Here is a 115,343-nt window from a genome sequence, read left to right as displayed (position 1 = left end):
GTGAGGTGCGGTCCCTGCTGGCGCTTCCGGCGGCGCTCACCCTTCAGGTCGCCCACCCGGCCGTCGGCGCCGGCGTCGACGAGCACTCCGTGTTCCGCACGGACCCCTGGGGCCGCGGCGAGCGCTCCCTGCGCTCGGTGATGCTGTGGGTCTACGGCGGTGACGCCGCCGCGCAGGAGGGGCGCCGCCTGCGGCAGCTCCACCGCACCATCCGCGGCACCGACACCCGGGGCCGCAGCTACCACGCGCTGACCCCCGCCTACTACGCCTGGGTCCACGCCACCGGCTTCCCCGTCTACCGCCAGGCCCAGCGCTACCTCGGGCGTCGCCCCTTCACCGAGGCGCAGGAGCGCCGGCTCTACGCGGAGTGGCTCCAGGTCGGCCGGATCCTCGGCCTGCACGACCGGGACATGCCGCAGACCGTCGAGGCGTTCTGGCCCTACTACCGCAAGGTCCTGGCCGACGAGATCGAGCTGACCACAGTCGTCCGTGAACTCGTCGCGGTCGACGTGCCTGTCCCGCCGCCCGACCGCGGGCCGCTGCCGGTCAGGCTCGCGCTGCGCGCCCTGTGGCCGGTGCTGCTGCCCCCGCTGGCCCGCTTCCGCCGCTTCCTCACGATCGGGCTGATGCCGCCCGACGCGCGGGAAGCCATCGGCCTGCCGTGGACCCCGGTCCAGGAGCGCAGGCTGCGACGCTTCGGCGCGGTCGTACGACGGGTGGCGCCTCTCCTGCCGGAGCGCCTGCGCTATCTGCCGATGGCGAGACGGGCGCGAACCGCCGAAGCGGCCCGCGCCCGCTGACAGGCACTCCGTGCGTCAGTGGTCGTGCACCGAGTTCGTCGCGGCGATCTGCTTCCACGACTTCGGCTTCGCCGGCGCCACCCCGGCCCGCGCCACCCGGTCCCGCTGCGCCGCGGCCGTGCCCGGCTTCGACGGCTGGTAGAGCCATGTGTCGAAGAGTCCCGCCAGCGGCTTGCCCGAGACCTTCTCGGCGAACTTCACGAAGTCGGAGACCTTCGCGTTCCCGTACGCGTGCTCCTGCGGCCAGCCCTTGAGGATCGCGGCGAACTTCTTCTCGCCGACCTCGTTGCGCAGCGCCTGGATGGCCAGCGCCCCGCGGTCGTACACGGCGATGTCGAACTGGTTCTCCGCGCCCGGGTCACCGGGCTTGACCTGCCAGAACGCGTCGTCGGCCGGGTGCTGCGCGTACGTGTAGTCCGCCAGCTCCTGCGCCGTGCCCTCGCCCTCCTTCTCCGACCACAGCCACTGGCTGTAGCGGGCGAAGCCCTCGTTGATCCAGATGTCCTTCCAGCCGTCCACGGAGACGCTGTCGCCGTACCATTGGTGCGCCAGCTCGTGCACGATCACCGACACGTTCGACCCGTTCGCGAACTGCTTCGGGCTGTAGAACGGCCGCGTCTGCGTCTCCAGGGCGAAGCCGGACGGCACGTTCGGGACGTACCCGCCGAGCGCGTTGAACGGGTACTTCCCGAACTTCGTCTCCAGCCACTCGGCGACCTCGGTGGTCCGCTCGACGCTCGCGCGCGCCGCGCCGTAGTTGTCGCCCAGGTCCTTGCTGTACGCGTTCACGACCGGCACGCCGTCCGCCGTCTTGTCGGTCGTGATGTCGAACTTACCGACCGCGAGGGTGGTCAGATACGTCGCCTGCGGCTTGTTGGAGCGCCAGTTGAAGCGCGTCCAGCCGAGCTTCGACGACTGCGACTGGAGCACGCCGTTGGAGATCGCCTGCGTCCCGTCCGGCACGGCCACCGACACGTCGTACGTCGCCTTGTCACGCGGGTGGTCGTTCGACGGGAACCACCAGGCCGCGGACTCGGGCTCGTTCGCCCCGATACCGCCGTCCGGTGTGCGCTGCCAGGAGGTGAAGCCGTACAGCTTCACCTCGGACGGCTTGCCGGCGTAGCGGACGACGACGGTGAACGTCGATCCCTTGGGCAGGCCCGCCGGCGGAGTGATCTCGAGCTCCTCCACGCCGGACGTGGCGAACTTGGCCTTCTTGCCGTTGACGAGGACCTCGCTGACCTTGAGGCCGAAGTCGAGGTCGAAGCGCGAGAGGTCCTGCGTGGACGTGGCGAGGATCGTCGCCGTGCCCTCCAGGAGGTCCGTCTTCGGCTGGTACTTCAGCCGCAGGTCGTAGTGGGAGACGTCGTAGCCGCCGTTCCCGTAGTCCGGGTAGTAGGGGTCGCCGATGCCCGAAGCCCCGGGCGTGCTGTCTTCTGTGGGGGACACCCCCACACCCCCGGCCGCCGCCGATGCCGGGATCGCCAGCATGAGAGCGGCCGCCAGTGCGCCCGGGGCGATGAGTCTGCGGTACACGAAAGCTCCAAGTCGTAGGGCCGTGAACGTTGTTGCCGACCCTATTCAGCCCTCCCGCCCCGGTCATGTCCATGGCTTCACGTGTCACACGATCGCCATTCGGCCGACATGTGCCATAACGTCCCACACACCTTTCACCGCACCTTTCATCGTCACGGACTGCCCTCTTTTGCGCGGGAGTTGACCGGGGTAGCTTCCGCCCCATGCCGATACCTGAGAGACGCACGCGCCCCCTGTGGAGGACGCTTGCGACAGCGGCCACCGCCGCACTCCTTGCCGTCCTCGTCTCTCCCGGGGCCGCCCAGAGTGCCGCGCCCCGCGAGTCGAAGCCCGTCTACTCGTACGACAAGGCCATCCGCGAATCCGTCTGGGTCGACACCCGGCTCGACGGGGACGGCGACGGAAAGACCGACCGGGTCGCCGTCGACATCATCCGGCCTCGCGAACCCGCCCAGCAGGGCCGCAAAGTCCCCGTGATCATGGACGCGAGCCCGTACTACTCCTGCTGCGGCCGCGGCAACGAGAGCCAGCTGAAGACGTACGACGAGCATGGCAACGTCGTCCAGTTCCCGCTGTACTACGACAACTACTTCGTGCCGCGCGGCTACGCCTTCGTCGCCGTCGACCTCGCCGGAACCAACCGCTCCGACGGCTGTGTCGACGTCGGCGGCCGCTCCGACATCCAGTCCGGCAAGGCCGTCGTCGACTGGCTGAACGGCCGCGGCAAGGGCTACACGACCCGCACGGGCACCGAACGCGCCAAGGCCGGCTGGACCAACGGCAGAACCGGCATGATCGGCAAGAGCTACGACGCCACCATCGCGAACGGCGTCGCCGCCACCGGAGTCGAGGGCCTGAAGACGATCGTCCCGATCGGCGGCATCTCCTCCTGGTACGACTACTACTTCCAGCAGGGCGCGCCCCTGTACGACAGCGGACCCGAGTGGCTGTCCGACTACGTCGAGAGCCCCGCGGCCCGCGCGCGCTGCGCCGCCGTGCAGAAGCGACTTGTCGACGAAGCGCCCAGGACCGGCGACTGGACCGGCCTGTGGGACGAGCGGAACTACGTGCCCGACGCCGCCAAGGTCAAGGCCAGTGTCTTCGTCGTGCACGGCATGCAGGACCTCAACGTCCGCGCCAAGCACTTCGGCCAGTGGTGGGACGCCCTCGCGAAGGCGGGCGTCGACCGCAAGATCTGGCTCGCGCAGACCGGTCATGTCGACCCCTTCGACTCCCGCCGGAGCGCCTGGGTCGACACCCTCCACCGCTGGTTCGACCATGAACTCCTCGGCTACGACAACGGCGTGGACCGCGAGCCGATGGCTGACATCGAACGCACCCCCGACCACTGGACCACCGACCGCGTCTGGCCGTCCCGCACCACCGACGCCGTGCGTCTGAGCCCCGCCAAGGGCAGCGCGGCCGGTGTCGGCAAGCTCGGCCTGAAGCACGGTTCGGGCACCGAGGCGTTCACCGACGACCCGAAGCTGAGCGAGACCGACTGGGCCGCGCAGATCGACAAGTCGACGCCCGACAAGGCCGGGTTCATCACCGAGCCGCTCGGCAAGGACCTGCGCCTGTCCGGCTCGTCGAAGGTCACCGTCACCGCCACCCCGTCGACCGCGACCGCCCATCTCTCGGCCGTCCTCGTCGACCTCGGCCCGGCCACCATCCGCGACTACGCCGACGCCGGCGAGGGCATCACGACGCTCACCGACCGCACCTGCTGGGGCGCGAGCACGGCCGGCGACAGCTCCTGCTTCCTGCGGACCGAGGCCAAGACCGCCGACGTCGACCGGACCGTGTTCAGCCGCGGCTGGGCCGACCTCGGCAACTACGCCTCCGACCGCACGGGCAGGCCGCTCACCCCGGGCAAGTCCTACACGATCACCCTCGACCTGGCCCCGAGTGACCACGTCGTGCCGGCGGGCCACCGCCTCGCGCTGATCGTCGCGGGCACCGACAAGGACCTCATCGACCCGCCGTCCACCAAGCCCACGCTCACCCTCGACCTGGCCAGGACGTCCGCGCTCGTCCCGCTCGTCGGCGGAGCCCACGCGTTCGCGTCCGCCACGGCCGGCACCCACACCGCCGCGCCGCGCACGCCGGCACCCGAGCGCATGGCCGACCCCCGCCCGTTCCGCCCCGTCCCGGGAGGCAGCGCCCGATGACACCGCGCTCCATGACACCCCACCTCCGTACCCTCGCCCTGGCCGCGACGGCGGCCGCCCTCGCCGCGCCCCTGCTCACGGCCCCGGCCCAGGCGTCCTCCGCGGTGCCGTGGACCGGCTTCGAGCAGCGCGACGGAGCCGGCTGGACCAGTCAGCCCGAGGAGCAGGACTTCCTCGCGGCGGTCGACAAGGGCAGTGACCGCGTCTCCGTCGAAACGGCCGGCACCACCAAGCAGGGCAGGCCCGTCCAGCTCGTCCGCATCGGTGAGCACCGGACCGCGAACACTGTGCTGCTCATCTGCAGCCAGCACGGCAACGAACCGTCCGGCCGCGAGGCGTGTCTCACCACGATCCGCGACCTCGCCTACGCCAAGGACAAGAAGACGCAGGCCTTCCTGTCCCGCACCACCCTGCTCGTCGTCCCCACCGCCAACCCCGACGGCCGCGCCGCGAACACCCGCGGCAACTCCGACGGCGTCGACATCAACCGCGACCACATCGCCCTGGACACCGCCGAGGCGCGGGCCATGGCCGCCGTCATCCGCGACCGCAAGCCCGACGTGATCTACGACCTCCACGAGTACGGGGCCACACCCAAGTACTACGACAAGGAACTCTTCGACCTCTGGCCGCGCAACCTCAACACCGACACCCAGGTCCACGACGAGGCGGAGACCCTCTCCACGGCGTACGTCCGTCCTGCCGCCAACTCGGGCGGATACTCCACCGGCACGTACGGCATCTGGACCGACCCGGTGACCGGTGAGCCCGTCAAGCAGACCGCGGGGGACGGACAGGAGCGCATCCTGCGCAACGTCTCCGGCGTGAAGCACGCGGTCGGACTGCTCATCGAGAGCCGCGTCGACCCCCGGACCGACGCGGAGAAGGCCGACCCGGCGCTCAACAACCGGCGCCGGGTCAAGAGCCAACTCTCGGCACTCGGCGGCCTGTTCACGTTCACCGACCAGCATCGCGGCAGGATAGAGGCGGCCACCGGAGCCGCCCGCGTGGCCGGATACCGCGACCGCGGACCCGTCTACGTCGGCGGCGCCGACAACGACCCGGCCGAACCCGCGGAGATCATCCAGAACCCGCCGTGCGGCTACCGTCTCGACGCGGCGCAGTACGCGGCCGTGAAGGACAAGCTGGCGCTGCACGGGATCACGGTGCGCAAGGACCGGGCGGGGGAAGGGGTGTTCGTGCCGCTGCGCCAGTCCGAACGGGCGCTCGTGACGCTGCTCCTCGACGCGCGTGCTCCGTACCACCTCATCGAGGGGGAGCCCGACACAACCTGCTGAATCCGGGGCGTTCACGTCATTTGTGGTAGGTCCTGAGGGGTGAACAATCCCGAAATCAAACCTGCCGCGGAGGCAACGGGGCGACGGAGTCCGGCGACCGACCGGGTGGTGTTCGGCGTGACAGCCGCACTCACCGTGGCGTTCGTCATCTGGGGCTCCGTCGCCACCGACTCCCTTGAGGACATCTCGACACGCCTCCTCAAAGGGCTGATCCACAACGGCGGTTGGGCGTTCATGCTGGCCGCGTCCGGCTTCGTCGTCTTCGCCCTCTGGCTGGCGATCAGCCGGTACGGGAAGATCACACTGGGCGACGAGGGCGAGACGCCCGAGTTCAGGACCGTCTCCTGGGTCGCCATGATGTTCAGCGCCGGCATGGGCATCGGCCTGATGTTCTACGGAGTCAGTGAGCCCCTCGCCCACTACACCACGCACCCGCCGGGCACCCAGCCCGTCGACTCCGCCCAGGCCATGGAGACCTCCATGGCCACGACCCTCTTCCACTGGACGCTGCACCCATGGGCGATCTACGCCGTCGTCGGACTGGCCATCGCCTACAGCACGTTCAGACGCCGCCGCCGGCAGACCATCAGCTCGGTCTTCGTACCGCTGATCGGCGAGCGGCACGCGCACGGGGCCTGGGGCCGCGTCATCGACATCATTGCGATCTTCGCCACGCTCTTCGGCTCCGCCGCGTCCCTCGGCCTCGGCGCCCTGCAGATCGGCAGCGGATTCGAGGTGCTCCACTGGATGGACAAGGCGAGCACAGGGCTCCTCGTCACCATCATCGCGGTCCTCACCGTCGCCTTCGTCGCCTCGGCGGTGTCCGGGGTGGAGAAGGGCATCCAGTGGCTGTCCAACATCAACATGGTCCTCGCGCTGATCCTGGTCGTGTTCGTGTTCATCGCCGGGCCGACGATCCTGGTCCTCGATCTCGTGCCCACGTCCCTGGGTGCGTACCTCGGTGACCTGCCGCAGCTCATCGGCAGGACGGAGGCGTCGAGCGGCAAGGGCGTCGCGGCCTGGCTGGGCAGCTGGACGGTCTTCTACTGGGCGTGGTGGATCTCCTGGACGCCGTTCGTCGGTATGTTCATCGCCCGCATCAGCAAGGGCCGCACGATCCGGCAGTTCGTCGGCGGCGTCATCCTCGTCCCCAGCACCGTCAGCCTCATCTGGTTCGCGGTCTTCGGCGGTACGGCGATGAGCCTGAAGGAGGGCGGTGCGCTCGGCAACGCCTCCACCCCCGAGGCCCAACTCTTCGGTGTACTGCACGAGTTCCCCATCGCCACCGCGACGAGCCTGCTCGTGATGATCCTCGTCGGGATCTTCTTCGTGTCCGGCGCCGACGCGGCCTCCATCGTGATGGGCACGCTCTCGCAGAAGGGCGCCCTCGAACCCGGCCGCTTCGTGGTCATCTTCTGGGGCGTCGTCACCGGAGCCGTCGCCGCCGTCATGCTCCTCATCGGCAACGGCTCGGGCAACGCGCTGACCGGCCTGCAGAACCTGACGATCCTCGTCGCCGCGCCCTTCACCCTCGTCATGATCGGGATGTGCGTGGCCCTGATGCGGGACCTGCGCCACGACCCGCTGATCGTCCGCGGAGACAGGGGCGTCGAGGCCGTCGAGGCGGCGGTCGTCGCCGGACACGAGCAGTACGACGGCGACTTCGAGATCCGGATCGGGCCGGGCCGGCGCACGGAACGTGAGGGCGACCCGATCGGCTAGCCCCGGTTCGTGCGGTCGAAGCACTCAGGAGACGGCGAGCCCGGCCGCCTCCTGGGCGCAGCCCCACGCGACCGTCACACCGGCCCCGCCCTGGCCGTAGTTGTGGACCAACACCCCGCCCCACGGCGCCCGTTCACGCTCCACCCGCACCTCGGGCCGCGCCGGCCGCAGCCCCACCCGGTGCCCGATGACCCGCGCCCCCGCGATCTCGGGCCGCACTCCCGCGCACCGCGCCACGATCGCCTCCGCCACGGCGGGATCGGGTTCGAGCGACCAGTCGTCCTCCTGCGTCGTGCCGCCCAGGATCAGCCGGCCGGGCTGCGGAAAGAAGTACGTCGAGGTGTCGGGGGAGTCACCGCCGCCGGTGAACCACGTGTCCACGCCCGGGTTCTCCACGAGGACGAGCTGCCCGCGCAGGGGGCGTACCGAATCGTCCGGTACGAGCGTCCGGGCACTGATGCCCGTGCAGTTCACCACGACCGGCGCCGCCGCGCCCGCCTCCGCGAGGTCCGTGACCTCCCGCGTTTCCACGTGCCCGCCGGCCGCCAGGAAGCGGTCCTTCAGCCACTCCAGGTGCACCGGCATGTCGATCAGCGGAAGGCGTGCCCACAGGCCCGCGCCACCCCCGTACTCCGCCGCGGTCGCCGGACGAAGCCCCGCCACCCCGTCCGCCCACGGCCCCAGACCTTCGAGGACGGTGTCGGCGTGCACGCCCTCCGCCATGCGCACGCCCGCCGGACCGGGCCGCGCCGCCAACTCCTCGTACACGCGCAGGGACCGCAGCGACCAGTCGGTCACGCGCTCCACCGGGTCGATCCTGTACGGCCACCACAGCGCGCCCGCGACCGCCGACGTCGTCAGAGGCGTGGGATCCCGCGTCCAGACCCGCACGCGCCGCCCCGTGCCCACGAGTTCAAGAGCCGTCGTCAGGCCGATGACCCCGCCGCCGACCACGATCACATCACCGCTCGCGTCACTGTCCACGAGCGGACCGTAGCGGAATGCGTCATGCCGTGCTCACATCAGCTCTTGGGTGGGAATACTCCGGACATGTCTGCCGAGTACGCGACCTTCGGCCTGGCACCGGCCATGCGCGCCGGTGGAGTTCTCACGAACGGGGACTACCAAGTCCACCGGGAGTTCCTGGACTTCATCGTGAACGGCTCGCCGCTGCTGTTCCAGCTCTCCGACCTCGACGCCGTCTCCCCGCTCGCCTCCGACATCCCGCCGGCGATCTTCACGGCCCACGTCCGCCGGCTGCTCCTCGAAGCGGACGCGCCGCTGCCCGGCGGCCGCTACGTCATCTACGGGTGCCCCGAGTGCGAGGGCCTCGAATGCGGGGCCGTCACCGCGGTCATCGAGGCGGACGGGCCCGACGTCATCTGGCGCGACTTCGCCTGGCAGACCGAGGAGCAAGCCGACCTGGAACTCAACGGCTACCACGGCATGGGCCCCTTCCGCTTCCACGGCGACGCGTACCGCGAAGCCCTGCGGCCACTGCTCGACGGCGCCGCGGGGCCGGCCCCGGACCGCCGTGTCCTGCTCATCGGGGCCCGCGTCGCCGTCCTCGCCAGACTCGCCGCCGCTCTGCGCACCATCGGCATCGGCGCCGAGATCACCCAGGACGCGGCCGGTGTGCCGCCCGAGGAACTGCGTACCTACGGCGCGGTCGCCTTCGGGCGTGCCGTCAGCGAGTCCGACCGGGCCGCGGTGCGCGAGCAGTTCGAGCGGGCGGGCGCCGAGGCGGCGTACGTGGACGGGCTCGCCCCGATCATCCCGCTTCTCGTCGCCCAGATAGAGAGTGCCCTGGACCGTCGCGCCGTCCCGCAGCGGCGCCTCACCCGCCTCGTCGCCGCCGACGGGGAGGCGGGCCTGGAGGTCACCTCCGCCTGCCGGGTCCGCCTCACCGCGTACCGCCTCGACCGGCTCTACCGCACCCACGCCGAGGACGTCTTCGACGCCGTACTCGAACCGGGCCGCCACCGCATCGCGCTCGACCCGAAGGCGACCAGGGGCGAGTCGTTCGTCGTGGCCCGCACCACGGGGAGCGTGCTGGTGGCGTCCATGGCCCGGTGAGGGGGGTCCTGCGCCGGCGGGGAGCGGCGGGCGTGGGCGGTCCGCCCGATCGCTAAAATCGGCGGTCTGATGACTGCCACTCTCGTAGCCAAGAACCTCGCCGCCGGGCACGGCGACCGGTCCCTGTTCGCCGGGCTCGACCTCGTGGTCGCGCCCGGCGACGTGATCGGGCTCGTCGGCGCCAACGGCGCCGGGAAGTCCACGCTCCTCAAACTCCTCGCCGGCCTCGACACTCCCGAGCAGGGCGAGCTGCGGCTCTCGCCGCCCGGCGCGACCGTGGGGCACCTGCCCCAGGAGCCGGAGCGCCGTCCCGGCGAGACCGTGCGCGAGTTCCTCGCCCGGCGCACCGGCGTCGACGCCGCGCAGCGCGCCATGGACGAGGCCACCCAGGCCCTCGTCGACGGGGCGCCGGGGGCCGACGACGCCTACTCCGTCAGCCTGGAGCGCTGGCTCGACCTCGGCGGCGCCGACCTCGACGAGCGCGCCGAGGAGATCACCGGCTCCCTCGGCCTCGGCGTCGGCCTCGACCAGGCGATGACCTCGCTCTCCGGCGGTCAGGCGGCCCGCGCGGGTCTCGCCTCGCTGCTGCTGTCCCGCTACGACGTGTTCCTGCTCGACGAGCCGACCAACGACCTCGACCTGGACGGCCTGGAGCGCCTGGAGTCCTTCGTGCGCGGGCTGCGCGCCGGCACGGTCGTCGTCAGCCACGACCGCGAGTTCCTGACCCGCACCGTCACCAAGGTCCTCGAGCTCGACCTCGCCCAGCAGGAGATCAACCTCTACGGCGGTGGATACGAGGCCTACCTGGAGGAGCGCGAGGTCGCCCGCCGGCACGCCCGCGACGAGTTCGACGAGTACGCCGACAAGAAGGCGGCTCTCGAAGGCCGCGCCCAGATGCAGCGCGGCTGGATGGACAAGGGCGTCAAGAACGCCCGCCGCAAGGCCACGGACAACGACAAGATCGGCCGCAAGTTCCGCAGCGAGGCCAGTGAGAAGCAGGCGGCCAAGGCCCGGCAGACGCAGCGCATGATCGAGCGCCTGGACGTCGTGGACGAGCCGCGCAAGGAGTGGGAGCTGCGCATGGAGATCGCGGCGGCGCCGCGATCCGGCGCAGTCGTCGCCACGCTGCGCGACGCCGAGGTGCGGCGCGGCGACTTCACGCTCGGTCCGGTCGCGCTCCAGATCGACTGGGCCGACCGCATCGCGATCACCGGGGCCAACGGCGCCGGGAAGTCGACGCTGCTCGGCGCGCTCCTCGGCCGGGTGCCCCTGGACGCGGGGCACGCGACGCTCGGCTCCGGCGTCGTCGTCGGCGAGGTCGACCAGGCGCGGGCCCTGTTCCACGGCTCGGAGTCGCTGCTCGACGCGTTCTGCGCGGCCGTGCCGGACACCGAGCCGGCCGACGTGCGCACGCTGCTCGCGAAGTTCGGCCTGAAGGCCGAACACGTCCTGCGGCCGGCGGCCACGCTGTCGCCGGGCGAGCGCACCCGCGCCGCGCTGGCGCTGCTCCAGGGCCGCGGCGTCAACCTGCTGGTCCTGGACGAGCCGACCAACCACCTCGACCTGCCCGCCATCGAACAGCTGGAGTCGGCGCTCGACTCCTACGAGGGCACGCTCCTGCTCGTCACCCACGACCGCCGCATGCTGGACGCCGTCAGGACGCAGCGGCGCCTCGAGGTCGCCGACGGCAAGGTGACGGAGCTGTCCGTCTGACGTTCTGCGGCGTGGGCTGACGGGTGCGCGTGGGCCGACGTGTGCTGCGCAGGCCGACGCGTGGCCCGGGCCGACGTGTGCCGCCCGCGTCGGCGTGGCACCCGGGGCCGGTCACCTGCGTGGTGACCGGCCCCGGGTGTGTCAGCGCCCCTTCGGGTCGAGCAGGCCCGCGCGGCGCAGCGCCTCGGCCATCTCGCTGTTCGCGGGCGCGGGCGCGGACGCGCCACCACGCCGCTGTCCCTGAGGCTGCTGCCGCTGGCCCTGACCTTGCCCCTGGCCCTGCTGGCGTCGGCCCTGGCCGCCCTGACCCTGACCGCCCTGTGCCTGGCCCTGGCGCTGCTGCCCCCGCTGCTGCGGCGGGCGCCCGCCGCGCTCCCTGCGGCCACCGCCGCCACCGGCGCCTGCCCCGCCCCCGGCACCCGGCTCGCCCGCCGCCGCCTCGTCGTCGAGGCGCAGCGTCAACGAGATCCGCTTGCGCGGGATGTCCACGTCGAGGACCTTCACCTTGACGATGTCACCCGGCTTCACGACGTCCCGCGGGTCCTTCACGAACGTCTTCGACATCGCGGACACATGCACGAGCCCGTCCTGGTGCACACCGACGTCCACGAACGCGCCGAACGCCGCCACGTTCGTCACGACGCCCTCGAGGACCATCCCGGAGGCCAGGTCGGAGATCTTCTCGACGCCGTCCTTGAAGGTCGCCGTCTTGAAGGCGGGACGCGGGTCGCGCCCCGGCTTCTCCAGTTCCCTCAGGATGTCCGAGACCGTCGGCAGACCGAACTTGTCGTCCACGAACTCGGCCGGCCGCAGCCCGCGCAGCGCCGCCGCGTTCCCGATCAGGGACGCGACCTCGCCGCCCGTCGTCTTCACCATGCGCCGGACCACGGGGTACGCCTCCGGGTGCACGGACGACGCGTCGAGCGGGTCGCCGCCGCCGCGGATCCGCAGGAAGCCCGCGCACTGCTCGTACGCCTTCGGGCCCAGCCTGGACACGTCCTTGAGCCCCTTGCGGGACGTGAACGGGCCGTTCGCGTCGCGGTGCGCCACGATGTTCTCCGCGAGGCCCGAGCCGATGCCGGACACGCGGGCCAGCAGGGGAGCGGACGCCGTGTTCACGTCCACGCCCACGCCGTTCACACAGTCCTCGACGACCGCGTCCAGGGAGCGCGACAGCTTCACCTCGGACAGGTCGTGCTGGTACTGGCCGACACCGATCGACTTCGGGTCGATCTTCACCAGCTCGGCCAGCGGGTCCTGGAGACGGCGGGCGATCGACACGGCGCCGCGCAGCGACACGTCCATGTCGGGCAGCTCCTGCGAGGCGAAGGCCGACGCCGAGTACACGGACGCGCCCGCCTCCGACACCATCACCTTGGTGAGGTTCAACTCCGGGTGCTTGGTGATCAGTTCACCGGCGAGCTTGTCGGTCTCGCGCGACGCCGTGCCGTTCCCGATCGCGATCAGGTCGACCTTGTGCTCCTGGGCGAGACGGGCCAGCTTGGCCAGCGCCTCGTCCCACCGGTTCGCGGGCACGTGCGGGTGGATGACGTCCGTCGCCACGACCTTGCCCGTCGCGTCGACGACCGCGACCTTCACGCCCGTACGGAAGCCGGGGTCGAGGCCCAGCGTCGCGCGCGTGCCCGCCGGGGCGGCGAGCAGCAGGTCCCGCAGGTTCGCCGCGAAGACCTGCACGGCCTCGTCCTCCGCCGCCGTGCGCAGCCGCAGCCGCAGGTCGAGGCCGAGGTGCACCAGGATGCGGGTCCGCCAGGCCCAGCGCACCGTGTCGGACAGCCACTTGTCCCCGGGCCGTCCCTGGTTCCTGATCCCGAACCGGTCCGCGACGATCGGCTCGTACGAGGACGGGCCACCGGCCGTGTCCCCCGGCTCCTCCGGCTCCAGGGTCAGGTCGAGGATGTCCTCCTTCTCGCCGCGGAGCATCGCGAGGATCCGGTGGGAGGGCAGCGCGGTGAACGGCTCCGAGAAGTCGAAGTAGTCGGCGAACTTCGCGCCCGCCTCCTCCTTGCCCTCGCGGACCTTGGCGGCCAGCTGTCCCCGGCCCCACATGCGCTCACGCAGCTCGCCGATCAGGTCGGCGTCCTCGGAGAAGCGCTCGGTGAGGATGGCGCGGGCGCCGTCGAGCGCGGCCTGCGCGTCCGCGACGCCCTTGTCGGCGTCGACGAACGCGGCCGCAGCGGCGGCCGGTTCCACCGTGGGGTCCGCGAGCAGCCCGTCCGCCAGCGGCTCGAGCCCCGCCTCACGCGCGATCTGCGCCTTGGTGCGGCGCTTCGGCTTGAACGGCAGGTAGATGTCCTCGAGGCGCGCCTTGGTCTCGGCGGCCATGATCTGCGCCGCCAACTCGTCGGTCAGCTTGCCCTGTTCCCTGACCGAGTCGAGGACCGCCGCGCGCCGCTCCTCCAGCTCCCGCAGATAGCGCAGCCGCTCCTCGAGGGTGCGCAGCTGCGCGTCGTCGAGCATCTCGGTCGCTTCCTTGCGGTAGCGCGCGATGAACGGGACCGTCGAACCGCCGTCGAGCAGCTCGACGGCGGCCTTCACCTGCCGCTCCCGTACGCCGAGCTCCTCGGCAATCCTGCCTTCGATGGACCCCGTGATGGGGCCTGCGCTGGGTGTTGCCACGATGCCGTACCGCCTTCTCAACTGAGGGTGCGCGGCAATTGTGGCAGGTGGCGCCGACAACGGGGGGCAGCCCACCGGCCTGCCGGCGCCGGGTGTCCGTTCAGGCGGCCTTGCCGATCAGGTCGGCCGGGAACGCGCCCGCGCCGAGTGCGGTGCCCATGAACCCGCCCGCCAGCTCCGTGAGCCGGGCCACGCCCGCCTCGCCCAGGTGCGCGTACGGCTCCCGGTCGAGCCGGTCGGTCTGCGCCTCCAGATCGCGGCGCAGCGCCACCCCGAGCTCGGTCAACTCGCCCTGCGCGTCGAGCACCTTGCGCTCCCGCAGCCGGTCGGCGGCCGAGTCGAAGTCCTCGTGGGTCCAGCCGCGCGTGGCGAGCAGCCACTTCGGGGCCATGCCCTTGCCGGTCGCCACATGGCTCACCAGCGCCTCGACGGGGTCGAGGTCGGCGGCGAGCAGCGCGGCCAGGTGCCCGTCGCCGCGGTGCTCACGCAGCAGGGTGGCGGCGTGCCAGAACGCGAGGTGCGGCTCCCCGGGCACCGGCAGGTCGGCGTGGCCGGCGTAGAGCGGCCGGGCGTGGCGGGTGCAGGCCTCCGTGGCCCGCAGCGCGAGCGTGGCCGCCTCGGCCATTTCCGGGGAGGTCACGATCTCGTCGCCGAGGAGCCTGCGCAGCGTCGAGTCGACGGCACGCGCGCGTGCCGCGAGGACCGTCTCCGGGGAGGCCGTCTCCCACACCGCGGGCACATGTTCGGCGACGAGCTCGTGCTTGAAGTTGTAGAACGTCGCCGTCACGGTCCCGGCGCCGACGGCCCCCATCGCCGCCGCGCGGGCCGCGAAGTACGCCGCGCTCCGATGGGCGATCCCGATGGCGCCCAGCTCCTTGCCCAGGTCGGGCGAGAAGTAGTGCATCGAGTGGAACGGGTTGAGCATGTTGTGGCAGCGGCGGGCGGCGCGGGGGTCTGAAGCCGGGGAGGTCGTCATGCGAGTACGTTACCGACTGGTTGGTACGGGCGGAACGTGCGGGGCGCGGACCATTCGCCGAACCGTTCGCCGAGCCGCCGGCCGGACCGCTCCCACCGCACCAGGCCCTATGGCAGGAAAGGTGGGGAACTCGTCGTTGCGGCCGTCGTGCCGTGCCCGAACACTGGCTGCATGGCCGCCCGCACCGTGCTCATCCTGTTGTTCGACGACGTCCAGAGCCTGGACGTGACCGGCCCGGCAGAGGTCTTCGCCGGGGCCGCCCTCTGCCAAGGGCCGCGCCCCGCGGACACGTACCGCATCCGCACCGCCTCCCTCGACGGCGGTCTCGTCCGCACGTCCAGCGGTCTCACGCTCGTCCCCGACCACGCACTCGCCGACGCGCCCACGCCGCACACGCTCCTCGTCCCCGGCGGCCGCGGCACGCGCCGCCCGGATCCGCGCCTGACCGCCTGGCTGCGGGAGCACGGCCCGCGCGCCCCACGTCTCGTCTCCGTCTGCACGGGCGCTATCCTGCTCGCCGAGGCGGGCCTGCTCGACGGCCGCCGGGCGACCACGCACTGGGCGTACTGCGACCGCCTCGCCCGCGACCACCCCGCCGTCGAGGTCGACCCGGACCCCATCTACGTACGCGACGGGAACGTGGCGACCTCGGCCGGCGTCACCGCGGGCATCGACCTCGCCCTCGCGCTCGTCGAGGAGGACCACGGCCGCGACACCGCGCTGACGGTCGCCCGCCACCTCGTCGTGTTCCTGCGACGCCCGGGGAACCAGGCCCAGTTCAGCGCCCAGCTCTCCGCCCAGACCGCGCGGCGCGAGCCGCTGCGCGAGGTCCAGCACTGGATCACCGAGCACCCCGACGACGACCTCTCCGTCGAGTCGCTCGCCTCCCGCGCCCGCCTCTCGCCACGCCACTTCGCCCGCGCCTTCCAGGCGGAGACCGGCATGACCCCGGGCCGGTACGTCGATCTGGTCCGCCTCGAACAGGCGCGCCGCCTCCTGGAGGACACCTCCGACGGCGTCGAGAAGATCTCCCGCACCTGCGGCTACGGCACCCCCGAAGCCATGCGCCGCGCCTTCGCCAGAACGCTCGGCGCGTCCCCGGCCGAGTACCGCCGCCGCTTCTGCGCACCCGGAACCCGTACACCGGGCCGGCGCCCGTCCGAATCCCGCACATCCTGACCGAAAGGCACCCGATGAAGATCGCCATCGTCCTCTTCGACCGCTTCACCGCGCTCGACGCCGTCGGCCCCTACGAGACGCTCGGCAGGCTCCCCGACGCGGAACTCACCTTCGTCGCCGAGCGGACCGGGCCCGTGCGGTCGGACACCGGGCGGCTCGCCCTCACCGCCGACAAGGCACTGTCGGAGCTGACCGACCCGGACGTCGTCGTCGTCCCCGGCGGCCCGGGCCAGAGCGCGCAGATGGAGAACGAGGTGCTGCTCGACTGGCTGCGCACCGCCGACACCACCAGCACCTGGACGACCTCCGTGTGCACGGGTTCCCTGCTCCTCGCCGCTGCCGGTCTGCTCGACGGCCGGCGCGCGACGTCGCACTGGCTGGCGCGCGACACGCTCAAGCAGTTCGGCGCCGAGCCGACGGGGGAACGGGTCGTCGTCGACGGCAAGTACGTCACCGCCGCCGGGGTCTCCTCAGGCATCGACATGGGCCTGACCCTCGTCGGCACGATCGCGGGCGACGATCACGCGCAGGCCGTACAGCTGCTCACCGAGTACGACCCGCAGCCGCCCTACGACGCGGGTTCGCCCGAGAAGGCCCCCGCGCACCTCGTCGAGAAGTTCCGCGCGGAGAGCCGCTTCATCCTGGAGTAGTCCAGGAGGCCGGCTTCACCTTGTGCTGGTCCAGGAGACCGGCTTCACCCTGAGGCGGTCCAGGAGGTCCGCCTCACCCTGACGTGGTCCACGTGAAGTGCGGCTTCCTGCGCTCCAGGAACGCGGCGACGCCCTCCGCGGTGTCGCCGCTTCCGCGCGCCTGCTCGGCCCAGTGCGCCGTCCGGTCCACGCGCCCGTCGGCGAACTCCTTCGCCGCGGCCTGCGTCAGCTGCGAACGCTCACCGAGAATCCGCGCGAACTCGCCGACGCGCTTGTCCAGTTCGTCCCCGGCGAGCACCTCGTCCACGAGCCCGGTCCGCAGGGCGCGCTCCGTACCGATCAACTCGCCCGAGAACAACAGGTACTTGGCCGTCGCGGGTCCCACCAGGGAGGCGAGGCGGCGCGTCGAGCCCGCCGGGTAGACGATCCCCAGCTTCGACGGGGTGACCCCGAACAGTGCGTCCTCGGTCGCGAACCGCAGGTCACAGGCCGCCGCCAGCTGACAGCCGCCGCCCACGCAGTACCCCCGCACCGCGGCCAGCGTCGGCTTGGCGAAGGCCGCGAGCGCCTCCTCGGCCGCGACCGCGAGCTCCTGCGCCCGCGACCCCGAGCCGCCGAGCGTGGAGATGTCGGCGCCCGCGCAGAACGTCCCGCCCGCCCCGGTCAGCACCAGCACCCGCACCGCCGGGTCGGCCTCGAGCCGGGCGAGCAGCGGCGGGAGCGAGCGCCACATGCCGTCCGTCATGGCGTTCCGTTTGGCGGCGTGGTCGATGACGACGGTGGCGATGCCGTCGGTGACCGAGTGTGTGAGCTGCGGCAGCGTGTGGGACATGCGCCGGATGCTATCCGCAGGGCTCGAACACGCGATCAACAAGGGGCGGCTGCACCTTGACGTGCCCGGCCCAGGCCACTGACACCCCCTCCCCAGACGGACACCCGTGGGCACATGACCCGTCGGAGCAGCCCTGAGATGCGTTACCCGCCCCGGCTGAAGCCGGGGATACCCGCGCAAGAGAAGGGATGGAAGAGGAAACTAGAACGGCAGGATCAGTCGCACACCTGACGCTGTCATACGCCAACGGTCAAATTGCGTCGATACTCGCTGACTTCTGATCAGTCATTCGGTACGGACCAGTTGATTCCCAACACTCGATGCGTGGTGACAATCGAGCGCAAGGGCGGCGACCGGACGATGAGCGACCAGGGGTGGGGGTCCCGCCCGAGTCCTCAAGGCACTGGGGGAGCGCCTCCGGTGCAGGAACCGGGAAGTCCGCTGCCGTACGAGGGGGTCTGGCGCTTCACGGCGCAGGCCGTCGACGCGTCCGTGCCGCAGGCCCGGCACGCCGTACGTGACCTGCTGGTCCGGCAGGGCGTACCCGCCTCCGACGACCTCGTCCAGGGGCTGCTGCTCATCGTCTCCGAGCTGGTCACCAACGCCGTGCGGCACGCGGCCCTGCTCTCGCCCGTCCTCGCGGTGGAGGTCGCCGTCGGCGCCGAGTGGGTGCGCGTCTCCGTGGAGGACGAGCACCCCTACCGCCCGACCGCCCTGGAGGCCACCGACGGGCAGACGGGCGGGCGCGGCCTCCTCCTCGTACGCGAGGTCACCCGGGAGGCGGGCGGGGTGTGCGACGTGGAGCACACGGCGAGCGGGGGCAAGGTGATCTGGGCCGCCCTGCCCCTCAAACCCGCCGGCGTCTGAGCGGCGGACTCACCAGCCGGCGGACGGCCCCGTCAGCTCCCGGATCGCCGGCCGCGCCGCGTCCAGCACGGTCATGAACCATGCCGAGAACGGCCCCTGGGCGTGCCGCACGGCCAGCTCATCCGCCGTCACATACGCGGTCTCGCCCACCTCGGAGGGGTCCGGCCGCAGCGGCGCCTGGACCATCCCCACGAACAGGTGGTTGAACTCCTGCTCCACCAGGCCCGAGTCCGGGTCCGGGTGGTTGTAGCGCACCGTCCCCGCCTCCGCGAGCAGCGAGGGCGAGACCCCCAGCTCCTCGAACGTCCTGCGGGCGGCCGCGGCGAACGGCGCCTCGCCCGGATACGGGTGCCCGCAGCACGTGTTCGACCACACGCCGGGGGAGTGGTACTTGCCGAGCGCGCGCTGCTGGAGCAGCAGCCGGCCCTGTTCGTCGAAGAGGAACACGGAGAACGCTCTGTGCAGCTGTCCGGGCGCCTGATGCGCGGAGAGCTTCTCCGCCGTGCCGATCGTCCTGCCGTCCTCGTCCACGAGTTCCAGCAAGATCGCTTCTCCGGTGCCGTTCGACGAACTGTTCGCCGCGGTGGCAGGTGTGGTCGGCATACCCATCCTTCGCTTCGGTCCTCGAACCCCAAGTCTGCCGTACCGGACAGACGGTCCCGGCACTTGGCAGCGCCCGCATGTCCCGCCCGGCGGGCCGGGCGGGACATGCACAGGGTCAGACGCCGAACGCGGCCGGGTAGGTGATCGTGCCCTGCGGCACCTGCCAGGAACCGTCCGCCGCGCCCACGACGAGCGCCATCATCGCCTCATCGGGCACCTCGAACCCGGGCTGGATGCCGTATCTGGAGGCGGGCGTGCAGTGCCATCCGGGGGACACCCCCGGACCCCCGGCGAACCTCGAGTAGTACTCCGGGTGCCCGAGTACGAGGACGAGCCGCTCCCCGCGCGCGCGTGCCGCGTCGAGCACCGCGCTGACGACGGCCGAACCGGCGCCCGTGCGCTGGTGTCGCGGAAGTACCGCGACGGGTGCCAGGGCCGCCGCGGGCGCACCGCCGACCAGGCAGCGGGTGATCAGCGCGTGCGCCGCCACGGTGCCGTCCGGCGCCTCGGCGACGTACGACAGGCCGGGCAGCCACGCGTCGGTGTCCGCCCGCAGGGCGTCCACCAGGTCGGCCTCCGCCTCCGTCGGGAAGGCGGCGGCGTTCACGGTGTGCACGGCCGCGGCGTCGGCGGCCGACTCCGGCCGCGTGGGCCACGTCGTCGCGGGGCGCAGCGCGTAGCCGGTGTAGCCGTAGTCCTCGCCGTGGTCGCGCCGCATCGCCAGCTCGGCGCGCGCGCCCGCGAGGGCGTCGGCCATGCCGGGTGCCCGCGGGTCCGCGGCGGCTGCGCGCTCGGCGAGCGGGCCGTAGTACTCGTCCCAGTCGGACTCGGGCTGTCGGTGGACGCCGAGCACGGAGTACCCGGCGCCGGTGCAGGCCCGGAGGTTCTGCTCCGTCGTCCGCAGCGCGCAGTGCGGCTCCCAGAAGGCGCGTGCTTCGGGGGACGGATCGGCGGTGGTCCACTCGCACTCGGTGAGCACGAGCGAGCCGCCCGGGGCGAGCAGCCGCTTCCACCGTCGCAGCGCCTGGTCGAAGCCGATGGAGTACGCCGAGCTCTCGGCCCAGATCAGATCGAACGAAGCATCCTGATAGGGGAGTTCGCCCATGTCGGCGTTGACGGGGTGGATCCGGTCGGCGAGGCCCCGCGCCTTCGCGGTGACGCGCAGTTCGTCGAGGAACGGCTCGTGGAGGTCGACCGCGGTGACCTCGCCGCCGGTCTCGGCGGCCAGGAGCAGAGCGGAGCGGCCGGGGCCGCAGCCGAGGTCGAGCACGCGCGGGCGCTCGGGCAGCGGCCCCACGAGGGAGAGGAGTCGCAGGGTGGTGGAGTCGGAGCCGGGGCCCTGCCGGGGAAGTCCGTGGTGCAGGGCGAAGAAGGCGTCACGTACGACGTTGTCAGTCAACGGTTGGAACCCTTGGGTGTGAGGGCCCCGCCGACGCGCACCCCGACGACCGAAAAAGGGAGGGGGAGGGTCAGCCGGTGGCCCGGGAGATGGGGATGCACCTGTCGCTGCGCGGGGCAGCGCTCACCGCGACGACAGTCATCAACCCACCTCCTCAAAGATCCATGGCCAACGTAGCACGCAGTGTGCGCAACTGCCCCTGGGTGATGAGCGGTCAGTGGCAGAGCTTCGCCTCGTGCTCCGCGTGTCCGACCGGCTCCAGCTGGAACGTGCAGTGCTCGACGTCGAAGTGGACGCCGAGGCAGCCCTGGAGTTCGTGGAGCATCTTCTCGTGCCCGATGGCGTTGAGGGCCTCCGAGCTCACGACCACGTGCGCGGACAGAACGGGCATGCCCGAGGTGATCGTCCAGGCGTGCAGGTCGTGGACGTCCAGGACGCCGGGGAGCCCCGCGATGTGCGCGCGCACCTCCGCCATGTCGACGCTCTTCGGGGCCGCTTCGAGCAGCACGTTCAGCGTCTCCTGCAACAGCTTCACGGTCCGCGGGACGATCATGAGGCCGATGGCGATCGACGCGATCGGGTCGGCGGCCTGCCAGCCGGTGGCCAGGATGATCGTCGCCGAGATGATCACGGCGACCGAGCCCAGTGCGTCCGCGGCCACCTCGAGAAAGGCGCCACGCACATTGAGGCTGTCCTTCTGGCCGCGCACCAGGATCGACAGCGAGATCATGTTCGCGACGAGGCCGATCACGCCGAAGACGATCGTCAGCCCGCCCTGGGTCTCGGCGGGTTCCATGAATCGCTGGATCGCCTCGACCAGCACATAGCCGCCGACGCCGAGCAGCAGCAGGCAGTTGGCGAGTGCGGCCAGGATCTCGGCGCGCGCGAAGCCGAAGGTGCGCTGTTCGCTCGCGGGGCGGTTGGCGAAGTGGATGGCGAGCAGTGCCATGCCGAGGCCGAGTGCGTCGGTCGCCATGTGTGCCGCGTCCGCGACCAGGGCGAGCGAGTCCGCGAGGACCCCGCCGACGATCTCGACCACCATCACGGTCAGCGTGATGCCGAGCGCGATGCGCAGCCGGCCCAGGTGCGCGGCCGAGGCCGTGCCCGTGGGCGCGTGGCTGTGCCCGTGATCGTGTCCGGCCCCCATGGAAACCGCCCTCCGTCCGTTCTTCGGCGCACCTCGTCGGCCGCCCCCGCGATCACAGTGAACTACGGGTAGGGGGTATCTGCAAACACTGCACTGAACACCGTTGTCATGTGCCCTGACCTGTGGAAATGGGTGCAGGTCAGGGCGTCACAGAGCTCAGTTGCAGGGGGTCTCCGGGTGCCGCAGCCGCCAGCCCGCCCACGCCGACTCGACCATCTCGCGCACCCCGCGACTCGTCGCCCAGCCGAGCTCCTTCGCCGCGAGTTCCGCGACGGCCACCGCACGCGGGGAGTCGCCCGCGCGGCGCGGCTCGACCACGGCCGCCCGCGGGTCGCCGCTGACTTCGGAGATCAGGTCGACCAGTTCGCGTACGGAGACGCCCTCGCCGGAGCCGATGTTGACTGTCAGATCGCCCGTCGCGCCCGGCTCCGTGATCCGGCGCGCGGCCGCGAGATGGGCCTCGGCGAGATCGGCGACGTGCAGATAGTCACGTACGCAGGTGCCGTCCGGCGTCGGGTAGTCGTCGCCGAAGATCCGGGGGGCCTCGCCGCGGCTCAGCCGGTCGAAGACCATCGGGATCACGTTGAAGACGCCGGTGTCCGCGAGCTCGGGGGCGGCGGCGCCCGCCACGTTGAAGTAGCGCAGGCACACGGTCGCCATGCCGTGCGCGCGGCCGGCCGCCCGCACCAGCCACTCGCCCGCCAGCTTCGTCTCGCCGTAGGGGCTCATCGGCGCGCAGGGGGTGGACTCGGTGATGAGTTCCACATCCGGATTGCCGTACACGGCGGCGGACGAGGAGAAGACGAAGCGCCGCACGCCGGCGGCGGCGACCGTGTCCAGGAGTACCGCCAGGCCGCCCACGTTGTCGCGGTAGTAGAGCTCGGGCCGCTCCACGGACTCCCCGACCTGCTTGCGGGCCGCGAGATGCACCACACCGGTCACGGAGTGCTCGGCGCACACCCGCGTCACCAGCTCGGGGTCCAGGGCCGAGCCCCTGACCAGCTCGATGTCCGACGGCAGCCGTTCGGCCACCCCGGTCGAGATGTCGTCGAGGACGACCACGTCCTCACCGGCGGCAGCCATCGCCCGCGCCACATGTGCCCCGATATAACCCGCTCCACCTGTGATCAGCCATGTCATGGTCGACCACCCTAGGGTGTGCCCCTATGTGCCCTCGCGACGTGCCCTCCCGGGCCTTCGCGGGACCGGCAGTTTGTGGGGCGGGGCCTTGATCGACAATGATGACGGGGCGGTCGCGCACACTCAGACCGCTCTTATCGGGCCGTAAACGGGCGGTGAACGTCGGCTTCTCATCATCCGATAGCCTCTGCCGACGTGTCGCCCGGCCGATCTCGGCCCGGGGCGCCCCCATCACGCCTGTGCCCGCTGCGCCGGCGTGCAGGCAATCCAAGGAGTGAGTTCGTCTGTCGACCGCCATCGTCACCGGCCAGCCGGTACCCGGGTCGTCGCTCGAGGGCGAGCTGCGGGCACTCGGCTTCGACGTGCGGCTCGCCCCGGACGCCGCACAGGCAGGGACGGCGCTCGCCGCGGTCCCGGCAGGACAGCGGGTCGCGCTCGTCGACGCGGGCTTCGTGGGTCACACCCACGCCCTGCGTCTCGGCCTCACCGACCCCCGCTTCGCCGCCTCGGCCGTCCCCGGAGCCGTCTCCGTACAGCCCGCGGCCCGCGAGGCGCTGACCGGCGCCCTGCGCGACACCGCCCAAGGGCCTTCCGCGACGGACTTCGGTACGCGCGCCGGCACCCTGGCCGGCGTGCTCGCCGACCGCGTCGCCGAGCGCCTGACCGCGTCCGGCACCGAGGTGCACCACCCCGAGCTCGGTGAACTCGTCGCCGCCGTGCCCGCCGACCCGCAGGCCCGCAACGAGGCCCGCCAGGCGGTCGCCGCCGTGGACGACGAGGCGATCCGGCTGCGTACGGCGGTCAAGGCGCGCGACGGCTTCTTCACGACCTACTGCATCAGCCCGTACTCCCGCTACATCGCCCGCTGGTGCGCCCGGCGCGGTCTCACCCCGAACCAGGTGACGACCGCCTCGCTGTTCACCGCGCTGGTCGCGGCGGGCTGCGCGGCCACCGGCACCCGCGTCGGCTTCGTCGCCGCGGGACTGCTGCTCCTCTTCTCCTTCGTCCTGGACTGCACGGACGGGCAGCTCGCCCGCTACTCCCTGCAGTACTCGACGCTCGGCGCCTGGCTCGACGCGACCTTCGACCGCGCCAAGGAGTACGCCTACTACGCGGGCCTCGCGCTCGGCGCGGCCCGCGGCGGTGACGACGTGTGGGCGCTCGCGCTCGGCGCGATGGTCCTGCAGACCTGCCGCCATGTCGTGGACTTCTCCTTCAACGAGGCGAACCACGACGCGACGGCCAACACCAGCCCCACCGCGGCCCTCTCGGACAAGCTCGACAGCGTCGGGTGGACGGTCTGGGTGCGCCGGATGATAGTGCTGCCGATCGGCGAACGCTGGGCCCTGATCGCGGTGCTGACCGCGCTGACGACGCCGCGCATCACGTTCATCGTCCTGCTGATCGGCTGCGCCCTCGCGGCGACGTACACCACGGCCGGCCGCGTCCTGCGCTCGCTGACCCGCCGGGCCACGCGCACCGACCGGGCCGCGCAGGCCCTCACGGAGCTCTCCGACAGCGGGCCCCTGAGTGAACTGCTCCAGCGCGCGGTGCGCGGTGTGCCTCGTCACACGGCCCCGGCGATCGCCGCGCTCGGCGCCCTGGTCCTCGTACTGGCCACCGCACTGTCGGACTACGGCAGCTGGTGGCCCGTCCTCGGCGCCGCCGTCTACGCGCTGACCTCCGCCGCGGCCGTCTCGCGCCCCCTCAAGGGCCCCCTCGACTGGCTGGTCCCGCCCGTCTTCCGCGCCGCCGAATACGGCACGATCCTGTTGATCGCAGCGAAAGCGGACGTAAACGGAGCGTTGCCGGCGGCTTTCGGACTGGTGGCCGCGGTCGCCTACCATCACTACGACACGGTGTACCGCATCCGCGGTGGCACCGGCGCGCCCCCGCACTGGCTGGTCCGGGCGATCGGCGGGCACGAGGGCAGGACGCTGGTGGTCACTGTGATCGCCGCACTGCTCACCAACACAGATTTCACTGTCGCGCTCACGGTTTGCGCCGTGGCCGTGGCACTGGTGGTGCTCGTCGAGAGCATCCGCTACTGGGTGACCGCCCACAGGCGCGGCGCACCCGCCGTACACGATGAAGGAGAACCCGCATGATCGGCCTCGTGCTGGCTGCCGGCGCCGGACGGCGTCTGCGTCCCTACACCGACACGCTGCCCAAGGCCCTGGTGCCGGTCGGCCCCGAGGGTGACGAGGAGAGCCTCACGGTTCTGGACCTGACCCTCGGCAACTTCGCCGAGATCGGTCTCACCGAGGTCGCGATCATCGTCGGGTACCGCAAGGAGGCCGTCTACGAGCGTCGCGAGGCGCTCGAGCAGAAGTACGGCGTCAAGATCACCCTGATCGACAACGACAAGGCCGAGGAGTGGAACAACGCTTACTCCCTGTGGTGCGGCCGTGACGCGATCAAGCACTCGGTGATCCTCGCCAACGGCGACACCGTGCACCCGGTCTCCGTCGAGAAGACGCTGCTCGCCGCCCGCGGCGACGGCAAGAAGATCATCCTCGCCCTCGACACGGTGAAGTCCCTCGCCGACGAGGAGATGAAGGTCGTCGTCGGCCCCGAGGGCGGCATGACGAAGATCACCAAGCTGATGGACCCGGCCGAGGCGACCGGTGAGTACATCGGCGTCACGCTCATCGAGGGCGAGGCGGCCGACGAGCTCGCCGACGCGCTCAAGACCGTCTTCGAGACGGACCCGCAGCAGTTCTACGAGCACGGCTACCAGGAGCTCGTGAACCGCGGCTTCAGGATCGACGTCGCCCCGATCGGCGAGGTGAAGTGGGTCGAGATCGACAACCACGACGACCTCGCCAAGGGACGTGAGATCGCGTGCCAGTACTGACGAGGCTCATCCCCTCGCCGGTCGTCGTCGACATCCGGGCGGGGGCGATCGACGACCTGGCGACCGTTCTCGCCGACCAGCGGATCTCGTCGTCCACCGGACGCCTGGCCATCGCGATCAGCGGTGGCTCGGGCGCCGTCCTGCGCAAGCGCCTCGAGCCGCAGCTGCCCCGTGCGGAGTGGTTCGAGGTCGGCGGCGGCACGCTCGACGACGCGATCAAGCTCGCCGAGGCCATCAAGAAGGGCCGCTACGACGCGGTCGTGGGCCTCGGCGGCGGCAAGATCATCGACTGCGCCAAGTTCGCCGCGGCGCGCGTCGGCCTGCCGCTGGTCGCCGTTGCGACGAACCTGTCGCACGACGGCCTGTGCTCGCCGGTCGCGACGCTCGACAACGACGCGGGCCGCGGCTCGTACGGTGTGCCGAACCCGATCGCCGTCGTCATCGACCTCGACATCATCCGTGAGGCCCCGGTCCGCTTCGTGCGGTCCGGGATCGGTGACGCCCTGTCCAACATCTCCGCGATCGCGGACTGGGAGCTGGCCGCGCGCGAGCGCGGCGAGGACATCGACGGCCTGGCCGCCGCCATGGCCCGCCAGGCCGGCGAGGCCGTCCTTCGCCACCCCGGCGGCGTGGGGGACGACGCGTTCCTCCAGGTCCTGGCCGAGGGGCTGGTCCTCACCGGTATCGCGATGTCGGTGTCGGGCGACTCCCGTCCGGCCTCCGGTGCCTGCCACGAGATCAACCACGCCTTCGACCTCCTCTTCCCCAAGCGCGCCGCGAGCCACGGCGAGCAGTGCGGCCTGGGCGCGGCCTTCGCGATGTTCCTGAGGGGAGCGCGCGAGGAGTCGCTGTACATGGTCGAGGTCCTGCGCAGGCACGGCCTGCCCGTGACCCCCGAGGAGATCGGCTTCACCGTGGACGAGTTCGTCCAGGTCGTGGAGTTCGCGCCGCAGACCCGTCCGGGCCGGTACACGATCCTCGAGCACCTCAATCTGTCCACCGACCAGATCAGGGACTCCTACGCCGACTATGCAAAAGCCATCGGTAGCTGAGCTGCGCCCGGTCGTTCACCCCGCAGGGGTGAAGGACCGGCGCAGCGGCGAGCACTGGGGCGGCCGGCTCTACATGCGCGAGATCTCGCTGCGCATCGACCGCCACCTCGTGAACACCAAGGTCAGCCCCAACCAGCTGACCTACCTGATGACCGTGTGCGGCGTCCTCGCGGCGCCCGCGCTGCTGGTCCCGGGTATCTGGGGCGCCGTTCTCGGCGTCGTCGCGGTCCAGCTGTACCTGCTGCTCGACTGCGTCGACGGCGAGATCGCCCGGTGGCGCAAGCAGTACTCGCTCGCCGGCGTCTGGATGGACCGCGTCGGCGCGTACCTGACCGACGCCGCGGTCCTCGTCGGCTTCGGCCTGCGCGCCGCCGACCTGTGGGGCACGGGCCGGATCGACTGGCTGTGGGCCTTCCTCGGCACGCTCGCCGCGCTCGGCGCCATCCTGATCAAGGCCGAGACGGACCTGGTCGGCGTGGCCCGCGCGCAGAACGGCAAGGAGCAGGTCAAGGAGTCCGCGTCCGAGATCCAGGCCTCCGGCATGGCGCTCGCCCGCAAGGCGGCGTCGGCGCTCAAGTTCCACCGCCTCATCCTCGGCATCGAGGCGTCGCTTCTGATCCTGGTCCTCGCGATCGTCGACCAGATCCGGGGCGACCTGTTCTTCACGCGCCTGGGCGTGGCGGTTCTGGCCGGCATCGCGCTGCTCCAGACCGTGCTGCACCTGGTGTCCATCCTGGCGTCGAGCAGGCTGAAGTGAGTACGCGGATGAAGGTCGGCGCGGTGATCATCACCATGGGCAACCGCCCCGAGGAGCTGCGCGCCCTCCTCGACTCCGTCGCCAAGCAGGACGGCGACCGGGTCGAGGTGGTCGTGGTCGGCAACGGCTCCCCGGTCCCGGACGTCCCCGCCGGTGTCCGCACCGTCGAGCTGCCCGAGAACCTCGGTATCCCGGGCGGGCGCAACGTCGGCATCGAGGCCTTCGGGCCGTCGGGCTCCGACGTGGACGTGCTGCTCTTCCTCGACGACGACGGCCTCCTGCCGAACACCGACACCGCTCAGCTGTGCCGCGAGGCCTTCGAGGCCGATCCGAAGCTGGGCATCATCAGCTTCCGGATCGCCGACCCGGAGACCGGCGTCACCCAGCGCCGCCACGTCCCGCGCCTGCGCGCCGCCGACCCGATGCGCTCCTCGCGCGTCACCACGTTCCTCGGCGGCGCGAACGCGGTGCGCACCAGTGTCCTCGCCGAGGTCGGCGGCCTGCCCGACGAGTTCTTCTACGCCCACGAGGAGACCGACCTCGCCTGGCGTGCCCTCGACGCGGGGTGGATGATCGACTACCGCGCGGACATGGTGCTGCACCACCCGACCACGGCTCCCTCCCGGCATGCGGTCTACCACCGCATGGTCGCCAGGAACCGGGTCTGGCTGGCCCGCCGCAATCTGCCCGCGCTCATCGTCCCCGTCTACCTCGGGGTCTGGCTGCTCCTCACACTCGCCCGCCGCCCCTCCGGACCTGCGCTCAAGGCCTGGTTCGGCGGGTTCAAGGAGGGCTGGACGAGCCCGTGCGGCCCCAGGCGTCCCATGAAGTGGCGTACGGTGTGGCGCTTGACCCGACTGGGCCGACCTCCCATCATCTGACAAGCTCGTGTCTGAGAGCATCCGGCCCGTACCCCGGCCCCTGGCCCGTGCCTATGCCCGACCAGGCTGCGCACTTTGAAGACGAAAGTTTCCACTAGTGAGTGAGACAACGCATGACGGCGGTGTCGCGGTGACCGCGCGTCCGTCGCCCGACGAGGGGCTGTCCCCGGCCGACCTGGCCGCCAAGTACGGTCTGACCGTCAGTGGCGCCAGGCCCGGCCTGTTCGAGTACGTCGGCCGGCTGTGGGGGCGGCGTCACTTCATCCTCGCCTTCTCGCAGGCGAAGCTCACCGCCCAGTACAGCCAGGCCAAGCTCGGCCAGCTCTGGCAGGTGGCGACGCCACTGCTGAACGCGGCCGTGTACTACCTCATCTTCGGCCTCATCCTGCACGCCAGCCGGGGCATGTCGATGGACGTGTACATCCCGTTCCTGGTCACGGGCGTCTTCGTCTTCACCTTCACGCAGAGCTCGGTGATGGCGGGTGTGAGGGCGATCTCGGGCAACCTGGGCCTGGTGCGCGCCCTGCACTTCCCACGGGCCTCGCTGCCGATCTCGTTCGCGCTCCAGCAGCTCCAGCAGCTGCTGTTCTCGATGATCGTCCTGTTCATCGTCGCGATCGGCTTCGGCAGCTACCCGGGTATGTCCTGGCTGCTGATCATCCCGGTGCTCGCGCTCCAGTTCCTCTTCAACACCGGACTCGCGCTGATCATGGCGAGGATGGGCTCGAAGACCCCGGACCTGGCGCAGCTGATGCCGTTCGTGATGCGTACGTGGATGTACGCGTCCGGCGTGATGTTCTCCATCCCGATCATGCTGGCCGACAAGCCCGCGTGGGTCGCCGACGTCCTGCAGTGGAACCCGGCCGCCATCTACATGGACCTGATGCGCTTCGCGCTCATCGACGGATACGACTCCGGGAACCTGCCGCCGCACGTGTGGGCGGTCGCGGCCGGCTGGTCGGTGCTGGTCGCCGTCGGCGGCTTCGTCTACTTCTGGAAGGCAGAGGAGCGGTACGGCCGTGGCTGACGAAGACATCCTGGGCAAGAACGCAGGCAAGGGACACATCCCGACCGTCATCGCGGACGGGCTGCACATCGTGTACCGCGTCAACGGTGCCAAGACGGGCAAGGGCAGCGCGACCGCCGCGCTGAGCCGCATCGTCAAGCGGGGCTCCGACGACGCCGCGCGCGGCGTGCGCAAGGTGCACGCGGTCAAGGGCGTCACCTTCACCGCGTACCGCGGCGAGGCGATCGGCCTGATCGGCTCGAACGGGTCCGGCAAGTCGACCCTGCTGCGCGCGATCGCCGGGCTCCTGCCGGCGGAGAAGGGCAAGGTCTTCACCGACGGCCAGCCCTCGCTCCTCGGTGTGAACGCGGCGCTCATGAACGACCTGACGGGCGAGCGGAACGTCATACTCGGCGGGCTCGCGATGGGTATGTCCCGCGAGCAGATCCGGGAGCGTTACCAGGAGATCGTCGACTTCTCGGGCATCAACGAGAAGGGCGACTTCATCACGCTCCCGATGCGCACCTACTCCTCCGGTATGGCGGCGCGGCTGCGCTTCTCCATCGCGGCGGCCAAGGACCACGACGTCCTCATGATCGACGAGGCCCTGGCCACGGGTGACCGCAAGTTCCAGAAGCGCTCCGAGGCCCGCATCCGCGAGCTGCGCAAGGAGGCCGGCACGGTCTTCCTCGTCAGCCACAACAACAAGTCGATCCGCGACACCTGCGACCGCGTGCTCTGGCTGGAGCGAGGCGAGCTGCGTATGGACGGACCGACAGCTGAGGTACTCAAGGAGTACGAGAAGTTCACGGGCAAGTAGCCGGGGCGGCCTCCGGGCAACCCTCTGCACCCGTCTCGCGTCTCAAGGCCCCGCCGGGAACTCTTCGGCGGGGCCTTGATATGCATGTAGGTGGCAACTGATTCCCGCCGAGGTCAAGCGAAGGTCAACTTCCTTGCGCGCAGGGAATGTTGGAGCCAATCGGTGTGTTGTTGTGATCTGCAGGAAACCCCGTCGGGGCAGTGCCGGTTGTACAACGTAAGCTGTACTGGTGCCGATTCGCGGCAAAGGGGCGATAATGCGCGACACCCTGACTCAGGGGTCGGTCTGCCATGCGTAAGGCTGGGCGGCGTGTCCGAAATAGGATGTTTTGGGTCAGCAGTGTAGAACGGGAGATGTGACGGCAATGGCTATGGAAACTCTCCAGCTCCACGATGCTTTCGCCGTCCTGGTACCGGGCAGCGCGTGGTGACGGGATCATCGGGAGCGCACGCCGGATCGCCGGCCGTTGCGACACTCGACAAGGCCGCCGACGAGAACTTCCCGGTGGCCCCTTTCTTCCTGCCCCGGGACTGGCGCGACGACCTCATGGCGGTCTACGGCTTCGCCCGCCTCGTCGACGACATCGGTGACGGCGACCTCGCTCCCGGCGGCGCCGACGCCCGCCTCCTGGGCGTGTCACCCGAACGGGCCGACGGGGACCGGCTGGCTTTGCTCGACGCTTTCGAGGCCGACCTTCACCGGGTGTTCGATTCCACCCCCCGTCACCCCCTTCTGCGCGCCCTGCAGCCCACCGTGCACCGCCGCGGCCTCACCCCCGAACCCTTCCTCGGCCTCATCGAGGCCAACCGCCAGGACCAACTCGTCACGCGCTACGAGATGTACGACGACCTGCTGGCCTACTGCGAGCTCTCCGCCAACCCGGTCGGCCGCCTTGTCCTCGCGATCACCGGCACCGCGACCCCGGAGCGCATCCGCCGCTCGGACGCCGTGTGCACCGGCCTGCAGATCGTCGAACACCTTCAGGACGTCGGAGAGGACCTGAGGCAGGGGCGCATCTACCTCCCCGCCGAGGACATGAAACAGTTCCATGTCCAGGAGTCCGACCTCGCCGCTCCCACGGCGGGCGCATCGGTGCGCGCCCTGGTCGCGTTCGAGGCCGAACGCGCCCTCGGTCTCCTGAATGAAGGCACCCCCCTCGTGGGTAGCGTCCACGGCAGGCTGAAGCTGCTGCTTGCCGGGTTCGTGGCAGGGGGGAAAGCGGCGGTCACCGCGATCGCCGCCGTTTCGTACGACGTACTTCCTGGACCGCCCAAGCCCACCAAGCTCCGGTTGCTGCGTGAGGTGGGAGCGACTCTGCGAGGAGAGGGGTGAGCCGGACCGTGGAGTCAGATCAGCACGTGTCGGCAGCGGTGCTCGCCGCATACAGCTACTGCGAGACCGTGACCGGACAGCAGGCACGTAACTTCGCCTACGGCATCAGGCTGCTGCCGACGGCCAAGCGGCGCGCCATGTCGGCGGTGTACGCGTTCTCGCGCCGCGTCGACGACATCGGCGACGGAGCGCTGCCGCCGGACGTCAAGGCCGACCGGCTCGACGAGACCCGGGCACTGCTCGCCCGGGTGCGCGACGGCGACGTGGCGGAGGACGACACCGACCCGGTGGGCGTCGCGCTCGCGCATGCCGCGCACCGGTTCCCGATCCCGCTCGGCGGCCTCGACGAACTCATCGACGGCGTCCTGATGGACCTGCGCGGCGAGACGTACGAGACCTGGGACGACCTCAAGGTCTACTGCCGCTGCGTCGCCGGCGCCATCGGCCGGGTCTCGCTCGGCATCTTCGGCACCGAGCCGGGCGCGCGCGGCGCCGAGCGCGCCTCCGAGTACGCGGACACGCTCGGGCTCGCGCTCCAGCTCACCAACATCCTGCGCGACGTGCGGGAGGACGCGGCGGACGGCCGTACCTACCTGCCCGCCGACGACCTCGCCAAGTTCGGCTGCTCGGCCGGCTTCGACGCCCCGACACCGCCGGCGGGCTCGGACTTCGCGGGCCTCGTGCACTTCGAGGTGCGCCGCGCCCGTGCCCTGTTCGCCGAGGGGTACCGGCTCCTTCCCCTGCTCGACCGGCGCAGCGGCGCCTGCGTCGCCGCCATGGCAGGCATCTACCGGCGCCTGCTCGACCGCATCGAGCGCGAGCCCGAGGCCGTCCTGCGCGGCCGGGTCTCGCTCCCCGGGCGCGAGAAGGCGTACGTCGCCGTGCGCGGTCTGTCCGGTCTCGACGCCCGCAGCGTCTCCCGGCAGCACCTCAGGAGGCGCGTCTGATGAGCACGTCCGACAGAGCGGTCCGCACCGACGGGAAACGGCGGGCAACCCTCCACGCCGACGCGGCGTCCATGACTTCAGCGGCTTGCCGTGCGTCTTTCAACCATCGCGCGCACACTGGCGGAACGGCCGGAGGGGAGGGCGCATGAGTACCGGGAACATGCGGCCCGACGGGCCGGGCGCGGACACCGCCGAAGAAACCGGACGGCAGAGCGCGGTCGTGGTCGGCGGCGGTCTCGCCGGGACCACGGCCGCACTCGCGCTCGCCGACGCGGGCCTCGACGTCACCCTGCTCGAAGGGCGCCCGAGGCTGGGCGGTCTCGCGTTCTCCTTCAAGCGCGGCGACCTCACCGTCGACAACGGCCAGCACGTGTACCTGCGCTGCTGCACCGCCTACCGCTGGTTCCTCGACCGCATCGACGGCACGGCCCTGTCGCCCCTGCAGGAACGTCTCGACGTACCCGTCCTCGACGCCGACAGGAACCGGCTCGGCAGGCTGCGCCGCACCGCGCTGCCCGTACCGCTGCATCTCGCCGCGAGCCTCGTCACGTATCCGCATCTCTCGCTCGCCGAGCGCGCCAACGTAGGGCGTGCCGCGCTGGCCCTCAAGGGGCTCGACCTGGGCGATCCGGCCCTGGACGAACGGGACTTCGGCAGCTGGCTGGCCGAACACGGCCAGTCGCGGCGCGCCGTCGAGGCCCTCTGGGACCTGGTGGGCGTCGCCACCCTGAACGCCGTCGCAGGCGAGTCCTCGCTCGGGCTCGCCGCCATGGTGTTCAAGACCGGGCTGCTGTCCGAACCGGGCGCGGCCGACATCGGCTGGGCACGCGTCCCCCTCGGTGAACTCCACGACACTCTCGCCCGCAAGGCGCTCGACTCCGCGGGCGTACGCACCGAACTCCGTACGCGCGTCACCTCCATCTCCCGTACCGGGAACGGACGTTGGAGCGTGGAGGTTCCCGGGGAGCGGATCGCGGCGGACACCGTCGTCCTCGCCGTGCCCCAGCGCGAGACGTACGACCTGCTGCCCGACGGCGCGCTCGACGACGCCGAGCGGCTGCTCGCCATCGGGACCGCGCCGATCCTCAACCTGCACGTCGTCTACGACCGCAAGGTCCTCAAGCGGCCTTTCTTCACCGCGCTCGGCTCGCCGGTGCAGTGGGTCTTCGACCGCACGGAAGCGTCCGGACTCGCCGAGGGGCAGTACCTCGCCGTGTCCCAGTCGGCCGCGCAGGACGAGATCGACGAGCCCGTCGCCGTGCTCCGCGAGCGCTACCTGCCCGAGTTCGAGCGGCTGTTGCCCGCCGCTCGGGGCGCGAAGGTACTCGACTTCTTCGTCACCCGGGAGCGCACGGCGACCTTCGCGCCGGCCCCCGGTGTCGGCGCGCTGCGGCCCACGGCCCGCACCAACGCCCCCGGCCTGTACCTGGCCGGCGCGTGGACCGCCACCGGGTGGCCCGCGACCATGGAAAGCGCGGTACGCAGCGGTGTCAGCGCCGCCGATGCCGCTCTCGCCGCACTCGACCGCCCACGCGGTCACCTGTTCCGGGAGGCGGCATGAAGCTCGATCTCCAGGGGGCGGACCATCCGGCCCCCGGCGACGCAACAAAAGGAGACCCTGTGCCCGCTGTGCCCTCGGCCGAACCGGCCGCCGACGCGGTGGACGTGACCGCGCTGCTCGAGCGCGGCCGGACCCTGGCCACCCCGGTGCTGCGGGCCGCGGTGGACCGCCTCGCATCTCCGATGGACACCGTCGCCGCCTATCACTTCGGCTGGATCGACGCCCAGGGCAACCCTGCCGACGGCGACGGCGGCAAGGCGGTACGCCCCGCGCTCGCCGTGCTGTCCGCCCAGGTCCCCGGCGCGGCGCCCGAGGTGGGCGTACCCGGTGCGGTCGCCGTCGAGCTGGTGCACAACTTCTCGCTCCTGCACGACGACCTGATGGACGGCGACGAACAGCGCCGCCACCGGGACACCGTCTGGAAGGTGCACGGCCCGGCGCAGGCCATCCTCGTCGGTGACGCGCTCTTCGCCCTCGCCAACGAGGTGCTCCTCGAACTCGGCACGGCCGAGGCCGGCCGCGCCACGCGCCGACTGACCGCCGCCTCGCGCGCCCTGATCGACGGGCAGGCGCAGGACATCAGCTACGAGCACCGTGAGCGGGTCACCGTCGAGGAGTGCCTGGAGATGGAGGGCAACAAGACCGGCGCCCTGCTGGCCTGCGCCTCCTCCATCGGCGCCGTGCTCGGCGGCGCCGACGACCGGACCGCGGACCAGCTGGAGAAGTACGGCTACCACCTCGGCCTCGCCTTCCAGGCCGTCGACGACCTGCTCGGCATCTGGGGCGACCCGGAGACCACCGGCAAGCAGACCTGGAGCGATCTGCGCCAGCGCAAGAAGTCACTGCCCGTCGTCGCCGCGCTCGCCGCGGGCGGCCCCGCGTCCGAGCGGCTCGGTGAGCTCCTCGCCGCCGACGCGAAGAGCATCGACTTCGACACCTTCTCCGAGGAGGAGTTCGCGGCCCGCGCCGCCCTCATCGAGGAGGCCGGCGGCCGCGACTGGACCGCCGAGGAGGCGCGCCGGCAGTACGCCGTCGCCATCGAGGCCCTGGACTCCGTCCAGATGCAGGACCACGTGCGGGCGCAGTTCGTCGCGCTCGCGGACTTCGTCGTCGTACGAAAGAGATGATCACTATCGGCCGTATATGACTCGCAGTCGCCGGCCGGTGTCCATCCAGGGCATCGGCCGACGGCGGACCCAGCAGAGATAGAGCACTGCACGAAGGGGAAGCCATGACAGCGACGACCGACGGAAGCAGCGGAGCGGCAGCTCCCGGCGCGACCTCGGCCACCACTGCCCAATTGACCGACACGAGCCCCGGGGCGGCCGGGACGCACGACGCCGCCAGCGCCGTCCAACGCGCCACGGACTTCCTGCTCGCCCGGCAGGACGCCCAGGGCTGGTGGAAGGGCGACCTCGACACGAACGTCACGATGGACGCCGAGGACCTGCTGCTGCGCCAGTTCCTCGGGATCGGGGACGAGGCGACCACTCGCGCCGCCGGGCTCTTCATCCGCGGTGAACAGCGCGACGACGGCACCTGGGCCACGTTCTACGGCGGCCCCGGCGAACTCTCCGCCACCATCGAGGCGTACGTGGCCCTGCGCCTGGCCGGGGACGCCCCAGGCGCGCCGCACATGGCGAAGGCCTCCGCCTGGATCCGGGAGCGGGGCGGCATCGCCGCGAGCCGCGTCTTCACCCGCATCTGGCTGGCCCTGTTCGGCTGGTGGAAGTGGGACGACCTGCCCGAACTGCCCCCGGAACTCATCTACTTCCCGAAGTGGATGCCGCTCAACATCTACGACTTCGGCTGCTGGGCCCGCCAGACCATCGTGCCGCTCACGGTCGTCTCCGCGAAGCGCCCCGTACGGCCCGCGCCCTTCCCGCTCGACGAGCTGCACACCGACGCGCACAACCCCAATCCGGCCAAGCCCCTTGCTCCGGTGGCCAGTTGGGACGGCGTCTTCGAGCGGCTCGACAAGGCGATGCACCTGTATCGCAAGGTCGCGCCGCGCCGGCTGCGCAAGGCGGCCATGAACTCGGCCGCTCGCTGGATCATCGAGCGCCAGGAGAACGACGGCTGCTGGGGCGGCATCCAGCCCCCGGCGGTGTACTCCGTCATCGCCCTCCACCTGCTCGGCTACGACCTCGAACACCCCGTGATGAAGGCGGGGTTGGAGTCACTCGACCGGTTCGCCGTGTGGCGCGAGGACGGGGCCAGGATGATCGAGGCCTGCCAGTCACCCGTGTGGGACACCTGTCTGGCCGTGATCGCCCTCGCCGACGCCGGCCTGCCCTCCGACCACCCCCGGCTGGTCAAGGCCGCCGACTGGATGCTCCGGGAGCAGATCGACCGGCCCGGCGACTGGTCCGTGCGCAGGCCACAACTCGCCTCCGGCGGTTGGGCGTTCGAGTTCCACAACGACAACTACCCCGACATCGACGACACCGCCGAGGTCGTCCTCGCGCTGCGCCGCGTCCGGCACCCGGACACCGTGCGCATGGAGAAGGCCATCGAGCGCGGCGTGCGCTGGAACCTCGGCATGCAGTCGAGGAACGGCGCCTGGGCCGCCTTCGACGTCGACAACACCAGCCCGTTCCCCAACCGGCTGCCGTTCTGCGACTTCGGCGAGGTCATCGACCCCCCGTCCGCGGACGTCACCGGGCACGTGGTGGAGATGCTCGCCGTCGAGGGCATGTCGCACGACCCGCGCACCCGGCGCGGCATCGAGTGGCTGCTCGCCGAACAGGAGCCGAACGGCGCCTGGTTCGGCCGCTGGGGCGTCAACTACGTATACGGGACAGGGTCGGTGCTCCCCGCCCTGACCGCCGCAGGGCTGCCCCCCTCGCACCCCGCGGTCCGCCGCGCCGTCGGCTGGCTCGAATCCGTCCAGAACGACGACGGCGGCTGGGGCGAGGACCTGCGCTCCTACCGCTACGAGGACTGGAAGGGCCACGGCGTCTCGACCGCCTCGCAGACCGGCTGGGCGCTGATGGCGCTTTTGTCGGCCGGGGAGCGGGACTCCAAGGCCGTCGAGCGGGGAGCCGCCTGGCTGACCGAGACCCAGCTGGCGGACGGCACCTGGGACGAGCCGTACTTCACCGGCACCGGCTTCCCGTGGGACTTCTCGATCAACTATCACCTCTACCGCCATGTCTTCCCGCTCACGGCACTCGGCCGGTACGTCCATGGCGAGCCGTTCTCCGACCAGGCGTCCTTGCCGGGCAAGGGGGGCTGATGGCCCGATCCCCGGCGGCCCCGCGCCCGCCGGACTCCGCCCCGCTGCTGGTCGCCTGCGCGCTCGGCATCGAGCACCTCGCCCTGCGCACCGGCGCCCGCACCGGAGCATCCGCCCCCGTGATCGTGCTGCGCACGGGCATGGGCCCCAAGGCGGCCGAGCGGTCCGTGGCCAAGGTCCTCGAGGATCCCGCCCTGCAGGACGCGGCGGTCGTCGCGACCGGCTTCTGCGCCGGCCTCGCCCCCGGGATGCACCCGGGTGACCTGGTCGTCGCCGAGGAGACCCGCGACCCGTACGGCTCCACGCCGTGCACCGGCACGGAACTCCTCGTCAAGGAGCTGATCAGGGCGGTACCGGGACGGACCGTGCACACCGGTCCGCTCACCGGTTCCGACCATGTCGTACGCGGACACGAACGCGGTGACCTGCTCGCCACGGGCGCGATCGCGGTGGACATGGAGTCCGCGGCCACGCTGCGCACGGCGGCCGCGCGGGGCCCGCGTCCGGTTGCGGCCGTACGAGTGGTCGTGGACGCTCCAGAACATGAACTCGTCCGTATCAGCACGGTGCGCGGTGGAATATCGGCTTTCCGCGTTCTTCGTGCCGTGCTTCCCGCATTTTTCGAATGGCACCGTTCTTTGCTGCTCCCTCGGAGGTGAGCCAGATGGCCATGCCGCTTCGTCAGTCCATCAAGGTCGCGACGTACCTCTTTGAACAGAAGGTTCGCAGGCGCGACAAGTTCCCGCTCATTGTCGAACTGGAGCCGCTCTACGCCTGCAACCTCAAGTGCGAGGGCTGCGGAAAGATTCAGCACCCCGCCGGAGTGCTGAAGCAGCGGATGCCCGTGGCGCAGGCCGTGGGCGCCGTCCTGGAGTCCGGCGCGCCGATGGTGTCCATCGCCGGCGGCGAGCCGCTCATGCACCCGCAGATCGACGAGATCGTCCGGCAGCTGGTGGCGAGGAAGAAGTACGTCTTCCTCTGCACGAACGCGTTGCTCATGCGCAAGAAGATGGACAAGTTCACGCCCTCGCCGTACTTCGCCTTCACGGTGCACATCGACGGGATGCGTGAGCGTCACGACGAGTCCGTCGCCAAGGAAGGCGTCTTCGACGAGGCGGTGGAAGCGATCAAGGAGGCCAAGAAGCGGGGCTTCCGCGTCACCACGAACTCCACCTTCTTCAACACGGACACCCCGCAGAACATCATCGAGGTCCTGAACTACCTCAATGACGACCTCGAGGTCGACGAGATGATGCTCTCGCCCGCCTACGCCTACGAGAAGGCGCCCGACCAGGAGCACTTCCTGGGCGTGGAGCAGACCCGCGAGCTCTTCAAGAAGGCCTTCGCGGGCGGCAACAGGCGCCGCTGGCGCCTCAACCACTCGCCGCTGTTCCTCGACTTCCTCGAGGGCAAGGTCGACTTCCCGTGCACGGCGTGGGCGATCCCGAACTACTCGCTCTTCGGCTGGCAGAAGCCCTGCTACCTGATGGCGGACGGGTACGTGACCACGTACAAGGACCTCATCGAGAAGACCGACTGGGACGCCTACGGGCGCGGTAAGGACGAGCGCTGCAACAACTGCATGGCGCACTGCGGTTACGAGCCGACGGCCGTCCTCGCCACGATGGGCTCGCTCAAGGAGTCCATCCGCGCCGCCCGCGAGACCGTCTCCGGAAACCGCGGGTGACACCGACATGACCTCCGGAGAGCCCGTTTCGCTGGGGCTCCCTTCGCTGCCGGTCCGACCGATCGCCGACCGCAGAACGAGTCGGCAGATCCACGTCGGACCGGTGGCAGTGGGGGGCGGAGCGCCGGTGTCCGTGCAGTCGATGACGACGACACGGACCTCGGACATCGGGGCCACGCTGCAGCAGATCGCCGAACTGACGGCGTCCGGCTGCCAGATCGTGCGGGTGGCGTGCCCCACGCAGGACGACGCGGACGCGCTCGCGACGATCGCGAGGAAGTCGCAGATCCCCGTGATCGCGGACATCCACTTCCAGCCGAAGTACGTCTTCGCGGCCATAGAGGCGGGCTGCGCGGCGGTCCGGGTGAACCCGGGCAACATCAAGCAGTTCGACGACAAGGTCAAGGAGATCGCGCAGGCGGCCAAGGACCACGGCACCCCGATCCGCATCGGGGTCAACGCCGGTTCCCTGGACGCCCGTTTGCTCAAGAAGTACGGCAGGGCGACGCCCGAGGCGCTCGTCGAGTCGGCGCTGTGGGAGGCGTCGCTCTTCGAGGAGCACGGGTTCAGCGACATCAAGATCTCGGTCAAGCACAACGACCCGGTCGTGATGGTGAACGCCTACCGGCAGCTCGCCGCGGCCAGTGACTATCCGCTGCACCTCGGCGTGACCGAGGCGGGTCCGGCCTTCCAGGGCACCATCAAGTCGGCTGTCGCCTTCGGGGCGCTGCTGAGTGAGGGGATCGGCGACACGATCCGCGTCTCGCTGTCCGCGCCGCCCGTCGAGGAGATCAAGGTCGGCATCCAGATCTTGGAGTCGCTGGGCCTTCGGGAGCGGCGTCTGGAGATCGTGTCGTGCCCGTCGTGCGGGCGGGCGCAGGTCGACGTCTACAAGCTGGCCGACGAGGTCTCCGCGGGCCTCGACGGGATGGAGGTGCCCCTTCGGGTCGCCGTCATGGGGTGTGTGGTGAACGGTCCCGGCGAGGCGCGCGAGGCGGATCTCGGCGTGGCGTCGGGCAACGGCAAGGGCCAGATCTTCGTGAAGGGCGAGGTCATCAAGACCGTCCCCGAGTCGAAGATCGTTGAGACCCTCATCGAAGAGGCGATGAAGATCGCCGAGCAGATGACGGACGCCGGGGTGGCCTCGGGCGCCCCTGACGTCACCGTGAGCTGAGGAACAACCGGAGAGGGGGCCCGAGCGTGACAATTCTGGAAAGCATCCGGGGGCCGCGCGATCTGAAGGCGCTGGGCGAGGAACAGCTCGACGAACTGGCCGCGGAGATCAGGGAGTTCCTGATCCACGCGGTCGCGAGGACCGGCGGTCACCTGGGACCCAACCTCGGGGTGGTGGAACTCTCGATGGCCCTGCACCGGGTCTTCGAGTCGCCGGTCGACCGGATCCTGTGGGACACCGGCCACCAGAGCTACGTGCACAAAATGCTGACAGGGCGTCAGGACTTCTCGAAGCTGCGCGGGAAGGGGGGCCTGTCCGGCTACCCCTCGCGCGAGGAGTCCGAGCACGACGTCATCGAGAACAGCCACGCGTCCACCGCCCTCGGCTGGGCGGACGGCCTCGCCAAGGCCAACCAGGTCCTGGGCGAGCGGGGCCACGTCGTCGCCGTCATAGGGGACGGGGCGCTCACCGGCGGCATGGCCTGGGAGGCACTCAACAACATCGCGGCCGCCAGGGACCGCCCGCTGATCATCGTCGTCAACGACAACGAACGGTCCTACGCCCCGACCATCGGCGGCCTTGCCAACCACCTGGCAACCCTGCGCACCACCGACAGCTACGAGAAGGTCCTCGCCTGGGGCAAGGACGTCCTCCTGCGCACCCCCGTCATCGGGCACACCGTGTACGAGTCCCTGCACGGCGCCAAGAAGGGGTTCAAGGACGCCTTCGCACCGCAGGGCATGTTCGAGGACCTGGGGCTCAAATACGTAGGGCCCATCGACGGGCACGACCTGGGCGCGGTCGAGTCGGCGCTTCGACGTGCGAAACGGTTCCACGGGCCGGTGGTCGTGCACTGCCTCACCGAGAAGGGCCGCGGCTATGAGCCCGCCCTCGCGGACGAGGCCGACCGGTTCCACACCGTCGGCGTGATGGACCCGCTCACCTGCGAGCCCCTCGCGCCGTCCAACGGTCCGTCCTGGACCTCGGTGTTCGGCGACGAGATCGCCCGCATCGGACGGGAGCGCGACGACGTCGTGGCGATCACCGCGGCGATGCTGCACCCGGTCGGACTCACCAAGTTCGCCCAGGAGTTCCCCGGCCGGGTGTGGGACGTGGGGATCGCCGAGCAGCACGCGGCGGTCTCGGCGGCCGGCCTCGCGACCGGCGGCCTCCACCCGGTCGTCGCCGTCTACGCCACCTTCCTCAACCGCGCCTTCGACCAGCTCCTCATGGATGTCGCGCTGCACAACTGCGGCGTCACCTTCGTCCTCGACCGGGCCGGCGTGACCGGCGTCGACGGTGCCTCGCACAACGGCATGTGGGACATGTCCGTCCTCCAGGTCGTCCCCGGACTTCGTATCGCCGCGCCCCGGGACGCCGAGCAGCTGCGGGCGCAGCTGCGCGAAGCGGTCACCGTGGACGACGCCCCGACGCTGATCCGCTTCCCGAAGGAGTCGGTCGGCCCCGAGATCCCGGCGGTCGACCGGATCGGCGGCCTCGACGTACTGCACCGGGCCGACGCCCCGGACGTCCTTCTGGTCTCCGTCGGCGTGATGGCGCCGGTGTGCCTCCAGGTCGCGGAGCTCCTGGAGGCGCGCGGCATCAACTGCACGGTAGTGGACCCGCGGTGGGTCAAACCCGTCGACCCGGACCTCGCGCCGCTCGCCGCACGGCACCGGCTCGTCGCCGTCGTCGAGGACAACAGCAAGGCGGCGGGCGTCGGCTCCGCCGTGGCGCTCGCGCTCGGCGAGGCCGAGGTCGACATACCCGTACGGCGGTTCGGGATCCCCGACCAGTTCCTCGCGCACGCCAAGCGCGGCGAGGTGCTCGCCGACATCGGGCTCACGCCCGTCGAGATCGCCGGGCGGATCGGCACCAGCATGGCCCTGAAGGCCGAGACCGCGGCCCTCGTGGCCGGCAAGGAGAGCGACGACGTATGAGCAAGGAGTTCGATCTCGCAAGACTCCTGGCCGACCGCGGCGCCGAGCGCTACGAGCTGCATGCCAAGTACCTCAACCACCAGCTCCCGCGCATGCTGCACACCATCGGCTTCGACAAGGTCTACGAGCGGGCGGAAGGCGCCTACTTCTGGGACGAGGACGGCAACGACTACCTGGACATGCTCGCCGGGTTCGGCGTGATGGGCCTCGGCCGGCACCACCCCGTGGTCCGCAAGGCGCTGCACGACGTCCTCGACGCCTCGCTCGCGGACCTCACCCGCTTCGACTGCCAGCCGCTGCCGGGCCTGCTCGCCGAACGGCTCCTCGCGCACAGCCCGCATCTGGACCGGGTCTTCTTCGGCAACAGCGGCACGGAGGCCGTCGAGACGGCACTGAAGTTCGCCCGGTACGCCACGGGCAGCCCCAGGGTCCTGTACTGCGGTCACGCCTTCCACGGGCTGACCACCGGGTCTCTGTCCGTGAACGGCGAGTCCGGATTCCGGGACGGCTTCGCGCCGCTCCTGCCGGACACGGCGGTGCCGCTCGGTGACCTCGACGCCCTGCGCGCGGAGCTCGCCAAGGGCGACGTGGCCGGGCTGATCGTCGAGCCCATCCAGGGCAAGGGCGTCCACGGGACGCCGCCCGGCTATCTGCGCGCCGCCCAGGAGCTGCTCCACCAGCACAAGGCGCTGCTCATCGCGGACGAGGTGCAGACGGGCCTCGGCAGGACGGGCGACTTCTACGCCTACCAGCACGAGGAGGGCGTCGAACCCGACCTCGTGTGCGTGGCGAAGGCGCTCTCCGGCGGCTACGTGCCCGTCGGCGCGACCCTCGGCAAGGACTGGATCTTCAAAAAGGTCTACTCGTCCATGGACCGCGTCCTCGTGCACTCGGCCAGCTTCGGCTCGAACGCGCAGGCCATGGCCGCGGGGCTCGCCGTGCTCTCCGTGATGGAGAACGAGGAGGTCGTCGCGAACACCCGGGCCACCGGTGAGCTCCTGAAGTCCCGGCTCACCGCGCTCGTCGACCGCTACGAGCTGCTGAGCGACGTACGCGGCCGCGGCCTGATGATCGGCATCGAGTTCGGGCGGCCGAAGTCGCTGAAGCTGCGCAGCCGCTGGACGATGCTCCAGGCCGCGCGCAAGGGTCTCTTCGCGCAGATGGTCGTCGTGCCGCTGCTCCAGAAGCACCGGATCCTCACGCAGGTCTCCGGCGACCACCTGGAGGTCATCAAGCTAATCCCGCCGCTGATCATCGGGGAGCGCGAGGTGGACCGCTTCGTGGAGGCGTTCACCGCCGTCATGGACGACGCGCACTCGGGCGGCGGGCTGATGTGGGACTTCGGCAAGACGCTGGTGAAGCAGGCGGTCGCCAACCGCTGACCTCTTCTAGAGGGCGCTTCTTAAAGAAGGTAGCTGTTTGCCTCTGGGGCAATAAATTTGCCTCAGAGGTACAGCTCTGGCTCAATCGACGGTATGAGCCCTGCCCCTCCGGAGCCGGCTCCGGAACCCACGGAGCTGCCCGCCGTCGCCCCGCAGCTGCGCGAACTCCGGCGCCGCGCCGCCCTGACCCTGGAGGCCGCGGCCCGCGCCGCCGGGCTCTCGCCCGCGCACCTCTCGCGCCTGGAGACGGGCCGCCGCCAGCCCTCGCTCCCGATGCTGCTCGCCCTCGCCCGCACCTACGGTACGACGGTCTCCGAGCTCCTGGGCGAGACACCCGCCGACAGGGACGCCGTCGTGCGCTCCGGCGACATGGAGCCCACCGAGGCGGGCGGCTGGATCTACCGGCAGGCGGGTGCCCCGGGGCGCGGCATGCAGGCCTTGCGCGTGCACGTGCCGTTCGGCGCCCAGGGCGACATCGTCCGGGTCCACCCCGGTGAGGAGTGGCTGTACGTGCTCGAAGGGCGGCTGCGGCTGCGCCTCGGGGACACGGCGTACGCACTCGAGCCGGGGGACAGCGCGCACTTCGACTCGCTGACCCCGCACCGGATCGCCGCCGCCGACCGCGACGGCGCCGAGCTCCTCTTCGTACACACCCTGCTGCAGAGCCCGTCCGCCGCGCTGTGTCTCGGCCCGGCGACGGGCGCCGGCGAACGGACCCAGGGAGGTCCCCAATGAGCTCAGAGCCGAACGACGTGACCGAGCCGGAGCGGCCCGCCCGCCGCGACATCGAGGACAAGCTCCCGCGCGGCATCTGGGTGCGCCTGCTCGTCTACGTCTTCGCCGGGCACCTCGTCGCGGGCTTCATCTATCTGCTGTTCACGCTGGGGGCGTCGCGCGGGTGACGCGGCCCGCGTGTGGCCGATGAGTCTCAGTCTCAGTCGAGGAGGCGCTCACGCAGCCGCTCACGCTGGGCGGCGGACAGCTTGAGGCCCTCCTCCAGGTAGCGGTCGGTGGAGCCCCAGGTCTGCGCGACCTGCTCGAAGGCGGCCGCCAGATACGTGGCGCGGGCGTCGAACAGCGGGCTCAGCAGTTCCATGACCTCGGGGGACATCGCGTCCTTCGAGGCACTGCTGCGGTGCACCTTGTAGCGGCGGTGCGTCGCGTTCGACTCCAGGTAGTCCGCCTCGATGGCGTCGCGCTCCACACCCACGGCCAGGAGCGTGACCGCTATCGACAGGCCCGCGCGGTCCTTGCCGGCCGCGCAGTGCATGAGCGCCGGCACGCTGTCCTCGGCGAGGGAGTGCAGGACCTGGCTGTGCTCGGCGGTGCGCTCCGTGATGATCGCCCGGTACGACGTGATCATGCGGTCCGCGGCCTGGCCCTCGGCGAGGGCGGCGCGCAGGTCGTCGAGGTTGCCGTCGCGCACCATCTGCCAGAATTCGGCGCCGTCCGCCGGGTCGGTCAGCGGCAGATTCACGTTCCGCACGCCGGGCAGCGTGACGTCGGGGCCTTCGAGACGCTGGTCGGCGGCGTTGCGGAAGTCGAAGATCGTGTGCAGCCCGAGCGAGGAGAGGAACGCGGCGTCCTCATCCGTGGCGTGCGCGAGGTGACCACTGCGGAACAGCACGCCCTGCTTGACCCGCCGGCCGTCCACGGTCGGGAGACCACCGACGTCGCGGAAGTTGCGCACTCCGGCCAACTCGGGCTCGGTGGACGGGACCTGCTGCGTCACGGGGGCTCCTCCCGGTCGGCCGCGGCGCTGCTCGCCTGCGGGCGCCTTCGACGATACGACATGGCTGCCAGGGGCAACCATGTGAGAGAAGGCTGGCGATTGCGTAGTAAATGCCCGAAATAAACCGATAGATAGCCAATCGCGCCGTGTGGGATAACTAACCCTGAAATGAGGCCATATGGTGGCTGATAGGTGAGCAGGCTCATAGCGGTGACCGTGCGTGGCGGCGGGCCCGAATGAATTTCCAGCAGGTATCGCAGTTGCAAAGATCGTAAATCGACGGAGCGTGACGGCCTTTTCCGGAAAGGATCATTTGAGGATCAAGAACCGGAATGCCCAGGGGAATTCGCGGCTTGTCCCCGCGCTCCCCGCTCGCTTACGTTCAGCGCAATCCGGACGGACCGCCAAATCCTGCCGCCGCCCGGAATCCGCACATCGATCCGTGCTCGGCAGGAGCGGGGGACCCAGGTGGACCGCCGTTTCCGGGACATCGGAAACGGCTCGGGGTGAAGCCGTGCCCGAAAGGGGCGCGGCCGGGCAGCTCCAGCCCGAACCCGACAGCTCACCTCGCAGGCGACGGAGAGGAATTCCCCATGCCCGCGAAGGGTAAGCACCGCCGTCCCAAGTCCCAGCGCTTCTCCCGCACGATCGCCATTGCCGGCGTGGGCGGCGTCGCACTCGCGCTGCCGCTGATGGGTGCCGCCGGCGTCCACGCCGCGACTCCCGCGGCCGCCCACTCGGTCGTGAAGGCCGCGCCCGCCGCTGCCAAGACCTACGTCGTCAAGGCCGGGGACACCCTTTCGAAGATCGCCGACGCGCAGAATGTCAGCGGCGGCTGGAAGAAGCTCTACTCCGACAATCGCTCGGCCGTCGGCGGCGACCCCTCCCTGATCCATCCGGGCCTGAAGCTGACGATCGGCCAGAAGGCAGCGGCCCCCGCCGCGACGGCCACCGCCACGCAGGCTTTCGCGCCCAAGGCCGCTACCGGTGCCGGCTTCGCGCTGCCCGTCCAGGGCGCCTCCATCGGCACGGCGTACAAGACCGCGGGCAGCATGTGGTCCAGCGGCTACCACACCGGTGTCGACTTCGTGGTCCCGACGGGCACTCCGATCAAGGCCATAGGCGCGGGCACCGTCGTGTCGGCCGGCCTTGACGGCGCGTACGGCAACGAGGTCGTCATCCAGCACGCCGACGGCAAGTACTCGCAGTACGCCCACATGTCGTCCCTCTCCGTCTCGTCCGGGCAGACCGTGACCGGGGGCCAGCAGATCGGCCTCTCCGGCGCGACCGGCAACGTCACGGGACCGCACCTGCACTTCGAGATCCGCACCACCCCGAGCTACGGCTCGGACGTGGACCCGGTCGCCTACCTCCGTGCGCACGGGGTCTCGCTCTGACCCCGACGGTGTGACGTCGCCCCGCCCCTGACGGTGTGACGTGAAGGTGTCTCGTCGAGGCGTGACGTGAAAGGGCGGGTCCGGTTCCGGACCCGCCCCTTCGTCATATCCCCGCCGTATTCCTGAAATCGCGAAACTGACCGGGTGGGCTATATCACCACCCGTCAACCCCTTCCTACGGTCGCGTAGGTCACATCGCAGGGTGAAAGATGTGTGGTCGTGGCAAACGAATCGAGATCACTCAGCGGCGGCACGATTCGGTCCTACGCGGCGGTGGGGGACAGCTTCACCGAAGGCGTCGGGGACCCCGGTCCCGACGGGGCCTTCGTGGGCTGGGCCGACCGTCTCGCCGTCCTCCTGGACGACCGGACCCCCGAGCACTCCTTCCGGTACGCGAACCTCGCCGTGCGCGGCAAGCTCCTCGACCAGATCGTGGAGGACCAGCTCCCGCGCGCCGTCGAACTGGCCCCGGACCTGGTGACCTTCGCCGCCGGCGGCAACGACATCATCCGTCCAGGCACCGACCCCGACGACGTCGCGGAGCGCTTCGAGAAGGCCGTGGCCCGGCTGACCTCCGCCGTCGGCACGGTCATGGTGACCACAGGCTTCGACACCCGGGACGTCCCGGTCCTCAAGCACCTGCGCGGCAAGATCGCCACGTACAACGGGCACGTGCGCGCGGTCGCCGACCGCTACGGCTGCCCGGTGCTCGACCTGTGGTCCCTCAAGACCGTCCAGGACCGCCGCGCCTGGGACGACGACCGGCTGCACCTCTCGCCCGAGGGGCACACACGGGTCGCCCTGCGCGCGGGGCAGGCTCTCGGCGTCGAGGTGCCGGCGGACCCGGACCAGCCGTGGCCGGCGCAACCGCCGCGCGGCACGCTGGAGGTACGGCGCGACGACATCCACTGGGCACGGGAGTTCCTGGTGCCGTGGATCGGCCGACGCCTGCGCGGCGAGTCGTCCGGGGACCATGTGGCGGCGAAGCGGCCGGATCTGCTGCCGCTCTGACGGGAGCCGCGCGCGTCAGCTGCCGCTGTGACGGGAGCCGTGCCCGTCTTGGGGGAGCTTGTCCTTGGGGGCGGCTCCCCCGCGTCATTTCTGCGCGGTCACCCCGGGCTCCCTTCGGAGCCGGACGTCACGGCGCAGTCAGCCGGCCGTGGCCGTCAGGTCCGCCCGCTCAAGTCCCAGCTCGCGGGCCAGCGCGTCGTCGACCCACTCCTGCATGCGGGCCCGTGAGACCGTCCCCGTGTACGCGGTCATCTGCACCGCCAGACCGTCGAGGAGCGCCGTCAGGCGCAGCGCGGCGCCTGCCGGGTCCGGGCAGCGGAACTCGCCCGCCGCCACGCCCTCCGCGACGACCTGCGTGAGCGCCGCCTTCCACTGCTTGTCCAGGTCGCGCGTGACCTCCCGCAGCGCGGGCTCACGCAGCGCCGCGGACCAGCCCTCGATCCACAGCCGCCACCCCTTGGCCTGCCCGGTCGGCGCGTACCAGCGCACGGCCGAACGCAGCCGGCGCAGCGCCGTCGTGCGCTTGCCCAGCAGCTTGCGCAGATGCGCCAGGTCGCCCTCGGCGGCGTGCGCGAACGCGGCGGAGACGAGCTTTTCCTTCGTCGAGAAGTGGTACAGGACCAGCGCGTTGCTCACCCCGAGCGCTGAGGCGACGTCGGCGATGCGCACGGCTGCCACGCCCCGCGCCTCGATCTGCTCGATGGCGGCCCGCAGCAACTCTTCGCGCCGCTCGGCCACACTCAACCGCACTCTTGCCACGCGGTAACCCTACACACGGGCACCGGCGGTGGGCGCCGAGCGGCGAACCCGGCGCGAACGGCTCGTGCGCGACTCTTGACAGTGCCCAGTGGTGCCCGTCACAGTCTCGCTTACTGACTGGCCGTTCAGTCAATAGAGCGACCGGGAAGCCGGTCGCGGCACCGTCGCAACAAGAGTCGCAGCACAGTCCGAGAACAACCGTCACGCCCCGTGCCCCGCCGTGCAGCAGGAGTTTCCCCGTGACCCAAGCGCCGCCGATACCGCCGACCGAGCCGTCCGCCAAGGGCGCACCCGACCTGCCGGACCTGTCTGAGGGCTGGGGTGAACAGCGCTCCCGGCTCAAGAAGGACCTGCGCAGGCTGGACGTGCTGTTCTTCCTGATCTGCACCCTCGTCGGCCTCGACACGATCGGCTCCGTGGCCGCCCAGGGTCCGCAGGGCCTGACCTGGATGGCGATCCTCGCCCTCGCGTTCTTCCTCCCGTACGGGCTGCTCGTCGCCGAACTCGGCTCCGCCTTCCCCGTGCAGGGCGGCCCCTACGTGTGGACGCGCCTGGCGTTCGGCAGGCTCGTCGCCGGTGTGAACCAGCTCCTCTACTGGATCTCCAACCCCGTCTGGGTGGGCGGCAGCCTGTGCATCATCGCGCTCACCACGTGGGAGGAGTTCTTCACCCCGCTGCCGGGATTCTGGAAGTACGCGGCCGGCCTCGTCTTCATCTGGGGCGGAGCGCTGGCCGTCGTACAGTCCGTGCGCATCGGCAAATGGGTGCCCATCGCGGGCGCCGTCGCCCGGATCGTGCTCCTCGGGTTCTTCCTCGTCTCCGTGGTGGTGTTCGCCGTCCAGCACGGCGTGCACGCGCTGCCCGCGGGTGAGTTCGTCCCGACGTACGCCGGTTTCGTGGCGCTGGTCCCGGTCCTGATCTTCAACTACGTCGGCTTCGAACTGCCCAGCTCCGCGGCCGAGGAGATGACGAACCCGCGGCGCGACATCCCCCTGTCGATCCTGCGCTCGGGCTTCGCGGCGGTGCTCCTCTACGGCGGCCCGATCCTCGGCATCCTCTTTGTGCTGCCCAGCCAGGAGATCGGCAGCCTCGGCGGATTCATCGACGCCTGCAAGGCCGTGTTCACGGTCTACGGCGGGTCGATCGCGGCCGACGGCACGGTCACGCTCACCGGCCTCGGCTCCGCCTTCGGCGGGGTCGCCGCGGCGGGCCTGATCATCGGCCTGCTGACCTCGGGCGTCACCTGGGCCATGGGCGCCCACCGTGCGCAGGCCGTCGCCTGCGCGGACGGCGCCGGTCCCGCTTGGCTCGGCCGCATCTCCGAGAAGCACGGGACGCCGGTGCGCGTGAACCTGCTCTCCGCCGTGCTCGGTTCGATCCTCTTCGTGGTCGCCCTCAACCTCACGGGCGGCAACGGCGAGAAGTACTTCGCGGCGGGCCTCGGCCTGACGATCTGCACCACCTTCATCTCGTACGTCATCACGTTCCCCAGCCTCGCCGTGCTGCGCCGCAAGTACCCGGACACGCCACGCCCGTACGCCGTCCCGGGCGGACGCGTGGGCGCGTGGGTCGTGAGCGTCCTCGCCACCGGCTTCGTGGCGTTCACCGTGATCGTGCTGATCTGGCCGGGCTTCGGGGTCGGCTGGTTCGGCTCGGCGGGCAGCGCGGCTGACTCACTGCCCGCGTCGTTCGCCGGTGAGCGCGCCCAGTACACACTGAGCCAGGTGCTGCCCCTGCTGCTCTTCGTCGGCATCGGGCTCGTCTTCTACGCGATGGGCGCGCGGACGCGCAGGCGCGTGGGCAAGTAGCGCGCTCGCCCGCAAGGAGGGCCTTCCCCGCGGCGGGGTAGGCCCTCCCTTGCGTGTCGGATCCCCCCGGACGATCTGTCGCGTCAGACCCCCACGAACTGGTAGTCCCGCACGATGCGCCCGTCCTCCGCCACGACGACGAACTCCAGGCCTCCGCCCGTCACTTCGCCGCTCTGCGTGAGGACCGACTCCCAGCGGAACGTGACGACGTCGTTCAACTGCTGCGCGTGCGTGGCCGTCGCCCTGAACGTGTACTCGCCGGACGCCACGAACTCCTCGTGGGCCCGCGCCACCCGCGCCTCCAGCTCGTCGTGACCGCGGGCCTCCAAGGCGGCCGTGGGGAAGCCGAGGCGCACGGCCGTCTCCCGCAACTCCTGCGGCGGCAGCAGGGCGTGCACGCCGTTCGGGGACCACAGGGCGTGCACCGCCTTGCGGCGCAGCCCGGGGTCCCGCTCGTTCCAGACGGCCGCGTACCGGCCGGCCAGCTCCTGTGCGTCGATGTGCGGCATGGAATCGCTCGCTTCCTGTCCTGTCCCTGATGGCTGTCTGTGATGTGGAACTCTGCGCGGCGGGGTGCGGCGCGACAATTCCCCGCAGGGAATGGCCCGTAGACCCCGCCGTCGGGTAGACACGGTCCGGTGACGACGCAGGCGGAACCGGCTGAGGCGGGGACAGGGGCATGGCCCTCGGACAGGGCGGCACAGGGCGGGTTCGGTGACGCGTTGCGCGAGTGGCGGGTGCGGCGGCGCGTCAGCCAGCTGGAGCTGGCCACGCGCGCGGGGACCACGCAGCGGCATGTCAGCTTCGTGGAGAGCGGCCGCTCGGTGCCGGGCCGCGCCATGGTCGTACGCCTGGCGGAGGCGCTGAAGGTGCCGCTGCGGGAGCGCAACGCCCTTCTCCTTGCGGCGGGTTACGCACCCGCGTACCAGGAGTCGCATTTCGGGGGTCCGCAGTTGTCCGCCGTCCGTACGGCACTGGAGCGCGTCATGGAGGCGCATCTGCCGTATCCGGCGGTCATCATCGACCGGCGCGGGGATCTCGTCGCGCGCAACGAGGCCTTCGATGCGCTGACCGAAGGGGTGGCGAACTGTTGGGTGAGGGGCGTGCTCTACCGCGCAGGAAGGAGTGTGAGTGGGTGGAGCGTCCGGTGGGAACGCAGAATCCTGTGTCGAATGCGTGACCTCGATCGGGTGGGGCTCGTTGGGCAGGTGGACTGATGATCGGATTGCGTGAGTGGCTCGCTGGACGGAGTGGGTGGGGTGGCCGGGAAGGCGTTGCGGGTGTTGGCGGCTCCGTTCGTGGCTCCCTCTCCGAGCGGGGTAGCGGTGCGGACCCGACTCAAGGGCCTGTCCGCACCCGATGCCGAGGTGCTCGGTGTGGTCGGGCGGCATTTGGGGTCGTTGGCCGGACGGGATCTGAAGGTCCGCAGCAGGGCTGGGCTCGGTCACGATGCCGGTCAATGGGCGGTGCGTAAGCGGGATTTGACTGCCTTGTCATCGGCGCGGTGGGCGGGGTCGGTTACCAAGGCCTCGCATGACCAGTGGGCGCTGGCGCGGCGGTGCCTGGCCGCGCATGTCCGGGAGTTGGAGGCGGGCATCACCTGTATCCGGCAGCGCCTCGCGCAGGAGCTGGGCGCCAAGGGCGAGCGGAATGTGCCGGGCGGGTATCGCTCCCGGCGTGAGTGGCATGCCAAGTCGCGCCGCCTGCGCGTCCTTGAGGACCGTATGGCCCTCGCGCGGGCGGATTGGGTAGCGGGCCGAGTGCGGGTGGTGCGTGGCGGCAAGCGGCTGGCCAATACCAGGCATCACCTGGATGCGGCCGGGCTCAGCGAGCAGGGGTGGCGCTCTCGTTGGGAGGCGGCCCGGATATTCCTGTCCGCTGACGGCGAGTCCGGCAAGCGCCTCGGCAACGAGACCATCCGTCTCGATCTCGACGGGCAGTTGAGCCTCAAACTGCCTGCCCCGCTCGCCGACTTGGCGAACGCCCCGCACGGCCGCTACGTGCTGGCCGCCCGGGCGGTGTTCGCGCACCGGGGCCAGGAGTGGGCGGACCGGGTCGCTGACCACCGGGCAGTTGCGTATCGCATCCACCATGATGTGCTGCGAGACCGCTGGTATGTGACCGCATCCTGGCAACGCACCCCAGCCCCTGCCCTCACCCTGGAAGCCGCCCTGGCAGACGGGACCGTGATCGGCGTCGACACCAACAACGATCACTACGCCGCCTGGCGCCTCGACGTCCACGGCAACCCGGTCGGGCGTCCGGCGCGTTTCTTCTATGACCTGTCCGGCAATGCCCTGCATCGGGATGCACAGATCCGGCACGCCACCAGCCGCCTGCTCCACTACGCGCAACAGCGTGGCGCGAGCGCTATTGCGATCGAGGACCTCGATTTCGCGGACTCCAAGACCCGGGAGAAGCACGGCCGTAACAAGCGTTTCCGCTGTCTGATCTCCCGCTTTCCCACCGCACGGCTGGCTGCCCGGCTCATTTCGATGGCTGCCGAGCAGGGCATCAGCGTGATCGCGGTCGATGCCGCGTACAGCAGCCGGTGGGGCGCCGAGCACTGGCAGAAGCCGACCAGCATCCCCACCCATCAGACCACCCGGCATGAGGCCGCAAGCCTCGTGATCGGAAGGCGCGCCCAGGGATTCGGGGCACGGCGACGGACGACACCGCCCCCACGCGACCGGAGAGATCGCGTGGGGCATCGGATCACCCAGGCCGCACCCCGAAACCCCGGACGTGAGGGAGACCGCCCACCCCGGACCGGACCACCACCAGCAGTGGTGACGCCACCAGGAAAGCGAAAGCGGCGACCCAGCCCGCCCAACACCGTTCGGGACGGGCGTAGCGAACGAGAGTGGATCTACGACTCACTCCCGCTCACTATCTAGGAACGGTCGATCCGGCGCTGCTCTCGACGCCGGTGAACATCGCGCGTGCTGCTGCATCCGCGCGGCCTCGCGCCGCGGATCGTGAACCTGGACGAGTGGGCCTGGCACGTCATCGACGGACTGCGCGACGAGTCCGTCCGCAATTCCAACCGAGCTCTCACGGAGCTGGTCGCCGAACTGGAGGACATGGTGCCGGACCGGCCCCGAGAAGCCGGTCCGGACTACCTCGGCTTCGCCGTCCCGCTGCGGCTGCGTACGGAGCGCGGCGAGCTGCGCCTCCTGAGCACGCTCACCCACTTCGGGACGGCGGTCGACGTCACGCTCGCCGAGCTGAAACTGGAGGCGTTCCTACCGCTCGACCAGGAGACCGCCGGCCTCCTCGCCGACGCCATGGACGGGCGCCGGTGAGGCGACGGCCTGGTCGAGCACTCCGTGGGCGTCCAGTGCGATCGCGCCGCCCGGGTGCACGAGCAGGGGATTGACCTCCAGTTCGGCCAGCTCCGGATGGTCGACGGCGGCCCGCGCGACCGCGCACACGGCGGCGGCCGCCGCGTCCAGATGTGCTCCGGGCGCGCCGCGCCAGCCCGTCAGCAACGGTGCGTGCCGCAGTCGCAGGAGCAGGGCACGTGCGCGTGCCGGCGTCAGGGGTGCGAGGGCCAGCGCCGTGTCGGCGAGCAGTTCGGCGGTCACTCCTCCGATGCCGACCATGACGACGGGCCCGAACGACGGGTCGCGCCGCACACCGACGATCAGTTCGTGTCCGTACGGCGGGGTGGCCATGGCCTCCACGGCGTAGCGGTCCGCGCCCGTCGCCGCCTTCATACGGGCGAACGCGGCCCGTAGGGCGTCGGCGTCGGCGATGGACAGGGCGACCCCGCCCGCCTCGGTCTTGTGCGCGAGCCCCATGGCCTTGAGGACGAGCGGATACCCCGTCCGGTGCTCCGCCGCCTCCACGGCTCCGTCCGCGTCGGTCACGAACTCGGCTGCAGGAAAGGCGAGTTGATAAGAGGAAAGCAGCTCCCGCACGCTTTCGTAACCGCCGTCCGTCAGCCTGTACGTCGCCGGGGCCGGCGGATCCTCGCGGGTGAGCGGAGGGTCCGTGAGGCGGGCCGCCGCGGCGACGGCGGTCGCGGCCTGCTCGATGCGCTCGTAGACGGGCACACCGCGCTGCCGCAGAACGGTCAGGGCGGGGGTGTCACGGGCCATCGTGTGCACCACGAGGGCACGCCCGGATGTGACGGCGGCGTCCGCGAGGGCGTGTGCGACCTCGCATTCGTGTTCTGTCTGGGCCGGGTTGGCGGTCGCGTAGTCGCCGAAGTAGCCCGTGAGGACGACGGCGTCGGTGTCTCCCGAGTGCAGCAGGGTGCCCGCCACGCGCGCGTAGTTGCCGAGATCGGCCTCACCCGCGCCCGCCAGGTCGACCGGGTTGCCGCACCCGGCTCCACTCGGCAGCTGCTCGGCCACCGCATCGCGCGTGTCCTCCGTGAAGGCGGGCACGTCGAGGCCTTGTGCGGCGAACGCGTCGGCGGCGAGGGCACCTTGACCGCCGCTGTCCCCGACCACGGCGACGCTGCGCAGGTGAGGCGACGGGCCGGCGGCCGTGTGCCCCGCACTCCGGTCGCGTACGCCCTGCGCCAGCAAGTACAGCGCTGTGTCGACCAGTTCGCCCGCCGTGTCGAGCAGCAGGGCGCCGGCGTCGCGGCACACCGCCTCCACGGTGGCGCGCGCGCTCACCAGGGCGCCGGTGTGGGACGCGGCGGCGCGCCCGGAGGCGGCGCTGCGTCCCACGGTCAGGAGCAGGACGGGTTTCCCGGCGGCGTGCGTGGCCGCCAGGACCTGTGCGAGCCGCCGGCCGTCGCGGAAGTCCTCGATGTACGCGGCGAGCGCTCTGGTGGGCCCGTGCGCGATCAGCGACTCCAGGGCGTCCGCCGCGTCGATGTCCCGCTGGTTGCCCAGTGACACGAACCGGGAGAAGCCCTGTCCGGAGCGTGCGAGGAGTCGGCCGATCTCCAGGGCGAGATTCCCGCTCTGGGACACGAGACCGAGGCCGCCCGAGGGGAACTCGCCCCAGCTGAGCCGGAGTTCGCTCGTCGTGTCCACCACGCCCATGCAGTTCGGGCCGAGCAGCCGCGCGCCCCGGGCCGTGACGAGCTCGGCGAGCGCCCGTTCCTCCTCGGCGGTGGCGCCGCCCGACGTGATCACGGTGAAACACCGGGCGCCCGCCGCGAGGCCGTCCGTGACCACCGGCCGCACATGGCGGGGCGGCACGGCGACGACGACGTGCTCGGGGGGCACGGGCAGCGAGGCGAGATCCGGCAGGAACGGTTCGCCGTCCAGGGCGCCCCCGCGGTGGTTGACGAGGTGGACGGCCCGGCGGTCACGGCCCGACAGGGCCCCCGACGCCAGCCAGTAGCCCCACTTCTCCGGGTTGTCGGACGCCCCGACGACTGCGACCGACCGAGGGTCGAAGAGCGCGTCGAGGCCCACGCGCGCGTGCGCACCGGTGTCTGGCGGGGGCGTCACCTGTACCACCCGAACCGCTCCGCGATCACCGGGAGGCGGTCCGCGACGATCGCGTGCGCGGCGGCACGCGGCGTCGTCCCGTCCGCCTCGGCCCGCGCCAGCATCTGGTCGATCAGCGCGCGCATGGAGCGCCGCGTGTACGCGAACGCCTCGTCCGCGTTTGCCTCGATGTCCCCGAACAGGGTCCACCACCACCAGGCGTTCGTACCGGAGTTGACGACGACGTCGGGCAGGACGGTGATGCCGCGCAGCGCGAGCAGCTCCTCCGCCTCGGGCAGCACGGGCATGTTGGCGGCCTCGACGATCCAGCGCGCCGTGATCTGTTCCTGGTTCGCCGCGTCCACCGCGTACGACACGGCGGCGGGCACGAGGACCTCGGCGTCGGCCGACAGCCAGGCGTCGCCCGGCAGTTCACGGTCACCCTCGCGCAGCGCCGAGCGGTCCACCGTCCCGTAGGCGTCACGGGCGGCGAGGAGCGCGTCCACGTCCAGGCCTTCGGGGTTGGCGACGGTGCCCTTCACGTCCGCGACGGCCACGACCCGCAGGCCCGCGCGCGCCAGGAACCGGGCGGTCGCCCCGCCCATGGTGCCCAGGCCCTGCACGGACACCCGGGTGCCCTCGTAGGGGACGCCCGCGCGGTCCAGGGCCGCGAGCACCGACTCGGCGACTCCGCAGCCACCGACGAGTTCGTCGAGGCCGATGCCGTCGACGTCGACCGCGAAGGCGTCGGCGAGGCGCCGGCGCGCGGCCGTCTCGTCGTCGAGCAGCGGGTAGACGGCCTGGATGGACGAGACGAGCCCGGCCTCCTCGGCCGCCCTGTCGACGAGGTCCTGGGTGAGCCCCAGGTCCTCGCCGGTCGTCCAGAAGGACTCGATGTAGGGCCGCATGGCGCGCAGATAGCGCACGAGGACGCCGTACGCCTCCGGGTCCTGCGGGTCGCAGTCGATGCCGCCCTTGGCGCCGCCCAGCGGGATGTAGCGGCCCTGCGGGTTGTAGTGCAGAGCCTCCTTCATCGTCATCCCGCGCGCGAGGCCCGCGACCTCGTCGAGGGTGCAGCCCTGACGCATGCGGAGCCCGCCGCTGGACACGCCGCGCACCAGCCGGTCGACGACGAGGTAGCCGTGCCTGCCGGTGACGTGGTCGGTCCAGGTGAGCGACATCAGGGGGGTGGCGGGCGCGGTCATGCGGTCTCCTCGGGGACGGTGATCAGGGTGGGTCCGGGGGTGGCCAGGGCGCGGGTCAGGAGCGCGGCGAGTTCGCCGGGGGAGTGCGCGGGTGCGCCCCTGCCGCCGAAGGCGCGCGCGAGGCCGGCGAGGTCCACGCGTGCGTGGTCGACGGCGGCGGGTGTGTCGCCGCGCGCGGCCATCTCGTCGCGGATCTCGCCGTAGCCGCCGTTGTCGAACACGACTACGGGCAGCGGCAGTTGGAGCTGCGCGGCCGTGGCCAGCTCCTGCACGGAGAACTGGAGCCCGCCGTCCCCGCTGATCGCGATCACCTGCCGGTCGGGGCAGGCGGTCTTCGCGCCGATCGCGGCGGGCAGCGCGTAGCCGAGCGTGCCGAACCCGGTGGGGTGCAGATAGCGCCCCTCGGGGCCGACGGGGAGGTGCGGGAGCGCGCCGTAGTAGCAGCACTGGGCGCTGTCGGAGGTCACCACGGCATCGGCTGCGAGGACGCTCCTGATCGCTTCGAGATACGGCACCCAACGAGCGTCACGTGCGCGTGTCTCGTCGTCGCGGGAGGCGCGCACGGCGGCCGTGGTCCGCGTGGCCGCGTCCGTGGACGCGGGGGCCGGCACCCTGGCGAGCCGCTCCTTGAGCGCCTGCATGGTCGCGTGTGCGTCGCCCACCAGGGCGACGTCCGCGGGTAGGCCCGCGTACATCTGCGCCGGATCGACGTCGACGCGGATCAGCCTGCCGTCGAGCGCGGGCGGCGTGGACCACAGGTCCGACTCGGCGAGTTCCGTCCCGACGGCGAGCACGATGTCGCAGTCGGCCAGCCACTTCTGTACGGAGGGGCTGTGCAGGGACACACCGAGGGCGAGGGGATGCCGTTCGTCGACGATGCCCTTGCCGTTCGCGGTCGTCGCCACCGGAGCGCCCAACCGCTCTGCCAGTGCCCGGCATTGCTCGGCCGCACCGCGTGCGCCACCGCCCAGGACCAGGCCGGGGCGCGCCGCGCCGGCGAGGAGGGCGGCCGCCGCGTCGAGCGACGGACCGTCCGCCGCGCGGGGCGCCACCAGGGGAGCGCGCCGTACCGGCCCGGCGGGCTCCGTCGCCTCGAGCAGGTCGAGCGGCACCTCGATGTGCACGGGCCGCGGCCTCTCCGTACGGAACAGGCTGAACGCGCGCGCCACCGCCGCCCCGATCTCCTCCACGGAGGACACCCGATGGCTGAACGCCGCCACGTTCCGCAGTGCCTCCGTCTGGCTGCGCATCTCGTGCAGCAGACCCGTCGACTGGCGCGGATGGCGCAGCGGCATGCCCGGCGACACCACGAGAAGCGGCACGCTGTCCGAGTACGCCTGCCCGACTGCGGCCGCGATGTTCAGGAGAGCGGGCCCCGTCGTCGTGATGGCCACCCCGGGATCGCCCGTCACGCGCGCGTAGGCGTCGGCCGCGTACCCGGCGCCCTGCTCGTGACGCGGGGCGACATGCGTGATGCCGTACGCCGCCAAGTGCCGGTAGATCTCCAGGTTGTGGGTCCCCGGAATGCCGAACGCGGTGGAGACCCCGTGGGCGGCGAGTGCCCTGACGAGCGCCTCGCCGCCGGTCGACGTCCGCATCTGTTCCGTCACCGTTCGCTCCGTCGCCGTCCCCTCGGTCACAGCGACCTCGATATGACCAGGCGCATGATGTCGGAGGTGCCTTCCTCGATCTCCTCCAGCTTGGCGTCCCGCATCCACTGCTCGACCGGGAACTCACGCGAGTAGCCCCAGCCGCCGAGCGTCTGCACGGCCGCCCAGGTGCAGTACGCCGCCGTCTCCGACGCGGTCAGCTTGGCCATGGCCGCCTCGGCGGTCGCGTCGAGTCCGGCGTCCAGACGCCGCGCGGCACGCCACGTCATCAGACGGGACTGCTCGATCCGCGTGCGCATGTCCGCGAGGCGGAACGCCACGGCCTGGTGCTCGATGATCGGTTTGCCGAACTGCACGCGCGTGCGTGCGTAGTCACGGGCGTACTCGTACGCGGCCCGCGCCACGCCCGTGGCCGCCGCGCCCAGAACGGCGCGCGAGATGTCGAACGTCCGCATGAGGCCGGCGAATCCCTGCCCCTCGTCGCCGAGACGGTCGGCGTCGGGCACGAACACGTCGGAGAAGAACACCTCGCGGCAGACGATCGCGCGCTGGCCCATCTTGCGCATCGGCTCACCGAACGTGAGCCCCTCCGCGCCCTTGCGCAGCAGGAACGCCGTGACTCCGCGCGAGCGCTGCGACGGGTCGGTCTTGGCGAAGACGACGTACTGCTCGGCCTCGCCCGCGTTCGAGATCCACGCCTTCTGGCCGTTCAGGAGGTAGCCGCCCGCCGTGCGCGTCGCGGTCGTCACGATCGACGCGGCGTCGGACCCGGAGCCCGGCTCGGTCGTCGCCAGCGAGGTCATCGGGGTGTCGGCCCCGGCCAGCGGCGTCAGCCACGCGCGCTTCTGTTCCTCGGTGCCCAGCTCCATGACCGGGTCGGCGAAGAAGCCGTTCGAGCAGAGGAGGTTGCCGATGCCCAGGTCGCCGACGCACAGCTCCTCCTGGACGAGGACCTGCGTGAACACGTCGGTGAACCCGCCGCCCCCGTACTCCTCGGGCAGCATGAAGCCGGTGATGCCGACCTTCGCGGCCGCGCGCCACAGATCCCAGGGCGTCTCGACGTCCGCCTCGTCCACGGCGCGCCCGCGCGGGCGGATCTCCTCACGTGCGAACGTCCTCGTGAGGTCCACGATGTCCCGCTGCTCCGGGGTGAGGGGGACCAGCTCGATGGGGAGCTCTGACACGGTGCCTCCAGAAACTGACGGATACCGACGAGGGGGTCACGACCGGCGCGGATCACTGACCCGATTACTGAATCGCCAGTCAGTATCTGAGTCCGTGAAGACCGGTGTCAACGCAACGGCTACTGAATGATGGATCAGTTTTCTGACGCCACTGCGAAGCGGCCTCCGCCGACTCGGCGCGCGGGGAGGTCCGAGCGCGACACGGGCCGGTTGCCGGCCGTGACGCCGAGTGACGTCGGCGCCGCGCAACCGGGGCGTGCCTTGGAATTCCCTGTGCGTCCAGGTCTCGGATCGGGCGCTGTCGGCGGGGCCGCCCATAATGGAGTCCCTGATCGGGAAACCCTGATCGATCCACCGGGAGGCGCTGTGTCACGTTCCCTGAGCTCCGGGCTCCGCCCGCTGCGGCCCGCCGCTTTCGGCGCGGACCCGGCGGGAGAGAGACTCGCGCGGATCCGGAGGTCGCCGAACTTCGCGGACGGCAGCTTCCAGAACCCGGTGGGCGCACGCACCCGGCCCGCGGGTTCCATGATCGAGTTCGCGAAGGTCTTCTTCGCCAAGGAGGGGCGCGTCCGCCGGGCGCCGACGGGCACCGTCCCTGTGCACTCCACGACCCTCGCCGACCTCGCCAAGCCCCCGGCGAGCGGCCTGCGGCTGACCTGGATGGGGCACTCCAGCGTCCTCGCCGAGATCGACGGCCGCCGCGTGCTGCTCGACCCCGTCTGGGGCGAGCGCTGCTCCCCGTTCTCCTTCGCGGGCCCCAAGCGGCTGCACCCCGTACCGCTGCCGCTCGCCGCGCTCGGCCCGGTCGACGTGGTGGTGATCTCCCATGACCACTACGACCACCTGGACCTGCCCACGATCCGCGCGCTGGCCGACACGGACACGGACACGGTGTTCGCGGTGCCGCTCGGCGTCGGCGCGCACCTGGAGCACTGGGGCGTCCCCGCGGACCGCCTCCGCGAGCTCGACTGGAACGAGTCGACGAAGGTGGCGGGGCTGACCCTGACGGCGACGCCCGCGCGCCACTTCTGCGGCCGCGGCCTGCGCAACGAGCAGCACACCCTGTGGGCGTCCTGGGTCGTCGCCGGTCTCGAGCACCGCGTCTACCACAGTGGTGACACCGGCTATTTCCCCGGCTTCAAGGACATCGGCGAGGAGCACGGGCCGTTCGACGTGACGATGATCCAGATCGGCGCGTACAGCGACTTCTGGCCCGACATCCACATGCGTCCCGAGGAGGGCATGCGCGCTCACCTCGACCTCCAGGGCGGGCCCGGCGGTGGGCCCATGCTGCCGATCCACTGGGGCACGTTCAATCTGGCGCCGCATCCGTGGTCCGAGCCCGGCGAGGGCACGCTCGCGGCGGGACAGCGGGCCGGGGCCAAGGTCGCGCTCCCGTGCCCGGGCGAGCCCTTCGAACCCACGGCCGAGACGCTCCCCGTCCAGCCGTGGTGGCGCGCCATCGCCACGCAGCCCGCGGAAGGCTGGCCCGCGGCGGAGTCGGCTGACCGGCCGGACGCCGGCACGGCAGCCGGGAACGGCGCGGGCGCCGGGGCCGGCTCCGGCGAGCAGGAGGCCGTACCGGCGGTCTGAGCACGTCGACGAGGTCCGGGCTCTCAGGCAATCGTCCTGTGAGGGCCCGGACCTTTGCGCGTGAGAGTCCGGATCTCGGTGGCTGTCGTGGCCCGACTCCTCGAACATCCGGCATGCCGCGCGCGCCGTGAACAGGACACATTTTCGGTTGAGGGAACACCCGTACCCATGACCGGTCGGGCGTCCATCCCTGTTATCGGTCTGTCGTACGAAGCCTCATACCAGAGCGGGACCTGGGCCGCCGGACTTTGGCAACTGCCCACCGCATGTGAGCCGTCCCCGACTACCGTGTGTGCTCGCTGAGCGACGCAGCGGCGGCATTCCCACCCGCTCCCGGCCGGGAGCGCGATGCCGCCTGCCCGCCTCGCGCCGACCCGCAGGAGCCCCCACGTACGAGGACGCCGAATGTCTCACCTTCGCCCACCGGCCCCCCGCGCAGACCGCCGAGAGGGCGGTCGGCACGGCAGGCCGGGCGGCCGGTCCGTCCCCCCGCAGCCCGAGACCCACATACGGCCCCAGCTTCTGCGCCTTGCCGTACTGCCCCCGCTCGCCGTCGCCCTGAGCGCCAGCGCGGCCGTTCTCTTCACCGTCCGTTCCACGGGCGCCCGCCCCGGGCTCGCCCTCTGGGCCGTCCTCGCCGGAGCGTGCCTCGTCACCCTGGCCGGCATCGTGATCGCCGCCGTGGCCGCCGACCGGGCGGCCAGGACCGTACGTGAACGGGTCGGTGTCCTGCGCCGTGCGAGCGCGCGCGGGCAGGGTGAACTGCGCGGTCTCGTAGAGCAGTTGCGCAAGGGCGAGGGGCCGCCGCCCCGCAGGCAGGCCCCCGCGGCCGCCCCGGACGCCGACGAGTTCGACCTGCTGGCCGCGGACATGACCCGCGCCCAGGACGTGGCCGTCACCGCCGTCGTCCAGGCGTCCCAGCTCTCCAGCCACGCGGGCAGCGAGCAGAAGGTCGAGGTCTTCGTCAATCTGGCCCGGCGCCTGCAGTCCCTCGTGCACCGCGAGATCTCGATCCTCGACGAACTCGAGAACGACGTCGAGGACCCCGACCTGCTCAAGGGCCTGTTCCACGTCGACCACCTCGCCACCCGGATCCGCCGGCACGCCGAGAACCTGGCCGTGCTCGGCGGTGCCGTGTCCCGGCGCCAATGGAGCCGCCCGGTCTCCATGACCGAGGTCATGCGGTCGGCCATAGCGGAGGTCGAGCAGTACTCACGGGTCAAGCTCGTCCCGCCGGTCGACGGCACCCTGCACGGGCACGCCGTCGCCGACTGCATCCACCTGCTCGCCGAACTCGTTGAGAACGCCACCGTGTTCTCTGCCCCGCACACCCAGGTCCTGCTCCGTGCCACCACCGTCACGTCCGGCCTTGCCATCGAGGTCGAGGACCGCGGCCTCGGAATGCCCGTCACCGAGCAGAACAAGATGAACACGCTGCTCGCCGACCCGGACCAGGTCAACGTCGCGAGCCTCCTCCAGGACGGGCGCATCGGCCTCTTCGTCGTCTCGCAGCTCGCCCGCAGACACGGCATCACGGTCCGGCTCCAGAGCAACATCTACGGCGGTGTGCAGGCGGTCCTCGTCGTGCCGCAGAGCCTGCTCGGCGGCGACGAGAACGAGCCCGCGCCGAGGCCACGGAGCGCCGCGGACGCGACGGACGACAGCGCGCAGACCATGCACCAGCGGCACCAGGCGCATGAACGGCGACTCTCGCAACACCAGAACCAGCAGGAACGGCAACACCAGCTCGAACAGCAGCCTCAGCCGCAGTCCCACCGCCGACCACCGCAGCCCCAGCTCCAGAACCAGCTCCACCTTCCCCCTCAGCCCGCCCCCCAGCCTTTCGACCCCCAGCCGTTGGCCCCCCAGTCGTACGAGGCACCGCACCAACCCCCGCCGCCGCCCCGCGAGACCCCGCACGCCGGCGTGGCCGTCGTCCCTCGGCAGCCTCAGGGCGGTGCCTCCGACGGCAGGCATTCCGGGGCGAACGGCGTCGCGCCGCCCCTCCCGCTGCGTACCGCCAGGGACGAGCGACGGACATCCGCCGACGCGCTGCCCGGCATCCGTTCCGAGGACCGGCAGGTCACCGGCGAGCACACGCCCGTCCAGCCGACCCCGGTCAACGGCGCCGTGCGCGGCACCATGGGGCGGCCCCAACTCCCCAGACGGCGCGTCCAGGAACACCTCGCGCCGCAGCTGAGGGGCGGCCCGGCGCAGCGGCAGGAGCGCCCCGAGAACGAGGCGCCCGTACTCCACGACCCCGGTCTGATGGCGGCGTTCCAGCGCGGCATCGGGCTCGCGGAGGCGGCCGAGGCGCGGGATCTGACCCTCGGCGTGCGCGACCTGCCTCAGGCCGGTCCCGAGCCGACCGGCGGTCCCGCCACCGGGTCACTCGCCGCCTACGAACCGGACGCACGGCACGACGGGAGCGATACGGCCGGATGACGTTCGCCCGCCACCTGTGCGCCCACCTCCCGTGCGCCCGCCAGGTGCCGCAAGCAGTCCCGCACTTCCCACAGTCAACGCATCCCCAGCAGTCCACCAAGGAGTCGATCCCCCATGGCGAGCGATGTGCCGACGGGTCATGTGTCCGATCTCGACTGGCTGATGAGCGGCCTCGTCCAGCGTGTGCCGCACACCCGCAGCGCCGTCCTCCTCTCGTCCGACGGGCTGGTCAAGTCCGTCCACGGCCTCGACGCCGACAGCGCCGACCACATGGCGGCCCTGGCGTCGGGCCTGTACTCCCTCGGCCGCAGCGCGGGCGTCCGTTTCGGGGACGGGGGTGAGGTCCGGCAGGTCGTCGTCGAGCTGGACTCCACCCTGCTGTTCGTCTCCACCGCGGGCTCCGGCACGTGCCTCGCGGTGCTCGCCGGACGTGAGGCCGACGCCGCGGTGCTCGGCTACGAGATGGCCATGCTGGTCAAGAGTGTGCGCCCGTACCTGATGACCGCACCCCGCCAGCACGCGGCCGAACCCACGGCGATGAGGAACTGAGCATGACGGCGCCGCAGGACGGGCCGTGGCTCGACGCAGCGGCCGGCCGCCTCGTCCGCCCGTACACGGTGAGCAACGGGCGGACGCAGCCGACGACCTCGCTGGATCTCCTGTCGCTGGTGATGGCGACCGGGGCCACCCCGCTCGGCTACCTGGGGCCCGAACACGGCGAGGCGCTCGAACTGTGTGCCCACCCCACATCGGTCGCGGAGATCGCGGCCCATCTGAAACTCCCCGCCGCCGTCACGAAGGTCCTGCTGTCCGACCTCGTCGACTGCGGGGCGATCACCACCAAGCCCCCCACGTTCCACGACAACCCCACTGACCGGTCCCTGCTGGAGGCAGTGCTCGATGGACTACGACGACAGCTCTGACGCCTTCCCCACCGCGCTGAAGATCCTGGTCGCGGGTGGCTTCGGTGTCGGCAAGACGACCTTCGTCGGCGCGGTCAGCGAGATCGCCCCGCTGAGCACGGAGGAGCTGCTCACCACGGTCAGCGCCGAGACCGACGACCTCGAAGGCATCGAGAACAAGGTCGAGACGACGGTCGCGATGGACTTCGGGCGGATCACCCTGGACCCGCAACACGTGCTGTATCTGTTCGGCACGCCCGGGCAGGAGCGCTTCTGGTTCATGTGGGACGAGCTCTCCGAGGGGGCGCTCGGCGCGGTGATCCTCGCGGACACCCGCCGTCTCGAGGACTGCTTCGCGGCCGTCGACTTCTTCGAGGAGCGCGGTATGGGGTTCATCGTGGCCGTCAACGAGTTCGACGGCGCCTACCGTTACGACCCCGACGAGGTGCGGGCGGCCATCGACCTCGACCCGCAGGTGCCCGTCGTGCGGTGCGACGCCCGGATCTCGAGCTCCGGCATCCAGACCCTTCTCACCCTCGTCAGGCACCTCTTGGCCCACGCCCCCGCCCCGACGTACGGGGCCCGCACGTGACGACGTCAGACGGTGACCGTCCCGCCGTCGGGGAACGTGATCCGCACCTGCCCGCCGTCCCCGGGGTCCGCCACGCATGAGATCGACTCGCGCAGGGCCTGCGGATGCACGACGTCGCGCGTCAGGACCGCGAGCGTGACGTGCACGCCGGATCCTCCGGGGTGGCCGGTCGAGCGGAGGTAGGGCGTCGCCGAGTGCGGGCCGTAGGCGTTGGCCTCGACCTCCCGTGCGACACCGGACTCCTCGTCCCAGCCGTGCAGCGCCACCACCGCGCTGGTCACCCCGGACTCCGTACGCGTCAGCGCCCAGCCCGGGCCCCGCTCGGCGTGGACGCTGCTCTCGTCGGCGACCGCGTAGCCGCCCTCGCGCACCGTCACGCCCTCGGGTGCGTGCACCCGGTGCACGCGGATCTCCCACGGCCCGTGCAGAACGGTCGTCGACTCGATCGGGAACTCCTCGTCGAATCCCGGCAGTTGGGCGTCATGGCGGGACGAGGCGACGCGCCCCTCGCAGGAGATCGGGTGGATCCGGCGCCGGCGCGAAGGGGTGCCGTCCTTCGCGACGAGCGCCACGTGGTTGTCGACGGTCCGCTGCCAGGCGTGCGGGGCCGACTCGGGCGCCGTCGCCGTGGAGTAGGCGAGCTTCGCGTAGTGCGGATCGTCCGTGGCGGGACCCTCGAGCGGGTTGTGGTCGCTGCCGTGGTTGATCAGCCGCACGATCCCGTCGTGCGGCGTGCCGTGCAGCAGCCAGCCGGGCGCGGGCAGCGCCGTGTACTGCTCGGACTTCTCGACGGGCAGCTGCGCCTCGCGCTCGGTCCACACCGGATGGTCGGCGGGCAGCAGCAGCCCGAGGAACCCCTTGCTCGCCCAGTACGGCGAGGCGGGGCCCGAGTACGCCTGCGTCGTCGGCAGGAACGTCCCGTACCAGCCGAGCGGCAGCAGACCCCGCTCGTCGGGGACGCCGCGCTCCACGAAGTGCCGTGCCGTGCCCGACGCGAGGCGCCGGGTGAGCCCCGGCTCCAGCGGGGTGCAGTCCGCGAGCGCGCCCATCCACACGGGCGCGGTGGCGGCGAAACGGTACGTCAGTGAGCGGCCCTGGTGCACGGGTGCGCCGTCACCGCCGAAGAAGTGCGGGTAGGTGGTGAGGAACTGAGACAGGCGCTCCCGGTAGACCTTCGCGCGGCCGCCGTCGCCGTCCGGGCCCGCCATCCGCGCCCACAGCAGCGGATACAGATGCATGGCCCAGCCGATGTAGTAGTCGAAGTTGCGGCCGTCGCCGTCGGTGTACCAGCCGTCGCCGACATACCAGTCCTCGATACGGTCGAGGCCGCCGTCGATGCCCTCCTGGCTGTACGGGGCCCCGACCGAGGCCAGGAACTGCTCCGAAACCACCTGGAACAGACGCCAATTGTTGTCCCAGGTGCGGCCGCCGACGAATCCGGAGAACCAGTCCACGATCCGCTCCTGGACCCGGGAGTCGAGCTTGTCCCAGATCCAGGGGCGGGTCTCGTGCAGCCCGATCGCGATGGACGCGGCCTCCACCATCTGCTGGGAACAGTTGGTGAGTTCGGGCCACGCCTCGCCGTCGAGACCCGCGCCGCGGCCGCGGTCGGTGCCGGTTGTCAGACCCTGCGCGTAGCGTTCTACGAGTCGGGGATCCACGTCCCCGCCCGCGCCCGCTATGCGGAAGGAGGCCAGCAGGAATGACCGCGCGAACCCCTCGAGTCCGTCCGACACGACCCCCGACCAGCTGGCCCGCCCCGGCAGCCGGTACTGCGCGAACCCAGGCGTCGCGTACAGGACGAGCGCCTCCAACTGCCGGTCGGCGAGCGCCTCCCAGTGAGCCCGCGTCCAGCCCGTGAGCGGGGACAGGACACGGTCGGTGGGCGGCAGCGAGAGGTGCGGTGCGGGCATGGGGGCGTGTCGCTCCTTGATCGGAAGTGGCGGGCCGGGGGTGACCCTATGCGCGCCTGGGACGGACGACGACGGTCGGAATTGACGGACATGACCTCATGCGAGTTCCGCCGTATGGCTGTGCCCGCGTGAGCCCGCGACGACGACCGTCAGGACGGGTCGGCGGCCCGGGGTGAGCGTGATCGTGTCGTCGGCACGCGTCACCTTGCGCACGGGGAAGGGGAGTTCGACCGTGAGTGTCGACCCGGTGCGGCCGGGGTCGGCCACGGCGACCGAGATGGCGTCGCCGTGCCGCCGCACCAGGACGGTGCCGGGACCGGACGACGTGAGTCCGCCGGCGCTGCCGGGACCCCAGAAGTGCGCGGCGAGGAGTCCGAGGCGGCGCGCCTCGACGGCCTGCACCGTGGCGTCGTTCGCCACGATCCGCACGGGCCGCGAGTGCGCCCAGACCCCGGTCGCCACGGCGCTCGCACCCGGCAGGAGCACATAGGCGTACGAGGAGTCGGTGGGGGAGGAGCCGTGGTCGAACCACAGCGTGACGTAGCGGCGGGTGACCGGTTCGGTGCCGCCGCCGGTGTCCGCACCGGAGTTGAGGGCGCCCCAGGTGCCGGTGCGTTCCTCCCGCAGCCCCCGCAGCGGTACGCCACCGGGCGCGCGTCCCGGATGGTCGGGAAAGACGTAGCCGCCCGTGCCCTCCAGATGCGCCCAGTCGGCGCCGGACAGCGAGGCGGACCAGCCCTGCTCGCCGGGCTGCCGCCGCCCGTCCACCAGGAGGCGCGGCGCTCCGTCCGTGTGCAGACTGCGGTTCTCGACGACGGTCTCGATCGCGCGGCCGTCGCTCGCGGTGATGCCCGCGCCGAGCGCGACGACCGCGTTGTCCAGGCAGAACCACGCCTTCCGGGCCTGCAGGGTGCTGCCGTCGGCGATGAGTTCCATCGCTGCCGCGCCATAGCGGTCCTGGAGGACGGCGCCACCCGCGACGGCGTTCTTCGGGCGGTACGTGCCGGTGCCGACGCCCGTGCCGAGGTCCGCACGCGCGCGCGTGTCCACCGTCGTGCCCGGCAGCCGGTACGGGTCGACGGTCGGCCAGAACCCGTCGCCGAACTGGCCGAGGTCGTCACCGTCGTACAGGTACGTCATGCCGTCGCCGGTGTACCAGCCGTGCAGGTTCTCTCCGTTGCCCGCCTCGTAGGCGGCGATGCGCTTCGAGGAGAGCGACAGGGCGAGCGCCCAGCCGGGCCGCCGGTGCACCACGCGGTCCATGTCGGCGAACGAGAAGTGACCGGCCAGACGCTCCGCCGCCGGGATCGCCTTGTCGTCGAGGACGGCCTTCGCGCGCGCCAGAGCCGGGATGCCGACGAGACCCGCGTACGGGTTGGCCTTGTTGCGGCTGATCCACCCCTTGGCGAGCGCACGCCAGCGGTCGGCGTACGGGGCTGGGGCGCCCGCGGCGAGCTGGAGGATGTAAGTGAGGGTGACAGCACCGTCGTTGTAGTCGCGGGCCCGCTCGCGGGAGATCGCCCGCCCGCGCAGCGCGTCCATCATCAGCCCGTCGAACATGACGGGCGAGAAGGACCGCTCCACCGCCTCGTAGAGCACCGACACCTTCGGGTCGTTCAGGGCCCAGTCCGACCCGGCGAGCAGCGCGATGAGCTGCCCCGCGCTGCCGAGCAGCACACTCCCGTACGTCCCCGTGTAGGCGACGCTGTCGTGCTGGACGAAGGACCCGTCCTCGTAGAAGCCGTCGCCCGAGGTGACATAGGTGAACAGGTTGCGCCGCCCGTTGTCCCGCACGTCCGACAGGCCGTCGCGGGCCAGCGCGACGGTGGCCGCGTCCCGGGCGAGGAGCCCGCGCAGGGCCACGATGACGGCCTTGTCGGCGCGGTTCGCGCCGGTCTCGGAGAGGGAGGGGGAGTTGGTGCGGCGGTCGGGGTTCGGGCAGAACTTCGCGACGGTCGCGACGTATCCGGCCAGATCCGCGGCAGGCAGCTTCGACCGCAGGAGTACGCAGGTGTCCATCAGCGCCCGGGGCGCGCCGATCTCCCAGAACCACCAGTTGCCGGACTCGCCGCGAGCCGGGTTGTAGCCGGTGCTGCCCAGGAAGCCCAGCGCCGCGACGAGTGCGTCGGCGACCTCGGCGCTGCCGGTCAGCGAGGTGCCGGGGGTGGCCCAGGCGGTGGCCAGGGTGCGCAGGCGCGGATAGCTCTGCCCGAACATTCCGGGGTCCGACGCGGGGGAGAGGTCGGCCCACAGCGCCTTCCTGCCGGCGCCTCGGTCGAGGTCCTTCCACCAGGCGGACGCCTGCGTGTCGAGGGCCTTGACAGCGGCCGCGAAGTCCGGATCGGCGGTGTCGAACGCACCGCCGGTGAGCTGCTCCTCGGCGCGCGCCAGCAGGGCATCGAAGGCGTCGGCGGCAGGGGCGTCCGCCGCTTCCACGGCGTCCGCCGCCGTCGCGACGCCCGCGGTCAGGGGGAGCGCCGCCGCGGCGGTCGCGCCCGCGAGGGTCAGGGTCTGTCTGCGAGTGAGGTCCATGTTCGGTGGGTCCCCTCCGGGTCGGTCACGTCGTCACGTCGGTCACGTCGGTCGGGTCAGTCGGTCAGCGTGGCCGGTTCGACGGTCGGCTTCGACAGCTGGAGCGCGGCGATCTCGGCCAGTCCGGTGGCGTCGATGGGGAAGGCCCAGTCGCGCACGAAGAAGTCCGTGAGGTCGCGGCCGGAGACACGGCTGGCGTAGGTCGACAGGGCGCGGTACCGCTTGGCGGTCTCGGTGTAGTCGGACTGCGGGTTCTCCTCGCGCACAAGCCGGTGCAACCGCGGCCAGAAGTCGTCACCGAAGGCCAGCTCCAGCTGCCGCAGCGGCACCAGCTTCTCGTAGGCGCCGAAGGACTTCTCGTACGTCAGTCCGTCCGTGCCGAACTTCGCGCGTGCGGACTGGAAGGGGTTGAGGCCGGTCTTCGGGTCGACGGTCAGGAGATTGGACGGCTGGCCGAGGGCCCGCTGCACCGCGAGCGAGTAGATGTTGACCGTGACCTCGGTCAGACCCGTCGGCTTGTACGCCATCTGCTGATGCAGGTGCCCGAGTTCGTGGTAGAGGCCCCAGCCCCGGGTGCGCAGTCCGTCGACGGTGGTGGCGCGGTCGAGATAGGCGCGCGGGAAGCCGTTGTAGCCGTGCGTGGCGTAGGCACCGACGCCGGACGGGACCACCGACACCTCGGTGAAGTGGTAGCCGCCCGCCTTCGGCCGGTGCACCGGCTTCGACCCGTCGAGCCCGCTGATCCGCGACTCGGCCTCGATGATCTCCTCGACGAGCCGGAGCAGCGCCGCGTGGTCCTGGTCGCGGTACAGGAGCGCGCCGTCGCGCGTCAGCGTCATGATGGTGCGCGGCGCGTGCAGCTCGACCACCGGTACGTCGGTGAGGCAGTCCAACTGCCGCTGGTAGTCGGCCTCGGAGGTGTGGCCGAGCGTGAAGACGGGCATCGCGGTGGCGCCCGTCCTGAACTTCACGGCGGCGCGCTCGCCGTGGCCTTCGAGGGAGAAGTAGACGGGACCGCCGTGCGGGTCGGTGACCGTGTTGGCGCCGGGCTTCAGCGCATAACTGCGTGGCTCCGTCACCGTGCCGTAGTAGTCCCACTGCCCGACCCAGAGCGTGGGCACGAGGCCGTCGTAGGGCAGCACGTCGAAGCGCAGCGCGGTCCCGGCCGGGACGTACTGCCCGGTCGGCTGGAACTCGGTGGCGCGCAGGGCCTGTCCGAGGCGGAGGCGCTCCGTCTCGGCGGAGGGACGCGCGATGAGCGGGACGGTGAGGCCGACACCGCCTGTGGCGTGGGCACGTGCGGTGCCGGTGCCGAGGAGCGTGGCGGCTCCCGCGCCGGCAAGGGTGGCGAGCACCGCACGACGGGAGAAGGCCGAGGTGGCGGGGGTGTCGGCGGGGACAGCGGCGTCGGTCGAGGCGGCGGCGGGCATACGGGCAGGGCGCATCCAGAGACTCCCATGGGGATCAACAGCATCGGAGTGATGTGCGGGCTGCGCGCCAGCATGTAAGCGTTTGCTATCCCGCCGCAAGAGGGCCCGGCAAGTTTCTGTCTGTTACTACGACCTGAGGGAGGAAACCGGTGAACAGAGCCGGTCGGAAAGCCGACGAACGGTCCATGGCAGCACGTCGTGAGCCGGGGTGCCGTGAACCGGACGGGAGCGTCGCAAGCCGGGACGCCGTGGCCGGGGCGCCTCAGGCCGGAGCGTCGTGAGCCGGGACGCGTGGCCGTGGCGCCGCGAACCGGAACGTCGTAAGCCGGGGCGCCTCAAGCCGGAGCGCCGCAGATCGAGACGTCGTGAGCCGGAGCGCCAGAAACCGGAGCGCAGCAAACCGCGACGTCGTGAGCCGGGGCGCCTCAGGCCGGAGCGCCTCAAACCGGAGCGCCGCAGACCGCGACGCCGTGCGCCGGAGCGCAGTTCACCCCCGGCGGCGCCGCACCACACGTGGCGCCGCCACGGAATCGCGCACCACCAGATGCGTACCGAGGCGCAGCGTGCCCGTCGTCGGGGCCCGCCAGTCGTCCTCGTCGCCGCCCGCGAGGGCGACGCGGACGGCCTGGCGGCCCATCTCTTCGAGCGGGATGTGCACGGTGGTGAGGCGCGGCCGCAGCTCCTGCGCCACGGGCACGTCGTCGTAGCCGACCAGGGAGACGTCCTGCGGCACTCGCATCCCGGCCTCCTCCAGGGCCTGGGCCGCGCCCGCCGCCACGATGTCGTTGGCCGCGAAGACGGCGGTGAACTCCGGCCCGTCGCTCAGCAGTTCCGTCATCCTGCGGTGGCCGAACTGGCGGCTGAACGCTCCGGGCTGCACGAGCGCCGGATCGCGCGGCAGCCCGCGCTGCTCCAGGGCGCGGCGGTGGCCGGCGATCCGTTCCTTGGTGGTGGAGAGCCCCGGCGGGCCGCCGAGGTACAGGATCCGCTCGTGGCCCTCGGCCAGGAGGTGGTCGGTGATCGCGAAGGCGCCGCCCTCGTTGTCGTACTCGACCCCGACCGTGGGCGCGTCCTTGCCGAGGGAGGGGCGGCCGCACAGCACGAGCTTCGAGCCGCCGGCGTCCAGTTCGCGGGCGCGGCGTTCGAGTTCCGTGCGGTAGCCGCGGTCGGCGACGCTGCCGCCGACGAGGATCACCGCGTCGGCTCGGCGCTCGTGCATCAGCTCGATGAAGGCCAGCTCGCGCTGCGGGTCGCCCTGGGTGCTGCAGACCAGGCAGAGCCTGCCGCCCGCCGTCGCCTCGCGTTCCACGCCGCGCGCGATGTAGGCGTAGAAGGGGTCGACCACGTCGCTGATGATGATGCCGACCGTGCGTCCGGAGACACCCGCCAGCGCGCGAGCATGGGCGTTGACCACATAGCCCAGCTCCCGCATGGCCTCCTCGACGCGCTCGCGGGTGGCGGCAGCGACCGGGTAGTTGCGGTTCATCACACGGGACACGGTCGCGGTCGACACGCCCGCGAGACGCGCCACGTCCACGACGGTCGCGCGCCGTCCGTTCGCCGTAGAGCCCTGCCGGGGCATCCGGACCTCCCCCTGGTCGTCGCGGTCTTCCTGACCGTCCTGGTCACCGGTCTGCGCGGCGGGCCCCGCGACCCGTCCCGCGACCCTCCCGTGCACAGAGCCTATGGCGTCCGCGGAGCCCCCGCTCACGCGATCCGCTCCAGTTCCTCCAGGAGGACCGGGTGGTTGAGCGGCACCCCGCGCGCGTAGCGGGCGAGTTCGTCGACCGCGAGGGCGCCGAGCCGCCCCACCTCGTTGCCCTGCGCCCCCGCCAGGTGCGGGGTGATGAAGACGTTGGGCAGGTCCCACAGGGGGTGGTCGGCGGGCAGCGGCTCGGGGTCCGTGACGTCGAGTACGGCGTCGATCCGGCCGCTGACCAGGTGCGCGGTGAGGGCTTCGGTGTCGACGAGTGGGCCGCGTGCCGTGTTGATCAGCAGGGCGCCGGGGCGCATCAGCGCGATCCGCCGCTCGTCGAGGAGGTGGTGGGTGAGAGGGGTGGACGGGGCGTGCAGGGTCACGACGTCGCTGGTGGCGACGAGGGTGTCGAGGTCGGTGCGGGTGGCTCCGAGCAGCTCCGCCTCGGCGTCGCTCACGTACGGGTCGTGGAGCAGTACGTCGGCGTCGATGGAGCGCAGCAGCTGGATGACCCTGCGGCCGGTGCGTGAGGCGCCGACCACGCCGACGGTGATGCCGTGCGTGCCGAGCCAGTGGTGGCGGTCGAGGTCGGCCGCCGTGCGGTGGGAGCGGCGGGAGCGGAACAGCTGGGCGAGCGGGAAGGCCCGCTTGGCGCCCATGATGATCGCCGCGAGGGTGAACTCTGCGACGGGTACGGCATTGGCGGCCGCGGCGGACGACACCGCGATGCCGCGCCCGTAGGCCTCGGGGGTCAGGAACGTCTTGACCGTGCCCGCCGAGTGGATCACCGCGCGCAGCCGCGGTGCCCGGTCGAGCACGTCCGTGTCGATGTGCGGGCAGCCCCAGCCGGTCAGCAGGACCTCGCACTCGGCGAGCGCGGCCACCGCCTCGGGGCTCCCGAACTCGCCCACCACCTGCGGCGGCCGGATGTCCGCGGACTCCTCGAGCCGGAGCCGTACGGCGGGCGGGAAGACGTCGTCGAGCAGCCCCGCGTCCATCGCCAGGACGGTACGGGGCCTGCGTGGGGGCCGTGTGGAGCCGGCGGAGTCGGCCTGGACCGGCGACTCGTCAGTGGTACGCACCCTGCCTCCGGACAGTAAACGTGTTCTATGAGGTCACCGCACGCTAGGGATCACGAGGGGTGAGCGTCAAGCATGCCGACCAAGGCCCTTGCCCGCCTTACTGCGAGATAGTGCTAAATAGCCGTCAGGAACGGGCAGTTGAAAAGCTCGCTTGACCCAGGTGTTGCCCAGACCTATTGACGTGAGGGGTAACCGATTACTAACTTGCCGCCCCATGGCTGATACAACGCCCTCCCCGCCGCGGGCAGTTCACCGCCTCTCGCTGGGGCAGCGGCTCAAGCGGGACAAGGTCATGCTGCTGCTGACCCTGCCGGGCCTGCTCTATTTCTGCGTCTTCCACTACGTGCCGCTCCTCGGCTATGTGGTGGCGTTCCAGGACTACCAGCCCTACCTGGGCTACATGCACAGCGCCTGGGCGGGCGTCTCGAACTTCACGTCCGCCTTCGCCGACCCGGCGTTCTGGTCGGCGACCGGCAACACGCTGAAGATCGCACTCGTCCAGCTGGTGTTCTTCTTCCCGGTCCCCATCGCCCTCGCGCTGCTGCTCAACAGCATCGTCAGCGACAAGGTCCGCCGGTTCGTGCAGAGCGTCGTCTATCTGCCGCACTTCATCGGCTGGGTCATCATCGTCTCGATCTTCCAGCAGATCCTCGGCGGCGCCGGCGTCCTGCCCGACCTCCTCGGCCACCTCGGCCTGCCGCGCTACGACATGACGACCGACCCGGCCGCCTTCCCCTGGCTCCTCACCCTCCAGGTGGCCTGGAAGGACGCGGGCTGGGGCACGATCATCATGCTCGCCGCCCTGCTCAACATCGACCGGGGCCTGTACGAGGCCTCGGCGATCGACGGCGCGGGGCGCGCCCGGCGCCTGTGGCACGTCACGCTGCCCGGCATCTCCCCGGTGATCATCCTGCTCCTGATCCTCAACCTGGGGCAGATCCTCTCCGTCGGCTTCGAGCAGATCCTGCTCCAGCGCGACGCGGTCGGCCCCGCCGCCGGTGAAGTCCTCGACACCTACGTGTACTTCCACGGGATCAAGAACAACGACTGGGGCACGTCGGCGGCCGTAGGACTGGTCAAGGCGGTCATCGGCACCGTCCTCGTACTCGGCGCGAACAAGTTCGCCCACCGGCTCGGCCACGAAGGGGTGTACCGCGGTGCTGACCGCTGAGACGCAGACGGCGGCCGCCGGACGCCGCACACGCAAGCCGGCCGTCCCGGCCGTAACCGGCGTCAGGGTGTCCGGCGGCCGCCCGCCCTGGATGGAGAAGCCCACCCGAACCGGCCTTTTCCTCAAGGGACTTGTGCTGGTCCTGGTGGTCGCGGCCGTCGCCTACCCGCTGCTCGGTGTGATCGGCACGAGCTTCGCCTCGCAGTCCGACATCATCCGCAGCCCCGGCCTGGTCCTGTGGCCCGACCACCCGACGCTGGAGGCGTACCGCACGGTCTTCAGCGGCGGTGTCGTCACGCACGCGTTGCTCATCTCCGTCGGTGTGACCCTCGTGGGCACCGCGACCAGCGTCCTCGTCACCATCGGGATGGCGTACGGCCTCTCGCGCCGCGAGGTCACCGGTTCCCGCTTCATCCTCATGACGGCCCTGTTCACGATGCTCTTCGACCCGGGCATCATCCCCAAGTTCCTCACCATCAAGGAACTCGGCCTGTACAACACCCTGGCCTCGCTCGTGCTGCCCACGATGGTCAGCGCGTTCAACCTCGTCGTTCTCCGCTCCTTCTTCATGAACCTGCCCGAGGAGCTGTACGACGCCGCGAAGGTGGACGGCGCGGGCGACCTGCGCACCCTGGTGCGCATCGTGCTGCCGTTGTCGAAGGCCGTCATCGCCGTGATCAGCCTGTTCTACGCGGTGACGTACTGGAACGCCTTCTTCAACGCGATGCTCTACCTGAGCGACAACGACAAGTGGCCGCTCTCCATGGTCCTGCGCACCTTCGTCCTCCAGGGGCAGTCCCTCGAAGGCGCCTCGGCCGGTGAGGCCCTCGCGCCCCAGCAGGCCGTGCAGATGGCCGTCCTGGTGATCGCCGTCGTGCCGATCCTGTGCGTCTACCCCTTCCTCCAGCGCTACTTCACCAAGGGCGTCCTCACCGGCGCCATCAAGGGCTGACGCCGCACAGTCCCGTCCGTCCCACACCCCCCGCGCCCATGTCCCCTCCGTCACCGAGGAGTTCACCGTGCCGCGCTCCACCCCCATCAATCGCAGAAACCTGCTGAGGACATCCCTCGGTCTGGGCCTCGGACTCGCCGCGGCCCCCCTGCTGACCGCCTGTGGTGACGGCGGCGCCGCCGAGAAGTCCGCCGCGAAGAGCAGCAAGGTGCTGCCGTCCACCGTCACGGCCAACACCGTCAAGGCCGACCTCCCCGGCACGGCCGCCGGTGTGCCCAACGCCTTCTACAGCTACCCGAAGACCCCGGTCCGCTCCGTCCAGGGCACTCCCCTCAAGGGCGCCAAGACCGTCAAGGCGTTCACCGAGACCTATGCGCCGCCCGCCCCGGCCCGCGCCCGGAACGCCGCCTGGCAGGCGATCGAGAAGCGGCTCGGCGGCACGGTCGACATCACCGCCGTGGCCGCCGACGACTACCCGGCGAAGTTCTCGACGATGGTCGCGAGCGGAGACCTCGCGGACGTGTTCATGTACCCGGAGAGCGGGGGAGTCGACCACAAGGCGTCCTTCCTCGCGGCCGAGTGCGCGGACCTGACGCCGTTCCTGTCGGGCGACAAGGTCAAGGCGTACCCGAACCTCGCGGCGATCCCCGCGAGCGCGTGGCAGCAGGCCCTCTACGGAGACAAGCTCTACGGCGTCCCGGTCACCCGCTACGGCACCTCGGGAGCCGGCTTCTACCGGCATGACCTGTTCAAGGAGGTCGGGGTCGACAGCCTCGACCAGATCACCGACCTGGACCGCTTCTTCGAGGTCTGCAAGGAGCTCACGCAGCCCAAGAAGAAGCAGTACGCGATCATCGCGGGCGCCACCAGCATGCTCGCCATGTCGGCCGGCGCCCCCTACTTCTGGTCGATGGACAAGAAGACCGGCAAGTTCACCGCCGACCTCGAGACCGACGCGTACCGCTCCGCCGTGGAGATGGCGGCCAAGCTCTACAAGGCGGGCTGCTACTACCCGGGCACCCTCGCCATGACCGGCGCACAGAAGGCCCAGTACACGGACCTCTTCAAGAATGGCAAGGGCGCGTACGTCTACGACGGCATGCCCGCCTACCTTCAGCCCTCCAGTGGTTACGTCGACGCGATGGCCGCCATCGACAAGAGCTACGACGTGCGGCCCTTCGTGCCGGTCGGGACGAAGGCGGTCACCTGGACCGACAACGCCACGCTCAGCGAGTCCTTCGTGAAGAAGGCTCCCAAGGCGCGCGTCGAGCAGATCCTGCGCCTCCTGGACTTCATCGCGGCGCCGTTCGGCACCGAGGAGTACACCCTGATCAACTTCGGGGTGGAGGGGGCCGACTTCAAGCGCGACGCCGAGGGCATCCCGGTGCTCACGTCCACCGGCAGCCAGGACATCGGCGTTCCCTGGGGCAAGCTCGCCTCCGGTGTCCCTGCGCTGTTCTCGCCGACGTCGAAGGACGCGGTGACGTACGCGCACGAGGCGTACACGAAGCTCGTTCCGAAGCTGGTGAAGTCCGACTTCCTGGACTACACGTCGCCGACCTGGGACTCGAAGGGGTACGGCAGCCTCGGCACCCTCAAGGGCGACGGGCTCAAGGACATCATCTCCGGCCGCAAGTCCATGAAGGACTACGACGCCCTGGTCAAGGACTACCTCGCCAAGGGCGGGGAGCAGTGCCGCTCCGAATTCGAGGACGCCGCCCAGAAGGGAACCGGCAAGTGACCCGCACCGTACGCGCCGCCATCGCCACCGCCGCGGCCGCGGCGACCCTCGCCCTGGCCGCACCCGCTCAGGCGCACCCGTTCGACCCGAAGCCCGGCGCGGACGGCGTCGGGGACCCGCTCTTCCCGACGCTCGGCAACGGCGGCTACGACGTCCGGCACTACGACCTTTCCTTCGACTTCACGCCGGTGACGTACGACTTCACCGGCACCATGAAGATCAGCGCGAAGGCCACCCAGGACCTCTCCTCCTTCAACCTCGACATCGACTCGCTCGCCATCGACGCGGTGAAGGTCGACGGCAAGGACGCGGCCTTCGCCGTATCGCTCGGCAAGAGCGGCCAGGAGCTGACGGTCACCCCCGCCGGCGGCCTGCACGACAACCGGCCCTTCGAGGTCGCCGTCACCTATCACGGCAACGGCAAGACCAAGCCCATCGGCGTCCCCGGCTGGCGCTACATGAGTGACGGAGGGTTCGCCTCCGCGGCGCAGTCGTCCCGCGCCGACACATTCGCCCCCGTCAACGACACCACGATGGACAAGGCGAGCTGGACGTTCCACCTCACCGCCCCCGACGGCTGGACGCCAGGTGCCAACGGCACCAAGACGGGCACCCGCCCGGCGGGCGAGGGGAAGACCACCTCCGACTTCCGGCTCGACGCGCCCATGGCCTCCGAACTCCTCGGCATCTCCGTGGAGAAGCAGACACTCCTGGTCGGCGAGGGGCCGCATGGAGTGAAGTTGCGCCACTACGTCCCCGACGACCAGGTGGCCACGTACCGGCCGATCGTCGAGCAGACCGGCGGCCAGATCGCGTGGCTGGAGAAGACCCTCGGCGTGCGCTTCCCGTTCGACACCTACGGGATGCAGATCGTCCGCGACGGCTACAGCGACGCGTTGGAAAACCAAACTCTGTCACTGTTCGGGCCGGGCTGGTTCAAGGACGCGTCCAAGTCGACGACATACACGAACGTCATGGTCCATGAGATGACCCACCAGTGGTTCGGCGACTCGGTCACTCCCACCACCTGGCAGAGCGCCTGGCTGAACGAGGGGCCCGCCGTCTACTACGCCGCCCTGTGGGCCGACCAGCAGGGCACCGCCTCCATGGAGGACAAGATGCGGACCGCGTACGGGAAGCTCGACGCCGTCCGCAAGACCGACGGGCCGCCCGGACTGCCCACCGAACTCGGCGGGTTCAACATCTACGACGGGGCCGCCGTCGTGCTGTACGCCCTCAACCAGCAGGTCGGCCAGGACGACTACGACGCGATCATGAAGTCCTGGCTCACGAAGCACCGGCACGCCAACGCCGACTCCCAGGACTTCATCGACAACGCCGTACGGGTCACACACGACCCGTCGCTGCGGCCCTTCCTGGAGGACTGGCTGTTCAGCAAGGACAACCCGCCCATGCCCGGCCACCCCGACTGGAGCTGACGCCGATCATGAACGGCACCCGCATCGCCGTCGCCCTCGCCGCCACGGCCGCCCTCCTGTCCACCGCCCCCGCCGCACAAGCCGACCCGTCCCCCCGCGTCCTGCACGCCGCCCCCGACGGATCCGGCACCGCCTGCACGCACGGCCGCCCCTGTTCCCTCGACGGCGCCCGCGACGCCGCCCGCACCGTCGACGGACGCGACGTACGCGTCGAACTCGCCGACGGAACCTACGCGTTGAGCAGACCGCTGGAACTCGGCGCGGCCGACTCCGGGCGCGACGGGCACACCGTCACCTGGACCGCCGAGCGAGGCGCACACCCCGTACTCTCCGGCGGCAGGACCCTGAAGGGCTGGGACAGCAACACCGACGGGACCTGGACCACTCACGTCCCCGAAGGCGTCACGCCCCGCCAGCTCTTCGTCGACGGGGTACGGGCCGTGCGCGCACGCGGCGAATCGTGCGCCGCCTCCGTGTGCGACGCCACCAAGACCGGCATGACCGGCGCGAAGGCCACCGGCATCGCCTCCTGGGCCCGCCCCACCGACGCCGAGGCCGTCATCAGCGTCCGCTGGCGCAACTACCACTGCCGCATCGACTCCGTCACCGGCGACATCCTGACCTTCGCTCAGCCATGCTGGACCAACTCCGCTTCCGGCACCGACCGCACGGGCCCCGCGTGGGACACCACGGCGGTCGACTCGTCGCGCTACTCGGGGGTCAAGTACTTCGAGAACGCGCCCGAACTCCTCGACCGTCCGGGCGAGTTCGCCTGGAACTCGGACGCCCGCACCCTCACGTACCTGCCGCGCAAGGGCGAGGACATGCGCCGCGCCAAGGCCGTCATCCCTGCCACCGAGCAGCTCCTCGTCCTCGACGGCGCCCACGACGTGCGCATCGAGGGCATCGCGCTGCGGTATGCGGCCTGGCACCAGCCCTCCACCGACGAGGGTTACGCCGGGATGCAGGCGGGGCTCGTGCTCACCGGCGCCAGCGGCCCCAAGGACCACGCGGGCCGCTACTACACCAAGCCCTCCGCCGCCCTCACCGTGCGCGGTGGCAGGCATGTGAGCGTCGACCAGGTCGAGTTCAGCAGGCTCGGCGGCGCCGGGGTGGTGTTCGAGGCCGGGACGCAGGACTCGAAGCTCACCCGCTCCCGCTTCACCGACCTGTCCTCCGGAGCCGCCTACATAGGGGACACGGAACCCATGCCGGCTCCTGAACTCGCGGGTGCGCGCAACACGGTGGCGTACAACACCATCCGCCGCACCGGTGTGGAGTTCACCGATGCCGTCGGCATCTGGGCCGGCTATGAGGCCGCCACCGTCATCGACCACAACACCCTCGACGACCTGCCCTACTCGGGCATCTCCGTCGGCTGGGGCTGGAACCAGCCCGAGGCGCAGAAGTCCGTCCTGCGCGACAACCGGATCACGAACAACCGGATCACGAACGTCATGCGCGTCGAGCACGAGCAGCACGACGGCGGCGCCATCTACACCCAGGGCGCCCAGCCCGGCACCGTCATCTCCGGCAACTACATCAACCGCAGCGCCTTCGGCAACACCGAGCGCGACGGCAACGGCATCTACCTCGACGAACAGTCCAGCCACATCCGTGTCGAGGGCAACGTCCTCACCCGCCTCGGCTACAAGTGGGTGTCCAACTGGGCCGACTACGGCATCGACAACCACGCCACCGGCAACTGGACCGACACCGACGCCCCCGCCCTCGCCGGCACCGGCTCGGCGATGACCGACAACCACACCAAGCTCGACCGGCTCCCCGCCGACGCGCTGAAGGTCGCCGCCTCCGCGGGCGCCCAGGGGCACGACCGCGTCGAACAACTGCGCCCCGACCTCGCCCGCACCGGCACCGCCTCGCAGTCCTCCACGGACGGCACCGCCACCGCGGCCGCCGCGACCGACGGCGACACCTCCACCGACACCCGCACCCTGTCCGAGCCGGGCGCCTGGTGGCAGGTCGACCTGGGGTCCGTACAGCACGTCGGCCAGGTCGAGGTCTGGAACAACACCTCGATGACCACGACCGGCTTCGACGTCCAGCTGGCCCGCACCCCGGACTTCGCCGACGCCACCACCCTCCACGTCCCGGGCAAGGCCCTGCGGCCCACCGTCCTGGACACCGACAAGGGCACCGAGGCCCGCTACGTACGGATCAAGCTCACGGGAACGGGACGCGTGGCACTCGCCCACGTGCTCGTACACCCGTAGCTCCCGTGCCAGGAGAGGCCTGAAGGAAACCTGCGGCGGCGCTTAAGAAATCCTCGATGGACCAGGAGCGCCGCCGTACGGCAGATTTGCTCCCGTCGGCAGCAGGGCGCGCCGCAGCCGCACCAAGGCGCCCGTCCGTGCTGTCATTTCACTCTTCCCCTCGCACGGCGGCCGGTCCCGGCATGCCGTGACGCGGGGTGCGACGAGGGGAGCCGTGCGTTGAAGGCGCTGGTCAAGGAGAAGTCCGAGCCGGGACTGTGGCTGACGGACGTGCCCGAGCCGGGCATCGGCCACGGAGATGTGCTGATCAAGGTCCTCAGGACCGGGATCTGCGGCACCGACCTCCACATCCGCAACTGGGACGGCTGGGCGCAGCAGGCGATCAGCGCGCCGCTGATCGTCGGCCACGAGTTCGTCGGCGAGGTCGTCGAGACCGGCCGTGACGTCGCCGACATCGCCATCGGCGACCGCGTCAGCGGCGAGGGCCACCTCGTCTGCGGCAAGTGCCGCAACTGTCTCGCCGGGCGGCGCCACCTGTGCCGCTCCACGGTCGGGCTCGGTGTCGGACGCGACGGCGCGTTCGCCGAGTACGTCGCTCTGCCCGCTTCCAACGTGTGGGTGCACCGCGTGCCGGTCGACCTCGACGTGGCCGCGATCTTCGACCCGTTCGGCAACGCCGTGCACACCGCCCTGTCGTTCCCGCTGGTCGGCGAGGACGTCCTGATCACGGGCGCCGGGCCCATCGGCCTGATGGCCGCGGCCGTCGCCCGGCACGCCGGCGCCCGCAACGTCGTCGTCACCGACGTCAGCGAGGAGCGGCTCGACCTGGCCAGCAAGATCGGCGTCAGCCTCGCCCTGAACGTCGCCGAGACGACGATCGCCGAGGGCCAGCGCTCCCTCGGCCTGCGCGAGGGCTTCGACGTCGGCCTGGAGATGTCGGGCAACCCCGTCGCCATGCGCGACATGCTCGCCAACATGACCCACGGCGGCAAGATCGCCATGCTCGGCCTGCCCGCCGAGGAGTTCGCCGTCGACTGGTCCCGGATCGTCACCTCGATGATCACGATCAAGGGCATCTACGGCCGCGAGATGTTCGAGACCTGGTACGCGATGTCGGTCCTCCTGGAGGGCGGCCTCGACCTCGCCCCCGTGATCACGGGCCGCTACAGCCACCGCGACTTCGAGGCCGCCTTCGACGACGCGGCCAGCGGCCGCGGCGGCAAGGTCATCCTCGACTGGACCGCCTGAGCCCCGCTGCCGGGCCCCGACCTCCTGACCGACCTCTTCTTTTAAAGGAAGTCACCATGTTCGACTCCGTACGCGACGGTCTGCAGGCCACCCTCGACGAGATCGCCGCCGCGGGCCTGCACAAGCCCGAGCGCGTCATCGGCACCCCGCAGTCCGCGACGGTCGCCGTCACCGCGGGCGGCCGCCCCGGCGAGGTCCTCAACTTCTGCGCGAACAACTACCTCGGCCTCGCCGACCACCCCGAGGTCATCGCCGCCGGCCACGAGGCACTCGACCGCTGGGGCTACGGCATGGCCTCCGTCCGCTTCATCTGCGGCACCCAGGAGGTCCACAAGGAGCTCGAGGCGCGCCTGTCCGCGTTCCTCGGCCAGGAGGACACGATCCTCTACTCCTCCTGCTTCGACGCCAACGGCGGTGTCTTCGAGACGCTCCTGGGCGAGGAGGACGCCGTCATCTCCGACGCGCTGAACCACGCCTCGATCATCGACGGCATCCGCCTGTCCAAGGCCCGCCGCTTCCGCTACGCCAACCGCGATCTCGCGGACCTGGAGCGGCAGTTGAAGGAGGCGCAGTCCGCGCGCCGCCGCCTGATCGTCACCGACGGCGTCTTCTCGATGGACGGCTACGTGGCACCGCTGAGCGAGATCTGCGACCTCGCCGACCGCTACGACGCCATGGTCATGGTCGACGACTCGCACGCCGTCGGCTTCGTCGGCCCCGGCGGCCGCGGCACCCCCGAGCTGCACGGCGTCATGGACCGCGTCGACATCATCACCGGCACCCTCGGCAAGGCGCTCGGCGGCGCCTCCGGCGGCTATGTCGCGGCCCGCGCCGAGATCGTCGCGCTGCTGCGCCAGCGCTCGCGCCCGTACCTCTTCTCCAACAGCCTCGCCCCGGTGATCGCGGCCGCGTCCCTGAAGGTCCTCGACCTCCTGGAGTCGGCGGGCGAGCTGCGCGAGCGGCTCGCCGCCAACACGGCGCTCTTCCGCACCCGCATGGCGCAGGAGGGCTTCGACATCCTGCCCGGCGACCACGCCATCGCGCCCGTCATGATCGGCGACGCGTCCGTCGCGGGCCGCATGGCCGAGCTGCTCCTGGAGCGCGGCGTGTACGTGATCGGCTTCTCGTACCCGGTCGTCCCGCAGGACAAGGCGCGGATCCGCGTCCAGCTGTCCGCGGCGCACTCCACCGAGGACGTGAACCGGGCCGTGGACGCCTTCGTCGCGGCGCGCGCGGAGCTGGAGACGGAGTCCGCCGGAGCCGCGAGCTGACCTGGGGCGACAGGCCCCCGGTTCGGACATCGGCGGCACATTTGGGAGAATCGGTCGCATGATCGAAGCGCGGCGGCTGCACATCCTCCGAGCGGTGGCCGACCACCGCACCGTGACGGCGGCTGCCGCCGCGCTCTATCTGACCCCGTCAGCGGTCTCCCAGCAGCTGACCGCCCTGGAACAGGAGACCGGCCACCGGCTCGTCGAGCGCGGCGCGAAAGGCGTCCGGCTCACCCCGGCGGGCGAGATCCTGCTCACGCACACGAACGCGGTCCTCGCCCAGCTGGAGCGGGCGGAGGCCGAGCTCGCCGCGTACAGCTCGGGGGCGGCCGGCACGGTCACCGTCGCCGCGTTCGCCACCGGGATCGGCCTGGTCGTCGCCCCGGCCCTGACCCGCCTCGCGCGGACGGCGCCCGGCATCCGGATCCGCGTCCAGGACGCCGAGGGCGACGCGAGCCTGCCCATGGTCCTCGACCGGCAGGTCGACGTCGCGGTCGCCGTCGAGTACCGGGGGGCGCCGGGCGCGGACGACGCCCGCCTGACGCGCGTACCGCTGTACGCCGAGCCGTTCGACGCGGTGCTTCCCGCGGGGCACCGGCTCGCGGCGTCCGACCGGGTGCCGCTCGCCGAGCTGGCCAAGGACACCTGGATCGGCCCGTTCCCCGGCAACCCGTGCCACGACGTGGTGGTCCTGGCCTGCGAGCACGCCGGTTTCCAGCCGCAGGTCGAACACTCCTCGGACGACTTCCGCGCCGTCGTCGCCCTCGCCTCGGCCGGTGCGGGTGTCGCCCTGGTGCCGCGCTCGGCGCTGCGTGGCATGGACCTGTCCGACGCGGTCGTCCGCCCGGTCGACGGGGTGGCCCCGACCCGCAGGGTCTTCGCGGCGGTCCGCTGCGGAGCGGAGGAGCACCCTCTGATCAGGCCGGTACTGGAGGCGCTGGGGGAAGCGGCCGAGTAACGGAGAGGCGACCGGGTCACCCCGGCGCCCCCGTGCTCTCTCGTATCCGTACCTCGCCCACGATCCGCTCCACCCGTGAGCGCGGCCCCCTCGGTTCACGTAACGCGAGGTCGAGGGCGGCGCGGCCCATGCCGGTCAGGGGGAGGGCCACCGTCGTGAGGGGCGGGGTCAGTTCGCGGACCAGCGGGATGTCGTCGAAGCCGGCCAGGGAGATGTCCTGAGGGACGCGCAGGCCGTGGTCGCGGAACGCGGCGAGCGCCCCCACAGCCATCACGTCGGTGACGGCGAAGACGCACGTGGGCCGGGGTGCGCGGCGCAGCAGTTCGCTCGCCGCCGCGTATCCGCCGTCACGAGTGAAGGCCCCCTCGACGACCCGCTCGTCCGCGAGGGGCACCCCTGCCTCGGCGAGCCCCTGCCGGAATCCGGTCAGCCGGTCCGCGACGGTCGTCAGTCGTGCGGGCCCGGCGAGCACCCCGAACTCCCGGTGCCCGAGGCCGACCAGCGCGCGGGCGAGCGCCGCCGCCCCCGCCCGGTTCTCCGGCAGCACGGTGTCGACGCGCAGACTGCGGTGCCGGCTCACGACCGCGACCCGGCCCCCGCCGCGCAGATAGGGGGCGATCTCGGACTCCAGCGAACGCTCCCACGCGGGGTCCTGGAATCCGGAGCCGATGAGCAGGATCGCGCGGGCCCGCTGCGCCCGCAGCATGGAGATGTAGGCGATCTCGCGCTCGGGCGCGCGGAACGTGCTGGAGAGCATCACCAACAGCCCGCGCTCGGCGGCCCGCGCCATGATCCCGCTGGCGATCGCGGCGAAGTACGGGTCGCCCACGTCGTGGCAGATGACGCCGACGGTGTTGTTGGAGGCGCTGGCGAGGGCCTGCGCGTGGGCGTTCGGGATGTAGCCGAGTTCGTCGGCCGCGGCGCGGACCCGGCGCAACAGGTCGTCGCGGACGCGGGTGGTTCCGTTCAGGGCGCGGGACGCCGTCGCGGGGGAGACCCCCGCCGTGCGGGCCACCGCGTCGAGAGTCACGTGCGGTTGTTGCGGGTGCCCGTGCGGTTCGCTCACTCTGCCCCCTCGGATTCCGGTTGCGGCACCGGTCACAGGAAACTTCGGAACGGCCTATTGACCCTGTGCTCCACGAGTCATTAGCGTGGCTGACATCGTACCAGAAAGCGCTTTCTGAAAGCGATTTCCGGGCTTCGTCACCGTAGTGAGTATTGATCCGTTACCTCGCGAGTCCGTTACCCCGGCTCCCCTCAACTGCCTCCCGATTCCGTAGGAGTTCATCGTGAGTCAGAGCACACTGCCCGCAACACCCGTCAAAACGGCGGGAGTCGCCGACCGTCAGGCGCCCGGGCTGCGCCGGCGTGCCGCGGACGTGGCCGAGCGGAGCTGGCGCCCCGTCGCGCTGCTCGTGATCTGTTTCGCCGCCTGGTGGGTGATCGCCGCGGCGGAACTGGTCGAGCCCTATCTGGTGCCGTCGCCGGGCCGGACCCTCGACGTCATCCTCGACAAGCCGGACTACCTCTGGCAGCACACCTGGGTGACCACGTACGAGACGCTGCTCGGCTTCGTCATCGCCGTCGGCGTAGGCATCCTCTCCGCCGTGATCATGGTCTACTCCTCGACCGTCGAGAAGACCCTCTATCCGATCCTGCTCTTCGCCCAGGTCGTCCCGAAGATCGCGATCGCCCCGCTGTTCGTGGTCTGGCTCGGCTTCGGCATCGCACCGAAGATCCTCATCGCCGTACTCATCGCGTTCTTCCCCGTCGTCATCTCGATGGTGACCGGACTCAAGGCCGTCGACCCGGAGATGCTCCAGCTCTCCGCGACGATGGGCGCGAGCCCCTGGCAGACCTTCCGCAAGATCCGCTTCCCGGCCTCCCTGCCGCACCTGTTCTCCGGCCTCAAAGTGGCCGTCACGCTCGCCGTCACCGGCGCCGTCGTCGGTGAATTCGTGGGCGCGAACGAGGGGTTGGGCTACGTCATCCTCCAGGCCAACGGCAACCTCGACACCCCGATGCTCTTCGCGGGCCTGCTCGTCATGTCCTTGATCGGTGTCGTGCTCTTCGTCCTCGTCGAGATCGCCGAGAAGCTGCTCCTGCCGTGGCACGCCAGCCGCCGCGACGTCACGGCGACCACGGCGTACTGAACGCCGGCACTTCCGGGAACCACCCCGGACCACCCACCGACCGCCGCGAGAAGGGCCGCCCCATGCACGCGCGCAGACTCCTCACCGGACTCGTCCCCCTGACGCTCGTCGCCCTCACGGCGACGGCCTGCGGCGACGACTCCGGCTCCACATCGACCAGCGACTCCGGCAAGAAGCTCGACAAGGTCACCCTCACGCTCAACTGGTACCCGTACGGCGAGCACGCGCCGTTCTACTACGGCAAGAAGCAGAAGATCTTCGAGAAGCACGGCATCGACCTGCAGATCCGCGCGGGACAGGGCTCGCAGAAGACCGTGCAGGCCACCGGCGCGGGCCAGACCGACTTCGGCTGGGCCGACACCCCCGCCGTGCTCGCGGGCGTGGACCAGGGCGTCAAGGTGAAGAGCCTGGGAGTCTTCCTCCAGACGACGCCCGCTTCGGTGCAGTCGTTCGCGAGCCAGAACATCAAGTCCCCGGCGGACCTCAAGGGCAAGACCATCGCGGGGACGGCGGGCGACGCGCTCTCCAAGACGTTCCCCATCTTCCTGAAGAAGAACGGCCTCGCCGAGTCGGACGTCAAGGTCCAGAACACCGACCCCGCCGGCAAGATCGCCGCCGTCATGTCGGGCAAGACGGACTCCCTCCTCGGCTACGCGAGCGACCAGGGCCCCACCATGCAGGACAAGGCGAAGAAGGACGTCTCCTACCTCCGCTTCTCCGAGCACGGCCTGAACTTCTACTCCGACGGCCTCATCGCGGGCCCCAAGACCCTTCAGGGCAGGGGCGATCTGGCCAAGCGCATGGTCGCCGCCGTCAGCGAGTCCTGGGCCGCCGCGGAGAAGAGCCCCGAGCCCGCCGTCGCCTCCATGAAGGGCGCCTCCGAGCAACTCCCCCCGGAGACCGTGCTGTCCGAGCAGTTCAAGACGACCCTGACCCTCCTGCACACGGACGCGACACAGGGCAAGGCACCCGGCGCCAACACCGAGGCCGACTGGCAGCAGACCATCGACGTCTTCGCCCAGGCAGGCATGGTCAAGAACCCCAAGCCGGTGGCGGACTACTGGGATTCGGCCAACGGGATCAAGGGCTGAGCACCCGTCCCGCACAGCCCACAAGGAGAGCTGCACCATGCCGAAGGACGCCACACTGAAGAAGACCGACGCAGCGAACGCACACGTCGGAGCCGCCGTGCGCGCGACAGACGTCGACGTCCGCTTCCGTACGAAGAAGAAGGACGTCACCGCCCTCACCGACGTATCGCTCGACGTCGCAGCCGGCGAGTTCGTCGCCATCGTCGGACCCTCCGGCTGCGGCAAATCCACACTCCTCAAGCTCGTCGCCGGCCTCCTCACACCCTCGTCGGGTGAAGTCCGTCTGCACGACGAGCTGGTGCGCGGCCCGCGCAAGGACATCGGGTACGTCTTCCAGCGCGCGGCCCTCCTGGAGTGGCGCTCGGCGCGCCGCAACATCCTGCTCCAGGCGGAGATGCGCGGCATGTCCACCGCCCAGGCACGCGCGCGTGCCGACGAACTGATCCGGATGACCGGACTCACCGGCTTCGAGGACGCATATCCGCACGAACTGTCGGGCGGCATGCAACAGCGCGTCGCCCTGTGCCGGGCCCTGCTGCACGAGCCACCCGTACTCCTCATGGACGAGCCGTTCGGCGCCCTGGACGCGCTCACGCGCGAGCAGATGAACGTCGAGATGAACCGCATCTGGCGCCAGACCCGCACCACCGTCCTCCTGGTGACCCACTCCATCCCGGAAGCCGTCTACCTCGCCGACCGCGTCGTCGTCATGAGCCCGCGCCCCGGCACCGTCACCGAGATCATCGACGTCGGCCTGCCGGCCGAGCGGGACTACGCGGCGACGCTCGCGACCCCCGAGTTCCGCACGGCGACAGGCCGCATCCGCGAACTTCTGGGGGCGGTCTCGGCACACGACTGAGCGCGCACCGGCACGCCTACGGCGAGCACGTACCCCTTACGCGCACGGCAGGGACCGCTCCCGAACAGGATGCAGGAGTGATCCTTGGACCCATGTCCTGGAACTGCGCGCATCCCGAACGGTGTTGAATGCGCTGCTCTCCCGCGTTCTCGCCGTCCTCGTCCGGCGCGACGCATCATGTGCGCGCTCCGCGACGGGACGGCGGGGTACCTCACGCCCTGAGACAGGGTGATCAGCCCCTGGACGGTCCGACACTCACGACGATCGCTCCGGTCGTCGCGGGGCAGTGCCGTCCGCCGCCGGACCGAGCGGCCGAGGGCGCGCCTGCCGATCGCCACCGACACGGCGTCATGGAGAGTCAAAGTGCGCATTGCGCTGGTGAGGGGCTTGCGCGCCAATACTCACCGGTCCAGATCGAGATATACGCCGGATCCACGCCGACGCCACCCGTCCCCGATGCCATCGACGAGGGCAAGCGTCTCCTAGCCACGCACCGCACACATGTCGCGGCGATACGGGCGTCAGAAAGAGCTGACGATCAGCCACGCCGCGACGCCCAGCACCGCCAAGTACCCACCGACGGAGATCGACTTGCCTGCCCTGACATGCCCGGCGTCCTCGATCCAGGTACCGATGAGGCCGACCAGCGGCGCTCCCACGATGATCAGCAGGATCCCTGTCAAGTAACCCATCTGTGCCCCCAGTTGACATCGATGCCCCCGTGATCCGACGGCGAGCCTAGGGGCCGTGGGGCACTGCTGGAAGGGCTCACCCATGACAGGGGTCAAGCCGCCCGCCATGACATGCGCGGCTGCATCTTCAACGGCACCGCCACAGCAGCAGCCCATGCCATCCGGCTCCGAACGAGACCGCTCGGACAAGATTCACGGCGTGCCGCCGCGCTTGCTCTTACCACCGGCGCGCTGGACGCCGAACTCCGTGTGTGTCCAGCCGGCAGCGCGGGCAGGCGGCGACGCCCTCGGCGAGCCCGCGCAACGCCTGATCGCGGTCGACACCCCGGGAACGTCAGCCCGCACGAGATCCACGGCGACGAGTCCGGCCCGGTCATCGAGACGGCCGAGCTGTCGGACCGGGCGAGCTTGAACTACACGCCGTCCGTGATCAGTACGGCGACGGCGAGTACGAAGGTGTCTGTGGAGACCACGGACGTCTCGACGCAGGGGTGGCGAGACCTCACTCAGCGGCCCCGCCCGGTGGTTCCGTGCGGGCCGTGGTCATGTGGTGGATTCGTCGCCGAGTACCGCATTCAGTCGATCGCGCAACATGCGGGCGGCGGCCGGCGAGAGCAGCGCATCCACCTCGGGGCAGCCGAAGAACAGGGCGAGCCGGATGTGGTCATGGAACCCGTTCGTGGCCACGTCGACGTTGATCGTGGCTTCACCCTCGGCGTGATAGTTCGCTGCGTCGTCCGCCCCGTTGAGGGCGAGGATGTCCGGACCCGGCACGCTCGACCAGATACTCATGCGTTTGGCTCCCTCTTCGGCCGGCCGCCCTTGCGTGCGCGGCACCCAGCGAGTTCCTGCTCCGCCGCTTCGAGCTCGGCGAGTTCCTGCTTGTTGCCGTGGGTGCGGATGAACTCGCGGACATGACCGACGAGGTCTGCACCGCGGTCAACCCGCCCGCGTGCGGCGGCACTATGCGGCAGTTCCGCAGGCGTCCCACATACGGTGCGGGATACGGAACTTGGTGGTGAAGGTGTGGCCCGACGGGTCCAGCCGCACCAGAATCGGACCTCACTCTTCGGCGTGAAGTCGCACCCATTCATACGCTGGTGACGTCACCCACTGCCACCCGTTTACGCCCACTCATCAACCCTCACCACCAACAGCTGGCAACCCCGCGCCCCACGACGCTGTTCCGCAAGCGTCACGGGACGCGGGGTCCCTTGTCCGGTCTCCTGCACCGGCCTTCTCAGTACCGCAGCGCCGCCAGATACTCGTAGCTGTTGCGGGCCGTCGCGAACGGGTCCTTCGGGATGTCGTGCTCCACCAGCCACTGCTTGACGCCGCCGGCCTGGGCGTCGTCGAACATGGCGGCGAAGTCGAGCGTCCCCGACCCGACGTCGGCGAACCCGCCGTCGGGTGCCATGTCCTTCACGTGCAGGGCGGGGAAGCGGCGCCGGTGCCGAACGAAGTATGCGGCCGGGTCCGCGCCGCCTTTCGACGCCCAGTACACGTCCAGCTCGAAGGCGACCAGATGCGGATCGGTCTCGCGCACGAGGATGTCGTACAGGTTCTCCCCGTCCAGCACGTCGTGGTCGCCGTCGTGGTTGTGGAACAGAACGGGCCCGAGCCCGGCCTCGCGAGACGCGGCCCCGATTCGGTTGAACTCCCTTGCCGCTTCCCGGTATCCGGCCGGGCTGTGCATCGAGCCCGGCAGGCTGGGCACCACCGGCCACTTCGCGCCCAGGGTGTGCAGATCCTCCAGCGCCTGCGGCAGTCCGCTGCCGGTCAGCGTCTGATACGCGACGTGCTCCAGGACCGCGCGCAGGCCGACGGTGTCGAGCATCCTTCGGATGTCCGCCGCCCCGTACCCGTGCCGCCCGCTCACGCCGACCGTCGCATACCCGATCTCCGCGAGCTGCTCCACGGTGCCGGCGAAGTCCTTCGCGAGGACGTCACGCATCGTGTAGAGGTGCATGCCGATGCCGCCACGCGGGATGCGCCGCCGCTGCCCGGCCGACGCGGGCAGCGCCGTACCGACCGCTGCCGCGAGCCCCAACGACGTGCCGAGAAAGGCCCTTCTGCTGCTCTTCATCATGCCCACACCTCTCACTTCACCGTGATCCGGACCGAGCCGGTGGTCGTGTCGCCCTTGTCGTCGGTGACGGTCAGATGCGCCGTGTACGCACCCGCGCGCGCGTACGCGTGCTGGGCGTCGGCGCCCTCCGTACCGCTCGGCTTGCCGTTGTCCCCGAAGTCCCAGTGGTACGAGGCCGCGGTACGGCCCTCCGGGAGCTTCACCGTGCCCTTGAGGGCGACGTTGAGCGACGGCGCGCCGCTCTCGGGTGTCGCGGTCACCTTCACCCTGGCGCCCGCGTGCTTCTCCACCCCCGGCCCGTTGAAGTGCAGCCAGTCGACCGCGAACAGGTCGGGCTTGTCGGCGCTCCACTGCGGGTTGGTGAAGACGGCGTACAGCGGGAACGTACCCCCGTAGTCGGCCAGTTGGGTGGTGGGGGACACCACGTTGCCCCAGTCACCCGTGTTCGGGACCGACACCTTTCCGAGCAGCTTGCCGGTCGGGGAGCCCACGCGGAACTCGATGTCTCCGCCCATCCCGCCGGACGCGGCGCCCACGGTCACCGAGTCGACGCCCTTCAGGTGCACGGGGTCGAAGGACACCCAGTCCCCGTTCTCGATCTCGGTGAGCCGCTTGCCGCCCGAGGCGTCCGCGCGGCTCGCGACCACGACGCCGTCGTGCGCGCCACCGGTCTTCGTGTGGTGCTCGGCCTCACGGAACGAGGTACGTAGCGAGAGCGACGCGGACCCCGTCAGCGCGGGCACGCCGCCCGCCCCGCCCTTGTCCTCGTACTGGGCGCTGATGCCGTAGTACAGGTTCTGGCCGGGCCCGTGGCTGTCCCCGGCGTCCGTCACGATCTCCCCGGCGCAGCCCGTGTAGTTGTCCAGCGGATGCAGGTGGGAGTCGTGGCCGAGCTGGGACTGGACGACGACGCGCGAGCAGTCGATCGGACGCCCGTCCTCCCGGTCCGTCACCTTGATCTTGAACGGGATCGTGTCGCCGAAGCTGAACGTCCCGCCGTTCGGTGGCTGCTGGATCGTCACCTTGGGCCGTGTGTTCCCGACGGTGATGTCCTGCACGGCACGACCGGTGAGCCCCGTCGGCCCGGTCACCGTCAGCCGTGCCGTGAACACTCCGTTCTTCGTGTACGTGTACTTCGGGTTCGCGTCGGTCGAGTCGGTGGTGCCGTCCCCGTCGAAGTCCCAGGCGTACGTGACCGGTTTGCCGTCGGGCAGGCCCGAGCCGGCGCTGGAGAACGTGACGGCGAGTGGCGCCGAGCCGCTGTCCGGCGCAGCAGCGGCCCGCGCGTCCGGCAGGCGGCTGTCGGCGACGTAGTCGATCCGGTAGATACCGGCGCCCTCGTTGCTCCCGCCGCGGCCCGTGCCGCTGCCGAGCCCGAAGTCGATGACATACATGGCCCCGTCGGGGCCGAAGTCCGCGTCGAAGGGCTGGTTCCACTTCATGTCGCCGAACACGGAGTTGATGGACTGCAGATCGCCGGCCTTGGCGGGCGCGAACCGCGGATCCGTGAACGTCTGGTCCTTCTCCTGGATCGAGAAGGTCTTGAACCACTGCCTGGTCAGCTCGTAGTTGAACCACTTCCCGTCGAAGTACTCCGGGAACTTGGTCTTGTTCGGGTTCGCGGGATCGTAGGCGTACACGGGACCGCTCATGGGGCCACCGCCGCCGGTGCCGAGCTCCGGGAACTGCTCCGAGGCGGAGTATGCGTACCAGACCGATGCCGCGTGGGCGGGCGGCAGGTCGCGCAGGCCGGTGTTGTTCGGCGAGTCGTTCACGAGGTGACCGCAGTCGAACTTCGCCCCGGATGTCTTCGACTCGAAGTCGTAGTCGTTGAAGGGGGTGTTGTTGCCGATGCAGTACGGCCAGCCGTAGTTCCCCGCCTTGGTGATGCGGTTGAACTCGACGGTGCCCTCGGGCCCACGGTTGGCCACAGCGTTGCGCGCGTCAGGACCGTAGTCACCCACCAGCAGTGCCCCGCTGACCGGATCGGTCGTGATCCGGAACGGGTTGCGCATGCCCATCGCGTAGATTTCTGGACGCGTCTTGTCGGTGCCGGGTGCGAACAGGTTCCCCTCGGGCACGCTGTACGTCCCGTCGGCCTTCGGGGTGATCCGCAGCACCTTGCCACGCAGGTCGTTCGTGTTGCCCGCGGTGCCCTGCGCGTCCCAGGCGCGCCGGCCCTCGCGCTCGTCGATCGGGTTGAACCCGTCCGACGCGAACGGGTCCGTGTTGTCGCCCGTCGCGATGTAGAGGTCACCCTTGTTGTCGAAGGCGATGGAGCCCGCCATATGGGAGTTGGCGCGTCCCTCGCCCCGCCAGGTCGGCAGGGTCAGCAGGCGCTTCTCCGACGCCGGGTCGACCGTGCCGCCCGACTCGGTGAACCGCGAGAGATTGATCCGCTTCTCGGTCTTGTCGGAGTTGAGCAGATAGATCCAGTGGTTGTCCCGGAACTTCGGATCGAGCGCGAGCCCCAGCAGACCGTCCGACTGACTCGTCATCTCGGGCGTGTAGGCAAGGTCCAACGCCGTGGTGACCTTCAGCGACTCCTGATCGATGATCTTCAACTTGCCGGTCCGCTGGATGAAGAACACACGCCGGTCCGGCGCCACGGCCAGCTCGAACGGGTCGGCCAGGTCGGCCGTCGCCAGCGGGGTGCGCTGGAAACTGCCGGTCCTGGTCGCCGAACAGTCACCCGGCTTGTCGCCGGCCGCCCACTGGATGCCCCCGAGGACGTGCTGGAGGAAACCGGCCTCCTCGAACGCCGCCTTGGCGTGCCCGCCCGCGGTGAACCAGGACCGGCCGCCGTCATAGTTCTGGCACCACGACCACGGGTGATCGACGCCCTCGTCGAGCCCGGTGACCCCGTCACGCACCTTGACCTGCGCGAGCGTGTGCACCTTCCCCGTGGGGTTGGTGCGCCAGTTGTACCACTCCTCCGTACGCTCCCAGAGCTCCGGAAGCCCTTTCGTGGACGGGTGCGCGTGGTCGAGGACCTTGATCCGGCCCGTCTGCACGGCCGGATGCTGGTCGAAGATGGCTCCGACGAGCCCCTCGTACCAGCCCCAGTCCCGCTCGCTGGCCGACGCGGCGTGCAGCCCGACCCAGCCGCCGCCCCCACGGACGTACTTCTGCAGAGCCGCGCGCTGGTCGGCATCGAGCAGATCGCCTGTCTCCGGCGTCGAGTTGGTGTTGTTGAAGACGATCGCCTTGAAGCGGGCGAGGTTCTCGTCGGTGAACGCGGCGGCGTCGTCGGTCGCCTCGACCTCGAAGCCGTTCTCACTGCCGAGCTTCTTGATCGCGTCGATGCCCGCTGGGATCGAATCATGAGCGAAGTTCGTGACCTTGGAGAAGACGAGCACGCGGTACGAGGCCGCGGCCTCGGCGCGCGGCGGGGCCGCCAGTCCGAGGCCGACGACGAGGGCGATCAGCGCGAGGAGGACGGTCCAGGGCGAGCACGGACGGCGTCCCTTGCGAGGGCTGCGTGAGCTGTGCGGGTCTCGCGCGGTGGGCGCGGGGGGTCCGTGTCTCCCGGACGGTACGGGTGTGGCGGAACTCGTAGAACTCATGGCGCTCCCTGGGCTGTTGGCCGGTGGCCGACTCGGGCGTGCGGTGAGTGCTGCGGGAATGCCGGAACGCCTGGAAGCCGAAGCTTAGAAAGCGCTTTCCCGATGGCGTCGTTCAGCGTAGGTTCCGGGCGGAGAGGGGTCAATGGGCCGGAACGGGCCAGGGGATGCGGAGGGGGCGCCGCGATCACGGGGGTCCGGGTGGAAGTCGCCTTCGAACCGGTGGAGCGGTTGGCCGCCGATCGCGGGGCGGCGGCGGTGGCGCCTGAAGTGGTGGGCGGGCTGTGCGTTGTTCGCGGGGCCTGGTGCCGATGGCGCTTGATCGGGTGGGCGGGCCGGTCTTCGTTCGCGGGGGCCAGGCGCATGGTCGCGCCCGAACTGGTGGGCCGGCTGTGCGTTGTTCGCGGGGACGGGATCCGGCGCCGGTGGCGCTTGAACTGGTGGGTCGGACGACAGCCGTTCGTGGGGGCCGGCGCCGGTGGCGCCTGAGCTGGTGGGCCGGCTGTCCGTTGTTCGCTGGGACCCGGCGCCCGTCACGCCCGAACCGGTGGGCGACCTGTCCGAGCATGCGCTCCGACCGGCGGTTGTCAGTGGCCTTGGCTACGGTTCGTTCCATGCAAGACGCCGACGACGTACGTTCCATCGCCCTCGCCCTGCCGGAGGTGACGGAGAAGATCGCCTGGAGCATGCCGACGTTCCGGGTCGCGGGGAAGATGTTCGCCACGATGCCCGAGGAGGAGACCTCCATCGCGGTGCGCTGCCCCAAGGTGGAGCGCGACGAACTGGTTCTCGCGGAGCCGAAGAAGTTCTGGATCGCGGACCACGAGGCGGGCTTCGCGTGGGTGCGGGTGAGGCTCGCCGCCCTCGACGACAGCGACGAACTGCGCGACATCCTCACCGACTCCTGGCGCCAGGCCGCCCCGGGCCGACTCCTGGACGCTCACCCAGAGTTGGGCCCACCGGAGCCGACGGACTGATATTCCCGGGGCGATGTCAGTGCCGCGTGGCATGATCCGGCAGGGGTAGGGGAGCGCGGAGCCACAGGGGCCGTCGCGCCGCCGGGGAGGGTACGGGCAGGCATGGGCGGAATGTCGAAGGAAGGGCCACGGGGGTCGGGGGAAGAGCGGGAACGGGCCGGGGATTCGACTGAGGGATCGAATCCTGATCCCGGTGAACCGAGGCGACGGCGGGATTCGGCTGGGGGGTCGAATCCTGTTTCCGGTGAACCGAGGCGGCCGCGCAGCGGTATCTGGTCGCGGGACTTCGGGCTGTTCTTCTCGGCGCGTGCCGTGGCCAAGCTGGGGGACACCATGCTGCCGGTGGCGCTCGCCGCGGGCTTGCTGCAGCACGGGTACGGCGCGGGCGCCGTCGGCCTCGCGATGGCCGCCTCCGTGGCCTGTTTCGCGGGGCTCGTCATCTTCGGCGGTGTCTTCGCGGACCGGTTCAGCACACGACTGCTGATGATCGGCGCCGACCTCACGCGCCTGGTCACCCAGTCCCTCGCCGCGGTCATGTTCTTCTCCGGGCACGTGGTGCTGTGGGAGATCTGCGTGATCGGCGCGGTGAACGGCGCGGCGGCCGCCCTCTTCCAGCCCGGCGTCGCCAGCACCGTCCCGCGCCTCGCCTCCGACGTACAGGCGGCGAACGGCGCGATACGCGTCGCGGAGTCCGTGGCGCAGCTCGCGGGCCCGGCCGTCGCCGGCATGCTCGTCGCGTTCGCCTCGCCGGGTGTCGTCTTCGCGGCCCACGCGGGTACGTACGGGCTGAGCGCCCTGTGTCTGCTGCTGCTCCGGCTGCCCCCGGCCCAGCCCGGCACCGAGGCGATCCGCGGCAGCGGGTTCCGGGCCGATCTCGTCGAGGGCTGGCGGGAGTTCAGATCACGCACCTGGCTCTGGGGAGTCATAGCCATCTGGTGCGTACTGATGATCGCCGCCTGGGGCCCAGCCGTCCCGCTCATCGCCACGCAGGTCGTCCAGGAACACGGCCCGCGCGCCTACGGCCTGGTCAACTCGGCGCTCGGCCTCGGCACGGTCATCGGCGGCGTCTGCGCCCTGCGGCTGCGCCCCCGCCGCATGCTGAGGGCCGGCGCCGTCGCGTTGTTCGGGTTCAGCTTGTTCCCGGCGACCGTGGGCGCCGGGTTCGGCGTGGAGTGGATGGCGGCGGGCGCGGTCGTCGCGGGGGCGGGCATGTCGTTCTGGGGCGTCATGTGGGCGACCAGCATCCAGACCCAGGTCCCGCGCGACGTCCTCAACCGCATACATGCCTACGACGTCGCGGGCTCCCTCGCGATGACACCGGTCGGCCAGGCGCTCGCGGGCCCCGCCGCCGGAGTTTTCGGCACGCGCCACGTGCTGCTCGCCGGTGGCGTCACGACCGTTCTCGTGGCGGCGGCGTTGCTTTCCGTCCCTGCGATCAGGGGCCTGATACGGGTGGACAGCACCGTGCCGGTCCCGGGCCGGAGCCTGGGCGAGTCCTCCTCTAACCGCGAGCCGGCGCACCGAGGAAGCCGCTGATCCGCTCCCGCAGGGACGCGGGGTCGAGGCCGTGCGCGGCCACGTGCTCCTCGATCTGTCCGTACCGGCGCAGCTCGCGGCGGCCCACGCCCAGCCCCAGCACTCGGTGCGGCAGATCGGCGAGCGCGTCGTTGGCGGCCGCCGTCGACGTACCCGCCAGATACGGCTCGACGATCACCACGTCGGCGGCGTCGGCCGCACCCGCGGCACGGCGCAGCGCTCCGGCGTCGAATGGACGCACCGTCGTCGCGTAGAGCACGGTCACGTCGAGGCCCTCCGTGGCGGCGAGGACCGCGTCGAGCATCGGCCCAACGGCGACCACGACGCCACTGCGGCCTTCGCGGACGGTCAGGAATCGCTCGCCGTCGACGGCGAGTGCCTCCCTGTTCGACTGCACCGAGAGGCGGACGTACACGCGGTCGTCACCGGCGGCGACCGCGTGCCGCAGCAGCGTCTCGGCCTCGTCCGGGTGGCCCGGCACATGGACTGTCCAGCCGTCTAGGGTGTCGAGCAGCGCCACGTCGCCCGGCGCCATGTGCGTGAAGCCGCCGGACGGCCAGTCGAAGGAGGCGGCGGCACTCACCAGGACTCCGCCGACGTCCTGATGCCCGAGGTCGAGCTTCACCTGCTCGAAGGGGCGCTCCACCAGAAAGCTGGCGAAGGTGTGCATGACGGGCCGCAGCCCGGTCAGCGCGAGCCCTGCGCCCGTCCCGATGAGCAGCTGCTCCCTGATGCCGACATTGATCACCCGGTCCGGGTGCCGGCGCTCGGCTTCGACGAAGCGGTCCCTGCCGATCTCCGCGAGGACGACGGCGACCCGGGGGTCCTCGTCGAGCAGCTGGGAGACGACGGGGGCGAATCGATCACGCATGGTGTCCATGACGCGGGTGTCCTTCCAGGGAAGAGGGAAGAGGGAAGAGAGCAGAAGAGCGGGGCGGCGCGGCTCAGGCGTTCTTGGGCTCCACGCGGGCGACGACCACGCGCGGCTTTCCCGGGTGCGGCGCGGTGAAGGCCTCGTACAAAGCCTCGTGATCGCGTCCGTCGACGGTCGTGGCGGACCAGCCGGCTGCCTCGAAGCGGGCGGCGATGCCGCCGGGCCTGGCGTGGCTGGCCGAGGAATTGTCGATGACGACGGTGTGGAGCCGGTCGAGTGCGGCGGGCCCGGCGAAGGCGATCGCCTCGTGGTTGCTGCCCTCGTCCAGCTCGGCGTCCCCGATCAGCGTCCAGACCGCCGGGCTTGCGAGGCCCTGCGCGCGGAGTCCGAGTGCGGTCCCGACGGCGATCGGCAGCCCGTGCCCCAGGGACCCGCTCGCGATCTCCACGCCGGGGACGAGCACCCGGTCCGGGTGGTGCCCGAGCGGGGAGTCGTACGCCCCGAAGCCGGGCAGCCACTCCTCCGGCACGAAGCCTTTCGCCGCGAGCACCGCGTAGTACGCCATGGGGCCGTGGCCTTTCGACAGCAGGAACCGGTCACGTTCCGGATCCCGTGCTCCGTCGGGCGTCACCCGCAGCACGCGGTCGTAGAGCACCCACAGGACATCGAGGGTGGAGGTCGCCGCGGGGCCGTGCTTCTCGTCGCCGGTCATGCGTTCCATGAGGGCCGGAAGGTCGTCGTAGGAGAAGGAGGCCGCCGCCGTACGTGCCGCTGTCGTTGTCATGACAGGAGCGTGCAACCTCAAGTCTGCTTGAGGTCAAGAGTGACCTGCCACGCGCCGGCCGCGGACGAAAGGGGTGCGCGACCACGGTCCCGAGTGCGGTATGGTTTCCGTGCGCGTTCGGCCAGGGGAAAGCCCAGGTCAGACGAGCACCGGGACGTGGCGCAGCTTGGTAGCGCACTTGACTGGGGGTCAAGGGGTCGCAGGTTCAAATCCTGTCGTCCCGACAGTTCGAACGTATCGAACGTCGCAGGTGAAGGGCCGTTTTCATAACGGCCCTTTTTCTGTTTCCGGGATCGCTCCCTGGGAGCGACGGGCGGGAGCATGCTCCCTCCCAGTCCCCTTAACGGATTGCTCCCACTCGGGCCGCTGCCCACATATTCGATTTCTTGCCCACGCGTTCACATCCGTGTCCGTTTTGTGACCGCAGTCTCCCCGTCGTGCGGGGGGTCTTATGGGTATGGGCTTGCGCTCTTCTTGCAGGTCACGCTCGCTCCCAGTGGGAGCGGGGCTGGGAGCGGCGTCCCCACAACTGGGGCCGACGATATGGGGCCATGCGAAACCTTGGCCCCAGTTCCGATTTCGACTGGGTGGTATGTCGGATCTCAGCGGTGGCTGTTGCGGGATGCATGGAGATGTTGAATGCACGTGCCGGATGGTGAGCGACGTTCGGGGTCGCGCGGCGGACCCGGTGGGCTGTATGAGTGCGGAGGATTCCCTGGGGAGAAGTTGGGCGCAGTTGGGGACCGATGGAGCGCATCGCAGATCGTGTCCTCGGCGGGACACGATCGGGTACGGGACCGGGCTGAGAGGTGGGCGGTTGCCCTGCGTATTCGCAGTACGGCGTCGGTGCGTGGCGATCGCGGACCACTAGGCACTCAACGAACGCCCTGGTGGGGCGGGCTCTTGGCCGCGCACACGTCCGTGACCTCTCCGGAAGGCACTTGATGCCATGGGCCACGTACGAGAGCGACACCTGGTGGCCGAGTGGGGCGGGGGTGCAAGTGGGTCTTGATGCAGCTACGCGGCTGCCGCGGGGGTGCAAGTGGGTCTTGATGCAGCTACGCGGCTGCCGGCTGGGATGCCTCGCCGCGGCCCTCTTCAGCTTCCTTGATGCCGATGACTTCCACCGTCACGCCCCACTGCTCGAGCTGCTTCGCGGTCTGGGCGAGCGTCACCTGGGAGAAGGCGAAGAGGGTGTCGGGGGTGAGCGTGGTGCCCCGCTTCAGGTAGATCGCGAAGACGAGGTGGCGGGGCGAGAAGTCCTCGGGGAGGACGCGCTTGCCGTTGCTCTTGGTGAAGACCTTGTGGCGGAACTCGGCCCGGACGTCGGCTGATTCGCGCATCATCTGGATGGCGACCAGGCCCTGGTTGTACAGGTGGCTGAGCGGGGCCGAGTGCCCGTGGGCGGGCTTGATCAGTACGAACGTGTCGTCGTCGACGAGCAGGTCGCAAAGCTCGATGCGGTTGGTGCGCTTGAGGGGGTTGTTCGCGAACGCCTTGTCCATGCTGACGTAGTTGCGTGCGTAGGGCTGGTCCATAACCTTGTCGTTGTAGACGCCCTCGGTCATCCCGGCGGTCCACTCGGGCAGCCGGACCGACGGGGTCTCCGGGAATAGGCGGGCGAGCGTGGACCGGATCGTCTTGAGGCAGGCGGCGCCGATTTCGTACCAGGTGCCGTCGAGCAGGCAGAAGTGTCGGGCGCCGAGGGAGACGTTGGCCTCGATCCACTTGACGGTGCGGATCTTGGCGAGCTGGTGGCTGTCCTTGGCCCGCGGGTCGCGGTAGAGCGTGACAGTGCCGTCCCGCAAGGCTTGCAGCCGGTGGCCGGAGGCCTGGAGGCGGGCCCGCTGCAGGACGTAGTCCAGGTCGAAATCGTCCGAGCGGAACGCCTCACTGCTGCCGATCTTCGTGTGGTACGAGTGTGCGGCTGCGAAGTCGTGAAGGTTCTCGCTCGGCACGGCCACGGTGATTCCGCCGGCATCGGGCCGACCAAGAACGTCGTCGAGCGCCTGGTCGAGCGCGTCGAGGATGGCCTTGCCCTTCACCGGCAGGATGTGCTCGACGAACTCCAGTTCCGGCAGCGGAGCGCGTTCGCGGCAGACGCGCGCGATCTCCCGGATGTCGGAGACCAGGGCACCCGGTTCGATGCCCAGGGAGATCTGCAGGCCGCACCCTCCGTGGGCGTTGATGAGTTCGCTACGGCTATTGCGGGCCGTGAGGTTGATGTCGGTGAGGTAGCCGCCCATGCGGCGGATGAGCTGGGTGTGCTCACGGATGCCGAGCGCCAGGACCGAGATGCCGCCAGGGATGAGCGCCATGTCGGTCCTGGCCTGCCCGAGCGAACGCGACACGAAGCCGCGGATGTGCTCGGGGTCGACCTGACGGATGGCGAACGAGAGGCCGAAGCGCTGGTCCTTGAGGTCTTCGGGGATGAGGCGGTAGCCCTGGTCGTAGCCGACGGCGTAGACCTGCTCGTCCACGGCGAGCAGCAGCGCAGCGGTGCGCCGCACCCGCTCCGTGAGCTCGATCCCGGTGGTGCGGGCCACTTCCTCGCACCAGGCCGCCTCCTCCCGCTCCATGGGGGCGACTACCAGCAGGGCGGGTACGCCGAGCCAGGTCTCGGGGACGACGTGGAAGTCGGCGTTCAGCTTGGTGAGCTGTTCAGTGTTGAGGGCGTCGAGCATAGCGCCGGCATCAGGGGCGACATTGGGGAGCCGGTACAGGGTGCGCGAGGCGGTGAGGGCCATGGAGGTCTCCGGGGTCAGGGGTACCGCGCAGGGGCGGTGGCATGGGGTAACACGGGCGTGCCTTACGAGTGGGGTGGTGCTGTGGTGCCGGTGCGGAGCGCGCAGCGCGGGGTGCCCGTCCGGCGTGAAAACTACGGTTCGACTGGCTGACCTGGACCGTTTCCCTGCGGGGGTGGGGTTGGCGCGAGGATGATCGGAGTCCATGCGGTGGTCGTGGATCTATCTCCTGGCGCGGAGCTCGTTGAAACTCGCGAGTCTGCGGTTGCTGAGCAGTGCGGCGAAGGACGTCGAGTTGCTGGTGTTGCGGCACCAAGTTGCCGTGCTGCAGCGCCAAGTCGGCCGGCCGAAGCTGGAGCCGAGCGACCGGATACTGCTGGCGGCCCTCTCACGGCTGCTGCCCAGACAGCGTTGGAGGAACTTCTTTGTCACCCCTGCCACGTTGCTGCGCTGGCATCGCGAGCTGATCGCCGACAAGTGGACCTACCCCCAGAAGAAGCCCGGCCGGCCACGCATACCGCCAGAGACGCGGGAGTTGATCCTGCGTCTCGCCAGAGACAACCCGCTCTGGGGGCACCGGCGGATACAGGGCGAGCTTGCCCAGTTGGGCATCACCGTAGCGGCGGCCACCGTGCGGGCAGTCCTGCGGCAGAACAACGTTCCGCCCGCACCCCAACGTGCACGCGATACCTGGGCCTCTTTCTTACGCGCCCAAGCCTCCGGGGTTCTTGCCTGTGACTTCTTCCATGTGGACACCACCTTCTGCCAGCGCCTGTACGTGCTGTTCGTCATGGAAGTCGAGACGCGCCGCGTTCACATCCTCGGCATCACCACCCACCCCAACCGGGACTGGGTGACCCAGCAGGCCCGCAATCTGATGGTGACGCTGGAGGACCGAGTGGACCGCTTCCGGTTCTTCCTACGCGACCGGGACGGCAAGTTCTCCGACAACTTCGACGCCGTCCTCGCCGGCGCGGGTGTGGAAGTCCTGCTCTCCCCACCAAGATCGCCGAAGGCGAATGCCTTCGCGGAACGATGGGCGGGTACCGTCCGACGCGAGTGCACCGACCGCCTGCTCATCTTCAACGAGCGGCACCTGCGCACTGTCCTGGACACGTATACCGACCACTACAACTGGCACAGGCCCCACCAGTCCCTCCAGCAGCGTGCTCCCCAGGCCGTAGAGGCCGGCGAGCAAACTCCGGCGATCGCGCCCGACAGCCGCATCCGCCGCACCCAGCTACTCGGTGGGCTGGTCAACGAGTACAAGCAAGCGGCCTAACGCCGCCCGGGTAAACGGCGTGGCCAAGGGCCCAAATCGGGGTTTTCGCGCCGGACAGGATGAGGATGGTGGTGAAGGTGCCGGTCGAGGGGCGGGAACACGTGCCAGCCCAAAGCTGCTACGTCGACCACGTGTTACGCGTACACCGGAGCAGAAGTCATCTCGCTGTTCGCGCTCTGCTAAGCGTCAGTCCTCGTCATCCGACGAGGAGCCCCGTCGTACGGAGAATACCAAGACCGCAATAAGCGTCAGGATGACCAGGACCGTGACCAGTCCCCAGATTCCGGACGACCAACCCCCGCTTGTGTGACGCTTGAGGGGCGCCAAGCCGCCGTGTCCAACAGCGAAGATCCCACGCTCCATATCCCCCAGGTTCATGGGCGCAGCGTATTGCTGCCTACGATCCGCGGCTAGGGTCTGCTCGGATCAGCTGCGGAGCCAGATGACGAGGGTCGCGAGGGTGACGGTGCCGAGGTAGATGTAGGCACGTTTCTCGTAGCGGGTGGCGACGGCGTGGAAGCCCCTGAGCCGGTTGATGGCGCGTTCGATGGTGTTGCGTTTCTTGTAGTGCTCGCTGTCGAACGCGGTGGGGCGGCCGCCTCGGGAGCCACGATTGTGTCGGTGTCTTTGCTGGTCGTGGCGCTCGGGGATGGTGTGCCGGATTCGGCGTCGCCGCAGATAGCGGCGACTCTTGCGGGACGTGTAGGCCTTGTCCGCCAACACACTGTCGGGACGGGTGCGAGGTCGACCAACTCCGGCGCGTGGCACGGAGGTCTGCTGCAGGATGTGCTCGAACTGCGGGCCGTCACCGTAGTGGCCGGGTGTCAGGACGAGGGCGAGGGGCAGGCGTAGCCCGTCGGCTGCGAGGTGGATCTTGGTCGTGAAGCCGCCGCGGGAACGTCCCAGGCATTCGCCGATCTGACCACCTCCTCCAGCCGGACGATGAATTTCCGGAGCACTGGATCGGCCCGGTTCGCCCCTTGGACTGCCCCCTTTTGAGGCGGTGTGGTGGGCGGGTTTTTCCTGGCGCCGGCGGCGTGCTGGTGGGCCCGCACCGCTGTTGAGTCCCCCGACACGTCCCAGTCGATCCCGCCCGTGGCATCTTCGGCGGCCTGGACCTTCGACAGCAGCATCTGCCACGTTTCATCTGCCGACCAGCGGCGATGCCGTTTATAGACCGTCTCCCAAGGCCCGAACCGCTCCGGCAGATCCCGCCACTGCACCCCCATCCGCACCCGGTACAACACCCCGTAGATCACCCGCCGGTGATCACCCCGCCGGCCCCCACGCGTCCCACCACGCGGTAAGAACGACTCCAGCCGATCCCACTCCGCATTCGTCAGATCCCCACGGCCCATACAACCAGCCTGCCCCCAACGACCCACTCACGTAAGGAGATCCGGGAAACAGTGCCTAGTGGCGCAGGGCAAGGATCTCCGCGTCGTTGTCGCGATCGCTCATCGGTAGCAGTCGCAGCAGGGCGAACGCGTTGGTGACGGTCAGGTAGGCGAGACGAAGCAACACAAGTGCTCGTCCTGGCGCAGCACCGCACAGACCCCTGAGCTGCACGGACGGCATTCTCGGCAGGCGCAGAGCTCGGCACGCAGAACGATCGTTCGGACACGGGCGCGCTGCAGCGGTACTGCTCCTCCGTCCTCAGCGGCAACGTCAGCTGCCACAACTCGTTGGACCGATCAAGAAGGTCCCAGGGGTTCTTCCCGGCTTTGTCCAGGTGCGCAAGCGCCGCCGCTCGGGCAGCCAGGTCATCCGCTATGAGACCAAATGGCCACCCCAGCCCCGGGCGGCCAGCCAGTATGTCGAAACTCCGAGTCCTTTCACCGCGGCGTGGATGTGCGCGGCGGCCGTGCGTGTCGCAGCTGCAGTCCGGGCCATGACGAAGCGGATCCGCGCCGGCCTCCTGGGTGGCGGCCGGCGCAGGCCGCGTTCATCGGAAGGTCTGGCGCATCTCGCCCAGGCCGTCGATCCGGCTGACCAGGACGTCGCCGTGGCTGAGGAACCGCTGCGGAACGCGACGGTTGCCCACCCCGGCAGGGGTCCCAGTGAAGATCAGGTCGCCGGGGTAGAGCGGGCACACTCCACTGATGAATTCCACCAACTCCGGAACGGAGAAGATCATCTCGCTGGTGCGCGCCGCCTGGACGCTCTCGCCGTTCAACAGGCACTCGATCGCGATGTTGTTCCGGTCCGGCAGCTCGTCGAGGGTCACCAGCGCCGGACCGGTCGGGCCGAAGCCCGGATACGACTTGCCCAGCGAGAACTGCGGCGGTTTGCCGGTGAGTTGGAGGACGCGCTCGGAGAGGTCCTGCCCCACGGTGAGCCCGGCCACGGCCTCCCAGCCTTCACTCGCTGGCACCCGATGGCAGGGTGCACCGATGACGGCGACCATCTCGAGCTCCCAGTCGACGTTGCCCTCGGGCAGTTCGACCTTTGCGGTCGGGCCGACGATGCAGCTGGGGAACTTGGTGAAGAGCAGAGGGACGTCGGGCGGGACGTAGCCGGCTTCGGCGGCGTGCGGACGGTAGTTCAGCGCCACCGCGAAGACCTGGCGTGGTCGCGGGACCGGTGCGTCCAGATCGGCATTCCGGTACGGGCTCGCCGCAGGCAGCTCGGCGCTCTCGGCCCAAGCCTGGAACTCGGTCCAGTCGGTCAGAACGTCCATGGGGTCCGGGCCGAAGCGCCCCGAAGAGGCGTCGGCGATGTCGACCGCGCCATCCTCGGTGAGCAGGACGGCGCGGTCGGCCAGCGTGGCCAGTCGCATCTTCTCTGCCTCAGTTCGCCGGGCCGTATAGGTCGATGGAGAACGGCTCGGTGTCGTGCGCGTCCTTCCAGCCGACCACGTGGTTCCGCAGCGTGCCGACGCCCTCGATCTCCGCCTCGATGCGATCACCCGGCTGGAGGTAGAAGTCGAACGGATTCGGCTGCACGGCGGCGACGCCCGAGATGGTGCCGGTGGTGATGATGTCGCCGGCCGTGTAGCCCTGGGCCGAGTGGTAGGCGACCAGGTGCGGGATCGAGATAATCATCTGCTCGGTGTTTCCGGTCTGCCGCCGCTCGCCGTTGACCCGGAGCTCCATCGCGAGCGCGTGCGGGTGGGGAACCTCGTCCTTCGTGACGATCCAGGGGCCGATGGGGCAGAAGGTGTCGATCCCCTTCGAGAAGGAGAAGACGCCGGACTGCATCTCCCGGCGCTGGATGTCACGCGCGGTGATGTCGTTGAATATGGTGTAGCCGGCGATGTAGTCCTCGGCTTCCTCCGGGCCGAAGAACTTGCCGCTCTTGCCGATCACGATGGCCAGCTCAAGTTCGTAGTCGAGCTCCTTGGTGAGCCCCTCGGGGTACACGATCGGCTGGTCGGGACCGATGACCGCGTCGACGTTCTGGAAGAAGACGATCCCCTTGTGTACCGGGTGCGACCAGTCGACGGCGGTCAGCTCATCGTGGTGGTCGGTGAAGTTGCCTGCGGTGTGGAAGAACTTCTTCGGCACGATCGGCGCCTGCAGGGTGACCTCCCCGAGGGGGAATCGGCGCCCGGTCTCCTCGACCTTCCCTTCCTGTTCGAAGAAGTCGCGCATCGACGGGACGTCGAGCTCGACGACGGCCTCGCCGTCGACGTAGCCGACCTGACCGTCGTTGAAGGTCACGAGTTTCATGCGGAGTCTCCTGGTAGTCCGACGCGGAAGACGCGCAACTGCAGCGCGAGCGTTGCGTAGTAGCCCACCAGGGTGGTGAGCTCCACCACCGCCTCGATGCCGTTCAATGAAACAGCCCGGTCGAAGACGGCGTCGTCAGCGTCACCACTCGCGGCCAAGACCTGCACCAGCTCAAGGGCCGCTGCTTCGGCAGGGTCCGAGAGCTCAGGTGCCGTGCCGGCGTTCACCGCGGCGATCTCCGGGTCGGTCAGACCTGCGGCCCGGCCGATCGGCTCGTGGGCGTAGCGCTCGAAGGCCGAGTCCCACTGGGCAGCGACCACGAGGATGGCGAGTTCGCGGATTCGATCGCTGAGCGAGGTCCGGTAACGGATCGCCGAGCCCAGCTCCTGGAGGGCTGCCCCGACCCCGGGTGCGAACAGCATCGCGTTGAAGGGGCCGTTGAGTCTTCCCTGTGCGTCGGTGAGGGCGAAGAGTTGGGGACCGCCGGCGCGGGGCCCTCCAGTGATCGCGTCGTAGAGGGGGCGTTGGTCGAGGTCGAGTTCATCCGGGGCGAGGCGGGGCAACCGAGTCATGGCGCCGAGTGTCGTGCGCGCATCCGAGCACATGCGGTGCTGTGCCAAGCAATGGCATCGAACTTCGGCACGTTCCAATGATTGAAACGAACGTAGTGCGGATCACACGCCATCGCCTTTCATCCCTCGCATGGATGACTGGCTCGGACTCGATCATCGCGCGGCCTTGGTGGCCGGTGCCGGCGGCATCGGTGCGGCTGCGGCCCTCGGCCTCGCCCGACACGGTGCCCGCGTGACTGTCACGGACGTCGACGAGGAGCGACTCGCCGCCCTCGCCAAGCAGGCCGTGGAGGCAGGACTCTCGATCGCGACCCGCGCGGCCGATCTCACCGACCCGCAGAGCGCTCGTTCCGCGGTCGACGAGAGTGCCGAGACGATGGGCGGCCTCGACGCCTTCGTGCACGCGGTCGGCATCAACGACCGGCGGCCGGTGCTCGAGACGCCCGACGACGTCTGGGAGCGGATCATCGACGTCAACCTCAAAAGCGCCGTGTGGAGCGCTCAGGCGGCCGGCGCCCTGATGGTGTCCGGTGGCTACGGCCGGATCGTCCTGCTGTCCTCGGTCTCCGGAATGCTGGCGCACGCCAACCACGCCCCTTACGCCGCCACCAAGGGCGGAATCAACCAGCTCTGCCGCGTCATGGCTCGCGAGTGGGCGCCGCACGGCGTCACGGTCAACGCCATCGCGCCCGGTTACACCGAGACCGACCTGACGCGCGCCTACCTCGACAAGCCCGGCATGCGCGAAGGCATGGTCGGTCTCGTTCCGGCCGGCCGACTCGGCACCGCCGACGACGTCGTCGCACCCCTGTTGTTCCTCTGCTCCGCGCAGTCCGCGTTCGTGACGGGCCACGTCATGTACGTCGACGGCGGCCGCACCCTCGTCTGAAAGGCAGACCCATGAATCTTCCGCAGCGTTTCACCGACAAGGTCGTCCTGGTCACCGGTGCCGGCACCGGCCTCGGCGCTGAGATCGCCGTCCGGGCGGCCCAGGAGGGTGCCGACGTGGCGATCCACTACCGCAGCTCGCAGGCGGGCGCACGCCGTACGGCCGACCGGGTCGAGGCGGAGGGGCGCAAAGCCTTCCTCGTCCAGGCCGACATCGTCGAATGGGCGCAGATCACGCGCATGGCCGACGAGGTGTGGGGCCACTTCGGCCGGGTCGACGTGGCGATCAACAACGTGGGCGACATGGCCAGCGACCAGATGTCGTGGCGTGAGATCACCGAAGAGGCGATCGACCACACACTCGCCGTCGATCTCAAGGGCACCTTGGTGTGCACCCACGAGTTCGGCTCCCGGATGCTCGAGCAGCCCGACGGCGGCTCGATCGTCAACGTGGGTTCCACGGTCGTGGTCCGCGGCAGCGCACGGGCTCCGCAGTACGCGGCCGCGAAGTACGGCATTCTCGGCATCACCAAGTCCTACGCCCAGGCGTTCGCGCCCAAGGTTCGGGTGAACACCTTCGCGCCCGGTTTCATGGAGACCGAGCGCATGCTCAACCGTCAGGACTACAAGAACGGGCGCGGCGAGGAGCTGCGGGAGATGACCCCAATGCACCACATCCCGAAGCCCGAGGAGGTCGCCGGCACGGCGCTCCTCCTCGCGACCGCAGACGCCCAGCACATCACCGGCAGCTACTTCGTCGCCGACGGTGGCTACAACATGATCGGTGCCTGATATGTCCGAGCAGCGCATCCTCTTCGTCAACGGCACTGTCTTCGACGGCTCGGGCACCCCGGCCGTCCGTGCCGATGTGGTCGTCCGTGGCGAGACGATCGAGGCGGTCGTCGTCGGCGGTGGCGTACAGACGCAACCGGGCGACCAGGTCGTCGACTGCACCGGCAAGACGGTCATGCCGGGCATGATCGAGTCGCACTGCCACCTGACCTTCCCCTCGGCTGTCGGGCACATCGATCCCTCCTTCAACCCGCCGCTGGACGTCAGCTTCTTCCATCACATGCCGACGCCGGACGAGCACCTCGAGATCGCGAAGCGCAACGCGCGCATCCTGCTCGACCAAGGCTTCACCAGCGCCTACTCGGCCGGCTCGTTGACCCCCGTGCCGACGGAGGTGATCCTCCGTGATCAGATCAAGGCCGGTGCCGCGGTAGGACCGCGGATGCGTGCCGCGTCGTTCGAGCGCGACAACAACCCGGTGCAGATGGGTCCCGACGGCCCGCGCGAGCAGAAGACGGGGCCGGACGCGGTGCGCGCGTTCATCCGCGAGCAGGCCGCGATCGGCTTCGACAGCGTCAAGCTGCTGATGAGCAACGACGACGTCTTCTTCGAGGGCGGGTCGATGGTGACGCAGTACAGCACCGAAGAGGCACAGGCCGCCGGCGAGCAGGCGCGCGAGTCCGGTGTCTGGCTCAACTGCCATGCCCAGAATGCCGAGTCGATCAAGCTGGCGGTCACCAGCGGCTTCCGCTCGATCTATCACTGCTCCTACGCCGACCAGGAGGCGATCGACCTACTCGACGAGGCGAAGGACTCGATCTTCCTCTCGCCGGCTGTCGGCATCATGTGGGCCAACGTCCACGAAGGCGAGGAGTTCGGCATCGACACCGCGATGGCCGGGAAGATGGGCTCGGTGAAGTCGCTCGAGGCGATGACGAAGCTCTACCCCGAGCTCCGCAAGCGCGGCCTGCGCGTGTTGCCAGGCGGCGACTACGGCTTCCCCAACAACCCGATCGGCCGCAACGCCCGCGACCTCGAACTCTTCGTCAAGCTCTTCGGATACAGCCCGATCGAGGCACTCAAAGGGGCCACCTTGTACGGAGGTCAGGTCCTCGAGTTCCCGGTCGGCCTCCTGGCGCCGGAATACCTGGCCGACATCCTCGTGGTGGACGGAGACCCGACGCAGGACGTGACCGTGCTGCAGGACGCCGAGAACCTCGTCGCCATCGTGCAGGGCGGCCGGTTCCACACGTGCGCCGAGCAGCTCACGCGCGGTGTGGCATGAGGCGGTTCGACGGCGTCGAGTACGCCGTGATCCCGGGCTTCCGCCCGCTCGAGCTCGATCTGTACCTGCCCGACGCGGTATCCGCGGCGGGCGCTGTCGAGGTGCCGGTCATCGTCCACGTACACGGCGGTGGATGGCGACGCGGTTCGCGTCGTCACCCGCTGCCGCGCCTGGGTGAGGACTTCTACCCCGCAATGGTGCGGGCGGGCTTCGCGGTGGCGGCGATCGACTACCGGCTCAGTGGTGAGGCGCCCTACCCAGCTGCTGCCGACGACGTTCGCGCCGCAGTCGGCGCCATAGCCGAGATCATGGCGCCCCACGAGGTCGGCGCAGGGCAGGTGTTCCTCTGGGGCGACTCCGCCGGCGGGCACCTCGCTCTGCTGGCCGCACTGACCGGCTCCGCCGTGGCTGGAGTGGTCGCGTGGTTTCCGGTCACCGACCTGACCGCCATGCCCGACCCCGTCGATCCCCGGACGCGCGAGGCGCTCTTCCTGGGAGCGCCGGCCGCAGAGATCCCGGACCTTGCCCGCGAGGCCAGCCCGATCAACCACGTGCGTGCCGATGCGCCGCCCATGCTGGTCATGCACGGCGACAGCGACACGATGGTTCCGACCGCGCAGAGCGTCGACTTCGCCGCGGCCCTGACCGCAGCGGCAGGGTCCGCGCAGTTGCTGCTTGTGCCTGACGCGAACCACTTCTGGGACGGCGCCGCGGACGTGACCGCCCTGCATCAGCAGTCGCTCGCCTTCTTGCAGTCGCTCGTCACGCCATGACCCGTCCATGATCCCGGGATTCAACCCGGACCCCAGCGTGGTGCGGGTAGGTGACGACTACTACCTCGTCACCTCGTCGTTCGAATACCTGCCGGGGCTGCCGGTCTACCACAGCACCGAATTACGGACTGGCGTCAGATCGGTCATGTGGCGACCAGACGGAGCAGGTCGGGCTCGAGCGGATTCCGACGCCCGGCGGAGTCTGGGCCCTGACGCTGCCTTATCGCGACGGCCTCTTCTATCTCATCGTCACCGTCTTCCTCGGCGGCCGGGGCTGCATCGTCTTCACGGCGACCGATCCGGCCGGCCCGTGGAGCGACGGTGTGAGCATCCCTGCCGTCGACGGGATCGACCCCGATATCTCGCCTGGGACGACGACGGCACTGCGATCGTCACGTTCGCCCGCTATCCCGAGCCGATTCAGCAGGCCCGCGTCGACTTGACGTCCGGCTACGCCATCGAGACGCCCCGTGCGGTCTGGGCCGGCAGCGGCGGCTTCGACCCCGGGGGCCCGCACCTCTACCGCCGTGGCGAATGGTGGTGGCCGAAGGTGGCATGGACCGTGGCCACGCCGTCATGGTGGCCCGCGCTCCCAGGCCGGACGGACCGTTCGAGGGCTGCCCGGGGAATCCGGTGCTCTCCGCCGCCGGCACCGGTTGGCCGGAGCAGAACCTCGGCCGCGCCGACCTGGGTGAGGCCGACGGAGGGACGGCGCTCGTCTGCCTCGGAGTCCGACCGGTGGGGCTGGCGAAGGCGTTCTCGCCTCTCGGCCGCGGGACCTTCCTGGCCGACGTCGACTGGGTCGACGACTGGCCGAGGGCGCGGCTGACCGAGTTGCCGCCGGCGCCGGCCGAGGAGGTCTCCTACGACCTCGGCGCGCCGGACGCGCTGACCAACCCGATCTGGATCGCCGTGCGCCAGCTGCCGGTCGCGGTCGCTCCTCCCACGCCCGACGGTCTTCTCATCCGTCGCACTTCCGGTCACACCGGGCTGGACGGCTCACGACCGGCCTTCGTCGGGCGTCGGCAGCAGCATTAGGGCGCCGTGGTCGGTGTCTTCGACGTTCGGAAGGGTCGTGGGGGCCTTGCGTTCCGCACCGCGGAGGACAACCTGGTGGCGCTCGAGGCCCGCGCCACCGGAACCGAGGTCGAGGCCGAGGCGCGGGTGGTAGTGGCGGGATTCGACCGGACCTGGCACGCCACCCTGCCGTGCTGAGATGTCGAACTCACTATCGCGACGGCGCCGCCGGCCGACTTCTCCGCCGGTGCGGTCGGGGGTGACCGGATCCGGTTGACGGCCCGGGTGGCCGACGACGACGTGACGCTTGTCGAGCTGGACGGCCGACACTGGTGCTTCGAGACCGCCAAGGCGCGTTCACGGGCCGGGTAGTCGGGCCGTTCGCGACCGAGGGCGCGGTTCGGGTCCGCCGGCTCCGGTGCTCGGGTCGGTCCTGACGTTCCATTCAATGGGGCGGCCAGGTGACGTGGATCAGCGCGACCGCGAGGCTGCGACGCATGCCGATTCATCCTGAGACCCTCCAGCGCTTCGCGCACATCGAGGGTGTTCCCAGCATGCAAGCCCTGTTCGAGGACCCCCAGTACGCCGAGCGGCGGGTCGCGTTCGAGTCCTGGCCGGACTACGAAGTCCCCGACGTCGCGGTTCGCGCAGCGGAGGCGCCCGGGCCGCACGGTCCTGTGCCGGTACGGGTATACGGCGAGCGTTCAGGAGTGACCGGGCGACCCGCTCTGGTGTGGATGCACGGCGGCGCCTTCATGATGGGCGACCTGGACATGCCCGAGGCGGACTGGACCTCGCGGGAGGTGGCGCAGCGTGCTGACGCGGTCGTCGTCTCGGTCGACTACAGACTGTGTCAGAACGGCGTGCACTACCCGGTGCCCCACGACGACGTCGTGGCCGCGGTGCGCTGGGTCCGCGAGAACGCGGCCGATCTGGGTGTCGACCCCGCGTGGATCTCGGTCGGCGGGGCCAGTGCCGGCGCCAACCTCGCCGCGGGAGCCGCCCTGAAGCTGCGCGACGAGGACCGCCGCCCCCCCGCCTACCTGATCTTCGCCTACGGCGTCGCCCACGCGGTGCTCCCACCGCTCGGTCCCGAGCTGGCCGACCTGATGGGGCACGTGCCCCAGATGCTCCACTTTCCGCCGGAGATGCAAGGCTTCTTCAATCACAACTATCTCGGTGGCCCACTCAGCAAGGCCGACGGATATGCCTTCCCGATCCTGGCCGACCTGCGAGGGATGTGCCCGACGCTGGTGCTCAACGCCGAGTACGACGACCTGAGGGTCTCCGGCGAGGCCTTCGCAGCGGCGCTCGCGGCCACCGGCGTGGACGTGCGCCAGGTGATGGTGCGCTCGATGCTGCACGGCTACCTCAATCTCGCGGCCACTGTGGGGCCGACCGCCGCTGCGCTGGACCTGATCGCAGCCACGGTCGGCCGGCCGGTGCCGCTCGGCGCATGAGCGCGCCGACCGCGCTGGCCGTCGAACACCTCGGTTCTCCGCTCGGGCTCGGTTAACCCGCGCCTCGGCTGTCGTGGCGGCTCCCGGAGGGCACGCTCACCCAGACCGCGTACCGGATCCGAGCGGAGTTCGGTGGTGCAGTGTGCACGACTCGGACTGGGGCGAGTCCGCCGGGAGTGCCCTGGAGACATGGCCGTTCGATCCGGCCGGGTCGGCGCGGCCGGTGAGCCGGCAAGCGCAGGTGCGGACCGATCGAGGGGGAGTCCGGCTGGTCGGCCGCGGCGAGCTTCGGCACAGGCCCGACCTGATCGACACTGTGTGCGACGACCGGCGGGCCACTGACGCGGCCAGATGGTGCCCTGTGGAGCCGGCCGGCCTGGGTTACGAGACGCTGTTCTGGTCGCCGGCGCCACCAACGCGTCGCATCGAAGAGCTACGGCCGAGGTCGGTGGTACGACGCGGCGATGATCGGCAACTGGTCGACCTGGGCCAGAACATCAACGGTTGGGTCAGTTTGAGCAACCTCGGCCGGCGGGCAGCGAGGTGACGCTCGTGCACGGCGGTCTCACCGCGGCTCCGCGCCGACCCGAGTCGCCCTATGGGGGCATCGGGTCGGCCTGGCAGCTCGGAGGCGGCCGGTTGCTTCTCGAGGTCGTCTTGCCCCAGGGCACGACCGCCGAGGTCGTCATGCCGAACGGTGAGGTGGATTGGATGTGGTCGGCCCTGGCCGGCACACCTTCACGACCTGAATGCTGCCGGTGGCACGGCCGCGCTGGGGGCGCCGAGGGCGCGCGAGATGCCCTGCGCGGCGATTCTCACCGCGTAGGTGAGCCGGCGTGGCTGCGCCTCCCGTTCGGGGAGCAGCACGCCGATCGCGGCGACCGCTTCGTCGCGCTCGTCGAAGATCGGCGCCGCCACCGCCACCAGCGTCTCCAGCTCGGTACGACGGAAGATAGCCACCCGTTCCTTGCGCACTTCGGCGAGCGTGCGCCGCATCACCGAGGCCGGAATCAACCGCTTGTCCGGCTCGCTGTGCAGCGGCCGCGCGAGCAGTTCGTCCTGCACCTCGGCCGGTGCAAAAGCGAGGAGTGCCAGCCCCATGCCTGTCGTGTGCAGCGGCATCTTGCCGCCGACCCGGTACCGCACCTGGACCGCTCTGTGCGCCGAGAGACGCTCGACCAGCGTTGCCTCCAGCCCATCGCGGACCGCGAGTTGTACGTGCTGACGCGTGACCGCTCCCAGGTCGCTCATGAAGGGCAGAGCTGTCTGGCGCAGACCGTGACCGCGCGGGGCGAGTGAGGCAACCTCCAGCAGCCGCAGCCCGATCGAGTACCGGCCGGCTTCGTCTCGCTCGAGAGCACCCCAGTCGAGCAGCCGGTTGGCCAGCCGCAACGTCGTGCTGACCGGAATGCAGCTGAGCCTGCTCATCTCGCGCAAGGTCAGGTGCCGCCGCGTCGCGTCGAACGTCTCGAGCAGCGACAGCGCTCGGTCAATGACCGGTTCTCCCTGCGGTGGTCGCTTGCCCCGGCGTCGGGTCGGGGCGGCAGCCGTCTCGCT

At 70.5% G+C, this 115,343-nt stretch carries 96 protein-coding genes, 1 tRNA gene, 3 pseudogenes and 1 riboswitch (2 of these 101 running past the window's edge); of the genes and pseudogenes, 65 read left to right on the top strand and 35 right to left on the bottom strand.

The window, feature by feature from the left end:
* Positions 1 to 800 carry the 3' portion of an oxygenase MpaB family protein gene (locus tag OG758_RS13165; protein ID WP_326710162.1) on the top strand. The gene continues 64 nt to the left of window position 1, outside the view, so only the last 800 of its 864 coding nucleotides appear in the window; the start codon falls outside the window, past its left edge; the stop codon is at positions 798 to 800.
* 15 nt (positions 801 to 815) lie between these two features.
* Here the strand turns inward: OG758_RS13165 and OG758_RS13160 are convergent, their stop codons facing one another.
* Positions 816 to 2,336, bottom strand: coding sequence for a M1 family metallopeptidase (locus tag OG758_RS13160; RefSeq protein ID WP_326710161.1), 1,521 nt, complete (start codon positions 2,334 to 2,336; stop codon positions 816 to 818).
* A 203-nt stretch (positions 2,337 to 2,539) separates the two neighbouring features.
* Between OG758_RS13160 and OG758_RS13155 the strand changes: the two genes are divergently transcribed.
* The 3 genes from OG758_RS13155 to OG758_RS13145 all read left to right on the top strand — a co-directional run bounded on the left by OG758_RS13155 (position 2,540) and on the right by OG758_RS13145 (position 7,527).
* The gene (locus OG758_RS13155; RefSeq protein WP_326710160.1) at positions 2,540 to 4,507 is read left to right on the top strand and encodes a Xaa-Pro dipeptidyl-peptidase; all 1,968 of its coding nucleotides are present in this window, start codon (positions 2,540 to 2,542) and stop codon (positions 4,505 to 4,507) included.
* An 11-nt stretch (positions 4,508 to 4,518) separates the two neighbouring features.
* Positions 4,519 to 5,805 (top strand): M14 family metallopeptidase, encoded by a 1,287-nt coding sequence (locus tag OG758_RS13150; protein ID WP_326710159.1) that lies wholly within the window; start codon positions 4,519 to 4,521, stop codon positions 5,803 to 5,805.
* Between the two features lie 108 nt (positions 5,806 to 5,913).
* Positions 5,914 to 7,527, top strand: coding sequence for a BCCT family transporter (locus tag OG758_RS13145; RefSeq protein ID WP_326715892.1), 1,614 nt, complete (start codon positions 5,914 to 5,916; stop codon positions 7,525 to 7,527).
* A gap of 24 nt (positions 7,528 to 7,551) precedes the next feature.
* Here the strand turns inward: OG758_RS13145 and OG758_RS13140 are convergent, their stop codons facing one another.
* Positions 7,552 to 8,511 carry an FAD-dependent oxidoreductase gene (locus OG758_RS13140; RefSeq protein WP_326710158.1) on the bottom strand — a complete coding sequence of 320 codons (960 nt, stop codon included), beginning with the start codon at positions 8,509 to 8,511 and terminating at the stop codon, positions 7,552 to 7,554.
* A gap of 66 nt (positions 8,512 to 8,577) precedes the next feature.
* Between OG758_RS13140 and OG758_RS13135 the strand changes: the two genes are divergently transcribed.
* The gene (locus OG758_RS13135) at positions 8,578 to 9,603 is read left to right on the top strand and encodes an oxidoreductase (protein WP_326710157.1); all 1,026 of its coding nucleotides are present in this window, start codon (positions 8,578 to 8,580) and stop codon (positions 9,601 to 9,603) included.
* Positions 9,604 to 9,672: 69 nt separating this feature from the next.
* Positions 9,673 to 11,316 (top strand): ABC-F family ATP-binding cassette domain-containing protein, encoded by a 1,644-nt coding sequence (locus OG758_RS13130; RefSeq protein WP_326710156.1) that lies wholly within the window; start codon positions 9,673 to 9,675, stop codon positions 11,314 to 11,316.
* A gap of 141 nt (positions 11,317 to 11,457) precedes the next feature.
* Here the strand turns inward: OG758_RS13130 and OG758_RS13125 are convergent, their stop codons facing one another.
* Both OG758_RS13125 and OG758_RS13120 read right to left on the bottom strand, forming a co-directional pair.
* On the bottom strand, positions 11,458 to 13,953 hold the full coding sequence (locus tag OG758_RS13125; RefSeq protein WP_326710155.1) for a Tex family protein: 2,496 nt from the start codon (positions 13,951 to 13,953) through the stop codon (positions 11,458 to 11,460).
* Between the two features lie 100 nt (positions 13,954 to 14,053).
* Positions 14,054 to 14,929, bottom strand: a complete 876-nt coding sequence (locus OG758_RS13120) for an SCO6745 family protein (RefSeq protein ID WP_326710154.1) — start codon at positions 14,927 to 14,929, stop codon at positions 14,054 to 14,056.
* A gap of 171 nt (positions 14,930 to 15,100) precedes the next feature.
* Between OG758_RS13120 and OG758_RS13115 the strand changes: the two genes are divergently transcribed.
* Positions 15,101 to 16,108, top strand: coding sequence for a GlxA family transcriptional regulator (locus OG758_RS13115; protein ID WP_326710153.1), 1,008 nt, complete (start codon positions 15,101 to 15,103; stop codon positions 16,106 to 16,108).
* A gap of 14 nt (positions 16,109 to 16,122) precedes the next feature.
* Positions 16,123 to 16,758 carry a DJ-1/PfpI family protein gene (locus OG758_RS13110; protein ID WP_326710152.1) on the top strand — a complete coding sequence of 212 codons (636 nt, stop codon included), beginning with the start codon at positions 16,123 to 16,125 and terminating at the stop codon, positions 16,756 to 16,758.
* A 73-nt stretch (positions 16,759 to 16,831) separates the two neighbouring features.
* On the opposite strand, the gene OG758_RS13105 is transcribed toward OG758_RS13110, so the two are convergent.
* A complete protein-coding gene (locus OG758_RS13105; RefSeq protein ID WP_326710151.1) occupies positions 16,832 to 17,590 on the bottom strand; it encodes an enoyl-CoA hydratase/isomerase family protein in 759 nt (252 codons plus the stop codon).
* 360 nt (positions 17,591 to 17,950) lie between these two features.
* Between OG758_RS13105 and OG758_RS13100 the strand changes: the two genes are divergently transcribed.
* Positions 17,951 to 18,457: an ATP-binding protein gene (locus OG758_RS13100; RefSeq protein WP_326715891.1), complete on the top strand. Its 507-nt coding sequence runs from the start codon at positions 17,951 to 17,953 to the stop codon at positions 18,455 to 18,457.
* Positions 18,458 to 18,466: 9 nt separating this feature from the next.
* Here the strand turns inward: OG758_RS13100 and idi are convergent, their stop codons facing one another.
* The 4 genes from idi to galE all read right to left on the bottom strand — a co-directional run bounded on the left by idi (position 18,467) and on the right by galE (position 22,746).
* Positions 18,467 to 19,060 carry an isopentenyl-diphosphate Delta-isomerase gene (idi, locus tag OG758_RS13095; protein ID WP_326710150.1) on the bottom strand — a complete coding sequence of 198 codons (594 nt, stop codon included), beginning with the start codon at positions 19,058 to 19,060 and terminating at the stop codon, positions 18,467 to 18,469.
* Between the two features lie 115 nt (positions 19,061 to 19,175).
* Positions 19,176 to 20,459: a bifunctional class I SAM-dependent methyltransferase/N-acetyltransferase gene (locus tag OG758_RS13090; protein WP_326710149.1), complete on the bottom strand. Its 1,284-nt coding sequence runs from the start codon at positions 20,457 to 20,459 to the stop codon at positions 19,176 to 19,178.
* 214 nt (positions 20,460 to 20,673) lie between these two features.
* Complete coding sequence (locus OG758_RS13085) at positions 20,674 to 21,606, bottom strand: cation diffusion facilitator family transporter (protein WP_326710148.1); 933 nt, start codon at positions 21,604 to 21,606, stop codon at positions 20,674 to 20,676.
* A gap of 156 nt (positions 21,607 to 21,762) precedes the next feature.
* Positions 21,763 to 22,746, bottom strand: a complete 984-nt coding sequence (gene galE / locus OG758_RS13080; RefSeq protein WP_326710147.1) for a UDP-glucose 4-epimerase GalE — start codon at positions 22,744 to 22,746, stop codon at positions 21,763 to 21,765.
* 284 nt (positions 22,747 to 23,030) lie between these two features.
* Here galE and OG758_RS13075 point away from each other — a divergent pair, with 284 nt between their 5' ends.
* The 20 genes from OG758_RS13075 to OG758_RS12985 all read left to right on the top strand — a co-directional run bounded on the left by OG758_RS13075 (position 23,031) and on the right by OG758_RS12985 (position 44,282).
* Positions 23,031 to 24,854 carry a DUF5941 domain-containing protein gene (locus OG758_RS13075; RefSeq protein WP_326715890.1) on the top strand — a complete coding sequence of 608 codons (1,824 nt, stop codon included), beginning with the start codon at positions 23,031 to 23,033 and terminating at the stop codon, positions 24,852 to 24,854.
* Complete coding sequence (locus tag OG758_RS13070) at positions 24,851 to 25,603, top strand: phosphocholine cytidylyltransferase family protein (RefSeq protein WP_100591690.1); 753 nt, start codon at positions 24,851 to 24,853, stop codon at positions 25,601 to 25,603. Before OG758_RS13075 ends, OG758_RS13070 begins: the two co-directional genes overlap by 4 nt.
* The gene (locus tag OG758_RS13065) at positions 25,591 to 26,655 is read left to right on the top strand and encodes an iron-containing alcohol dehydrogenase family protein (RefSeq protein ID WP_326710146.1); all 1,065 of its coding nucleotides are present in this window, start codon (positions 25,591 to 25,593) and stop codon (positions 26,653 to 26,655) included. Before OG758_RS13070 ends, OG758_RS13065 begins: the two co-directional genes overlap by 13 nt.
* Complete coding sequence (locus OG758_RS13060) at positions 26,633 to 27,412, top strand: CDP-alcohol phosphatidyltransferase family protein (protein ID WP_326710145.1); 780 nt, start codon at positions 26,633 to 26,635, stop codon at positions 27,410 to 27,412. The genes OG758_RS13065 and OG758_RS13060 overlap by 23 nt, the downstream gene beginning before the upstream one ends.
* Positions 27,413 to 27,420: 8 nt before the next feature.
* Positions 27,421 to 28,293: a glycosyltransferase family 2 protein gene (locus OG758_RS13055; protein ID WP_372564454.1), complete on the top strand. Its 873-nt coding sequence runs from the start codon at positions 27,421 to 27,423 to the stop codon at positions 28,291 to 28,293.
* Positions 28,294 to 28,390: 97 nt separating this feature from the next.
* Complete coding sequence (locus OG758_RS13050) at positions 28,391 to 29,320, top strand: ABC transporter permease (RefSeq protein WP_326710143.1); 930 nt, start codon at positions 28,391 to 28,393, stop codon at positions 29,318 to 29,320.
* Entirely contained in the window at positions 29,313 to 30,119 is an 807-nt protein-coding gene (locus tag OG758_RS13045) for an ABC transporter ATP-binding protein (protein ID WP_240654191.1), read from the top strand. The genes OG758_RS13050 and OG758_RS13045 overlap by 8 nt, the downstream gene beginning before the upstream one ends.
* A gap of 426 nt (positions 30,120 to 30,545) precedes the next feature.
* A complete protein-coding gene (gene hpnC, locus OG758_RS13040) occupies positions 30,546 to 31,451 on the top strand; it encodes a squalene synthase HpnC (RefSeq protein WP_326715889.1) in 906 nt (301 codons plus the stop codon).
* Positions 31,448 to 32,398, top strand: a complete 951-nt coding sequence (gene hpnD / locus OG758_RS13035; protein WP_266932138.1) for a presqualene diphosphate synthase HpnD — start codon at positions 31,448 to 31,450, stop codon at positions 32,396 to 32,398. The genes hpnC and hpnD overlap by 4 nt, the downstream gene beginning before the upstream one ends.
* A complete protein-coding gene (locus OG758_RS49045; protein ID WP_382060522.1) occupies positions 32,398 to 32,547 on the top strand; it encodes a DUF6380 family protein in 150 nt (49 codons plus the stop codon). Before hpnD ends, OG758_RS49045 begins: the two co-directional genes overlap by 1 nt.
* Positions 32,544 to 33,959: a hydroxysqualene dehydroxylase HpnE gene (gene hpnE / locus OG758_RS13030; protein ID WP_382060523.1), complete on the top strand. Its 1,416-nt coding sequence runs from the start codon at positions 32,544 to 32,546 to the stop codon at positions 33,957 to 33,959. The genes OG758_RS49045 and hpnE overlap by 4 nt, the downstream gene beginning before the upstream one ends.
* Positions 33,956 to 35,086 (top strand): polyprenyl synthetase family protein, encoded by a 1,131-nt coding sequence (locus OG758_RS13025; RefSeq protein ID WP_326710142.1) that lies wholly within the window; start codon positions 33,956 to 33,958, stop codon positions 35,084 to 35,086. Before hpnE ends, OG758_RS13025 begins: the two co-directional genes overlap by 4 nt.
* A gap of 104 nt (positions 35,087 to 35,190) precedes the next feature.
* Positions 35,191 to 37,197 carry a squalene--hopene cyclase gene (shc, locus tag OG758_RS13020; RefSeq protein WP_326710141.1) on the top strand — a complete coding sequence of 669 codons (2,007 nt, stop codon included), beginning with the start codon at positions 35,191 to 35,193 and terminating at the stop codon, positions 37,195 to 37,197.
* Positions 37,197 to 37,856: a phosphorylase family protein gene (locus tag OG758_RS13015; protein WP_326710140.1), complete on the top strand. Its 660-nt coding sequence runs from the start codon at positions 37,197 to 37,199 to the stop codon at positions 37,854 to 37,856. Before shc ends, OG758_RS13015 begins: the two co-directional genes overlap by 1 nt.
* Positions 37,857 to 37,861: 5 nt before the next feature.
* Complete coding sequence (gene hpnH / locus OG758_RS13010) at positions 37,862 to 38,884, top strand: adenosyl-hopene transferase HpnH (RefSeq protein ID WP_266557652.1); 1,023 nt, start codon at positions 37,862 to 37,864, stop codon at positions 38,882 to 38,884.
* Between the two features lie 7 nt (positions 38,885 to 38,891).
* Positions 38,892 to 40,058, top strand: coding sequence for a flavodoxin-dependent (E)-4-hydroxy-3-methylbut-2-enyl-diphosphate synthase (gene ispG, locus OG758_RS13005; RefSeq protein WP_326710139.1), 1,167 nt, complete (start codon positions 38,892 to 38,894; stop codon positions 40,056 to 40,058).
* Positions 40,059 to 40,084: 26 nt separating this feature from the next.
* Positions 40,085 to 41,998: a 1-deoxy-D-xylulose-5-phosphate synthase gene (gene dxs / locus OG758_RS13000; RefSeq protein WP_326710138.1), complete on the top strand. Its 1,914-nt coding sequence runs from the start codon at positions 40,085 to 40,087 to the stop codon at positions 41,996 to 41,998.
* Positions 41,995 to 43,380, top strand: a complete 1,386-nt coding sequence (locus tag OG758_RS12995) for an aspartate aminotransferase family protein (protein WP_326710137.1) — start codon at positions 41,995 to 41,997, stop codon at positions 43,378 to 43,380. Before dxs ends, OG758_RS12995 begins: the two co-directional genes overlap by 4 nt.
* A 93-nt stretch (positions 43,381 to 43,473) precedes the next feature.
* Entirely contained in the window at positions 43,474 to 44,115 is a 642-nt protein-coding gene (locus tag OG758_RS12990) for a helix-turn-helix domain-containing protein (RefSeq protein ID WP_326710136.1), read from the top strand.
* Positions 44,112 to 44,282, top strand: a complete 171-nt coding sequence (locus OG758_RS12985) for a DUF6126 family protein (protein ID WP_326710135.1) — start codon at positions 44,112 to 44,114, stop codon at positions 44,280 to 44,282. Before OG758_RS12990 ends, OG758_RS12985 begins: the two co-directional genes overlap by 4 nt.
* Positions 44,283 to 44,314: 32 nt before the next feature.
* On the opposite strand, the gene OG758_RS12980 is transcribed toward OG758_RS12985, so the two are convergent.
* On the bottom strand, positions 44,315 to 45,112 hold the full coding sequence (locus tag OG758_RS12980; protein ID WP_326710134.1) for a tyrosine-protein phosphatase: 798 nt from the start codon (positions 45,110 to 45,112) through the stop codon (positions 44,315 to 44,317).
* 408 nt (positions 45,113 to 45,520) lie between these two features.
* A riboswitch (cyclic di-AMP (ydaO/yuaA leader) is annotated at positions 45,521 to 45,701 on the top strand.
* Positions 45,702 to 45,705: 4 nt separating this feature from the next.
* Between OG758_RS12980 and OG758_RS12975 the strand changes: the two genes are divergently transcribed.
* Both OG758_RS12975 and OG758_RS12970 read left to right on the top strand, forming a co-directional pair.
* A complete protein-coding gene (locus OG758_RS12975; RefSeq protein WP_326710133.1) occupies positions 45,706 to 46,509 on the top strand; it encodes a M23 family metallopeptidase in 804 nt (267 codons plus the stop codon).
* Positions 46,510 to 46,728: 219 nt separating this feature from the next.
* On the top strand, positions 46,729 to 47,520 hold the full coding sequence (locus tag OG758_RS12970; RefSeq protein WP_227298375.1) for an SGNH/GDSL hydrolase family protein: 792 nt from the start codon (positions 46,729 to 46,731) through the stop codon (positions 47,518 to 47,520).
* Between the two features lie 138 nt (positions 47,521 to 47,658).
* On the opposite strand, the gene OG758_RS12965 is transcribed toward OG758_RS12970, so the two are convergent.
* Positions 47,659 to 48,279 carry a TetR/AcrR family transcriptional regulator gene (locus OG758_RS12965; protein ID WP_326710132.1) on the bottom strand — a complete coding sequence of 207 codons (621 nt, stop codon included), beginning with the start codon at positions 48,277 to 48,279 and terminating at the stop codon, positions 47,659 to 47,661.
* 239 nt (positions 48,280 to 48,518) lie between these two features.
* On the opposite strand from OG758_RS12965, the gene OG758_RS12960 reads away from it, so the two are divergent.
* Entirely contained in the window at positions 48,519 to 50,087 is a 1,569-nt protein-coding gene (locus tag OG758_RS12960) for an APC family permease (RefSeq protein WP_326710131.1), read from the top strand.
* Positions 50,088 to 50,170: 83 nt separating this feature from the next.
* On the opposite strand, the gene OG758_RS12955 is transcribed toward OG758_RS12960, so the two are convergent.
* Positions 50,171 to 50,596: a hypothetical protein gene (locus OG758_RS12955; protein ID WP_326710130.1), complete on the bottom strand. Its 426-nt coding sequence runs from the start codon at positions 50,594 to 50,596 to the stop codon at positions 50,171 to 50,173.
* A gap of 129 nt (positions 50,597 to 50,725) precedes the next feature.
* Between OG758_RS12955 and OG758_RS12950 the strand changes: the two genes are divergently transcribed.
* The 3 genes from OG758_RS12950 to OG758_RS12940 are packed head-to-tail and all read left to right on the top strand — an operon-like array spanning position 50,726 to position 53,392.
* Positions 50,726 to 51,304 carry a helix-turn-helix domain-containing protein gene (locus tag OG758_RS12950; protein ID WP_326710129.1) on the top strand — a complete coding sequence of 193 codons (579 nt, stop codon included), beginning with the start codon at positions 50,726 to 50,728 and terminating at the stop codon, positions 51,302 to 51,304.
* Between the two features lie 12 nt (positions 51,305 to 51,316).
* Positions 51,317 to 52,984: an IS200/IS605 family accessory protein TnpB-related protein gene (locus OG758_RS12945; protein ID WP_382060524.1), complete on the top strand. Its 1,668-nt coding sequence runs from the start codon at positions 51,317 to 51,319 to the stop codon at positions 52,982 to 52,984.
* Positions 52,985 to 53,029: 45 nt separating this feature from the next.
* Positions 53,030 to 53,392 carry an MmyB family transcriptional regulator gene (locus OG758_RS12940; RefSeq protein ID WP_326710127.1) on the top strand — a complete coding sequence of 121 codons (363 nt, stop codon included), beginning with the start codon at positions 53,030 to 53,032 and terminating at the stop codon, positions 53,390 to 53,392.
* Here the strand turns inward: OG758_RS12940 and OG758_RS12935 are convergent.
* From OG758_RS12935 to OG758_RS12920, 4 genes are read right to left on the bottom strand one after another with little or no spacing between them, the layout of a single operon-like run.
* Positions 53,333 to 55,507: an acetate--CoA ligase family protein gene (locus OG758_RS12935; protein ID WP_326710126.1), complete on the bottom strand. Its 2,175-nt coding sequence runs from the start codon at positions 55,505 to 55,507 to the stop codon at positions 53,333 to 53,335. The two genes, OG758_RS12940 and OG758_RS12935, sit on opposite strands and share 60 nt — an antisense overlap.
* Positions 55,504 to 56,691 (bottom strand): glutamate dehydrogenase, encoded by a 1,188-nt coding sequence (locus tag OG758_RS12930; protein ID WP_326710125.1) that lies wholly within the window; start codon positions 56,689 to 56,691, stop codon positions 55,504 to 55,506. The genes OG758_RS12935 and OG758_RS12930 overlap by 4 nt, the downstream gene beginning before the upstream one ends.
* A complete protein-coding gene (locus OG758_RS12925; RefSeq protein ID WP_326710124.1) occupies positions 56,688 to 58,301 on the bottom strand; it encodes a 5-guanidino-2-oxopentanoate decarboxylase in 1,614 nt (537 codons plus the stop codon). Before OG758_RS12925 ends, OG758_RS12930 begins: the two co-directional genes overlap by 4 nt.
* A 26-nt stretch (positions 58,302 to 58,327) precedes the next feature.
* Positions 58,328 to 59,485 (bottom strand): acyl-CoA dehydrogenase family protein, encoded by a 1,158-nt coding sequence (locus OG758_RS12920; protein WP_326710123.1) that lies wholly within the window; start codon positions 59,483 to 59,485, stop codon positions 58,328 to 58,330.
* A gap of 366 nt (positions 59,486 to 59,851) precedes the next feature.
* Here OG758_RS12920 and OG758_RS12915 point away from each other — a divergent pair, with 366 nt between their 5' ends.
* The 5 genes from OG758_RS12915 to OG758_RS12895 all read left to right on the top strand — a co-directional run bounded on the left by OG758_RS12915 (position 59,852) and on the right by OG758_RS12895 (position 65,017).
* A complete protein-coding gene (locus tag OG758_RS12915) occupies positions 59,852 to 61,078 on the top strand; it encodes an MBL fold metallo-hydrolase (protein ID WP_326710122.1) in 1,227 nt (408 codons plus the stop codon).
* Between the two features lie 405 nt (positions 61,079 to 61,483).
* A complete protein-coding gene (locus OG758_RS12910; RefSeq protein ID WP_326710121.1) occupies positions 61,484 to 63,523 on the top strand; it encodes a sensor histidine kinase in 2,040 nt (679 codons plus the stop codon).
* A 114-nt stretch (positions 63,524 to 63,637) separates the two neighbouring features.
* Positions 63,638 to 64,072 (top strand): roadblock/LC7 domain-containing protein, encoded by a 435-nt coding sequence (locus OG758_RS12905; protein ID WP_100591713.1) that lies wholly within the window; start codon positions 63,638 to 63,640, stop codon positions 64,070 to 64,072.
* Positions 64,073 to 64,074: 2 nt separating this feature from the next.
* On the top strand, positions 64,075 to 64,446 hold the full coding sequence (locus tag OG758_RS12900) for a DUF742 domain-containing protein (protein WP_326710120.1): 372 nt from the start codon (positions 64,075 to 64,077) through the stop codon (positions 64,444 to 64,446).
* A complete protein-coding gene (locus OG758_RS12895) occupies positions 64,424 to 65,017 on the top strand; it encodes a GTP-binding protein (protein ID WP_266932172.1) in 594 nt (197 codons plus the stop codon). Before OG758_RS12900 ends, OG758_RS12895 begins: the two co-directional genes overlap by 23 nt.
* A gap of 5 nt (positions 65,018 to 65,022) precedes the next feature.
* On the opposite strand, the gene OG758_RS12890 is transcribed toward OG758_RS12895, so the two are convergent.
* The 5 genes from OG758_RS12890 to OG758_RS12870 form a co-directional block, all read right to left on the bottom strand.
* Positions 65,023 to 66,930 (bottom strand): DUF2264 domain-containing protein, encoded by a 1,908-nt coding sequence (locus OG758_RS12890; protein ID WP_326710119.1) that lies wholly within the window; start codon positions 66,928 to 66,930, stop codon positions 65,023 to 65,025.
* A 96-nt stretch (positions 66,931 to 67,026) separates the two neighbouring features.
* Positions 67,027 to 69,462 (bottom strand): polysaccharide lyase 8 family protein, encoded by a 2,436-nt coding sequence (locus OG758_RS12885; RefSeq protein ID WP_326710118.1) that lies wholly within the window; start codon positions 69,460 to 69,462, stop codon positions 67,027 to 67,029.
* Positions 69,463 to 69,518: 56 nt separating this feature from the next.
* A complete protein-coding gene (locus tag OG758_RS12880; protein ID WP_326710117.1) occupies positions 69,519 to 70,907 on the bottom strand; it encodes a M60 family metallopeptidase in 1,389 nt (462 codons plus the stop codon).
* Between the two features lie 472 nt (positions 70,908 to 71,379).
* Complete coding sequence (locus tag OG758_RS12875) at positions 71,380 to 72,474, bottom strand: LacI family DNA-binding transcriptional regulator (RefSeq protein WP_326715887.1); 1,095 nt, start codon at positions 72,472 to 72,474, stop codon at positions 71,380 to 71,382.
* 125 nt (positions 72,475 to 72,599) lie between these two features.
* On the bottom strand, positions 72,600 to 73,586 hold the full coding sequence (locus OG758_RS12870) for a hydroxyacid dehydrogenase (RefSeq protein ID WP_326715886.1): 987 nt from the start codon (positions 73,584 to 73,586) through the stop codon (positions 72,600 to 72,602).
* A 298-nt stretch (positions 73,587 to 73,884) separates the two neighbouring features.
* Between OG758_RS12870 and OG758_RS12865 the strand changes: the two genes are divergently transcribed.
* The 8 genes from OG758_RS12865 to OG758_RS12830 all read left to right on the top strand — a co-directional run bounded on the left by OG758_RS12865 (position 73,885) and on the right by OG758_RS12830 (position 84,684).
* Positions 73,885 to 74,841: an ABC transporter permease gene (locus OG758_RS12865; protein ID WP_266557605.1), complete on the top strand. Its 957-nt coding sequence runs from the start codon at positions 73,885 to 73,887 to the stop codon at positions 74,839 to 74,841.
* 91 nt (positions 74,842 to 74,932) lie between these two features.
* Positions 74,933 to 75,793 carry a carbohydrate ABC transporter permease gene (locus OG758_RS12860; RefSeq protein WP_227300673.1) on the top strand — a complete coding sequence of 287 codons (861 nt, stop codon included), beginning with the start codon at positions 74,933 to 74,935 and terminating at the stop codon, positions 75,791 to 75,793.
* A gap of 67 nt (positions 75,794 to 75,860) precedes the next feature.
* Positions 75,861 to 77,534, top strand: a complete 1,674-nt coding sequence (locus OG758_RS12855) for an extracellular solute-binding protein (RefSeq protein WP_326710116.1) — start codon at positions 75,861 to 75,863, stop codon at positions 77,532 to 77,534.
* Positions 77,531 to 78,973, top strand: coding sequence for a M1 family metallopeptidase (locus OG758_RS12850; protein ID WP_326710115.1), 1,443 nt, complete (start codon positions 77,531 to 77,533; stop codon positions 78,971 to 78,973). Before OG758_RS12855 ends, OG758_RS12850 begins: the two co-directional genes overlap by 4 nt.
* Before the next feature lie 8 nt (positions 78,974 to 78,981).
* The gene (locus OG758_RS12845) at positions 78,982 to 81,207 is read left to right on the top strand and encodes a right-handed parallel beta-helix repeat-containing protein (protein WP_326710114.1); all 2,226 of its coding nucleotides are present in this window, start codon (positions 78,982 to 78,984) and stop codon (positions 81,205 to 81,207) included.
* A 219-nt stretch (positions 81,208 to 81,426) separates the two neighbouring features.
* Entirely contained in the window at positions 81,427 to 82,455 is a 1,029-nt protein-coding gene (gene tdh / locus OG758_RS12840; protein ID WP_326710113.1) for an L-threonine 3-dehydrogenase, read from the top strand.
* 56 nt (positions 82,456 to 82,511) lie between these two features.
* Complete coding sequence (locus tag OG758_RS12835) at positions 82,512 to 83,726, top strand: glycine C-acetyltransferase (RefSeq protein WP_326710112.1); 1,215 nt, start codon at positions 82,512 to 82,514, stop codon at positions 83,724 to 83,726.
* Between the two features lie 58 nt (positions 83,727 to 83,784).
* Positions 83,785 to 84,684, top strand: a complete 900-nt coding sequence (locus OG758_RS12830) for a LysR family transcriptional regulator (protein WP_326710111.1) — start codon at positions 83,785 to 83,787, stop codon at positions 84,682 to 84,684.
* A gap of 16 nt (positions 84,685 to 84,700) precedes the next feature.
* On the opposite strand, the gene OG758_RS12825 is transcribed toward OG758_RS12830, so the two are convergent.
* On the bottom strand, positions 84,701 to 85,714 hold the full coding sequence (locus OG758_RS12825) for a LacI family DNA-binding transcriptional regulator (RefSeq protein ID WP_326710110.1): 1,014 nt from the start codon (positions 85,712 to 85,714) through the stop codon (positions 84,701 to 84,703).
* A 259-nt stretch (positions 85,715 to 85,973) separates the two neighbouring features.
* Here OG758_RS12825 and OG758_RS12820 point away from each other — a divergent pair, with 259 nt between their 5' ends.
* The 3 genes from OG758_RS12820 to OG758_RS12810 all read left to right on the top strand — a co-directional run bounded on the left by OG758_RS12820 (position 85,974) and on the right by OG758_RS12810 (position 88,787).
* The gene (locus OG758_RS12820) at positions 85,974 to 86,837 is read left to right on the top strand and encodes an ABC transporter permease (RefSeq protein WP_382630564.1); all 864 of its coding nucleotides are present in this window, start codon (positions 85,974 to 85,976) and stop codon (positions 86,835 to 86,837) included.
* Between the two features lie 62 nt (positions 86,838 to 86,899).
* Positions 86,900 to 87,928 (top strand): ABC transporter substrate-binding protein, encoded by a 1,029-nt coding sequence (locus OG758_RS12815; protein ID WP_326715884.1) that lies wholly within the window; start codon positions 86,900 to 86,902, stop codon positions 87,926 to 87,928.
* A 37-nt stretch (positions 87,929 to 87,965) separates the two neighbouring features.
* The gene (locus OG758_RS12810; protein ID WP_326710109.1) at positions 87,966 to 88,787 is read left to right on the top strand and encodes an ABC transporter ATP-binding protein; all 822 of its coding nucleotides are present in this window, start codon (positions 87,966 to 87,968) and stop codon (positions 88,785 to 88,787) included.
* A 521-nt stretch (positions 88,788 to 89,308) separates the two neighbouring features.
* Here the strand turns inward: OG758_RS12810 and OG758_RS12805 are convergent.
* The 5 genes and pseudogenes from OG758_RS12805 to OG758_RS12785 all read right to left on the bottom strand — a co-directional run bounded on the left by OG758_RS12805 (position 89,309) and on the right by OG758_RS12785 (position 95,134).
* Entirely contained in the window at positions 89,309 to 89,479 is a 171-nt protein-coding gene (locus OG758_RS12805) for a hypothetical protein (RefSeq protein WP_326710108.1), read from the bottom strand.
* 217 nt (positions 89,480 to 89,696) lie between these two features.
* Positions 89,697 to 89,801: pseudogene (locus OG758_RS12800) on the bottom strand (hypothetical protein); the annotation flags it as partial.
* 221 nt (positions 89,802 to 90,022) lie between these two features.
* Complete coding sequence (locus OG758_RS12795) at positions 90,023 to 90,316, bottom strand: hypothetical protein (RefSeq protein WP_326710107.1); 294 nt, start codon at positions 90,314 to 90,316, stop codon at positions 90,023 to 90,025.
* Between the two features lie 403 nt (positions 90,317 to 90,719).
* Positions 90,720 to 91,565, bottom strand: a complete 846-nt coding sequence (locus OG758_RS12790) for a sugar phosphate isomerase/epimerase family protein (RefSeq protein WP_326715883.1) — start codon at positions 91,563 to 91,565, stop codon at positions 90,720 to 90,722.
* Positions 91,566 to 91,579: 14 nt separating this feature from the next.
* Positions 91,580 to 95,134 (bottom strand): ThuA domain-containing protein, encoded by a 3,555-nt coding sequence (locus OG758_RS12785; protein WP_326710106.1) that lies wholly within the window; start codon positions 95,132 to 95,134, stop codon positions 91,580 to 91,582.
* 611 nt (positions 95,135 to 95,745) lie between these two features.
* On the opposite strand from OG758_RS12785, the gene OG758_RS12780 reads away from it, so the two are divergent.
* Together OG758_RS12780 and OG758_RS12775 are read left to right on the top strand one after the other, a co-directional pair.
* A complete protein-coding gene (locus OG758_RS12780) occupies positions 95,746 to 96,108 on the top strand; it encodes an MmcQ/YjbR family DNA-binding protein (RefSeq protein ID WP_326710105.1) in 363 nt (120 codons plus the stop codon).
* Positions 96,109 to 96,219: 111 nt separating this feature from the next.
* Complete coding sequence (locus tag OG758_RS12775) at positions 96,220 to 97,644, top strand: MFS transporter (RefSeq protein ID WP_442810424.1); 1,425 nt, start codon at positions 96,220 to 96,222, stop codon at positions 97,642 to 97,644.
* Here the strand turns inward: OG758_RS12775 and OG758_RS12770 are convergent.
* Both OG758_RS12770 and OG758_RS12765 read right to left on the bottom strand, forming a co-directional pair.
* Positions 97,610 to 98,524 carry a transketolase family protein gene (locus OG758_RS12770; protein ID WP_326710104.1) on the bottom strand — a complete coding sequence of 305 codons (915 nt, stop codon included), beginning with the start codon at positions 98,522 to 98,524 and terminating at the stop codon, positions 97,610 to 97,612. The genes OG758_RS12775 and OG758_RS12770 overlap by 35 nt on opposite strands.
* 64 nt (positions 98,525 to 98,588) lie before the next feature.
* Positions 98,589 to 99,302: a transketolase gene (locus OG758_RS12765; protein WP_326710103.1), complete on the bottom strand. Its 714-nt coding sequence runs from the start codon at positions 99,300 to 99,302 to the stop codon at positions 98,589 to 98,591.
* 150 nt (positions 99,303 to 99,452) lie between these two features.
* Between OG758_RS12765 and OG758_RS12760 the strand changes: the two genes are divergently transcribed.
* Positions 99,453 to 99,526: transfer RNA gene (locus OG758_RS12760), tRNA-Pro, on the top strand.
* 834 nt (positions 99,527 to 100,360) lie between these two features.
* On the opposite strand, the gene OG758_RS12755 is transcribed toward OG758_RS12760, so the two are convergent.
* Positions 100,361 to 102,049, bottom strand: coding sequence for a TIGR04141 family sporadically distributed protein (locus OG758_RS12755; protein WP_326710102.1), 1,689 nt, complete (start codon positions 102,047 to 102,049; stop codon positions 100,361 to 100,363).
* Between the two features lie 202 nt (positions 102,050 to 102,251).
* Here OG758_RS12755 and OG758_RS12750 point away from each other — a divergent pair, with 202 nt between their 5' ends.
* Positions 102,252 to 103,328 carry an integrase core domain-containing protein gene (locus tag OG758_RS12750; RefSeq protein WP_326710101.1) on the top strand — a complete coding sequence of 359 codons (1,077 nt, stop codon included), beginning with the start codon at positions 102,252 to 102,254 and terminating at the stop codon, positions 103,326 to 103,328.
* Positions 103,329 to 103,754: 426 nt separating this feature from the next.
* On the opposite strand, the gene OG758_RS12745 is transcribed toward OG758_RS12750, so the two are convergent.
* The 4 genes from OG758_RS12745 to OG758_RS12730 form a co-directional block, all read right to left on the bottom strand.
* A protein-coding gene (locus tag OG758_RS12745; RefSeq protein WP_442810302.1) for an IS5 family transposase occupies positions 103,755 to 104,686 on the bottom strand; the annotation gives its coding sequence in 2 pieces (ribosomal slippage) (positions 103,755 to 104,327 and positions 104,330 to 104,686; 930 coding nt in all).
* Between the two features lie 587 nt (positions 104,687 to 105,273).
* Entirely contained in the window at positions 105,274 to 106,107 is an 834-nt protein-coding gene (locus tag OG758_RS12740; protein ID WP_326710100.1) for a fumarylacetoacetate hydrolase family protein, read from the bottom strand.
* A gap of 10 nt (positions 106,108 to 106,117) precedes the next feature.
* The gene (locus tag OG758_RS12735) at positions 106,118 to 106,999 is read right to left on the bottom strand and encodes a fumarylacetoacetate hydrolase family protein (protein ID WP_326710099.1); all 882 of its coding nucleotides are present in this window, start codon (positions 106,997 to 106,999) and stop codon (positions 106,118 to 106,120) included.
* On the bottom strand, positions 106,996 to 107,571 hold the full coding sequence (locus tag OG758_RS12730) for a carboxymuconolactone decarboxylase family protein (RefSeq protein ID WP_326710098.1): 576 nt from the start codon (positions 107,569 to 107,571) through the stop codon (positions 106,996 to 106,998). Before OG758_RS12730 ends, OG758_RS12735 begins: the two co-directional genes overlap by 4 nt.
* Positions 107,572 to 107,701: 130 nt before the next feature.
* On the opposite strand from OG758_RS12730, the gene OG758_RS12725 reads away from it, so the two are divergent.
* From OG758_RS12725 to OG758_RS49030, 10 genes and pseudogenes are all read left to right on the top strand, one after another.
* The gene (locus tag OG758_RS12725) at positions 107,702 to 108,460 is read left to right on the top strand and encodes an SDR family NAD(P)-dependent oxidoreductase (protein WP_326710097.1); all 759 of its coding nucleotides are present in this window, start codon (positions 107,702 to 107,704) and stop codon (positions 108,458 to 108,460) included.
* Positions 108,461 to 108,471: 11 nt separating this feature from the next.
* On the top strand, positions 108,472 to 109,251 hold the full coding sequence (locus tag OG758_RS12720) for an SDR family NAD(P)-dependent oxidoreductase (RefSeq protein WP_326710096.1): 780 nt from the start codon (positions 108,472 to 108,474) through the stop codon (positions 109,249 to 109,251).
* A gap of 1 nt (position 109,252) precedes the next feature.
* Positions 109,253 to 110,536 carry an amidohydrolase family protein gene (locus tag OG758_RS12715; RefSeq protein ID WP_326715881.1) on the top strand — a complete coding sequence of 428 codons (1,284 nt, stop codon included), beginning with the start codon at positions 109,253 to 109,255 and terminating at the stop codon, positions 110,534 to 110,536.
* Positions 110,533 to 111,309: an alpha/beta hydrolase gene (locus OG758_RS12710; protein ID WP_326710095.1), complete on the top strand. Its 777-nt coding sequence runs from the start codon at positions 110,533 to 110,535 to the stop codon at positions 111,307 to 111,309. Before OG758_RS12715 ends, OG758_RS12710 begins: the two co-directional genes overlap by 4 nt.
* A gap of 7 nt (positions 111,310 to 111,316) precedes the next feature.
* Positions 111,317 to 111,424 (top strand): annotated as a pseudogene (locus OG758_RS49040) (family 43 glycosylhydrolase); the annotation flags it as partial.
* 13 nt (positions 111,425 to 111,437) lie between these two features.
* Positions 111,438 to 111,752 carry a family 43 glycosylhydrolase gene (locus OG758_RS49035; RefSeq protein ID WP_442810423.1) on the top strand — a complete coding sequence of 105 codons (315 nt, stop codon included), beginning with the start codon at positions 111,438 to 111,440 and terminating at the stop codon, positions 111,750 to 111,752.
* A gap of 91 nt (positions 111,753 to 111,843) precedes the next feature.
* A complete protein-coding gene (locus tag OG758_RS12705; protein WP_442810301.1) occupies positions 111,844 to 112,347 on the top strand; it encodes a family 43 glycosylhydrolase in 504 nt (167 codons plus the stop codon).
* 6 nt (positions 112,348 to 112,353) lie between these two features.
* The gene (locus OG758_RS12700; RefSeq protein WP_326710093.1) at positions 112,354 to 112,524 is read left to right on the top strand and encodes a hypothetical protein; all 171 of its coding nucleotides are present in this window, start codon (positions 112,354 to 112,356) and stop codon (positions 112,522 to 112,524) included.
* Between the two features lie 299 nt (positions 112,525 to 112,823).
* The gene (locus tag OG758_RS12695; RefSeq protein WP_326710092.1) at positions 112,824 to 113,786 is read left to right on the top strand and encodes an alpha/beta hydrolase; all 963 of its coding nucleotides are present in this window, start codon (positions 112,824 to 112,826) and stop codon (positions 113,784 to 113,786) included.
* 543 nt (positions 113,787 to 114,329) lie between these two features.
* A pseudogene (locus OG758_RS49030) lies at positions 114,330 to 114,479 on the top strand (alpha-L-rhamnosidase C-terminal domain-containing protein); the annotation flags it as partial.
* Between the two features lie 45 nt (positions 114,480 to 114,524).
* Here OG758_RS49030 and OG758_RS12690 read toward each other — a convergent pair.
* Positions 114,525 to 115,343 carry the 3' portion of an IclR family transcriptional regulator gene (locus tag OG758_RS12690; protein WP_326710091.1) on the bottom strand. It continues 3 nt past the right edge of the window, so only the last 819 of its 822 coding nucleotides appear in the window; the start codon falls outside the window, past its right edge; its stop codon occupies positions 114,525 to 114,527.

Source organism: Streptomyces sp. NBC_01474 (assembly GCF_035918215.1).
Lineage (GTDB): Bacteria > Actinomycetota > Actinomycetes > Streptomycetales > Streptomycetaceae > Streptomyces > Streptomyces aureus.
This window is presented reverse-complemented; position numbering and strand designations above follow the sequence as displayed.

What these genes read in the sequence shown, in the direction of transcription:
- OG758_RS13155 (WP_326710160.1), top strand. Translation starts at nt 2,540, where the DNA reads ATGCCGATACCTGAGAGACGCACGCGCCCCCTGTGGAGGACGCTTGCG.
- OG758_RS13150 (WP_326710159.1), top strand. Translation starts at nt 4,519, where the DNA reads ATGACACCCCACCTCCGTACCCTCGCCCTGGCCGCGACGGCGGCCGCC.
- OG758_RS13135 (WP_326710157.1), top strand. Translation starts at nt 8,578, where the DNA reads ATGTCTGCCGAGTACGCGACCTTCGGCCTGGCACCGGCCATGCGCGCC.
- OG758_RS13130 (WP_326710156.1), top strand. Translation starts at nt 9,673, where the DNA reads ATGACTGCCACTCTCGTAGCCAAGAACCTCGCCGCCGGGCACGGCGAC.
- OG758_RS13120 (WP_326710154.1), bottom strand. Translation starts at nt 14,929, where the DNA reads ATGACGACCTCCCCGGCTTCAGACCCCCGCGCCGCCCGCCGCTGCCAC.
- OG758_RS13115 (WP_326710153.1), top strand. Translation starts at nt 15,101, where the DNA reads ATGGCCGCCCGCACCGTGCTCATCCTGTTGTTCGACGACGTCCAGAGC.
- OG758_RS13110 (WP_326710152.1), top strand. Translation starts at nt 16,123, where the DNA reads ATGAAGATCGCCATCGTCCTCTTCGACCGCTTCACCGCGCTCGACGCC.
- OG758_RS13105 (WP_326710151.1), bottom strand. Translation starts at nt 17,590, where the DNA reads ATGTCCCACACGCTGCCGCAGCTCACACACTCGGTCACCGACGGCATC.
- OG758_RS13100 (WP_326715891.1), top strand. Translation starts at nt 17,951, where the DNA reads ATGAGCGACCAGGGGTGGGGGTCCCGCCCGAGTCCTCAAGGCACTGGG.
- idi (WP_326710150.1), bottom strand. Translation starts at nt 19,060, where the DNA reads ATGCCGACCACACCTGCCACCGCGGCGAACAGTTCGTCGAACGGCACC.
- OG758_RS13085 (WP_326710148.1), bottom strand. Translation starts at nt 21,606, where the DNA reads ATGGGGGCCGGACACGATCACGGGCACAGCCACGCGCCCACGGGCACG.
- galE (WP_326710147.1), bottom strand. Translation starts at nt 22,746, where the DNA reads ATGACATGGCTGATCACAGGTGGAGCGGGTTATATCGGGGCACATGTG.
- OG758_RS13070 (WP_100591690.1), top strand. Translation starts at nt 24,851, where the DNA reads ATGATCGGCCTCGTGCTGGCTGCCGGCGCCGGACGGCGTCTGCGTCCC.
- OG758_RS13060 (WP_326710145.1), top strand. Translation starts at nt 26,633, where the DNA reads ATGCAAAAGCCATCGGTAGCTGAGCTGCGCCCGGTCGTTCACCCCGCA.
- OG758_RS13055 (WP_372564454.1), top strand. Translation starts at nt 27,421, where the DNA reads ATGAAGGTCGGCGCGGTGATCATCACCATGGGCAACCGCCCCGAGGAG.
- OG758_RS49045 (WP_382060522.1), top strand. Translation starts at nt 32,398, where the DNA reads ATGAGCACGTCCGACAGAGCGGTCCGCACCGACGGGAAACGGCGGGCA.
- hpnE (WP_382060523.1), top strand. Translation starts at nt 32,544, where the DNA reads ATGAGTACCGGGAACATGCGGCCCGACGGGCCGGGCGCGGACACCGCC.
- OG758_RS13025 (WP_326710142.1), top strand. Translation starts at nt 33,956, where the DNA reads ATGAAGCTCGATCTCCAGGGGGCGGACCATCCGGCCCCCGGCGACGCA.
- shc (WP_326710141.1), top strand. Translation starts at nt 35,191, where the DNA reads ATGACAGCGACGACCGACGGAAGCAGCGGAGCGGCAGCTCCCGGCGCG.
- OG758_RS13015 (WP_326710140.1), top strand. Translation starts at nt 37,197, where the DNA reads ATGGCCCGATCCCCGGCGGCCCCGCGCCCGCCGGACTCCGCCCCGCTG.
- hpnH (WP_266557652.1), top strand. Translation starts at nt 37,862, where the DNA reads ATGGCCATGCCGCTTCGTCAGTCCATCAAGGTCGCGACGTACCTCTTT.
- ispG (WP_326710139.1), top strand. Translation starts at nt 38,892, where the DNA reads ATGACCTCCGGAGAGCCCGTTTCGCTGGGGCTCCCTTCGCTGCCGGTC.
- OG758_RS12995 (WP_326710137.1), top strand. Translation starts at nt 41,995, where the DNA reads ATGAGCAAGGAGTTCGATCTCGCAAGACTCCTGGCCGACCGCGGCGCC.
- OG758_RS12990 (WP_326710136.1), top strand. Translation starts at nt 43,474, where the DNA reads ATGAGCCCTGCCCCTCCGGAGCCGGCTCCGGAACCCACGGAGCTGCCC.
- OG758_RS12985 (WP_326710135.1), top strand. Translation starts at nt 44,112, where the DNA reads ATGAGCTCAGAGCCGAACGACGTGACCGAGCCGGAGCGGCCCGCCCGC.
- OG758_RS12975 (WP_326710133.1), top strand. Translation starts at nt 45,706, where the DNA reads ATGCCCGCGAAGGGTAAGCACCGCCGTCCCAAGTCCCAGCGCTTCTCC.
- OG758_RS12955 (WP_326710130.1), bottom strand. Translation starts at nt 50,596, where the DNA reads ATGCCGCACATCGACGCACAGGAGCTGGCCGGCCGGTACGCGGCCGTC.
- OG758_RS12930 (WP_326710125.1), bottom strand. Translation starts at nt 56,691, where the DNA reads ATGACCGCGCCCGCCACCCCCCTGATGTCGCTCACCTGGACCGACCAC.
- OG758_RS12910 (WP_326710121.1), top strand. Translation starts at nt 61,484, where the DNA reads ATGTCTCACCTTCGCCCACCGGCCCCCCGCGCAGACCGCCGAGAGGGC.
- OG758_RS12905 (WP_100591713.1), top strand. Translation starts at nt 63,638, where the DNA reads ATGGCGAGCGATGTGCCGACGGGTCATGTGTCCGATCTCGACTGGCTG.
- OG758_RS12900 (WP_326710120.1), top strand. Translation starts at nt 64,075, where the DNA reads ATGACGGCGCCGCAGGACGGGCCGTGGCTCGACGCAGCGGCCGGCCGC.
- OG758_RS12895 (WP_266932172.1), top strand. Translation starts at nt 64,424, where the DNA reads ATGGACTACGACGACAGCTCTGACGCCTTCCCCACCGCGCTGAAGATC.
- OG758_RS12890 (WP_326710119.1), bottom strand. Translation starts at nt 66,930, where the DNA reads ATGCCCGCACCGCACCTCTCGCTGCCGCCCACCGACCGTGTCCTGTCC.
- OG758_RS12885 (WP_326710118.1), bottom strand. Translation starts at nt 69,462, where the DNA reads ATGGACCTCACTCGCAGACAGACCCTGACCCTCGCGGGCGCGACCGCC.
- OG758_RS12880 (WP_326710117.1), bottom strand. Translation starts at nt 70,907, where the DNA reads ATGCGCCCTGCCCGTATGCCCGCCGCCGCCTCGACCGACGCCGCTGTC.
- OG758_RS12875 (WP_326715887.1), bottom strand. Translation starts at nt 72,474, where the DNA reads ATGCCCCGGCAGGGCTCTACGGCGAACGGACGGCGCGCGACCGTCGTG.
- OG758_RS12870 (WP_326715886.1), bottom strand. Translation starts at nt 73,586, where the DNA reads ATGGACGCGGGGCTGCTCGACGACGTCTTCCCGCCCGCCGTACGGCTC.
- OG758_RS12865 (WP_266557605.1), top strand. Translation starts at nt 73,885, where the DNA reads ATGGCTGATACAACGCCCTCCCCGCCGCGGGCAGTTCACCGCCTCTCG.
- OG758_RS12860 (WP_227300673.1), top strand. Translation starts at nt 74,933, where the DNA reads ATGGAGAAGCCCACCCGAACCGGCCTTTTCCTCAAGGGACTTGTGCTG.
- OG758_RS12845 (WP_326710114.1), top strand. Translation starts at nt 78,982, where the DNA reads ATGAACGGCACCCGCATCGCCGTCGCCCTCGCCGCCACGGCCGCCCTC.
- OG758_RS12835 (WP_326710112.1), top strand. Translation starts at nt 82,512, where the DNA reads ATGTTCGACTCCGTACGCGACGGTCTGCAGGCCACCCTCGACGAGATC.
- OG758_RS12830 (WP_326710111.1), top strand. Translation starts at nt 83,785, where the DNA reads ATGATCGAAGCGCGGCGGCTGCACATCCTCCGAGCGGTGGCCGACCAC.
- OG758_RS12815 (WP_326715884.1), top strand. Translation starts at nt 86,900, where the DNA reads ATGCACGCGCGCAGACTCCTCACCGGACTCGTCCCCCTGACGCTCGTC.
- OG758_RS12810 (WP_326710109.1), top strand. Translation starts at nt 87,966, where the DNA reads ATGCCGAAGGACGCCACACTGAAGAAGACCGACGCAGCGAACGCACAC.
- OG758_RS12805 (WP_326710108.1), bottom strand. Translation starts at nt 89,479, where the DNA reads ATGGGTTACTTGACAGGGATCCTGCTGATCATCGTGGGAGCGCCGCTG.
- OG758_RS12790 (WP_326715883.1), bottom strand. Translation starts at nt 91,565, where the DNA reads ATGAAGAGCAGCAGAAGGGCCTTTCTCGGCACGTCGTTGGGGCTCGCG.
- OG758_RS12785 (WP_326710106.1), bottom strand. Translation starts at nt 95,134, where the DNA reads ATGAGTTCTACGAGTTCCGCCACACCCGTACCGTCCGGGAGACACGGA.
- OG758_RS12780 (WP_326710105.1), top strand. Translation starts at nt 95,746, where the DNA reads ATGCAAGACGCCGACGACGTACGTTCCATCGCCCTCGCCCTGCCGGAG.
- OG758_RS12775 (WP_442810424.1), top strand. Translation starts at nt 96,220, where the DNA reads ATGTCGAAGGAAGGGCCACGGGGGTCGGGGGAAGAGCGGGAACGGGCC.
- OG758_RS12770 (WP_326710104.1), bottom strand. Translation starts at nt 98,524, where the DNA reads ATGGACACCATGCGTGATCGATTCGCCCCCGTCGTCTCCCAGCTGCTC.
- OG758_RS12765 (WP_326710103.1), bottom strand. Translation starts at nt 99,302, where the DNA reads ATGACAACGACAGCGGCACGTACGGCGGCGGCCTCCTTCTCCTACGAC.
- OG758_RS12755 (WP_326710102.1), bottom strand. Translation starts at nt 102,049, where the DNA reads ATGGCCCTCACCGCCTCGCGCACCCTGTACCGGCTCCCCAATGTCGCC.
- OG758_RS12750 (WP_326710101.1), top strand. Translation starts at nt 102,252, where the DNA reads ATGCGGTGGTCGTGGATCTATCTCCTGGCGCGGAGCTCGTTGAAACTC.
- OG758_RS12740 (WP_326710100.1), bottom strand. Translation starts at nt 106,107, where the DNA reads ATGCGACTGGCCACGCTGGCCGACCGCGCCGTCCTGCTCACCGAGGAT.
- OG758_RS12735 (WP_326710099.1), bottom strand. Translation starts at nt 106,999, where the DNA reads ATGAAACTCGTGACCTTCAACGACGGTCAGGTCGGCTACGTCGACGGC.
- OG758_RS12730 (WP_326710098.1), bottom strand. Translation starts at nt 107,571, where the DNA reads ATGACTCGGTTGCCCCGCCTCGCCCCGGATGAACTCGACCTCGACCAA.
- OG758_RS12725 (WP_326710097.1), top strand. Translation starts at nt 107,702, where the DNA reads ATGGATGACTGGCTCGGACTCGATCATCGCGCGGCCTTGGTGGCCGGT.
- OG758_RS12720 (WP_326710096.1), top strand. Translation starts at nt 108,472, where the DNA reads ATGAATCTTCCGCAGCGTTTCACCGACAAGGTCGTCCTGGTCACCGGT.
- OG758_RS12715 (WP_326715881.1), top strand. Translation starts at nt 109,253, where the DNA reads ATGTCCGAGCAGCGCATCCTCTTCGTCAACGGCACTGTCTTCGACGGC.
- OG758_RS12710 (WP_326710095.1), top strand. Translation starts at nt 110,533, where the DNA reads ATGAGGCGGTTCGACGGCGTCGAGTACGCCGTGATCCCGGGCTTCCGC.
- OG758_RS12705 (WP_442810301.1), top strand. Translation starts at nt 111,844, where the DNA reads ATGGTGGTGGCCGAAGGTGGCATGGACCGTGGCCACGCCGTCATGGTG.
- OG758_RS12695 (WP_326710092.1), top strand. Translation starts at nt 112,824, where the DNA reads ATGCCGATTCATCCTGAGACCCTCCAGCGCTTCGCGCACATCGAGGGT.